Here is a 112653-nt window from a genome sequence, read left to right as displayed (position 1 = left end):
GACCCAGCACTCGCGTAGCTTTCATTCCCACACAAATAGCTATCGACAACCGAGCGCTTGAAACGCGGACTGTGCTTGGACATGCAAAACCCCCGAAGGTTGTGTCCAACTTTCGGGGGTCAGTTCACGATGGCCGGGCTTGTTCCTTGAATATCCGAATTGGCTCAGGCGATGGCGCCGTTGATCCAGTGCGACAGCGCCGTCTTCGGCGCGGCGCCCACCTTCATGTCGGCCACTTCGCCGCCTTTGAAGATCATCAGTGTCGGGATCGAGCGCACCCCAAACTGCGCGGCAAGCTCGGGATTCTCATCGATGTTGAGCTTGGCGATCTTCACCTTGGAGCCGAGCTCCTTGGCGATCTCTTCCAGCGACGGGCCGATCATCTTGCACGGGCCGCACCACTCGGCCCAGAAATCCACCACGACCGGCTCCTTGGCGTTGAGCACATCGGCCTGGAAATTACCATTGTCGACCTTGACGGTGGCCATGCTGAAATCCTTTCGAAAACTCGGGTTGCACCAAATGTGGTGGTTGTGGCGACGATGTTCAAGCAGTTCTTGTGTCACGCTGTCGTGAGTCGGGCAAGGGCAGCGTCCATCGCCCCCGCCGGCAGCTCGATCAGCCGCGGCGCCTCGGTGAAGAGCAGCGCCGCCGTCACCTCGCGCCCGGGATAGAGCGGCTGAATCAGTGCCCGGTAGAGCGCAAGCTGCAGCACATAGGCCGACGGCACTTCAGCCAGGTTTTTGGGGGCCGGCCGGTTGGTCTTGTAGTCGATTATCGAGACTGTTTGCGGCGTGACCGCCAGCCGGTCGATCTTGCCGGAGATCGAGCGCAGCCTGCCCTTCACCTCGAGGCTGCCCATGATCGCCACTTCGGCGCGCGAGGACGGCGAGAACAGCGGGCCGAAGCGGTTGTCGGACAGGATGGAGAACACCGCCTCAAGAGCCCTGTCGCGCTCGTCCGCCGGCCAATCGGCGCCGGCGCGCCCCAAATAGCGCTCGGCCGCACCGCGCCTTTCCGCCTCGGCGAGGCCGGGCAGCATCTGCAGCAATTTGTGCAGGGCAAGGCCGCGCACCACGGCGAAGCCGGGTTCGGCGGCGGCGTCGAGCACCGGCGAACGCGTATCGGGGATGGCGTCTTTCGCTTCCTCGATCAAGGCCGGGGCGCCGGAAGGTGAAAGCGGCCGCGGCAGCTCCTCATAGGGCGGCAGCGGCCGGAACAGGTTTTCCGGCAGCGGCGCGGTGTGCTCGAAGGGCCCCGCCTCCCCGACGCCCGCCAGCGCCACCGGCGGCAATTTCGTCACATGGAAGCGATGCACGGCCACATCGGCCGCCGCCGGATGCCGGCGCTCGGAACTCTCGGACGCGGCGGTCAACGCCCGGCTGACGATCGAATGCCAGGTGCCGGGGCTGGGTTGCCGCTTGCCGTGATAGCCGCAGACGATCAACCGGTCCTCGGCACGCGTCATGCCGACATAGAGCAGCCGCCGGTATTCATCATCCGCCAGATCGCGTGCCCGGACCGAGGCCGCCTTCGAGACGCCATTGGCGACATCGCTGGTCGAGCGCCACAGATAGCCCTTGCCTTTCCATTGCGCGCTCGAGCTCTCGAACGGCATCAGCCGCGGCAGATGCTGGTCGCTGAACGGCGCCGAGCCGCCGTCGACCAGGAAGACCACCGGCGCCTCGAGACCCTTGGCGGCGTGCACGGTCATGACGCGGACCTCGTCGCGCGTCTGGTCCATCTCGCGCTTGATCTCGGGGCCGGAATTTTCCAGCGTCGACAGGAAGGACTCCAGCCCCGGCAGTCCGGTGCGTTCCTCAGCCAGGCAGAAGCTCAGGAATTCATCGAGGATGTCGCCAGCTTCGGGCCCGAGCCGCGCTGTCATTTTGCGGCGCAGCCCATCGCGCGCCAGCGCCGCGGCGTAGAATTCGAACACCGGCTTGAACGCGACCTCGGTTGCCCAGCCATCGAGCCGGCTAACGACAGCGGCGAGGGAAACATCTTCGGCCGCGTGATGCCTGAGCGAGGCAATCAGCGACTGGCCCTTCGGCCTTTGGCCGGCAAGCGTCAGCAAGGTCTCCTCGGAGACCTCGAAGATCGGGCTGCGCAGCACGGCAGCCAAGGAGAGATCGTCTTCCGGCTGGATGAGGAAATGCCCGAGCGCGATCAGGTCCTGCACGGCGATGTGGCCAGGCAGGCTCAGCCTGTCGGCGCCTGCCACCGGGATCTGCCGGTTCTTCAGGCTGCGCGACAGCGCATGGACGAAGCGGTCGCGCTTGCGCACCAGCACGAGGATGTCGCCGGCGGTCAGTTTCCGGCCCTTGCCCTCGATGATCTCGCCGTGCTTGAGCCAGTTCTGGATGGTCGAGGCGACATGCTCGGCGACGCGCACTGCCGGCGCGCTGGCATGGTTGACCGGCAAGGTCCAGTCGTCCGGTTCCTCGACCATTTCGGCGCCGACCGAAGGCCACACCTCGACATAACCCGGCGCGTCGTTGCGGATCGCCTTGTGGCTCAGCGGATCGGGATCGTGGCTGATGCCGCGCCGCACGCCCGGCTCGGCGAAGACGCGGTCGACCGCGGCCAGCACGTCGTCGCTCGACCGGAACGACCAGGTGAGCTTGAGATTGGCGAAGGCGGCTTCGGCGTCGCGCACGCGCCCGGCAAACAACTGCCGGCTTTCGGCAAAGGAATCGGGCGCCGCGCCCTGGAAGGAGTAGATCGACTGCTTCTCGTCGCCGACGGCAAACACCGTGCGCGTGACCGCCTCGCGCTGGCCGAGCCCGGCAAAGAATTCTTCCGTCAGCTTCTTCACCACCTCCCATTGGTCCGGGCTGGTGTCCTGTGCCTCGTCGAGCAGGATATGGTCGATGCCCTGGTCGAGCTTGAACTGCACCCATGGTCCGGCATCCGGGCGCGACAAAAGGTTCACGGTGCGGGTGATGAGATCGTTGAAATCGAGGAAGCCCCGTCCGCGCTTCAATTGCTCGTAGCGCGCGATCAGCCAGCCGGCGACGGTGAGCGCCGCCGCTGTCCCTTCGAGCATGCGGAACAGTGCCAGCCGGTCCGACACGTCGAGGATCGCCTTGGCCGCCGCCAGATAGCGTTCCGGCAGATCCGGCAGCCGGTCGACCAGCGCCTTCTTGAAGATCTTGGCCGGCTCATAGGGATCGCCATCAGCCTTCAGGAAGGCTTTTGCCAGCAGCCGCAGGCGTCGGATCGGGTCGGCGTCGGCGAAGGCGCCTCGCGCGTAGGGGATGACATTGTTCAGCACCTGCCGCGCGTCGGCGGCTTCGGCGGCCTGCGCGAATTCGGCGAACTGGCCGGGATCGAAGCCAGGCAGCGGCCATAGCGAAGCGGCGATGCCCTCGGCCGTCTGTCCCGGCCTGAAGCCGAACTCCGCGAACAACGGCCGGAAATCCCGATCCTTGCCGAGCTTGGCGATGAAGTCGCGCAGCTCGTCGCGCTTGCCGACGATTTCGCCAAGCAGCGTATCGAGCCCGAACTCGCCGCCGCGTTCCAGCACGGTGGCGAATGCTTCCGCCAGCCCTTCGACGCCGGCGCCCGCCCCCGAGATCATGTCGCGGCGGGCATCGGCGAACAGCGACGCCTCCATTTGCGGATCGAGCATCTCGAAATGCGCCGGGATGTTGGCTTCGAGCGGGAATTGGTGCAGCACGGATTCGCAGAAGGCATGGATGGTCTGGATCTTCAGCCCGCCCGGCGTCTCCAGCGCCTCGGCAAACAGGCGCCGCGCGCGCCGCATCATGTCGCGGTCGGCTCCGCGGCCGTCCAGCGCCGCGATCCTGACCGCCAGCTCCGCATCGGGCAGCGCCGTCCATTCCGAGAGCGTCGAGAACACGCGGTTCGACATGTTGGCGGCGGCCGCGCGCGTATAGGTCAGGCACAGGATCTTCGACGGATCGGTACCGTTGAGCAGCAGCCGGATGACGCGCTGCGCCAGGACATGCGTCTTGCCGGAGCCGGCATTGGCCGACACCCAGGCGGAATAGGCCGGATCCGAGGCGCGCGCCTGGCTGGCGGCGGTGTCGGAGGGGATCGGATATTTCATCCTTCCGCCTCGTCTTCGCTGGCGCCGCCGGCCGACCATTCCAGCACGCGCGCCAGATGATCGTAGTCGCCGTCGGCCTCGCCCTCGCGGAAGGGCAGGGCGCGCGACAGATAGTCGGTGGTCGGGTCGGCATAGTGGAAAAGCAGCCGCTCCAGCCGCGCCCAGGCTTCCTCGGACAGGTCGTTGGCTGTGCGGGGCTTGCGGTTGTATTCAAGGATCGATTCCTCGAACACCTCGCCATTCGGCTTCAGCCGCACGAAGGCAAGCTGCGAAGGCTCGCGGATGCCCAGGTCCCTGAATGCGCCACGCCTCAGCAGCGCGCCTTCCAGCGCAAGCTGCGGCGACAGCAGCGTGTGCGCCTGCGCCTTCGAGGGCGAGGAGCCGGTCTTGTAGTCGAGTATGTCGGCCATGCCGCCGGCCAGCAGGTCGACGCGGTCGGCATAGCCCGACAGGGTAACGCCGGTGCGGCCGACCACCGTCTTTTCGGCGCGCTCCTCGGCATAGCGCCGCTCGACAGCATCGGCGCGGCCATGCTCCCATTCGATGATGTTTTCGGCGAGCTTTTCGAAGCGCGGCCACCACACAGCCTCGATATCCGGCGGAAGCTTTGCCTCGGCAAAGCAGAGACGGCCGGCTTCGATGAGGCCCGCCAGCGCGTTCGGCGCCCTTGGATCCTCCACCCGCCGCGAGAACAGATGCAGGATCTCGTGGAACAAAGTGCCGCGTTCGGCCGCCCCCGGATCGCGGATCAAAGGCTCCAGCGGCATCAGGCCGAGGATGCGGCGCGCATAGACCGCGTAGGGGTCGCGGCGCAAGGTCTCGATCTCGGTGACCGAGAAATGCTGTGGGCGCAGGCTGAGCGGCGGCCTGGGGTGCGGGCGGGCGGCAAAATCCTTCTTCTCGCCGGCATCGAGAGCGCGCGCCCAGCCAAGCAGCGCGTCACCGCGCCGGCGAAGCGCCGCCGCCGGCTCCCTGTCGATGAAGGTCAGCATGCGCTGCAGCCAGCGCGACGGCACCGCCGGCGCATCGCCGGAGCGCGCCGAGCGCGTCAGCACCACTTCCGCCGCGCCCATCGCCATCTGGAAATCATGCGCGGCAAGGCCGATGCGCCGCTCCGGCGGCTCCAGGTCGATGCCGGTCTTCATCAGCCGCGACATGAAGCGGTCGCTTTCGGGCTTGCGCGGCCAAACCCCTTCGTTCAGCCCGCCGATGACCAGGGTGTCGACATTCTGCAAGCGGGCTTCCAGCGCGCCCCAGATGGCGACGTTGCGGTCGGTGCCTTGCGCGGGCTTCACCGTCTCCGGCGCGATCAGCGCTTCCATCACGTCGGGCCATTCCGAAGCGGCGAAGGTGAAGGGTGAGGACGCCGCCACCAGTCCGCGCAACAGCTCGGCGAGTTTTTCTCCGGCGTCGCCGGCATAGAGGTCGGCGAGGCTGCCGTCGGCCGCGCGGCCCAGATCCTCCAGCGCGACCACGCTTGCGCTGGTCAGCGTCGCGATGTCGACGTCCTTGTGGTCGCGCATCGCGGTGAGCGGCGGCAGCGCCTTGGTAAGGCGGCCAAGCATGCCGCGCGCCTGCTCGATGCCGCGCACGGTCAGGCGCGAAAACCAGAAGGGCTGTCTTGTGTCGCCGCTCAACTCCGAGAGCCGTGTGTCAAAAAGTTCGCCGAGCGATGCGACATCCGGCCGGCCCGTGCCGCCGCGCAGCGCCACCAGCTCGATCAGCTCGGCCGCCTTGCGCACGGCCTGGCGTTCGAGGCCGAGACCGAGCAGCGGATGCTTGAGCAAGGACAACAGGCTTACCGGATCGCCGGGCCGGAAGGCGGCGCTCAGCGCGAGCCTGAGCAGGCTTGCGGCCGGCGTGTTGATGAGCGGCGCGCCGCCGGAATCGTCGGCCACGACGCCGAAACGCAGAAGCTCGGCCGAAACCCGTCGCGCCAGCGCGCGGTCGCCGGTGACAAGCGCCGCGCGCTTGCCCGGTGCCTCGACGGCAAGTTTGAGCGCAATAGCGATAGCCGCCGCCTCGTCGCGTTCGTTCGCCGCTTCCACAAGCGTCACGCCTGCCAGCGCCTGTTCGATGTCATGGGCCGAAAAGCGCGGTCGCGTCTCGGTCCAGTATTCGGTGGTCTCGGCCGGCCGCAGCGCCTCGCCGACAAGCGCCGCGCGCAGCGCGAGCGGCGGCGGCGCGGCGACCACATCCTCGACGTCGCGGCGCGGAATGCCGATGCCGCCGATCAGCTTGGCGAGGCCGTATTGCGGATGACCGAGCGTTGCCGGACGCGCGCCGGGCGCCGTGATCGCCGCGAAGGAAGCGTCGTCCAGCTCGCGGTCGAGCCCGGGCAGGACGACGGCGCCGTTGGGCAGGCCGGCGATCACGCCAAGCAGTTCGGCGGTTGCGGGAATGGAGCCGGTCGAACCGGCGGCGATCACCGGTCCGGCCGGCGGATTGCGCTTCAGCCGCGCCGCCTCCAGCCGGATCAGCGCGCTGCGATGCGCGGCCGGATTGGAGCGGTTTCGTTCCTTGAGCAATTCCGGCCAGTTGTCGGTGACGATGCCGAGGAAATCGAGCGTCACCTGCCACCAGCCTGCAAGGTTGCCGGTGACCAGCGTCGCGAGCTTCGCCCAGTCCGTGCCTTCAGTCTCGATCTCGTCCATCAGCCGGGCGAGGTCGCGCGCCAGCCAGATGGCGTCGGCGGCCGAGGTCGGCACGACGAATTCCTCGTTGAACCGCTCCCTGACATGCGCCGGCAGGCTTTCCTTCCAGGCGCGCACCAGCGGCGCCAGCAACAGCAGCCGCTCCTGCGCCGCGATCGGCGGCGCGAGGTCTATCGCCGGCGCCGCCTCGGCGTCGAAGGCCGCCTCGTCCTCGTCGAATTCGCCGAGCGGCCGCACCGTCGGCAGGATGGCCGACCGCTTGCCGAGTGCCTCCACGAAGGCGCCGCGCAAGGCGCGTGCCGCGCGCCGCGTCGGCACATAGATGGTGGCGTCAGCCAGCGCCAGCGGCTCGCCGTCGAAACGGAAGCCGGGAATCAGCCGCCCGTCGAGCAACGCCTCCGCCAGCGTCGGCAGGAACGGCGCTCCGGGTGGGATGGAAAGGACGCGGCGCGCGCCGCTCATACCGCCTTCGCTAGGGCGCCGGCAACGGCCGCCTCGGCGGCGGGAATGGCGTCTGGCGTGCCGACGGTGATCCAGCGTCCATGCATCTTCATGCCGAACAGGCGCCCGGCGGCGATAGCCTTGTCGAAATAGACATTGAGCGAATGCGAGCCCGTGGGGGCATCCTTGAAGATACGCGGATGGATGATGGCAGCGCCGGCATAGATCAGGCCAGTCGGATCACCCTTCGAGCGCCGTAGAGCTCCATCGGTGGCAACCAGGAAATCGGTGCCGACGCAGTGCCCGGTCGCTGAGTCGAGATCGGTAAGCATCAGCAGAATATCCATTCTGGCGGCGTCCCATGCAAGGGCAAGGCGCTCGAGGCTGGGCTGGCCGCTGTCGATCCAGAAGGTGTCGGCGTTGATGATGTAGAAGGGCTCGCTGCCCAGAAGCGGAAGCGCCTTGACGATGCCGCCCGCCGATTCCAGCAGGGCCTCGCGCTCGTCGGAGATGACGATCTTCGGCGCCCGGCGTCCGGCGACATGGGCGACGATCTGCTCGGGCAGGTAGTGCACATTGACGACGGCCTTGGCGATGCCGGCGGCCTCCAGGCTGTCCAGCCCCCAGTCGAGCAAGGTCTTGCCGGCGATCTTCACCAGCGGCTTCGGCATCGTGTCGGTGATCGGCCGCATGCGCTTGCCGAGCCCGGCCGCCAGCACCATCGCCGTCGTCGGCTTCATGGGAGCCGTTCCTCGAGCAGGCCGTGGGCCATGTAGAATTCCTTCAGGCTGGCCAGCGCCGGATGCGCCAGCGCCCGTCTCAGATAGTCGCGGATGCGCGGCAGGTGTTTCAGATAGTAAGGCTTGCCGTCGCGTTTTTCGAGCCGCACGAAGATGCCGAGGATTTTTGAATTGCGCTGCGCCGCCATGATCGCGTAGGCCTCGGCGAAAGCGGCTTCGTCGAAGGCGCCGGCGGCGTGCCGCGCCGCGACATAGGCCGCGACCGTCCGCCGCTCGATCTCGGGCGAGACGGTGACGCGCGCGTCCATGGCCAAGGAGGCGACGTCATAGGCCGCCGGCCCGATCAGCGCGTCCTGGACGTCGACGATGCCGAGCCGGTCGAGGCCGGACCGCTCCGCTCGCCAGATGATGTTGGGCGAATGGAAATCCCGCAGCATCAGCGTGTATTCGCTGCCAGCGAGCCGGTCGAGCAGGGCGTTCCATACGTCGTGATAGCCTGCCCGCAAGGCGTCGTTTGCCGGTTCGCCTGTAATCCAGGGCACATACCAGTCGACCAGAAGATCGGCCTCGATCAGCATGGCGTCGCGATCGAAGGGTGGCACGTCGTGAGTCACGCCGGGCGCTGCTTCCACACGCTCCGGCCAGGCCTTGCCATGCATCATGGCCAGCAGCTCGGCTGCCGCTTCGTAGCGTTCGGCGATGGGCTGGCCGTCGCCGCTCAAAAAGCCTTCGGAACCGACATGTTCGAGGAGCAGAAAACCCTGGTCGAGGTCCTGGGCATGGATCACCGGCACGCTGACGCCGGCGGCGAGCAGCGCCTTGTCGATGGCGACGAAAGCGGCGACGGATTGCGCCGTATGGGCTATCACCGCGTAAGGCTTGCCGTTGCGCACGGGCGGGCCGAGCACCAGGCGCGGCGAGTTCATCAGCACGCACGGCGCCTCGCCGGGTAGCGAGACGATTTCATAGGATCGGGCAGAAGCGTCACCGACGAAATGGCGGCGGCTGGCCCCGCCCCATCCGGCGGATGCCAGGAAATCGCGCATGGCCAGCGATCGCGCCACGCGATCATAGGCCGGTCCCTGTCCGGACAATCGCGCCACGCGGCCCTCGGCACGTTCGGCAAGCTCGACCCAGAGCGCGTTTGCCGGCAGTCGGTCTCCCGCCCGTTCCGGCCACTCGATGAGCGCGGTACCCTGCGTCAGCGCATCGTCGAGGCCGAGCTCGTCGAGCTCGTCCGGCGCCGACAGCCGGTAGAGGTCAAAATGGTGGACGGGGACTCGCGTCTCGTAGCTTTGCACCAGCGTGAAGGTCGGGCTCGGCACCTCGAGATTGGCGTCGTCGGCCAGCGCCCGGATCAGCGCCCGGGCAAGCGTTGATTTGCCGGCGCCGAGATCGCCTTTGAGAGCGATCGCGTCACCGGCGCGCAATGCCATGGCCAGATCCTCGCCAAGCCTTGCCGTTGCCGCCTCGTCGGCGAGAAAACGCTCCAGCACCATCCCTGTCATATAGGTTGCGCTACTCGGCCGCGTCGCGGATGCCCGCGGGCGTATCCGGGATTCCGGATGGCTTGTCCGGGAAGGTGCAGATCACCGTGGTGCCCCTGTCCTGTCCGGTCTCGATGCGCACGCTTCCGCCATGCAGTTCGACGAAGCTCTTGACGATCGAGAGCCCCAGCCCGGCGCCGCGCCGCCGCCCGCCATTGGCGCGCGGCTCGAAGCGGCGGAAGACCGACTCCAGCACGTCCGGCGGCATGCCGGGGCCGTCATCATGCACCGAGAACTCGACGCCGTCGGCCAGCCGCCGGCAGGTAAGCCGGATCGTGCTTGCCTCCGGCGCGTAGTTCGCCGCGTTGCTGAGCAGGTTGTAGAGGATCTGGCGGATGCGGGTCTCGTCGCCGTGGAAGCTCGCCGGCGCCTCCGTCGCGTCGATCGCGAGCTGGATCCGGTGCTCGTCCAGCCGGTCGGCGACCAGTTCCGCCGCCGCGGCGATCGTCCGGTCGATGTTCATCTCGGAAATGTCGAGCTGCATGATGCCGGCGTCTACGGTCGCCAGGTCGAGAATGTCGTTGACGATGGTGAGCAGCACCGATGACGACGAGCCGACATACTCGACGTATTCGCGCTGCTTCGGCGTCAACGGCCCGGTGGCGGGCAGCGACAGCAACTCGGTGAAGCCGATGATGTTGGTCAGCGGCGAGCGCAGCTCATAGGACACGTGCTGCACGAATTCGTTCTTCAACTGGTCGGATTTCTCCAGCGCCTCGTTCCTGTCCTTCAGCGCCCGCTCGACATTGACGGTGTCGGTGACGTCGACGAAGGTGATCATCACCTGGCCGTTAGGCAGGTGGATCACCGCGTAGCTCAGCACGTTGCCGTTGACGAGCTCGATCTGGCCGCGGCGGTCGCGGCGCTCGTCGTCGAAGCCGGTGACCGCCGCGACGAAGCCGCCCCACGGGCTGTTCGCGGCGCGCTGGTTGCACAGGTCGCGGATCGCCGAGACGTGGACATTCGGCTTGACCGCTTCCGCCGTCAGCCCCCACAGCGCGACGAAGGCCGGATTGGACAGGCGCAGCCGCCCGTCCGGGCCGAACACGACCACGCCTTCGGCGAGGTTGTCCAGCGTCTCGCCCTGTACCCGCACGGCGGTCTGGTAGCGGCTTTCGAGATCCATCTTCTCGGTCAGGTTCTCGAACACCCAGGTGACGCCGCCCTTCGGCTGCGGGTTCGCCACCACGCGGATCGTCTTGCCGTCCGGCAGGTGCCACCAGTGCTCCTGCGATTCGACGGCGCGGTAGGCGCTCAGCAGGTTTTCCTTCCAGCGCCGCCATTCCGGCTGCTCGGCGATCCTGCCCTCGCTGCGCAGCCGGTCGAGCAGCAGCGTGTTGGAAGGCGCGCTGAGCAGGAAGCCTGAGTCGAGGCCCCACAGCTTCTGGAAGGCCTGGTTGAAGAAACGCAGCTTTTCCTCGGTGTCGAAGATCGCCACAGCGGTGTTCAGCTGGTCGAGCGTGTCGGCATGGCTGCGCACGGTCCGCTCATATTCAGCGCGGATCGCCTCCACGGCGCTGGTATCGCAGGCGAGCCCCGCCGAGCCGTCGGCGCCGGCGAAGTCGGTAACGGCGAACATGCGGCGGTCGCCCTCGATCACGGTGGAAAGCGTCTGTTCGAAGACCGGGCGCGTCTTGTGCTGCTCGGCGATTTGCTCGCGCGCCTGGCCGCCGAGGAACTCCTTGGCGTCCCGCACGGCAGCGGCGGGGCTTTCGGCCTCCACCGCCTCGGCATAAGCGCGGTTGACCCATTGCAACCGCCCGTCCGCCGCGCGCAGCCATGCCGGCATCTTCAGCGCATCGAGCAGCCCGACCATGGTGTCGTACTCGGCGCTGAGCCGCTGGTTCTCGATCTTCAGCCTGGCTTGGCTGCGCAGCGTCTCCGAGAGCGAGACGAATCGCACCAGGACATGCGCCGCGCTCTTGCGGCCATGCACTTCCAGCGGCACGCCAGCCTGCGTTTCGATGACGAGATCGAAGGCCTTCGCCTGTTCGCGCAACGCAGCCACCGCGTGTTCCAGCGCCGCCGCCGAGCGCGGCATCAGCCAACGGCCGAAGGCCAGGAAAGCCGACCTGTCGTCCGGCGCGCCGCTTTCCAAAGGCAGGCTGCCGATGAGCTCGGGTTTCTTGTTGTCCGTGGTCCAGACGATCAGGCGCTGGTCGCGCAGATTGAGCAGCGCCTCGGAACGCTGCAGCGCCGCGTTGACGTCCGCGATGCGGGTCCTGAGCTGGGCATTCTGCGCGGCGGTGCGCGCGCGCTCGCGGATCAGGAAGATGGCCGAGACAAGTGCGGCACCCATCACGCCGACGAACATGGCGAGCTGCATGACCTCGACGGTGCTGACCGGCGCCGCGGCTTTTCGCGCAAGGCTTGTGTCGGCGCGCGCGGCAAAGGCGAGCAGCGGGCTGGCAAGCGCCGAGGTGGCAAGAAGCAAGGCCGGCCGCAAGCCGGCGCGAAAACCGCCACCGTTCACCGCGCGGCCGGCTTCGTTCGAATCCTTACGGCCGCCGGAAACGGCCTTTCCCGCGCTTGGCGGGTAATCCCCCGGCATGTCTTGGTCCTCTTCGCCGCTTGAATGCAAGACCGCCCTGAATGCGTCCCCGGCCCAACATGTCCCCGGACCGCGAATCACAACAATAACGCCTGCCGGAATCGGCGTGAAGAATCATTGGCGCAAAAAATAAAGCCGGGCGGAAAGTCAACCACCCGGCTTCAATATCTGGTAGATAATTTCGCTTTGGTTAATAGCGGTAGTGTTCCGGCTTATACGGGCCCTGCGGCGTCACGCCGATATAGGCGGCCTGCTCGCCGGAGAGCTCGGTCAGCTTGGCGCCGAGCTTGTCGAGATGCAGCCGCGCCACCTTCTCGTCGAGATGCTTGGGCAGCACATAGACCTGGTTCTGGTACTGGCCGTGCTTGGTGAAAAGCTCGATCTGGGCCAGCACCTGGTTGGTGAACGAGGCCGACATAACGAAGCTCGGGTGCCCGGTGGCGTTGCCGAGGTTGAGCAGGCGTCCCTCCGACAGAAGGATCATCCGCTTGCCGTCCGGGAAGGTGATCAGGTCGACCTGCGGCTTGACGTTGGTCCATTTCAAATTGCGCAGCACCGCCACCTGAATCTCGTTGTCGAAGTGGCCGATATTGCCGACGATCACCATGTCCTTCATCGCCCGCATATGGTCGAGCGTGACGACATCCTTGTTGCCGGTGGTGGTGATGACGATGTCGGCGGTCGGGGCCGCATCCTCCAGCGTGACCACCTCGAAGCCGTCCATCGCCGCCTGCAGCGCGCAGATCGGGTCGACCTCGGTGACCTTGACGCGGGCGCCGGCGCCGCGCAGCGAGGCCGACGAGCCCTTGCCGACGTCGCCATAGCCGCACACCACCGCGACCTTGCCGGCCATCATGGTGTCGGTGCCGCGGCGGATGCCGTCGACCAGCGATTCCTTGCAGCCATATTTGTTGTCGAACTTCGACTTGGTGACGGAGTCGTTGACGTTGATGGCCGGGAAGGGCAGCAGGCCCTTCTTCTGCAACTGGTAGAGACGGTTGACGCCGGTGGTGGTCTCCTCGGTGACGCCGCGGATCGCTTCGCGCTGCTTGGTGAAGAAGCCGGGCGAGGCCTTCAGGCGCTTCTTGATCTGGGCGAACAGGATCTCTTCCTCCTCGCTGCCGGGATTGGACAGCACGTCCTCGCCGGCCTCGGCGCGCGCGCCGAGCAGGATGTACATGGTGGCGTCGCCACCATCGTCGAGGATCATGTTTGAGGTGCCGCCATCGGTCCACTGGAAGATGCGGTCGGTGTAGTCCCAATAGTCCTGGAGCGACTCGCCCTTGATGGCGAACACCGGAATGCCGGCTTCGGCGATCGCCGCCGCCGCATGGTCCTGCGTCGAGAAGATGTTGCAGGAGGCCCAGCGGATATCGGCGCCCAGCGCCTTCAGCGTCTCGATCAGCACCGCCGTCTGGATGGTCATGTGCAGCGAGCCGGTGATGCGCGCGCCCTTGAGCGGCTGCTTGGCGCCGAACTCCTCGCGGCAGGCCATCAGGCCCGGCATTTCGGTTTCGGCGATCTCGATCTCCTTGCGGCCCCAGCCGGCAAGCGAGATGTCGGCGACCACATAGTCCTTGCTACCCGTCATGGCAGTGCTCCGGTGTGATTTTTTCTCAAAGGCGCGCCGGCGCCGGGAGGCGCATGGAAGGGCGCGGTTGCCGGCCTGACTAGCAGATCGGTCGTCATCCGACAATGGGACATAAAGAAATCTTTATGCGCGCATGTCTTGGACGCGCAGAATGTGAGGCCGGGGACTAGATTTCCTCGCCGAAGCGCGAGGCGACCAGCTGCTCCAGCGCGTCCATGGCCGGCACGGCTTCCGGGCCGCTGGCGATCACGCGGATCGAATAGCCCGGGCTCGCCGCCAGCATCATCAGGCCCATGATCGAGGTGCCGCCGACCTTCACGCCGTCCTTCTCGACATGGATGGTGGCATTGAAGCCGCTGGCGACCTGGACGAACTTGGCCGACGCCCGCGCATGCAGGCCGCGCTGATTGATGATCGGGAACTCCCGCACAACCTCGTCCGTCTGCGGCGCCGATGCGTTCATTTGCTGCTCAGGAGCTGGCTGGCGACGTTGATGTATTTGCGGCCCGCGGCCTGCGCCTCGTCGAGCGCGGCGGCCATATTGTCGCCCTTGCGAATCGAGGAGAGCTTGATCAGCATCGGCAGGTTCATGCCGGCGATCACCTCGGTGCGGCCGGATTCCATCACCGAGATGGCGAGGTTGGACGGCGTGCCGCCGAACATGTCGGTGAGCACAATGACGCCGGCGCCGGTATCGACGCGCGCCACCGCATCGACAATGTCGGCCCGGCGCTGCTCCATGTCGTCGTCGGCGCCGATAGCCACGGTTTCGAAATTGTCTTGCGGCCCGACGACATGTTCTACGGCATGCCGGAACTCGGTGGCGAGTTGACCGTGCGTCACGAGCACGAGTCCGATCATTCTCTGGTGGCTCCCGTCATCGCCGCTTCACAGGCGTTTATTATGTTCGCCAGCCATTCCAGGCGGCGGGAGCGCTATCTTGTCGACGCGCGGCCGGTTGACAAGCCCAAAATTGCGGCGGCTTGGGCCATTTTGACGCATCGCAACAAAAAACCCGGGCCGGATCATGAAAAAGGCTGGATCGACAGCCGCGCCATCACCGCCGGCAGGGCGGAGGCTGCGTTGCGCTCGGCAAGATCGATGCGCGGCACAGGACAGCCCGCGACCGGCTCGCTGAGATCTTCCTGGAAACGGGCCATTTCTTCCTTCGGCACAAGCCGGATATGCAGGTCGATGACGCCGCCCGGCTCGAACGGCAATGGGCATGGAATGAAGCCTGGCACCTCGGCGAGGCCAGCGATGGTGGCCGGCGCGCGGCAGACCAGCCGCCCGCCATGCGCCGCGGCAAGCAGCCTGTCGTCGCTGATCAGACACGAAAACAGTCCGCGCGCCCGGCAATGGTCGATGAGCGTCAGCGCCAGTGTCGTCTTGCCGGCGCCCGACGGCCCCGTGATGAGGACGCCGCGATCGGCGATGAGGATCGCCGTTCCATGGATGTTTTCAGGCTTCACGGCAGGGTCGGACATGCCGGTCAGATCAGCCTTCCGCCGGCAGCGTCACCACGAAGCGCGCGCCCTTGATCTCACCGGGCTTGGTGCCGGGGATGTTCTCGGCCGTCAGCGTGCCGCCATGCGCCTCGACGATCTGGCGGCTGATCGACAGCCCGAGGCCGGAGTTCTGGCCGAATGCCTCGCCGGCCGGCCGGTCGGTGTAGAAGCGCTCGAAGATGCGGTCGATGTTCTCTGCCCGGATACCCGGGCCGTTGTCGTCGACGGTGACGATGTTGAACTTGCCCGCGCGCGCCAGTGAGATCGTTATGTGGCCGTGCTCGTCGGGCACGAAGGATCGCGCGTTCTCGATCAGGTTGGTGATGACCTGGCCGATCCTCAGATCATGGCCGACAACGAAATAGCCCTTGGCGCCGGCCGGCAGCTTGGCGACCTTGAGATCGATCTCGACGGCCTTCTTGTTGCGCGTGGTCTCGCGCGAGACCGCGACCAGATCGGTGATGAACTTCTTCAGGTCAACGGTTCCGGCGTCCTCACGCGCGAGTTCCGCGTCGAGACGGGAGGCGTCGGAGATGTCGGTGATCAGCCGGTCGAGCCGCTTCACGTCGTGCTGGATGATCTCCATCAGACGCGCGCGAGACGTGTCGTTCTTCGCCAAGGGCAGCGTCTCGACGGCGCTGCGTAGCGAAGTCAGCGGGTTCTTCAGTTCGTGCGAGACGTCGGCGGCAAAGCTTTCGATCGCCTCGATTCGCGCGTAAAGCGCATTGGTCATGTCGCGCACGGCGATGGACAAATTGCCGATCTCGTCCTGCCGGTCGGAAAAGTCCGGAATTTCCTCGCGGTTCTTGACGCCGCGCCGCACCCTGACGGCCGCGGCGGAAAGCCGCCGCAGCGGATTGGCGATGGTGGACGCCAGAAGCATCGACAGGATCGCGGTGACCAGCGCCGCGACGCCGAACACGCGCAGGATCGCCTTGCGCTCCGCCGCGACGATCTTGTCGATGTCGCCGCCCTCGGTGGACAGCATCAGCACACCCAGCACGGCGCGAAAACGCTGGATCGGCACCGCGACGGAGACGATCTGCTCGCCCTGCTCGCTCACCCGCACGATGGTCGAAGGGCTGCCGGTCAGCGCCTTGACCACCTCCGGGAAGGCCGCGCCATTGCCGCCGGGCTGCTCGTGATAGACGGGCAGGTCCTTGTTGCGGAAGAAGTCGAAGATGAACTTCTCGACCCGCTCCACGACGCCGGGCTGTTCGTCGTCGACGGGCGGCAGGTCGTAACGCAGGATCTGGCCGCGCGAATAGAGATGCCGGGAATCGAGCAGCAGGTTCGCGTCGCGGTCATAGATACGGGCGCGGGTGCGCGTAGGCGAAATCAGTCGTCTCAGCACCGGCGCGACGCGCTCGGGGTTGATCGGGAAGTCCAGATTGTCGAGCTGGTCCGAGCCGGGCCCCAGGCTCTCGCCGGCCTGCAGTTCGAGCAGCTTTTCCGGGTCGATGCTGATCGAATCGGTTTCCACGGTCGCTGAAGCCGCGATCGCGCCGGCGATGATTTCGCCCTGCGTCATCAGGCTCTCGACGCGGGCGTCGATCAGACCGTCGCGGAAGGTGTTGAGGTAGAGGATGCCGGTCACCAGCACGGCAAGGCCGGCCAGGTTGAGGAACAGAATGCGCCGCGTCAGGCTGGAGAAGATGTGATGGCCGAGAAACCGGCGCATCGGCACCGTGATTTTCGACACGAAGGCGGGCACGATCCGCGACTGGCGCCTTGCCGCGCCCGCCCGTCTGCCTCGCTCTACTTCCACTGCCATCGAATAGCAGGCCCTGTTTGGTGAATGGTGAATAGTGAATGGGGAATGGAAAGATGGGCGCTTGAGGCAGTCACAGAGCGACCCTGTCGAACCATTCACTATTCACCATTGACCATTTACTGTCTCACGCTTCGCGGAACCGGTACCCGACTCCGTAAAGGGTTTCGATCATCTCGAAGTCGTCGTCGACGGCCTTGAACTTCTTGCGCAGCCGCTTGATGTGGCTGTCGATGGTGCGGTCGTCGACATAGACCTGCTCATCATAGGCCGAATCCATCAGCGCATCACGGCTTTTCACCACGCCGGGGCGCTGCGCCAGCGAATGCAGGATGAGGAATTCCGTCACCGTCAGCGTCACCGGCTCGCCCTTCCAGGTGCAGGTATGGCGTTCCTGGTCCATCACCAGCTGGCCGCGTTCGAGCGAGCGGGCCTGCTGGGCGGGCGCCTTGGCCGCCGCCTCGCGGGCGCTGGTCCGGCGCAGCACCGCGCGCACGCGCTCGACCAGCAGCCGCTGCGAGAACGGTTTGCGGATGAAGTCGTCGGCGCCCATCTTGAGGCCGAACAATTCGTCGATCTCGTCGTCCTTCGACGTCAGGAAGATGACCGGCAGGTCCGACTTCTGGCGCATGCGGCGCAACAGCTCCATGCCGTCCATGCGCGGCATCTTGATGTCGAGGATGGCGAGGTTCGGCGGCCGCGCCGCCAGGCCTTCCAGCGCCGACGCGCCGTCGGTGTAGGTTTCGACCCGGTAGCCCTCGGACTCGAGCGCGATCGACACCGAGGTCAGAATGTTGCGGTCGTCGTCGACAAGCGCGATTGTTGCCATTTCAAGCGGCTCCCTCATGAGCTGTCCCTTCTGTCGTCGAGAAGGGGCTTTTGCAGGACAAATTGGGTACAAAATGTGGCACGGGCCCTGTTCGAAGTCACGGGCGGCCTGCCGCTACACACCATCGCACCTATAACGGGATTGGACGATTGAAGTCTGCCAATCCTTTGGGCAATCTCCGTTTTTTTTGCACATCTAAACGATTTAAACAACTTTCAAATTTTTTAAATCGATTAATGATTTGATATCATTTGGCTTTTCTGGTTCTGAACCTGGCAGCCCCGGCGCGGGCTGCGGGAAATCCCCCGTCACATGCGGCCAAATCCAGAGAGGAAATTTGATGTCGGAAGCCGGCAAACGCAACCCCGACTGCGCTATTGACGCGATCGGCCTGAAGACCACGGGCATGGTGCGCTACAATTTTGGCGCGGCCGAACTCTACGAGGAAGCGATCCGGCGGGGCGAGGCGAGGCTGACCGCCCAAGGCGCGCTGGTTGCCGAGACCGGCCAGCACACCGGGCGTTCGCCGAAGGACAAATTCGTCGTCCGCGACGAGGCGACCGAACCGCATGTCTGGTGGGACAACAACAAGGCGATCTCGCCGGGTGAGTTCGAGGCGCTGCTTGCCGATTTCCGCGCTCATGCGGCGGACAAGGATCTCTATGTCCAGGACCTGGTTGGCGGCGCCGACGCCGACCTCAAGCTGCCGACCCGGGTCATCACCGAATACGCCTGGCACTCGCTTTTCATCCGCAACCTGCTGATCCGCCCGCAAGCCGCCGAACTCGATCGCTTCCTTCCCGATATGACGATCATCGACCTGCCGTCCTTCCGCGCCGATCCGGCGCGCCACGGCACCCGCACCGAAACGGTGATCGCGGTCGACCTGATCCGGAAGATCGTGCTGATCGGCGGCACATCCTATGCCGGCGAGATGAAGAAGTCGGTGTTCACCATGCTGAACTACCTGCTGCCGGAAAAGAGCGTGATGCCCATGCACTGCTCCGCCAATGAAGGCCCGGCCGGCGACGCGGCGGTGTTCTTCGGCCTGTCCGGAACCGGCAAGACGACGCTGTCCGCGGATCCGTCGCGCACGCTGATCGGCGACGACGAGCACGGCTGGGGTCCGCACGGCATCTTCAATTTCGAGGGCGGCTGCTACGCCAAGACGATCAGGCTGTCTGCCGAGGCCGAGCCGGAGATCTTCGCCACCACGCAGCGCTTCGGCACGGTGCTGGAGAATGTCGTCCTCGATGCCGGCCGCGTGCCGGATTTCAACGACGGCAGCCTCACCGAGAACACGCGCTGCGCCTATCCGCTGGACTTCATCCCCAACGCCTCGAAGACCGGCCGCGCCGGCCATCCGAAGAACATCATCATGCTGACCGCCGATGCTTTCGGCGTGATGCCGCCGATCGCGAAATTGACCCCGGCGCAGGCGATGTATCACTTCCTTTCCGGTTACACCGCCAAGGTCGCCGGCACGGAAAAGGGCGTCACCGAGCCGGAAGCGACCTTCTCGACCTGCTTCGGTGCACCCTTCATGCCGCGTCATCCCTCGGAATACGGCAATTTGCTGCGCGAGCTGATCGCCGAGCACAAGGTCGATTGCTGGCTGGTCAACACCGGCTGGACCGGCGGCGCCTACGGCACCGGCCGCCGCATGCCGATCAAGGTGACGCGCGCTCTTCTGGGCGCCGCGCTCGACGGTTCCTTGAAGTCGGCCGAGTTCCGCACCGACGCCAATTTCGGCTTCGCGGTGCCGGTGGCGGTTCCGGGCGTCGACGGCGCCATCCTCGACCCGCGCTCGACCTGGACGGACAAGGCCGGCTACGACCGCCAGGCCTCGAAGCTGGTCAACATGTTCGCGACCAATTTCGAGAAGTTCGAACGCCATGTCGACGCGACCATCCTCGGTGCCGCGCCGCGACTGCAGGAAGCGGCGGAATAGCCGCCGCCTCGGTGGCCTTGCTTTCCGGGCCCGGTTCACGCCGGGCCTTTTCTTTTTGCGACCATCGCGGCATGAGTGCATGCATGGCGAGCGACGATGACATCATCATAAGCGGCGAAGCGGTTATCCACCCGGGCGACCTGCACGAGGATTTCATCCGATCCTCCGGTCCCGGCGGCCAGAACGTCAACAAGGTGGCCACTGCGGTGCAGCTGCGCTTCGACGCGGCGAACGCTTCGGGGCTTAGCGAGCGGGTCCGCGCCCGCGCGATCAAGCTTGCCGGCCAGCGCGCCACCAAGGACGGCGTCATCGTCATTGAGGCCGGCCGGTTCCGCACGCAGGAGCAGAACCGCGCCGATGCGCGGGCGCGCCTGACCGCGCTGGTCGCCAAGGCGGCCGAGCCGCCACCGCCGCCGCGCAAGAAGACCAGGCCGTCCAAAGGCGCCGTGGAGCGCCGCCTCAAGAGCAAGGCGGGCCGGTCGACGGTGAAGAAGCTGCGCGGTCGGGTCGACAGCGACTGAGAAGCGAGCGGCCGTTTTCGGGTCGCGGAACTGTTCCTTCAGTGGCATGCTCTCGGGCCAATTGATCGGATCGATCCATGCTCGTTCTGCCGAAAGGCGTCCGCCATATGCCGGGCTACATAGACCGCCCCGCGCAGGAAACGCTGGTCGAGGAGATTAGGCGCGTCGTGCAGGCAGCACCCCTCTACGTGCCCGCCATGCCGCGCACCGGCAAGGAGATGAGCGTGCGCATGACCAATTGCGGCGCGCTCGGCTGGGTGACCGACAAGGAGCGCGGCTATCGCTATCAGCCGACGCATCCGGTGACGGGCGAGCCTTGGCCGCCGATCCCCGAAGCCTTGCTGAAACTGTGGCGCAAGGTTGCGGCCTACCCGCACTCGCCCGAAGCCTGCCTGATCAATTTCTATGCGGCCGATGCCAAAATGGGCCTGCACCAGGACCGCGACGAGCAGGATTTTGACGCGCCCGTTGTGTCGGTCTCGCTGGGCGACGACTGCCTGTTCCGGGTCGGCCAGAACACACGCGAGGGCGGCACCAAATCGTTCAGGCTGAAGAGCGGCGACGTCGTCGTGCTCGGCGGCGAGGGGCGCCTCGCCTTCCATGGCGTCGACCGCATCTATCCCGCGACATCGGCCCTGTTGAAGAATGGCGGTCGCATCAATCTGACGCTGCGGCGGGTGACGGTGCCGACGGAGCCTGTTCAGCCTGCCGGTGGCCGATCGGGCCTTACATAGTCGTTGCGCAGATAGATACGCAGGCGTCCTCGTTCGAAGAGTACGCGATAGCCGGCCAGGAAGCGATCGAAGCCGAAATGCTCGATCAACTGGTGTGTCCAGGGGCCGTCATCCTTCTTGAAGATGATGAGATCCGGACGGAGGCGCTCGAACGCCTGGCGCTTGTCTTCGGCGTAGCGCGTCATGATCGCCTGGTAACGCGCCGCGCTGGCAGTGTCGCCGCTGCGCGTGGCTTGCAGGTAGAGCGTCGTTGCATCCTGCCCAACCCAGTCATTGGCTCCGGCTGAAACATATCGCCCGCCGATCATGCGGCTCAGCGGATGTGCCGTATCCAGATCCGAACTGATGGTGGCGACGGTAGGTTCAAAAACAGCCGCGCGAATGGTGTTCACCAATGCGCTGTCCGGCTTTTGCGTGACCCAGTTCAAGACAAACGCGGTCATGATCGCAAGCGACAGCAGTGCCGGCGGCGGATACGCCAGATAGGAGAGCAGTCCCGCCGATTGGCGTTTCATCCGTGGCAGGGCGAGCAGGCAGAGATTGGCCACGACAGCCAGGGAAAGCGCGGGATAAGCGTGATAGGGCCAGCCCTTGGCTTGATAGAAGAGCGGCAGCAGGGCCGCCGCCGATGCAGCCAGCGTTACGGCGGCCAGTTCAGGGAACCGGCCGACCGGCCAGGACCACAATGCGAGGAACCCCAGGAAAAGCCACGCGCAGCCGTAATAGGCCATGACATGCGCGGAGACGCTGCTTTTCGCGTAAAGCTCCACCAGCAGCGGGTAAACGTCGCGCAGGAATTCCGGATAGACCAGGAGGACTGCGACCAGGTAGGCGACGCAAATGCCGCCGATGACCCAGTGCTCCAGCGCGAAGATCGGCTTCAGGCTGCGCCGATGCGCCGCGACGATCAGGGCCGAAGCCAGCACCATCACCGCATAGTAAGGCTTGACCAGCAGCAGGACGCTTCCGCAAAGTCCGGCAAAAGCCGCGATGGCGGCGCCCGGCTTGGCCTCGGCGTCCTTACGCGCCCGCCAGGCGTGAAGCGCCAGCAAAGGCATGAAAAGCGCGACGCCAAGGTGCTCGCGCTGGCTGAAGACATTGCCGGGGAAGATCACCAGCACTGCGTAGAAGGCCGGGCCGAGAGCGGACAGGCTGGCCCTCTCGGGAAATCCCGCCCGTCTGACGATCGCGCCGGAAAACCAGACGCCGATCAATGCAATGAGGTAAGTCCAGGCCTGGATAAGGATCTCGGGCGCCAGGCCGAGACTCTTCGCCATGGCTACCGGCGGCAGATAGAGCCATACGCTGAAGGGAGGATTGACCTCGCGCACCTGCGTATAGAGCCGCTCGCCCGAAAGCACCCGCTCGCAGATGATGATCAGCCAACTCGTGTCGGGGATCGTTCCCCAGCGCACCTGCCATAGGACAGCGATGGCCAGGAGAATGACAAAAGTGGCGACAGACCCGACATGGTGCGTTCGCGCGGAGGGGAGGGAGACCCCCGCCATGGCATCGTCCGGTGTTGCAGTCGCGACCTGTTCCGACATGCTCATGGACTGGCCGCCACGAAAACGAATTTTCGAAGCAACACGAAATTCAGCGCCGGCACCAAGACGCAGGACAGCACCACCGGTACCGAGGGCGAAAGCCCGGCAACATCGGTGAGCACCGCGGCGAGCGCCAGCGAGAGCAGGAACCCGGTGGCGGTGGCCACGGCGAAGCGCGGGATCTCGAAGCCGACCGCGCCATCCGACATGAATGTCACGAAACGATGCCCGCAATAGGAAAACACCGCGCCGGCGCCATAGCCCGCCATCGAGGCAATCGTCACCGACGTGCCGAGGCCGTGTCGGTCCGAAAGCGCCAGCGTGAGCACCGCATAGATCAATGTCGACAGGCCGCCGATCGCAGCGAACCTCAGAATGCGCGCGGACTCCGAGCGGCCCATGGCCCAGGCGATGAACCAACGAGCCTCGACGGGCATATCGTCGGCCCTGTCAAGGATCGCTTCTGGGTCGGTCGCTGGTTGCCGCACGGTCAGCCGAACCGGCGTTCGAGCGACGCGGGCTGCCTGCCCGTCGTTGTCTCGGAGCGGCTCATCGCGGCGATCGCTTCCTCGAAACCGGTCAGCCGCTCGACCACATAGAGCGGCCGACGTTTCACCTCCGCGTGGATGCCTCCGACGTAGAGGCCGATCACGCCGGTCATGAACAGGTTGATGCCCGACAGGAAGGAGATGATGACCACCGTCGACGTCCAGCCGTGGACGGTGCCGCTGACGAACAGCCAGGAGAACAAGGCGTAGCAGCCGAGCAAGGCAGCGGCGCCGGAAACGGCGATGCCGGCCCACAAGGCCAGCCGCAGCGGCTTGTCGGAGAAGCTGATGATGCCGTGCACCGCCAGCCGCACCATCTTCCAGAACGGGTATTTGGTTTCGCCGGCCGCCCGCACCGGCCGCTCGAACGCCACCTCGGCCTGCCTGAAGCCCATCCAGCCGAACATGCCGCGCACGAAACGGTCCCGCTCCGGCATGCGCTTGAAGGTTTCCAACGCCTTGCGCCCGACAAGGCGGAAGTCGCCGACGTCGCGCGGGATGGTGACGGAGGTCATCTGCTCCAGCACGCGGTAGAACAGGCTGGCAGTCATCCGTTTGAGCAGCGTCTCGCCCTCGCGCTTGATGCGGCGGGCATAGACGATCTCGTAGCCCTCCTTCCATTTGGCGATAAGATCCAGCACCACTTCAGGCGGATCCTGGAGGTCGGCGTCCATGACGATGACGGCGTCGCCCGCGGCCGCGTCCATGCCGGCGGTGATCGCGATCTGGTGGCCGAAATTGCGTGACAGCTCGATCAGTTTGAAGCGTGCTTCCTCGGCGGCCATGCCGCGCAGGAAGATGACGCTGGTGTCCCGGCTGCCGTCGTCGACGAAAATGGCTTCGGCGCTCGCGTCCAGCGTATCGAGCAGGCTTGTGACCCGGCGCACCAGCAGCGGCAGCACCGCCTCTTCGTTGAAGATCGGAATGACCAGAGAATAGACCGGGGCCTTGCGGCTCTCGGCATTGCCCGCATTGATCACCGGTGCCTCCCGAACACCCGCTGGAGTTGAGGGTGAAAGCTAATGGGATTTGCCTAAGGTGCCGTTAACTTATGGGAACCCAGCGGACGGCGACGCCGCCTTGCCCGAGGGCGAGGGGCCGGCTGACGCCGGCGGCAACGCGATCTTAAGGGCGCGGGGCTAAACAGGCTGCATGACCGAGGTCGCCATGCAGCCAAGCCGGATCAGGTCGCGAAGCCTCTTTGACGTGGCCATCGTCACCGTGATGGCGATTGTCGCTTTCTGCATGGCCGACTTCTACCTGCGCAAATTGTGGACCATTGGCCCGGATGGCCTGTCGGCGCTCTCGAAGACGCTGCCTTACTGGGATTTCAGCAATCTCTGGGCCGGTGGCCGAATGGCGCTCGACGGCCATGTCGACGCGCTGTTCGACGTCGACGCCTACCGCGCGGCGCTCCGTGGCATGTTCGGGCCAGGTTTCCCAAACCAGGAATGGAGCTATCCGCCGAGCATCCTGCTGATTGGCGCGCCGCTCGCGGCCCTGCCGATATTTCCCGCCTATCTGGTGTGGACCTTTGGCACCGTTGTGTGTCTGTGGTTGGCGGTCCGGCCCCTGAAGCTGGGAGGAGCCGCCGAACTGGCGATTGTCTTGAGCCCCGCCGTCATCTGGGACGCGGTTTTCGGCCAGAACGGCGCGCTGACGACCGCCTTGCTGATCGGCGGCCTCGCGGCGGCGCCAAGGCGCCCGGTGTTGGCGGGGATCCTGTTCGGCCTGCTGACGATCAAGCCGCATCTTGGCATCCTCGTCCCGTTCTGCCTGCTCGCCGGCGGCAATTGGCGAGCCATCGCCGCGGCCGCTGTGACAACGGCGCTTGTGGCCGTGGCCACGGGCCTTTTTTTCGGCTTCGATGTCTGGTCGCTGTTTTACACGCAAACCCGGCCGCTGATGACCGAGATCATGGAAGCACCCTTCCCCCAGCACTACCACGCCAATGCCATAACCGTTTTCTTCACGGCACGGGCGCTCGGCCTCGGTGTCCCGGCAGCTTATGGCCTGCAGGCGATTGCCACGATCGTCGCCATCGGCGCCGTCGTCTGGCTTTGGCGGCCGGGCCGGCAAGTGGAGCATGGTGAAAGGGTCGTGCTCACCGCGGTGCTTGCGATCCTCGCCACACCCTATGGCTATACCTACGACACGATCGCCGTGGCGGTGGCAGTTGCCCTGCTCTGGACGATGGTTTCGAGGCCACCCCGTCTCGTCCTCGCGATCTGCTGGCTCTACGCGTTCGTCGCGCATATCCTCAACAATGCCGGTTTCCACATCGGCGTGCTCGTGCCGTCGTTTCTTGCCGGCTGGATGTTTTTCTCGATATGGGCGCGAAGCCGTGGAACGCGGCCGCGCCGGGAACCGTCAGCGGCGTAGTCGATTGGGGCGCCTCATCGGGCGGCTTCCCGGGCCGATCATAGCTTCCTCAGCGCCACTTCCTCGATCAAATGGTTGGCGCCTTTGCGCAGGATGAGATCGGCCCGCGCCCTGGTCGGCAGGATGTTCTCACGCAGGTTCTTCAGGTTGATGTTGGCCCACAGCCCCTCGGCGATGGCGCGCGCGGCGTCCTCGGAAAGCTGCGAATAGCGGTGGAAGAAGGAGTCCGGATTGCGGAAGGCGGTCTCGCGCAGCCGCATGAAGCGCTGGATGTACCACTGGTGGATCAGCTTCTCGTCGGCATCGATATAGATGGCGAAATCGAAGAAGTCGGACAGGAACGGCACGATCTTGCCGTCCTTCGGCAGCTTGCCCGGCTGCAGCACGTTGATGCCCTCGAAGATCAGGATGTCGGGACGGTCGATGGTCACGAACTCGCCCGGAATGACGTCATAGGTCAGGTGCGAATAGACCGGCGCGCTGACGCTGCTTTGCGCCGACTTGATGCCGGACAGGAATCTCAGCAGCGCGCCGACATCGTAGCTCTCGGGAAACCCCTTGCGCTCCATGAGGTTCTCGCGGCGCAGGATCTCGTTGGGCAACAGGAAGCCGTCGGTGGTGATGAGATCGACCTTCGGGCTCGACGGCCAGCGCGCCAGAAGCTCTTTCAGCACGCGCGCCGTGGTCGATTTGCCGACCGCGACCGAGCCGGCGATGCCGATGATGAAGGGTGTCTTGACGACGTCCTGCGCGTTGAAAAAGGCCCGGCGCTGCTTGAACAATAATTGGCTTGCTTCGACATGGGCCGACAGCAGCCGCGACAGCGATAGATAGATGCGCTTGACCTCTTCGAGGTCGACCGGGTCGTTGAGCGAGCGCAGCCGATCGATCTCGTCCCCGGTCAGCGTCAGCGGCGTATCGGCGCGGAACTGCGACCATTGCTCGGCGGAGAAGAAACGATAAGGGGAGTATTTCTCGGTCGGAGCAAGCTGATCCATCGAGTTTCCTGCCCTCCTCGCCGTCAGCCCGGGTCACCAGCCCCGGGGCCGGGACGCCTTTTCGGCAACCCCCGAGCGGCCGGTACGGCCCTCGAGTTCCTTCAGCACGTCGTCCAACGGAACACCCGCGATGCCGAGCACGACAAGCCAATGATATATAAGATCGGCGCTTTCCGAAACGAGGGCCTGCTTGTCGCCGCGGACGGCGGCGATAACGGCTTCCACAGCCTCCTCGCCGAGCTTCTGCGCCGCCTTGTTCATGCCCTTGGCGAACAGTTTCGCCGTCCACGAGTCCGGGTCGCCGGAATGGGCGCGCTGGTGGATGATCGTTTCCAGATCGGCGAGCGAAAATTGAGCCATGTCGGTCATCTATCTGCTTGTTTAAGCATGATCTTTTCCGAAAACCGGTCCCCACCTTCCGGGATCATGCTTTAAGCCCGATGGGTGGCCGAGTCCAGCCGCATCGGCAGGCCGGCCTTGGCCATGTATGTCTTGGCCTCGGCGATCGAGTAGGTGCCGAAGTGGAAGATCGAGGCGGCAAGCACGGCACCAGCATGGCCGTCGCGGATGCCCTCGACCAGGTGATCGAGCGTTCCGACGCCACCGGAAGCGATGACCGGCGCGCGCACCGCGTCGGCGACGGCGCGGGTCAGCGCGATGTCGTAGCCGGCCTTCGTGCCGTCGCGGTCCATCGAGGTAAGCAGGATCTCGCCGGCACCGCGATCGACCATGCGTGCGGCGAAGTCGACCGCGTCGATGCCCGTCTTCTCGCGACCGCCATGGGTGAAGATCTCCCAGCGGTCGGCCTCGCCGGCGGCAGACACCTTCTTGGCGTCGATGGCCACGACAATGCACTGGTTGCCGAACTTGTCGGCGGCTTCCGTCACGAAATCCGGGTTCTTCACCGCCGCCGTGTTGATCGACACCTTGTCGGCGCCGGCCAGAAGCAGCTTGCGGATGTCGGCCACCTGGCGCACGCCGCCGCCGACGGTGAGCGGCATGAAGCATTGCTCGGCCGTGCGGGCGACCACGTCGAAGATCGTCTCGCGATTGTCCGACGAGGCGGTGATGTCGAGGAAGCAGAGCTCGTCGGCGCCCGCGGCATCATAAGCCTTGGCGGCTTCGACCGGATCGCCGGCGTCGATGAGGTCGACGAAATTGACGCCCTTGACCACGCGGCCGTTCTTGACGTCCAGGCAAGGTATGACGCGGGCTTTCAGCATCACTTGCCTTCCAGGGTGGACAGCAGGTCGACCACAAGCTCGCCGACCAGCGGCGGCACGTCGCCCTTGGGGTCGAAGGCCGGATCATAGGCGGAAATGGTGAGCCCGGCGATGGTGAGCGGGCCGGCGAGGCCGCACATGGCGGTGCGTACCTGCTCCGGCGCCGGGCCGCCGGGCGTGGTGTAGCGGTTGGCCTGCAGCTTCTCGGGATCGTGCACGTCGAGATCGACATGCATGTGGACCTGGCGTGCGCCGTCCGCTTTCAGTCTCTGCGCCGCGCTCTTCCAGTCCGGGCACTCGGACCGGATGATCGGCAGCTTTTCCAGCAGTTCCTTCTCGGCGGCGTCGAGGTCGCGCGCGTTGACCAGGACGGAGCGCGACGGATCGACCGGCTTGAAGCCGGGGATCTGGTTCGCCATCGACCGCCAGCAGAGGCCGAGCACGGTGGCCAGCGCCATGCCGTCGAGGAAGCCCGTTGTGGTGGTCTCCGGCGTGTTGAGGTCGCCATGCTGGTCGGCCCAGATGATGGCGTCGGCGCCGGCGCCTGCCACGGCGCCGGCGGCGGTCAGGCAGTTGCCGGCCAGCACGATCGGAAACCGCTTCTTGTCCAGCGCCATGCGGACTTCGCCTGAAACGGCGTTGCAGACGGCAAATCCGGTGCCGATCTCGCGCTCTTCCTCGTCCTCGACCACCTTGCCGATGTCGTTCACCTCGACATCATGGCCGGCAAGCCTCAGCGCATCGGCCAATCCGCCGGAAATCAGCGCGTCCGGACCTTGGCCGCAGCCGCTGTGGAAATGGCCGCTGTCATAGGATGCCAGGATGATCGAAATGTTCACTATTCTGCCTCCGCCCGTTCGCCGCGCAAGATCGCCAGCGCCTCGGCCGGGTCGACACGTCCGTCATATAGGGCGCGGCCGGAGATCGCGCCTTCGAGTTTTTTCGCGTCGGGCATGGTCATGCGCACGATGTCGGCAATCGAGGCGAGGCCGCCGGATGCGATCACGGGAATAGAAACCGCTTCCGCGAGGTCGATGGTCGAATCCCAGTTGATGCCGGTCAGCACGCCGTCGCGGTCGATATCGGTGTAGATGATGGCGGCCACGCCGGCGCCCTCGAATTTCCTGGCGAGCTCAATGACGCCGAGTTCGGAGGCTTCGGCCCAGCCCTCGACAGCGACCTTGCCGCCCTTGGCGTCGATGCCGACCGCGATCTTTCCGGGAAAAGCCTTGCAGGCTTGCCTGACCAGCTCCGGCTCGCGCACCGCGACCGTGCCGAGGATGACGCGGGCAAGGCCGCGGTCCAGCCAGTCTTCGATCTGCGGCAAGGTGCGGATGCCGCCGCCGAGCTGCACCGGGTTCTTCGTCGCCTTGAGGATAGCCCCGACCGCTGCGCTGTTGACGCTCTGGCCCCTGAAGGCGCCGTTGAGGTCGACGACATGCAGCCACTCGAAGCCTTGCTCCTCGAAGGCCTTGGCTTGCGCGGCGGGGTCGTCGTTGTAAATCGTGGCGGTGGCCATGTCGCCGTGTTTCAGGCGCACGCATTTGCCGTCCTTGAGGTCTATTGCCGGAAACAGGATCATGGGTCAGGCGCCCTCGACGATGGCGAAATGACCGGTCGAAGCGGCGAGCCGGAATTTCGAGGCGTGCTGATATTCAGGCGAATGATAGCATTCGATTGCCTTGTCGTAGGACTCGAACTCCACCAGCACGTGACGGTTGCCGGTCGGTCCTTCCGGACTCTCGTAGCGGCCCGCACGGATCGGGAATTTCGCGCCGTATTTCGCGAAAGCGATGGCATTCGCTTCGATATACTGCTTGTAGACGTCCGGATCGCGGACATCGATCATCGCCATCCAATAGCCCTTCCTGCTCATTTCAGGGCCTCCATTTCAGGAAATTGGTGATCAGCGCCAGGCCGAGCGCCTGGCTCTTCTCGGGATGGAACTGCGTGCCGGCGAGGTTGTCGCGGGCGACCGCCGCCGTCACCGGGCCGCCATAGTCGGCAACCGCCAGCACCTCATCCGGATTCTTCGCTTCCAGATGATAGGAATGGACGAAATAGGCATGCAGCCCTTTCGGGCCGGTCTCGATGCCGGAAAACAGCGGATGCGGGCGGACAAGCTCGATCGTGTTCCAGCCGATCTGCGGGATCTTCAGCGTTGAGTCGGAGGGCTTGATCTCCTTGACGTCGCCGGCGATCCAGCCAAGGCCCTTGGTGATGGTCTTTTCCAACCCGCGTTGCGACATCAACTGCATGCCGACGCAGATGCCGAGGAACGGCCGCCCCTTACGAAGCGCCGCTTCCTCGACCGCCTCCCACATGCCTGGCACCGCGTGCAGGCCGGCGGCGCAGTCGGCATAGGCGCCGACGCCCGGCAGCACGATGCGGTCGGCGGACCGCACCCGCTCGGCATCGGCCGTCAGCTCGATCGTCGCGGCAATGCCTCCCTCGCGCGCCGCGCGCTCGAAGGCCTTGGTGGCCGAGCGCAGATTGCCCGAGCCGTAATCGATGATGGCTACCCGCATGTCAGGGCCTTCCAGGCGTATGGGTCAGTCCCAGCGCCATCCCGGTTTGCGGCGGGCGCGCCAGCGACGCATCCGGCACGATGCGCGGCAGGGCTGGCTGCTCCTCGCTCTCCTCGCCGGTTTCCAGTGCATGGCGCGTCTCGGCATCGGCGAGATTGCCGGCCTCGACCACGCCCCATTCGCGCCAGCCGCGCCGCCGCAGCGAAGCGATGCGCAGGGCCTGGCCTTCGAAGCCGATATAGAGCGAGACCAACAGCGACAGCAGCGATCCGGCCCCTTCAAGCCCGAGCCTCTCGCCGGCCACCGACAGGATCGCCATGACGGCGAAAGTCAGGGCCGCCTCGATCCACAGCCGGTTCCAGGCGAGCCAGAGCGGCGAGAACAGGAAACCCAGCCAGGTGAAGCTGTCGCGCACGAAACGGACGTCCTCGGCTTTGTTGTCCGCCGGCGGCTGCATCACGACATAGATCGCCATAGCCTATCCTTTCAGCGATCCCTTGGTGGAAGGCACGGCATCCGGCTGGCGCGGATCTGGCTCGAGTGCTGCCCGCAGCACGCGCGCCACGGCCTTGAAGCAGGTCTCGGCAATATGATGGTTGTTGGCGCCGTAATGGTTGGTCACGTGCAGCGTGATCCCGGCATTCTGCGCCAGCGCCTGGAAGAACTCGCGCACCAGTTCGGTGTCGAACGTGCCGATCTTCGGCGACGAGAAGGCGACGTTCCAAACCAGGAAAGGGCGGCCGGAGACGTCGATCGCCGCCCTGGTCAGCGTCTCGTCCATGGCGAGATCGATCGAGGCATAGCGCATGATGCCGCGCCGTTCGCCCAGCGCCTTGCTCAACGCCTGGCCGATCGCAATGCCGGTGTCCTCGACCGTATGGTGGTCGTCGATATGCAGGTCGCCCTTGGCCTTGATCGTCATGTCGATCAGCGAATGCCGCGACAGCTGGTCGAGCATATGGTCGAAGAAGCCGACGCCGGTCGAAATGTCGGCTTTGCCCTTGCCGTCGACATGGACGGAGACCGAAATCTCGGTTTCCTTGGTCTTGCGGCTGACTTCGGCCGAACGCGTCATCGCTCTGTCCTTGTTGCCTGGTTTAGAGGCGCCGGGGCTTGAAAACGAGAGCCTTCTATCAGCATGATCCGGCGATTGCCAGTTTCCATTCCGGCCGCTATTCGGCCTTGTCGGACGGCGGTTTGCAATCGTTCGCCATGTGCATACATATGGCCGATCCAACTCACTCGTACCGCGCCAATCGCCTTTTCAAGGGATAGCGCGCATCGGAGCTAAAAATGTCGAATGAACTCAGCATGCACGCCACGACCATCATCAGCGTGCGCAAGGGCAACAAGGTCGTGATCGCCGGCGACGGCCAGGTCAGCCTTGGCCAGACCATCATGAAGGGCAACGCCCGCAAGGTGCGCCGCATCGGCAAGGACGGCAGCGTCATTGCCGGCTTCGCCGGCGCTACCGCCGACGCCTTCACCCTGCTCGAGCGGCTCGAAGCCAAGCTCGAGCAATATCCCGACCAGCTGACGCGCGCCTGTGTCGAGCTCGCCAAGGATTGGCGCACCGACCGCTATCTGCGCCGGCTGGAAGCCATGATGCTGGTCGCCGACAAGTCGGTCTCGCTGGCGCTGACCGGCAATGGCGACGTGCTGGAGCCCGAGCATGGCGTCATGGCCATCGGTTCCGGCGGCAATTACGCGCTGGCCGCGGCCCGCGCGCTGATCGACAGCGACAAGGACGCGGAGGAGATCGCCCGCAAGGCCATGCAGATCGCGTCCGACATCTGCGTCTACACCAACAACAATTTCGTCGTCGAAACGCTCGATGCCGCCTGAGGTCCATGATCGGGGAGAGGATCATGGCCGACCAGGAGCATAGCTACGATTTTCGGCCGGTCACCGAGAAGGATCTGCCGATGATCGGCAGGTGGCTGCGCGAGCCGCATGTCGCTGAGTGGTGGGACGATCCGGACAAGGAAATCGCCGAGATCCGCGAGCATATCGATTCGGTCTCGGTGGAGCCGCTGATCGTCGAATTGGATGGCAGGCCGATCGCCTATCTGCAGAGCTACGACCCGCATATGGAGGACGACCATCCCTATGCCGACCAGCCTTTCGGCACGCTGGGCGTCGATCTCACGATCGGCCCGCCGGAGCTGGTCGGCATCGGCCATGGCTCGGCCATCCTGCGCCAGTTCGTCGAGGAGCTGTTCGAGGAAGGCGCGCCACGCGTCATCATCGACCCGCATCCCGACAATGGCCGCGCCATCCGCGCCTATGAGAAGGCCGGCTTCAGGCCGATCGGGCGCAGGCATTCGCAATATGGGGACGTCGTGCTGATGGCCGCCGATGCGGACGAAGACGACGAAAATCTGGGGGACTGATCGAATGACTGCGCCTGAGGACAAGACGCTTTCCGCCTATGAGGACAGCTGGCGCATGGGGCTGCTGCTCGTGCTCGCCTTGATCGTCTTCCAGGCGGGCACCTTGTACGGCATGGGCCATCCGCCGATCTGCACCTGCGGCTACGTCAAGCTCTGGCACGGCGTGGTCAACAGCTCGGAGAATTCCCAGCACATCGCGGACTGGTATACCTTCTCGCACATCATCCACGGCTTCCTGTTCTATGCGCTGGCCTGGGCGCTGTTCCCGCGTTCGCCGGTGGGCTTGAGGCTCGCCTTCGCCGTCCTCATCGAAGGCGGCTGGGAGATCCTGGAAAACAGCCCCTTCATCATCGAGCGCTACCGCGCCGGCACCATCTCGCTCAACTACTACGGCGACTCGATCATCAACTCGGTGTCCGACACGTTGTTCATGGCGCTGGGATTTGTGATGGCGCGAAAGCTACCTATATGGGTGATCGTGGCCCTGGCGCTCATCTTCGAGCTCGGCACGGGTTACATCATCCGGGACAATCTAACGCTCAACGTGATCATGCTGCTGCATCCGTTCGAGTCAATCAGGCAGTGGCAAAGTGGAATTTAAGTAATATGAGCACCTTTTCTCCCCGCGAAATCGTTTCGGAACTCGACCGCTTCATCATCGGCCAGAAGGACGCCAAGCGCGCCGTGGCGATCGCGCTTCGCAACCGCTGGCGCCGCCAGCAGCTGGAAGGCCAGATGCGCGAAGAGGTAATGCCGAAGAACATCCTGATGATCGGCCCGACCGGCGTCGGCAAGACCGAGATCTCTCGCCGCCTGGCGCGGCTCGCCGGCGCGCCCTTCGTCAAGGTCGAGGCGACGAAGTTCACCGAGGTCGGCTATGTCGGCCGTGACGTCGAGCAGATCGTGCGCGATCTCGTCGAGGTCGCCATCGGCCTGACCCGCGAAAAGATGCGCGAGGACGTCGCGGCGCGTGCCCAGATCAACGCCGAGGAGCGCGTGCTGGAAGCCCTCGTCGGCAAGACGGCGAGCCCGGCCACGCGCGACTCCTTCCGCAAGAAGCTGCGCGATGGCGAACTCGACGACAAGGAGATCGAGATCGAGGTGGCCGACACCGGCACCGGCGGTATGCCCGGCTTCGAGATTCCCGGCATGCCCGGCGCCAATGTCGGCGTCCTCAACATCAACGACATGCTGTCGAAGGCGATGGGCGGCCGCAGGACCAAGACCCGCAAGACGACGGTGCGCGATTCCTACGCGCTGCTGGTCAACGACGAGTCCGACAAGCTGCTCGACCAGGACGAGGTGGTGCGCCGGGCGCTGGAATCGGCCGAAAATGACGGCATTGTCTTCCTCGACGAGATCGACAAGATCGCGGCCCGGAGCGACATTTCGGGCGGCCCGTCGCGCGAGGGCGTGCAGCGCGACCTGCTGCCGCTGGTCGAAGGCACGACGGTCGCGACCAAGTACGGGCCGATCAAAACCGACCATATATTGTTCATCGCGTCCGGCGCCTTCCACGTTTCCAAGCCGTCCGACCTTTTGCCGGAGCTGCAGGGCCGCCTGCCGATCCGCGTCGAGCTGCGCGCGCTGGAGAAGTCGGATTTCGTCCGCATCCTCACCGAGACCGAGGCTAGCCTCATCAAGCAGTATATCGCGCTGATGAAGACCGAAGGCGTCGAGCTGACCTTTACCGACGACGCGATCGATTCGCTCGCCGGCATCGCCGTCGACCTTAACGCCAGCGTCGAGAACATCGGCGCGCGGCGTCTGCAGACGGTGATGGAGCGCGTGCTGGACGAGATTTCCTACGATGCGCCGGACCGCAACGGCACAGCGGTCACCATCGACGCCGCCTATGTCGAGAAGCATGTCGGCGACCTGTCGCGCAACACCGACCTGTCGCGCTTCATCCTCTGACTTTTGAAGTCGGGCCGCCTCAGCGCCGGCCCGACTTGCCCGGCCGACCAACTTTGGGTGTGGCCAAATGGAGGCATCGGGCCACCATTCTTGGGGGCAGTTGGTAGCCTTCTCTCGACTCTGCCGGACGCTTTACCTAGGTTGCCGCGCGTTCTGGAAGCAATTTCAGCAAAACTGTCCAGCGGTTTTCCGTCTGAAATTGCGTTCAATCAAATGGTTGGGGTGGAGCGGCGATAGCCGAGCCGCCCCAAAGCGGCGGCGGATGAAGAAGTATCTGTTTCTTTTTGTGTGTCTTGCATTGGCGGCGGCGGTGACGATCGCCGATGCCGCCACCATGGTGCCTCCGGGCAACCGCAACGCCGTGCAGCCGGATATTCCGGGCGCGTCGAGCCGGCGCACCCAGGCAACCAACACCACCTTCCGGGCCAAGTACCGGAAAGTCTACGCGTTGCTGCAGAACGATGCCGAACTGCGCGGCAAGATCAGGAAGGTGGCGGCTGCCTATGGCATCGACCCGATGCATATCGTCGGCGCCATCGTCGGCGAGCATACCTACAATGTCGATGCCTATGACCGGCTGCAGACCTATTACGTCAAGGCGATGTCCTATCTGTCCAGCAAGCTGACCTTTGCCTATGAGGGCGAGGATGTCAGCGATTTCGTCCAGCGGCCGGAATTCAAGAAATGCGCCGGCATGGACGACAGCTACGATCTGTGGGAATGCCGCGAGCAGGTCTGGAACCATGCCTTCCGCGGCAAGACCGTCGGCGGCACAAGCTTCCCCAACGACCGCTTCGGCGCTACCTTTTTCCAGCCCTATTATGCCGGCCAGACTTTCGGGCTCGGTCAGTTGAACCCGCTGACCGCGCTGCAGATGAGCGATCTCGTGCACAAGGTCTCAGGCCTGCCCGAGCTCGACGTCAACGATCCCAACGCGGTCTACAAGACCATCATGGATCCGGACCTGACGCTGCCTTACGTCGCCGCGACCATCAGGAAGTCGATCGACGCCTATCGCAGCATCGCCGGCTTCGACATCTCCCACAATCCGGGGCTTGCCGCGACGCTCTACAATGTCGGCAATCCCGAGCAGCGCGCCTATGCGCTGAAGGCCGAGAACGATAAGCGTCGCGCCGCCGGCGAACCGGAAAAGCTGCCCGAGGAGAACTATTACGGCTGGCTGGTCAACGACAAGCTCGATGAGCTGAAGGCGCTGTTCTAGGCGCCGGGCTTCGAGCGCGGAGTCATAGCGTGCATGGCAGCTTGGCGCATGCATTGTCCAATGTAGCGCTGCTCGACCCCCACTCCGTCTCGGCTTCGCCGAGCCACCTCTCCCCCGATCGACGGGGTAGAGGAAAGGTGCCAGGCTTCTTGCCGTCAATGCTTGTCGTCCAGCAACGCTCCCTTCCTTTCCCTCCGGAGGGGGGAAAGGTGGCGCTGCGAAGCAGCGACGGATTGGGGGAACCACGCAGCAATCAAGCCGAGGCCCGATCAGTCACGCCAGTCACAGAAGATGCGTGCATGTCGTAGCCCGTTTACGGGGAGAAGATGCCGGCAGGCAGATGAGGGGCAGCGCCGAACTCAACAATTATCAAGGCAGTTCAAGCCGCCAGCAGCGATTTCAGCTTGACCGCCTGTGAGCCGAGCGCTTCCGGCGCCGGCTTCGCCCGTTTGGCGATCAGCATTTCCGCCAGGCGGATGTCGCGCGCCACCGCATTGCCGGGACCGATGCCGCTGGCGGCGACCAGCCTGCCGTCCTCGGCGAGGTGGAACAGGATGAAGGCGCCGTCGTCGAGGTCGCGCCGCACGATGCTCTTGCCCTCATCCGAAAGCCCAGCGATCTGCAAGGTCAGCCCATACTGATCCGACCAGAACCAAGGCACGGCGGCATGCGCCTCGTCGGCGTCCAGCATGTTCCTGGCGGCCAGCGCGCCTTGTTCCTGCGCGTTGCGCCAGGCCTCCAGCCGAACGCGCCGGCCGCCATAGATGGCGAGCGGGAACGAGCAGCAATCGCCGGCGGCGAAGACATCCGGGTCCGCGGTGCGCAGATGCTCGTCCACGGCGATGCCGTTGTCGATCGCCAGACCCGTCTCGGCGGCAAGCGCCGTCACCGGCACGGCGCCGATGCCGATCACCGCCAGGTCGGCATCGATCTTCTGCCCATCGGTCAGCGTGATGGCGACTTCGTTGCCGTCATCGGCAATTGCGGCGAGCCCCTGGCCGGTGCGGATCGAAACGCCTTCGGCCTCATGCGCCTTGTGGATGATGTCGGCGATCTCGGCCGGCACGCCGCGCATCAGGATGCGCGGCTGCGCCTCGATGACCGTGACGGCGGCACCGAGTTTCCGGGCCGAAGCGGCAAGCTCAAGCCCGATGAAGCCGCCGCCGATGATGGCGACGCGGTTTCCAGCGCTGAGATGGGCGCGGATGGCGAGCGCGTCGCTGAAGGTCCTCAAATAGACGCAGCGCGAGCCGAGGCCCGGCATCGGCAACTGGCGCGGCACGGAGCCGGTCGCCAGCAGCAGCTTGTCGTAGGGAAGGGAAGAGCCGTCCGAAAGCTGCACGGTATGGGCTACGCGATCGATCGCGACGGCCCGGACGGAATGGATGTGCCGGATCGCGCGTTCGGCGAAGAGCGCGTCTGTGGCGATCGCCTTGATGGAGGGAGCCTCGCCGGTCATCGCATCCTTCGACAGCGGCGGTCGCTCATAGGGTGGATGCGGCTCGTCGCCGACCAGCGTCACCGGCCCGTCATAGCCGAGATCGCGGATCGCAAGCGCCGCCCGCCCGCCGCACTCGCCCGCACCGATGATCACCATCCCCGCCATTGTCTCACCCGATCTGGATCAGGACTTTGCCGGCATCGATCTTGACCGGATAGGTCTTCAAATTGACGCAGACCGGGGCGCCGCGCGCGTCGCCGGTCTTGTAGTTGAAGCGGCCATTGTGCTTAGGACATTCGATGATGTCGTCCATCACCAGCCCGTCAGCCAGATGCACCTTTTCATGCGTGCACAGGCCGTCGGTGGCGAAGTACTCGTCGTCCGGGCTGCGGTAGATGGCGAAGGTGCGCCCGGCATGGTCGAACCGGATCACGTCCTCCTCGTCGATGTCTCCGGCCGCGCAGGCCTCGACCCAGTCGCTCATCTCGTCCTCCTGGAATTCATGGTCTTTGGTCGGGCAGCTCACTCGGCCGCGGCCGCCACCGGATTGTCGGTGTGCAGTTCTTCCCGGTAGGGCTTCGCCGTCCGCGGCAACGCGCGCTTGAGGAAGTAATCCTCGTTGCGCAGCTGGCGCAGGAAGGCCGGGATCATCTCGCGATAGCCGGCCAGGATCGAAGGCGTCGGCGCCGGCAGGTCGTGCTTGATCAGCTCGTGCAGCTTCGGCAGCGCGTGATAGGGCACCATCGGGAACATGTGATGCTCCACATGGTAGTTCATGTTCCAGTAGATGAACCGGCTGATCGGGTTCATCAGCACCGTGCGGCTGTTCAGGCGGTGGTCGATGACATTGTCGGCAAGCCCGCCATGCTGCAGCAGCCCGGTCATCACGTGATGCCATGCGCCGTAGAGGCGAGGCAGGCCGACGAGCATCAGCGGCAGCCATGAATGCAGGTAGAGCGCCAGCGCGATGGTCGCGATGTAGATGGCGAGCCAGATGCGGGCCACGCGGATCGCCTTCGGCTGCTCCTGTTCGGGAATGAAGGTCTTTTCCGCGGCGCTGATGACACCGGCGGCATTGCGCACCATGTCGGTCATTGCGTGCCAGGCGTCGAAAATACCGAAGAAGTTCAAGACGACGCGCACAAGGTCCGGCGGGCGCATAACGGCGATCTCCGGGTCGCGGCCGACAATGATGGTGTCGGTGTGGTGGCGCGTATGGCTCCAGCGCCAGGTCACCGGGTTGCGCATGATCATGAAGCAGGCGAGCTGGTAGACGACGTCGTTCATCCACTGCGTGCGGAAGGCCGTGCCGTGGCCGCATTCGTGCCAGCGGGAATCGGTCGAGGAGCCGTAGAGCGTGCCGTAGACGAAGAAGAACGGCACGCACCACCAGCTACCCCAGAACCAGATGCCGCCCGCGGCGCTGATGATGAATGCGGCCAGCCAGATGATGGTGTCGCGGATCGCCGGCTGGTCGGAGCGCTGCATCAGCTCCTTCATCTGCTTGCGCGGAATCTCGGTGTGGTACCACTCGGCTGCCGCGAGACCGTTCTCAACCGCGAGCCTGGCGTCCAGGCCGGTCAGGCTGTAGTCGCGCGGCGACGCCGCCGAAGACGTGATTGCCGTCATTGGGGTTCCTCCGGTAGCCCTTGGCGAACCGCTGCGATCATGCGGGGCTCGCGCGATCGCTGACTTTCGACTTCAGCATAGCCGCAAGGCCTGATAGTCTCAACATCACAAAGATAGTTTCTATCATTTCCTATCAGAATGAGCTATGGGTGAGTCGGATACCCGGAGTGGACAAGCGAGGAGCATTCATGGCAAAGCGCCCGACCATTACTGATCTCGCGCGCGTCTCCGGCGTCAGCGTCGCCACCGTCGACAGGGTGCTGAACAGCCGCCTGCCGGTGCGTGAGGAGACCGCGCGCCGCGTCTATGACGCCGCCACCGAGATCGGCTATCACGCCGCCGGGCTGATCAAGCAGCGCATGCGCCAGGAATTGCCGGAATACCGGCTCGGCTTCCTGTTGCTCAGGGGCAATGACGTCTTCTACGGCGATTTCGCGAAGGAGCTCGAGGTAGCGGTCGCACAGTCGCAGCGTTTCCGCGGCGTCGCGACAATCGAGTTCGCCGCTTCCTTGGCGCCGGACGAAATCGCCGGCCAGATGCGCAGGCTGGCGGCCAAGTCGAGAGCCATCGCCGTCGTCGGCCCGGACCATCCCAACCTCACGGCGGTCGTGGAAGCGCTGAAGGCGAGGGGCCAGCCGGTCTTCTCGCTGCTGTCCGATTTTGCCGCCGGCATCCGCGAGGGCTATGTCGGTCTCGACAACCGCAAGGTCGGGCGGAGCGCCGCCTGGATGATCGCCAAGGCCGCCAGGAAGCCGGGCAAGGTGGCGCTCTTCGTCGGCAGCCACCGCTTCCACGGCCATGAGCTGCGCGAGATCGGCTTCCGCTCTTTCTTCCGCGAGCACGCGCCCGACTTCACCGTGATGGAGACGCTGGTCAACCTCGAGGCCAATGACGTGACGCATGACGCCATGCTCGACCTCCTGGCCCGCCATCCCGATCTCGCCGGCTGCTATGTCGCCGGCGGCGGCATGGAGGGCGCGGTCTCGGCGCTGCGGACGGCGAACCCGGCCGAGATGCCGGTCGTCATCTGCAACGAGATCAACGCCGTCTCGCGCGCGGCGCTTGCCGACAACATCCTCACCATGGTGATCTCGACGCCGCTTGCCGCGCTCTGCCGGGAACTCGTCGGGCTGATGGCGCATGCCATCGAAAGCGGCGCGGCCAATGCCCCGGGACAGACCTTTCTGCCCTTCGACATCTATCTGCCGGAAAATATCTAGCGTCCCGCCATGATAGAAGCCATCAGGCTGATGGATTCTTTCATGGCAGGTTGCTCCTATTCGGGCCCAGGTTTCGGCGATTTTTGTCGTCGTCGTGCCCCTGATGAACGAAAAACCGGCTGGCCCGGTCGGAATCGCCCTTGACGTTTCCCAAACGAAATGGAATAAATATTTCACTAACTAGGCCTTTTGGTTCTTTCGTTCCGAAGCGCCTGTTCGAACGGAGGAAGAGGCGTTCCAATAGAATTGGCGACGCCTCATTGGCCGCAGGGAGAGTTCCCCGGGGCAAACCGGGGATTCCGGTTCAATGGGTGCAGCCGGACACCAAGTGGAGGAGAATAAAATGAAGAGACTTCTTTTGGGCGTCGCGCTCTCGGCGCTGATGTGTTCATCCGCCTTCGCCGCCAAGATCGGCGTTTCGATGGCCCTTTTCGACGACAACTTCCTCACTGTCTTGCGCAACGGCATGATCGCGCAGGCCAAGGGCATGAGCGGCGTCGAGCTGCAGGTCGAGGACGCGCAGAACGACGTGGCCAAGCAGCTCGACCAGATCAAGAACTTCGCCGCCTCGGGCGTCGACGCCATTATCGTCAATCCGGTCGATACCTCGGCCACGCAGGCGATGTCGGATGCGGCCGCCGCAGCCAAGATCCCGCTGGTCTATGTCAACCGCGAGCCGGTCAACGTCGACAAGCTGCCCGACAACCAGGCCTTCGTAGCCTCGAACGAAGCCGATTCCGGCACGCTCGAGACCAAGGAAGTTTGCCGCCTGTTCAAGGAAGCCGGCAAGAAGGAAGCCAATGTCTATGTGATCATGGGCGAGCTTTCCAACCAGGCCGCGGTGCAGCGCACCAAGGACATCGACGAGGTCATCGCCACGCCGGACTGCAACTTCATCAAGATCATCGACAAGCAGACCTCGAACTGGAAGCGTGACGAGGCGCAGAACCTGATGACCAACTGGCTGTCGTCCGGCAAGGCGTTCGATGGCGTCATCGCCAACAACGACGAAAGCGCCATCGGCGCCATCCAGGCGATGAAAGCCGCCAATATCGACATGAAGTCGGTCGTCGTCGGCGGCGTCGACGCCACCCAGGATGCGCTGGTTGCCATGCAGGCCGGCGATCTCGACGCAACGGTCTTCCAGGACGCCGCCGGCCAGGGCGCCGGGGCGCTTGACGCCGCGCTCAAGCTCGCCAAGGGCGAAAAGGTGGACAAGAAGGTCTACATCCCCTTCCAGCTCGTCACCCCGGCGAACATCGACAAGTTCTTGAAGAAGAACTGAGGCGTCTCGATACGGGCGGCGCGTCCAATCGGAACGGACGCGCCGCTCCGCCTTTCCTCCCGATCGCGCGGGAGGCAGGACAAGGTGCGCCCGACGGAGGAAGAAGACGTGTCACAGACATCGCATGGCATTGGCGGGCTGAGCTATGACGCCAAGAAGCGTCCATGGCCGGCCGAGTTCAACGTGTTCCTGGCGCTAGTCATCCTGGTCGCCGCTTTCGAGCTGGTCGGCCGCGTCTTCCTCGGCGACAGCTTCCTGTTCAACACCCGCGAGAATGTCTCCGGGCTCTTCAACGAGCAGCGCCTGCAGATCATCATCCTGCAGGTGTCGATCGTCGGCATCATCGCAATCGGCGTCACCCAGGTCATCATCTGCGGCGGCATCGACTTGTCCTCGGGCTCGATCGTCGGCGCCACGGCCATGATCGCCATGAGCTTCGCTCAAGTCGCGACCGTCAATGGCAACCCCAACCCCAAGGCGATGTTCATCGATTATGGCTGGACCGACCTGCCCGTCATCGTGCCGCTGCTGGTCGCTATCGGCTGCGGCTTGGTAGCCGGCCTGATCAACGGTCTGCTGATCGCCTACACCCGCATTCCGCCCTTCATCGCCACGCTCGGCATGATGGTCACTGCCCGCGGCATCGCTAAATGGTGGTCGAAGGGCCAGCCGATCTCATTTCCGACCGACAGCTTCGCGGCCATCGGCAGAGGCCTGATGCCGGTCGTCATCTTCATCTCGCTGGCACTCCTGTTCCAGCTCATCCTGACCTACACGAAATACGGCAAGCATTGCTACGCCATCGGCTCCAACGAGGACGCCGCGCGCATGTCGGGCATCAAGATCGCCAACCACAAGGTGCTGGTCTACGCCATCGCCGGTATCCTGGCCTCGATTGCCGCCGTGGTGCTGTCCTCCAAGAACCTCACCGCCCAGGCCGGCATGGGGGTCATGTACGAGCTGGACGCCATCGCCATGGCCGTCATTGGCGGCGTTTCTCTGTCGGGCGGCCGGGGCTCGATCATCGGCACCGTGATCGGCTCGCTGATCTTCGGCGTCATCATTTCCGGCTTCACCTTCCTGCGCCTCGACGCCTACTATCAGGAGATGGTGAAGGGCGTGATCATAGTCGGCGCCGTCGTTCTCGATCAATGGCGCCAGCGCCGCCGGGCGATAGGAGCTTGACCATGTCGGACATCGTTCTGAAGACCGAAAACCTCACCAAGCATTATGGCGGCGTGCACGCGCTGCAGGAGGCGAATTTCGAGCTGCGCAAGGGCGAGCATGTCGCCATCATGGGCGACAACGGCGCCGGCAAGTCGACCTTCGTGCGCCAGATCACCGGCGTCGAGCAGCGCACCGACGGCAAGATCTGGTTCGACGGCAAGGAGGTCAATTTCGCCGGCCCGATCGAGGCGCGCGAGGCGGGCATCGAGACCGTGTTCCAGAACCTGGCTTTGGCCGACGATCTCGACGTGCCGTCCAACCTGTTCCTCGGCCGTGAGAAGGTGCTGTTCAATCTCGGGCCGTTCTCGATCCTCGACCGCAAGGCGATGCGCAAGGCGACCGAGGCCGCGCTTGTCCGCACGGCGGTGAAGATCCCCAACCTCTCCAGCACCATCCGCCACATGTCGGGCGGCCAGCGCCAGTGCGTGGCGATCGCCAGGACGGCGACCTTCGCCTCCAAGCTGATCATCATGGACGAGCCGACGGCGGCGCTCGGCGTGCAGGAAACGGCGCAGGTCGAAAACATCATCCGCACGCTGAAGGAAAACGGCGAGCCGCTGATCCTGGTCAGCCACAACATGCGCCAGGTGTTCGACCTGGTCGACCGCATCGTCGTCTTCCGCCGTGGCCGCATCGTCGCCAATCTGCGCAAGCAGGACACCGACGGCAACGATATCGTCGCCTACATCACCGGCGCCAAGACCGGACAGGCGGAGCTGCAGGCCGCCTGACGGCGCGCCACGACGGGAACAAGCAATCGTCCGCGCCGAGAGGCGCGGACTGTCTATAAAACCCACCTCGAAGGACATTCCATGACACTCCGCTTCGCTCTTCTCGGCGCCGGCCGTATCGGCAAGGTGCATGCCCGCGCCGTCGGCTCCAATCCCCAGGCCAAGCTGGTCGCCGTGGCTGACGCCTTCGAGAAGGCCGCAACGGAATTGGCCTCCGCCTATGGCGCCGAAGTGCGCACGATCGATGCCATCGAGAAGGCCAAGGACATCGACGCCGTCATCATCTGCACGCCGACCGACACCCATGCCGATCTCATCGAGCGCTTCGCCAAGGCCGGCAAGGCGATCTTCTGCGAGAAGCCGATCGACCTCTCCGTCGAGCGCGTCGAAAAATGCCTGGCCGTGGTCGACAAGACCGGCGCCACGCTGATGGTCGGCTTCAACCGCCGCTTCGACCCGCATTTCGCCGCCGTGCGCAAGGCGATCGACGACGGCGCCATCGGCACGGTCGAGATGGTCACCATCACGTCCCGCGATCCCGGCGCCCCGCCGCTCGACTACATCGCCAGGTCCGGGGGTATTTTTCGCGATATGACCATCCATGATTTCGACATGGCGCGCTTTCTGCTCGGCGAGGAGCCGGTTGCCGTCAGCGCCCATGCTTCGGTGCTTGTCGACAAGAAGATCGGCGAAGCCGGCGATTTCGATTCGGTCAGCGTCATCCTCGAAACCGCGTCCGGCAAGCAGGCCGTCATCTCCAATTCCCGCCGCGCCACCTATGGCTACGACCAGCGCATCGAGGTGCATGGCTCCAAGGGCATGGTCGCGGCCGAGAACCAGCGGCCGGTCTCGATCGAGCTCGCCAACGACAAGGGCTACACCCGCCCGCCGCTGCACGACTTCTTCATGACCCGCTACATCGACGCCTACGCCAACGAGATCGCCTCCTTCATCGCCGCCGCGACCGCCGGCAAGAAGGCGGCGCCGAGCGGAAAGGACGGGCTGGTCGCGCTGAGGCTCGCCGACGCGGCGCTGAAATCGGCAAAGACCGGCAAGACCGTCCGCATCGATTGAACGTTCGACCTAGATTACAGGAGCAAAGCGATGAGCGGTTTGGCCGGTCGCAATTCAGAAACGCGCGCCATCGTCACCGGCGGCGCGCAGGGCATCGGCTTCGCGGTTGCCGAGGCCCTTGCCGACGAGGGCTGCCGCGCGCTGGCGCTGATCGGCCGGTCGCAGGAGAAGGGCGACAAGGCGGTGGCAGTGTTGAAGAAGAACGGTGTCGACGTCATCTTCATCAGCGCTGATGTCGCCAAGGTCGCCGACTGCAAGCGCGCCGTGGCAACGGCGCTGGAGCATTTCGGCACGCTGAACGCTTTGGTCAACGCCGCCGCCACCTCGGCGCGGGGATCGTTGGTCGAGACCACCGAGGAGCTGTTCGACCAGATCTTCGACACCAATGTGCGCGGCCCCTTCTTCCTGATGCAGGGGCTTGTCACGCATCTGCTGGACCGCAAGGCGCCGGGCTCGATCGTCAATGTGCTGTCGATGTCGGCGCATGCCGGCCAGTCGTTCCTCACGCCCTATTCGACCAGCAAGGGCGCGCTGATGACGCTGACCAAGAATGTCGCCAGCGCCTACCGGAGGAACCGCATCCGCTGCAACGCCGTGCTGCCGGGATGGATGGACACCGAGGGCGAGGCGATCGTGCAAAAGAAATGGCACGGAGCGTCGGATGACTGGCTGGAGAAGGCCGAAGCCGCGCAACCGATGGGCCAACTAGTCAAGCCGGCGCAGCTTGCGCGGCTGATCACCTACATGCTGAGCCCCCAGGCCGGGGTCATGACCGGCTCACTGGTCGACTACGACCAGAACATTGCCGGCGTGATCGGGGAGTAGTGACAAGCGCCCTCGCATCGACTATATCAGCCGCATGATCCACCTGACCGCCTCGTTTTGGTACTTTAGCTACGGTAGCTCGCTGGCGGCGGGAGGATTGTGCTCGATCTGAAGATTCCAGATCAAAATCCGACAAGCCGCCAGACCTGGCGGCTTTTTTGTTTCAGCCGGCAGGTCTCCTAACCAGGAGCAGAAAGCCGTGTTGACCACCACAGACGACCTTCGGGTCACCGAAATCAGAGCCCTGAGCACGCCCGACGAGGTGATGCGCGAGATACCGCGCTCGCTCACCGCGACGCGCACCGTTGCCGCTTCGCGCAATGCCATCCATTCGATCGTTACCGGGGCCGACGATCGACTGCTTGTCATCGTCGGCCCTTGTTCCATCCACGATCCGGTCGCGGCCGTTGACTATGCCAGCCGTCTGGCGGCGCTGCGCGAGGCCCTGGCCGACCGGCTCGAGATCGTCATGCGCGTCTATTTCGAGAAGCCGCGCACCACGATCGGCTGGAAGGGGCTGATCAACGATCCCGATCTCGACGGCAGCTTCAACATCGAGAAGGGCTTGCGCATGGCGCGCAATGTGCTCTCGGCTGTCAACAATCTCGGCCTGCCGGCGGCGACCGAGTTCCTCGACATGACCATCCCGCAATACATCGCCGACCTCGTCGCCTGGGGCGCCATCGGCGCGCGCACGACCGAAAGCCAGATCCATCGCGAGCTGGCCTCGGGCCTCTCCTGCCCGGTCGGCTTCAAGAACGGCACCGACGGCAATCTCCGGATCGCCGGCGAGGCGGTGAAATCGGCGGCGCAACCGCATCATTTCATGGCGGTGACCAAGGGCGGCCGCAGCGCCATCGCGGCGACCACCGGCAATGAGGACTGCCACGTCATCCTGCGCGGCGGCATTCAGCCGAACTACGATGCCGCGAGCGTCGATGCCGCCGCCGCCGAGCTCGGCCGCATCGGCGTCGCGCCACGGCTGATGATCGACGTCAGCCACGCCAACAGCGCCAAGAAGCCGGAGAACCAGCCGAAGGTCGCGCATGACGTTGCCGGCCAGGTCGCGGCGGGCGACGAGCGGATCATCGGCGTCATGATGGAGAGCAACCTCGTCGCCGGCCGCCAGGACGTCGTGCCCGGCAAGCCGCTCGTCTACGGCCAGAGCATCACCGACGGCTGCATCGACTGGGCGACCACGGAGACCGTGCTGCATGGCCTCGCCGGCGCTGTCGAATGGCGCCGGTCGGTGAAGCGCGAAATGCTCGCCAGCCGTCAGGGCGCGGCATAAGCCCAATGGAGAGGGCGGCGGTCACGCCGCCCTCAATCCTTCCCAGGCCGTAAATATTGAAACGGCAAACAGCAGCAGCCCTGCGGCACGGCCTGCAAGTATGGTCGCCTGCGGATTGTCGACCAGCAGCCCCCGGCTGCGGCCGGCGGTGACGGCAAGCCCGCCATAGATCGCCGCCTGTGTGGCGACCGTCAGCAATCCCATGATCGTTGCCTGCATCCAGATCGGACCGTAAGCCGGCTTGAGGAATTGCGGATAGACGGCAAGGATGAAGAGATAGGCCTTCGGATTGATCAGGCAGGTGACCAGACCCTGGCGAAACGCTTTCCAGGCCGAGCGGCTGCCAGCCGGGCCGTCATCGCCGACGGTGATCGAGCTGCGCATCAGCGAAATGCCGATATAGGCCATGTAGGCGGCGCCGGCGACCAGCAGCGGCGTGAACAGGATCGGCACGAAATGCATCAGCAGGCCGACGCCGATCGCACCGTTCAGCGTGTGCACCGCGCCGCCCAGCATGATGCCTGCGGTCGCCGCCAGGCCCCTGTTGCTGCCGCCGGTGAGCGCATTGGCCAGCACGAACAGCATGTCCATGCCCGGAACGGCGATGATGCCGAACAGAAGCACGAAGAACAGCCAGAGATTTTCGCCATAACTCATGTCAGTTGCCTGTCGCCTCGTTCGCTTGGGTGCAAAAGAATCTATTGATTTTCAAGCGGGTAGGCGGCCCTATAGGTCACACCAACTGACGGGGATGTGTCAGTTGCGTTTCGGTCGGGTGGAAAAATGCGCAAGGCATCGCGCCTGTTCGAGATCATCCAGATCCTGCGTCTGGCCAAAAAGCCGGTGACGGCGGCGACGATCGCCGAGCGGTTGGAAGTGACGGTGCGCTCGGTCTATCGCGATATCGCCGCGCTGCAGGCGATGCGCGTGCCGATCGAGGGCGGACGCGGCATCGGCTATATCCTGCGCCCCGGCTTCGACCTGCCGCCGCTGATGTTTTCCATCGAGGAGATGGAAGCGATCGTGCTGTCCCTGGCGCTGCTTGAACGCACCGGCGACGACGAGTTGAAGCAGGCGGCGAAACGCGTCGGCGCCAAGATCGCCGGCGCCGTGCCGCCGCCCTTGCGGCAGACCCTCGACGCCAATGCGCTTCACGCCTGGGGTTTTGCCGCCCCTTCCGCTTCCGCCGTCGACCTCGCGCTGGTTCGCCGCGCCATCCGCGACGAGGAGAAGCTCAGCCTCTCCTATCGTGACGAGGCTGGACGGGCGACCGACCGCATCATCCGCCCGGTCGCGCTGATCTATTATGCCGAGACCGCCAACATCGTCGCCTGGTGCGAACTGCGCCAGGCCATCCGCAATTTCCGCAGCGACCGCATCGAGGACTGCCGGCCGGCTGGCCTGTGGTTCAAGGGCGAGGGCGACCGGCTGCGGCAGGTGTGGGTCGACGGCTGGGAGATCAATGCCTCGACCGCCGGCTGAGGCGCTGGCCGGCTTTCAGGGCACGATGCCGCGACAGGCCCAGGCGACATTGGCGAAGGATCGCGGGCCGTCGGGCCGGCCGGCCTGATAGGCATCGCGGACGGCGGCCTCGACGCGCTCCCGCTCGGCCGCGTCCAACGTGGTCATATATTTGCCGAGCGGCCCTTCGCCGGCGCCGATCGGCGCCCAGAAGTCGCGGAAATCCGCGTAGTCCATGCGGATTATCAGCTCGGCTTCGGTGACGTCGACGAGACCCTGCTCGACAAAGGTCCGCTTCATCTCGCCGGGCTGCATCATCGGCTGGAAACAATAGCGGCTGCGCATCTGGCGTCCGCTTTCGCTGAGCGCCGCGACCGTATCGATCATCATGCGCATGCCGGTCATGCCGCCGTAATGGTCCCAGACGACGGCCGCGACCACGCCGCCCGGCCGCACCACACGACGCATCTCGGCCACCGCCTTGCCGGCCTCCGGCACGAAATGCAGCACCAGCAGCGCCAGCGCGCGGTCGAAGGCGTTGTCGGCGAATGGCAACGCAGTGGCATCGGCCTGGCTGATGGTGACGCGCGGATCGGTGTTTTTCTCCTTCGCCGCCGCGACGAAGACCGGCGAAAAGTCGATGGCCTGGATCTCGGCAAGATCGGCCGATTTCGCGAGCTCGAATGTCAGGCTCCCGGTGCCGCAGCCGACATCGAGGATTGTCTCGCCGGCGGCCAGACCGGCGAAGTCGATGAACTTGGGCGCGAGCCTGCGGCTCCAGCGCCCCATGAGTTGCTCATAACCGGATGCTGCATGGACGGTGAAGGTGGATGTCATCGGAGCCTCCCATTCATGAGCTTAAGCTAAACGACGGCGCAACTGCTGCATAGGCGCCGGGCAATCTCGTTGTCGGAGCAAGGATAGCGTGGCGTGCCCCGATTTTTATGTGGGCGATCTCACGCTCCCCCTGGTATGGATCGGGCTCAGACGTTCGGGAATAACACCTGCACGGTTTCGATCGGCAGCAGCATGACTCGCTCACCCAGCGGAGACGCGAGGAAGCCGTGCCGTTGATAGAAACCCACGGCGGCATCGTCGATAGCATGCGCCACCACGGCGCGAACTCCGGCAATGTCCGACACGGCGAGACACCTGCGCAACGCGTCGGAAAGCAGGTCGCTCCCTAGCCCAATTCCCTGGAACGTCTGATCCACCGCAAGGCGGCCGATCAGCAGCAGCGGTACTTGCTCGGGCATCCCGCGTCGGAGCTTCGCGGTTGGAAGCGCGATCCGTTCTTCCATCGCCGTCGAGATCGCATAATAACCGACGACGCGATTTCTCGTGCCCGCTTCACAAACGACATAGGTTCGGGCGGACAGTCCTTCGCCAATCAAGGCACGGTTTCGCAGCCAGTCATCAAGAGATGAATGCTTGCCATTGTAAAATTCAGAGACGTCGTGGCTAACGGTCAGCCGTTCGGGAGCGCGGACTCGCGATCCTCGCGGTGGGCCAGCCGACATCAGCGTTCCCAGGCCGGCTTGCGCGTCATACGCGAGCGAAGCTCCTCCGACGGTTTGTTCGGAGCATCAAGCAGGTCAAGAAATTTCTCGTGCGCGTCCGTATCGAGAAAAAAGGCACGTTGGTCGAGAATGGTCTCCTCGGCCTGCTTGCGGGCACTGTCCAGCATGAACTCCGATAGCTTCTGTCCGCGCAAGCTCGCTGCGCGATTGAGAATAGCCTTCGTTCCCGCCGAAGCACGGATTTGAATTATGTCATCCTTGCGCGCTGTGTCGTGATTGCTGCCAGCATGACCGGACTGCGCCATCGAATCCTCCTGTGTTCAGGATAAGATATCTAGTGGTTGTCAATACAATGTCAACACATACAAGATTTCGACGTGGCGAACTGGGGCATCCTACCCCTTCACGTCCGCCACGCTCTCCCGCTCCACCAGCGGGCATTCCAGCTTGGTGATGGGATAGCGGCCGCGGCCGGGCGTCGGCGGGGTCTCAAGCTGCTCGATCGCCCATTGGCCCATCGCCAGATGCGGCAGGATGGATGTGGTCAGCGGCGGGAAGAGATGGCGGGCGATCTCCTCGTCGTCATAGCCGACCACGGAAATGTCCTGAGGGATATGCAGGCCGGCTTCCTTGAGCGCTTCGTAGCAGCCAATCGCCGTGCGGTCGTTCTGGCAGAAAATGGCAGTCGGACGCTCCTTGAGCCCGAGCAGCTTCACCGTCGCGGCGTAGCCGGCGCTGGCCGACCAGTCGCCCTCGACCACCAACTCCGGATCGAAGGGAATGTCGGCGGTGGCCAGAGCGCGGCGGTAGCCCTTGAGCCGGTCCTGCGCGGCCTGCATCCACGGCTCGCCGGTGATGGTGGCGATACGGCGATGGCCATGCGCGATCAGGTGCCTGGTGGCGCTCTGGCCACCGGCGATCTCGGAGGGAACCACGGCTGGGAAGGCATAGTCGGCGGTGTAGCAGTTGAGCAGGATGACCGGGATGTCGAGGCTGTAGAGGAAATCTGGCGCCGCGATCTCGCGGGTGAAGATGGTCATATAGATCAGCGCCGAGATGCCGCGCCGCGTCAGCGCTGAAATCGCGCGCGGCTCCATCACCGCGTCGCCCATGGTCTGCGCCACCAGAAGCACGTTGCCGGCGTTCCACGAGGCTTGCCGCGCGCCCTCGATGGCGACCACCGCCTCGGGGCTGGTGGCGAGCTGGTCGACCGCGAAGCCGATGACGCCGTCCAGGCCTTCGAACGGCGTCACCGGCGGCCTGAGCGCCGAAAAGACCGGCGGCGAATAGCCTAGCGCCCGCGCCGCCTCGATCACCCGGTCGCGCGTCTGCTGCGACAGCCTGATCCCCGGCGAATTGTTGAGCACGAACGACACCGTCGCCTGCGAGCAGCCGGCGGCGCGCGCAATATCGGTCATGGTCACGCGTCCCTTCGGCTTGGCCGCCGGCTTGCGGCGCCTGGAGGCTCCGGGGGGATCGCGCAGGTCCGTCGGTTCGCTCATGGTCGTTTCCCAAACCCAGCCGGCTCTAGATCAAAGGCGGCGGCAACGGCAAGATGGTCGAGGCCGTTGCGTTTATCGAGGTGCGCCAGACTAATATATATTAGCAGGCAAGGCATGCAAATTGCCGGCTAGGCCGCTTCGCGACGAAACCAATCAGACAAGGTCAGCAATGCTGACAATTCCTGTATTTTCCGCGCGGCTGCAAGCGTTGCCGCGCCTACTCTCCTCACTCCCGGCGTGTCCTTCGACCAGCGTCTCCTCCGCGTCGAAAGCGCGCCTCGCGGCTTCATAACTAATAGTCTTTACTAATAGCTGTAAGCGTTCTACTGTCAACTCGTCGTGACCGGCCGGGCCTCCGTTCGGCGCGGCAGGTGCGGAGGGACGCTCGCTAAAAACCCTGCGTTATCGCCGGTCTGGGCCTGCATCCGTTCTCACGAAAATGTCAGACAAATCGGACTATTTACGAACGCCACATGAGTGTCTAGTGTCTCGACCGCGACCGGATCGGCACCGTTCTTAAGTCGGCGGACCTTTGCGCCGTGCCCTTGAGGAGGAGGGTTGTCCGGATCGCGGCCGAGACATCGGCGACGAGTTCTACAGTCAGGTTCTACAAGGGAGGTTGAACTATGAAATCAATGATCCGTAACGCATCTGTCGCCGCGGCGGCTCTGCTCATCGGGCTTGCGGCCACGGCGGTTACCCGCGCGGACGACAAGCCGACGCTGGCCTTCGTCGTCAACGGCGCGTCAGACTTCTGGAAGGCGGCGGAAGCCGGCGTCAAGAAGGCGCAGGGCGAATTGCCCGACTACAATCTCGAACTGAAGTATCCGGAACAGTCCTCTGTCGCGATCCAGCAGCGCCTGATGGACGATCTGGTGACGGCAGGCGTCAAGGGCATCATGGTCTCGGCCGTTGATCCCAAGACCTCGACCGACGGGCTGAACAAGATCGCGTCGCAAACAGCGCTGTTCACCACCGACTCCGATGCCCCGCAGACCAAGCGCGTCGCCTATATCGGCTCGTCCAACGTCGATGCCGGCAAGCAGGCGGCCGAGATCGCCAAGAAGGCGATGCCGGACGGCGGCAAGTGCCTGGGCTTTGTCGGCCTGCTCGGCGCCGACAACGCCAAGGAGCGCATCCAGGGCATGAAGGACGGGCTTGCCGGCAGCAAGATCGAGCTGGTCGACGTGCGCGGCGACGATATCGACCAGGCGCGCGCCAAGAAGAATGTCGAGGACGCGCTGGTCGCCAGCCCCGACATCACCTGCATGGTCGGCTTCTACTCCTACAACACGCCGCGCATCTATGAAGCGCTGCGCGACGCCGGCAAGCTCGGCCAGATCACCGTCGTCGGCTTCGACGACGATCCGATCACGCTGGGCGGCGTCAAGGAAGGCACGGTCGCCGCGACCGTGGTGCAGCAGCCGTTCGAATGGGCCTATCAGGGCATGAAGCTGATGGCTTCCTACCTCAAGGGCGACAAGTCGGGCATTCCAGCCAACGGCTTGATCATCATCCCGACCAAGATCATCGGCAAGGATGACGTCGACGCCTACGCCGCCAACCTCAAGGCGATGCAGGGCAAGTAAGCCCGGCACAGTTGCGCCGGCTCAAGGGGTTCCTTGAGCCGGCGTTCGTATTGACGGACCCGCCAAGGCCGGTCAGTCTGTGGCCCACCGGCTGCTATCGGGCGCGATGACCTCTACCGACACCACTCACCCAGACACCGCTCCGTTCCTGAGCCTCGAGGCCGTGCGCAAGACCTATCCGGGCGTCGTCGCGCTGGACAGGTTCTCGATGGAGGTCCGGCCGGGCGAGGTGATCGGCCTTGTCGGCGAAAACGGTGCCGGCAAATCGACGCTGATGAAGATCCTTGGCGGCGTGACGCGGCCGGACAGCGGCACCATCACCGTCGACGGCACAGCGCATGACGGGCTGACCGTCGAGCAGAGCATCGGCTCCGGCATCGCCTTCGTGCACCAGGAATTGAACCTCTTCGAGAACCTCGACGTCGCCGCCAACATCTTCTTCGGCCGTGAGCCGCTGCGCGCCGGGCCGCTGAAGCTGGTCGACCGCGCCAGGCTGCGCGACATGGTGGCGCCGCTGCTGAAACGCGTCGGCGCCAATTTCTCGGCCGACGCACCGGTCGCGTCGCTGTCGCTCGCCCAGCAGCAGATGGTCGAGATCGCCAAGGCTCTGTCGATCAGGGCCCGCCTTGTGATCCTCGACGAGCCGACCTCCAGCCTGCCGATGGCGGAAACCGAAAAACTGCTCGACGTCATCAAGGGACTGAAGGCGCAAGGCATCAGCGTCATCTTTATTTCGCACCGGCTGCATGAGATCGAGCGCGTCGCCGACCGTGTCGTGGTGCTGCGCGACGGCACGCTGGCCGGCACCCTGGCGAAGGACCGGATCAACCACGACGAGATGGTCAGGCTGATGATCGGCCGCATGCTGAAGGAGCGCGAGAAGGCGGGTGAGGCTACCCACGCACCGGGCGGCGTGGCTCTGTCGGCCAACGCCGTACGCACCAGCACCTATCCGGACCGGCCGGTCAGCATCGAGCTGAGGCGCGCGGAGATCCTCGGTCTCGCGGGCCTTGTCGGCTCCGGCCGCACCGAGCTCGCCCGCGTGCTGTTCGGCATCGACGAGCGTTTGGGCGGCACCGTCACGCTCGACGGCAAGCCGCTCAATGTCGGCTCGGCCGCCGACGCGGTGGCGAACGGCATCTTCCTCGTGCCGGAAGACCGTAAGCTCACCGGCATATTGCTCGATCTCTCGATCGCGCAGAACATCTCGCTGCCCAACCTGCCGGCCCATGCCCGGCGCTCGCTGGTCTCGAACGGCACCGAGCTCGCGACGGCGGAAAAGCAGAAGAAGAATCTCGGCATCAAGGCGCCTTCGGTGTTCACCCGCACCGGCACGCTCTCCGGCGGCAACCAGCAGAAGGTGGTCCTGGCAAAATGGCTGGCGATGAACCCCAAGGTCATGATCCTGGACGAGCCGACGCGCGGCATCGACATCGGCGCCAAGGCCGAAATCTACGGACTGATGCGGGCGCTGGCCGATGCCGGCGTCGCCGTGCTGATGATCTCCAGCGACATGGAAGAGGTGATCGGCGTCTCGGACCGCATCGCGGTCATGCATGAGGGGCAGATCTCCGGCATCCTCGACAAGGACGATTTCAGCCAGGAGAACGTGCTCTTGCTGGCGGTCGGCAAGAAGCCGAAACTGCTGCAAGCGGCGGGAGGAGTTGAATGAGCAAGAAAGATCTCGGCCTGCTGATCCTGATCCTGGTGGTCGGCGCGGTGGTCACGGCCATCAACCCGCGCTTCCTGTCGGCGATCAACCTTGCCAACACCTCCAACCTCGTCGCGCTGTTCGGCATCCTGTCGATCGGCCAGGCCTTCGTCATCATCACCGGCGGCATCGAATTGTCGGTCGGCTCGCTGATCGCCCTGCTCGGCACCTTGTTCATCGACTTCATCGCGGTGCGCGAATTGGACTGGCCGCTGGCCTTCGTGGTGATCATCGTGCTCGGCGCCGTTATCGGCTTCGTGCATGGCTGGCTGATCACAAGGCTGAAATTGCAGCCTTTCGTGGTGACGCTGTGCGGCCTCTTGATCTATCGCGGCGTGGCGCGCTTCTACACCGCCGACGGCACGGCCGGCTTCGCCTTCGGTCAGAATTTCCCGACGCTCGAATTCCTGACCGCGGGCCGCTCCTACGGCCTGCCGAACTCCTTCATCGCGCTGATCGTCATCGCCATCGTCATGTGGGTGGTGCTGCACCGCTCGGTCTTCGGCCGCTATCTCTACGCTATCGGCAAGAACGAGGAAGCGGCGAAATATTCCGGCATCCGCACCGGCCGGGTGATCATCGCGGCCTATGTCATCTGCGGCGTGCTGACGGCGCTGTCGGCGATCTATTTTGCCATGTACACGCGCTCGATCTCGCCGGCGAGTCACGGCCAGTTCTACGAGCTCTATGCCATCGCGGCCGCCGTGCTCGGCGGCTTCTCGCTGCGCGGCGGCGAAGGCTCGCTGGTCGGTGTGATTCTCGGCACCGTGCTGCTGCAGGAGCTGCAGAACCTCGTCAATCTGCTCGGCATCCCATCCTCGCTCAACTTCGCGGTGATGGGCGGCGTGATCCTGATCGGCGTGCTGGTGGACCAGCAATGGGGTGTCTTCCGCGCCCGGCGCCGCATGATCGAAGCGACGCGCCAGAACGTTGCGGGCGCGCCGGCGGAGTAGTCTCGCTCTTCCGCCAACGGCCTGATTGGATCGATGCTCGCGGCTGAGCCGCCGGGGCAGGCCCGGATTCGCGGGCGGAATGCAACAACACGTGAACCGGAAAACAGCCCTTGTCGCAGAATTGGGGCTGGGCTAAGCAATTGGTATCTGAGGGTTCCAAGAACAAAAAATGGGAGAAAGTATCGTGACATCATCACGTTGGATCGCGCTGGCCGCGCTGGCATTGACCTGTTCGACGCCTGCACTGGCCAAGGACTGGAAGACCGTTTCGGTCGCCATGGAAGGCTCCTATGCCCCTTGGAACCAGACCGACGCCAGCGGCAAGATCGTCGGCTTTGAGGTGGACATCCTCAACGACGTCTGCGCCCGCGCCAAGCTCGAATGCAACATCGTAGCGCAGGATTGGGACGGCGTCATTCCAGGCCTCACCGCCGGCAAGTTCGACATCGTCATGGACGGCATGTCGATCACCGAGGAGCGCATGAAGACGATCGACTTCTCGATCCCCTACGCCTCGTCGCCGGTCGCCTTCCTGGCAGACAAGAACGGCCCGCTGGCCAACATGTCCAACAGCGGCAAGATGATCGACCTGTCGAAGGACGACGCCGAATCCAAGGCGGCGCTCGACACGCTGCGCAAGGAGCTCACCGGCAAGAATGTCGGGCTGCAGGTGTCGACCACCGAGGCGACCTTCGCCGACAAGTATCTCAAGGACGTCGCCAACGTTCATGAATACAAGACCACCGACGAGCACGACCTCGACCTGATGGCGGGCCGCATCGACGTCGCCTTCGCCGACACCACCTATTTCCTCGGCACGCTGGCCAAGCCCGACGCCAAGGACCTGGAATTCGTCGGGCCGCAATTCAAGGGTGGTCCGATCCTCGGGCCGGGCATCGGCGCCGCCTTCCGCAAGACCGACAAGGACCTGCAGGACATCTACAACAAGGCGCTCAAGGCCGCGCTCGATGACGGCTCGGTGTCGAAATACTCCATGCAATGGTTCAAGATCGACATTACCAAGTAATGTCGCAACGGGAGCAGCCAAGGCTGCTCCCGTTTTGCATTGAGACAAGCAACCGTCGCCGGGAGGGAAGGCGTACGTGGAGTTTCTCAACGATTTCAAGGACCAGGTGTCGACGGCCTATGAGCTGCTGGCCGCCGGCTGGGGCGTGCAACTGCTCTGGGGCATCGCCTGGACGCTCGCCGTCACTGTCGTCTCGATGCTGATCGGGGCCATGCTGGGCTCGCTGGTGGCGGCCGCCAAGCTTTCGCATCGCGGCGGATTGAGGTTCATCGGCGAGAGCTACACCACGGTTTTCCGCGGCGAACCGGAACTCCTGATCATCTACCTGTTCTACTATGGCGGCACGCAGGTGCTGACCGGCGTGGCGCGGTCCACCGGGTCGATCGGCTCGACCGACATCTTGAACATGCCGAGCTTCCTCGGCGGCGTGCTCGCGGTCGGCATCATTTCCGGCGCCTACCAGGCCGAGGTTTTTCGCGGCTCGTTCCTGGCGATCCACCGCGGCGAGCTGGAGGCGGCCCGCGCCTACGGCATGTCGGCCTGGCTGCGGTTTCGCCTCGTGATCGTGCCGCAGGTGCTGCGCCTCGCGGTGCCGGGGCTGGGCAACGTCTGGCAATTGACCATCAAGGATTCGGCGCTGATCTCGGTCACCGGCGTGGCCGAGTTGATGCTCACCGCGAACAAGGCCGCGCGTTCGACGCATCATTCGCTGCTTTTCTACACGGTCGCCGGCATCCTTTACCTGGTGATGACCTCGGTCTCGACGCCGATCTTCGAAAAGGCCGAGCGTTACACCTCACGCAGTTTCACGCGGCCGAAGTAAGAGGTGGCGGTGGCTTTTGATTTCTATCTTTCCACCATGTGGAGCGTGCTCAAGGCGCTGCCGCTGACGCTCGAGATCTGGTTCTTCGGCATCGCCTTCGGGCTCGTCATCGCCACCGGCCTGACCTGGCTGCGGGCTTCGGGCTCCAAACTGGGCGAATATTTCACTCGCGCCTATGTCTTCATCTTCCGCGGCTCGCCGCTCCTGGTGCAGCTCTATCTGATCTATTTCGGCCTCTCCCAATTCGATTTCGTCCGCCACAGCCCGATCCTGTGGCCGATCCTGCGCGATCCGATGTATTGCACGATCGTCGCCATGGCCTTGAACACGGCCGCCTATGAGAGCGAGATTTTCCGCGGTGCGTTGCGGGCAGTGCCGGTCGGCCAGATCGAGGCGGCCAAGGCGTTCGGCATGTCGGCCTTCACCCGCTTCCGCCTCGTCACGCTGCCGATCGCGCTGCGGCTCGCTCTGCCCGCCTATTCGACCGAAATCATCCTGATGACCAAGGCAACCGCGCTCGCTTCGGTGGTGACCATCATGGAGATGATGGGAACGGCGCAGAAGATCCAGCACGACACGTTCCGGCCGATCGAGGTGCTGACCTGCGCCGGCGTGATCTACCTGCTGCTCAACCTGTCGATCGCCCGGCTGTTCGCCTGGGTCGAATACCGGCTTTCGCCGCATCTGCGGCCGCCGCCCGAGCAGAGCCAGCAAATCAGACCCGTACCGGAGGTGTTGTGATGTCGGCAAATGTCGCCGCTGCCGCAAAGGCAGCACCGTCCCCGGACGACAAGTCGGCCATCAGCGTCAGGGACATGCGCAAGTGCTTCGGCGACCATGAGGTGCTCAAGGGCATTTCGCTCGAAGCCCACAAGGGCGATGTCATCTCGATCCTCGGCTCGTCAGGTTCCGGCAAGAGCACGATGTTGCGCTGCATCAACCTCCTGGAGACCCCTGACTCCGGCGAGGTGCGGGTCGACGGAGAGCTCATCCGGATGAAGCAGGGGCGTGATGGCCGTCAGATGCCGGCCGACATCCGCCAGGTGGAACGCATCCGCGCCAACCTCGCCATGGTTTTCCAGAGCTTCAATCTCTGGTCGCACATGACGGTGCTCGAAAACCTCGTCGCCGCGCCGACGCATGTTTTGAAGCGGCCGCGCGCGGAATGCCTGGAGCAGGCCGAAGCCTTGCTGAAGCGCGTCGGCATATGGGAGCGGCGCAACTACTATCCACCGCATATGTCGGGCGGCCAGCAGCAGCGCGCCGCGATCGCCCGCGCCCTGGCGATGAACCCCAAGGTGATGCTGTTCGACGAGCCGACATCGGCGCTCGATCCGGAACTGGTCGGCGAGGTGCTGCGCGTCATGCGCTCGCTTGCCGAGGAAGGGCGCACCATGCTGGTCGTCACGCATGAGATGAGTTTCGCCCGCGACGTGTCGAGCAAGGTGATGTTCCTGCACAAGGGCGAGGTGGATTCGGTCGGCGAACCGAAGGAGATGTTCGCCAGGCCGCCGACGCCGCAATTCAAGCAGTTCATCGCCAACTTCAACAAGTGAAGACGGACGTTGCTCGGCGCCAAGATGTGCTGAGATTCAGGTCAGGCCGAGCCGAAAGGGGTGGCTTCCGAGAACCGGAGCGGAGCGTACTTAAGTACGTGAGCACCGGAAGCGCAGGGAGTCGCCACTTGCAGGCCGGCCTCACCTGAATATCAGCACATCTTAGATCATGTCCGACAGGTCCGAGAACGCCATCGCCTTGCGCAGCACCTCGGCGAAGCGTTCGCCGGCGACCTGCTTGTCGCCGCTGTTGTCGATCGAGGTGACGTCCGGTCCCGTCAGCTTGACGCTGGTGCTGCGCGCCAGGCGGGCAAGCACCTCGCCGCGCGATTCGCGGCCGCGGGCCGCCAGCCGTTCGGCGAGAATCTCCGGCGCCGCGGTGATCTCGACCACGGCCAGATTGGCGTAGCGTTCGCGCAGCGCCGGGATGACCGCGCGGGAGACATTCGCCACAGCAACATGGCCGTTCGCCACGGCCCAGTCGACATCGGCCGGCAGGCCGTAGCGCAGGCCGTGCGCGTCCCAGCATAGCGAGAAGGCGCCGTCGGCCTCCGCCTCGGCAAAGGCCGCGTCCGCCAGCGTGTCGTGGTCCTCGCTTGCCGTGTCGCTCGGCCTGGTGATGACGCGGCGCACGAATTCCAGCCGCGTCTCGCCGGCGAAGCGTGCCTTCGCGTAGCCGATCACAGTGTCCTTGCCGGCGCCGCTCGGGCCTACCACCGCGACAAAGACGCCGTTGCGGATCGGCAGGCTCTCGGCCAGCTCGCGCTCGATGAGGGCCGAGACCATCACGCGACCCGGCGGCCCTGGCGCCACACGGTGCGCACGACCGGCACATGGTCGTCGACGCGCACGCGCACCAAGTCGGCGCGGCGGCCGGGCTCGATGATGCCGCGGTCGGTGAGGCCGACCGCTTCGGCCGGGTTCTTGGAGACCATCGCCACGGCCTGGGGCAGCGTGATGCCTTCGACGACATCGCCGAGGAAGAAGGCCGACTGGATCAGGCTGAAGGGGATGTAGTCCGACGACAGGATGTCGAGCAGCCCGTCGGCGGCTAGCGTGCGCGCCGAGACATTGCCGGAATGCGAAGCGCCGCGCATGACGTTCGGCGCGCCCATCAGCACGCCGAGGCCTGCCGCCTTGGAGGCCTTGGCGGCCCCTTCCGTCGTCGGGAACTCGGCGACGCGCACGCCTTGCTCGATCGCTTCGTCGACATGGCCGGCGGTCGCGTCGTCATGGCTGGCCAGCACGATGCCGCGTCCCCGGCAGGCGGCCGAGATGAAAACCCGATTTGGGCCGGAATTGCGGGCCGATTCCGCCATCCGCTTCTCGCAGAATTTCTGGAAGTCGCGGTCCGTCAGCTTCAGCTTGCGCTGGTAGTAATAGGCATAGGTCTCGAGATTGACGAACTGCCGCTGTCCAGGCGCATGGTCCATCAGCGAGGCGAGCTTCACCCGATCGTCGGTTTCGAAATTGGCGAAAGCCTCGAGGCAGTCCGGCGCCGAGACCTCGCAGCGCAAATGGATGAAATGGTCGGCCCTGAGCCGATCCTGGCGCACGCTGTCCTCGATTGCGTCGGCCAATTTGCGCACGTCGTCGGATTTCAGGTCAGCGTCCTCGTCCATCCCGACGCGCAAGGCGTCGAGCACGGTGGTAATGCCGGCGGTTGCCACCTGCGCGTCATGGGCAAGCACCGCGGCGATCGGGTTCCAGCGCACTTTCGGGCGCGGCGCGTAGTGGCCTTCGAGATGATCGGTGTGCAACTCGACGAGGCCCGGAATGATATAGTCGCCGCCCATATCCTCGCCGGCGCGGGCAGCGCCTGGTTCGACGGCGGCGATCAGGCCGTCGCGCAACAGAAGCGAGCCCTCGACGATCTCGTCGGGCAGCACGATGCGGGCATTGGTGAGAACGGTTTCGGCGGTCATCTCGGGCGGTCCTGTCTCAAGCGGTCATTTCAGAGCAATTCCAGGAAAAGTGTTTTGCGGTTTTCCGTCCGGAATTGCGTAAAACAAAAAGATAGGGCGGGTCAGCGTTTCCGCTGACCCGCCCTATGCGGTCCTGCGGGCCTGGCCACGGCCAAGCGCGTGGTGGGAAAGCACCATGAACGGCGCGCCGGGCTCGCTTTCGACGAACAGGGTCAGCGCATCCACCGGTACCGGCTGGCGCAGCACGTCGGCGAACAGGCCGTCGATTGCTGCGCGAAGGCGTGGGCTTTCTTCGGGCCCGACGCGCCCCGACAGCGTCATGTGGAAGCGGAACGTGTCGAAAACGTAAGGATAGCCCCATTGGCAGAGGTTGCGGAACTCATCCGGTTTCAGCGCATCGGGGCTGCGGCGCTCGATCTCGGCCTCGGTCAGCGGCGCGCGGAAATTGTCGAAGGCGCGCACCACCTCGCCGGCGAAGCTGTTGAGCGGCGCGAACTGCGTTTCCGGCACCAGCGCGAAGAAGCCGTCGATCTGCCCGACGACCAGGCGCGGGATGACGACGGGCGGCGTTGCTTCGGCAAAAGCATCGATCGCGGCGCGCAGCGAGGCTTCCGTCTCGTTCGGCGCCAGCCGGAACGGCGCCTTCAGCGTCGCATGGAACCCGTAACGCCTGGCGGAGGCGGTGTGGAAGGCGACCTCGGCGGCGGACAGATCGCCCACCGCCTCGACCGGCCGCGTCGCCGCGCCGAACGGGTCACGGCCCAGCCAGTTGGCGGCAATGCGCGCCAGCTTCTCGTCCTGCCCCGGTGTGTAGTAGATGGCGTAGCGCATCGGTGTTCCTCGTCAAGCGCGCCGCGCCGAAGGATCATGCGACGCGCTTCAAGTCATTGTCCTGGCAAGTCGTAGGCCCAAAAACGCCGGAGCGCTTGCGGCGACATGCACCGGAACCGCTGCCATAGGTGATTTCCATGACGGATTGACGAAGCTTTCATGGGTTTTCGAAGGCAAGTCCAGCCGCAGGCTCGTTAGCCGACGATTTTCTCCCGGCTGGACCAATCCGCCGGTCAGGCCTTCATCAGCCATTCGTGCTCGGCCGCGTTGTGGAATTTCCACGTCCGCTTCGGTCCGGCCATGACGTTGAGATAATAGAGGTCGTAGCCGTGGCAGGCCGCGCAGGGATGATAGCCTTTCGGCACCAGCACGACGTCGCCGTCCTCGATCGCCATCGCTTCGTCCAGCTCGCGCACGCCGTTGCGGTCGGCATCAGTGTAGACGCGCTGGAAGGCAAAGCCCTGCGGCGGGTTGAGCCGGTGGTAATAGGTTTCCTCGAGATAGGATTCGGCCGGCAAATTGTCCTGGTCGTGCTTGTGCGGCGGGTAGCTGGAGGTGTGGCCGCCGGGCGTGATGACCTCGACCACCAGCAGTGAATCCGCCGGCTTGCCTTCGGGCAGGATGTTGGTGACGTAGCGCGTGTTGGTGCCCTTGCCGCGCACCTCCTGGCCAAGATCATCAGGCCCGATGACGCGCACCGGCAGGCCGCCGCTCAAACCCGGCGCCGAGCAGACGGCGAGTTCGAGTTCGGTGTCGGCGGTCACCGACCATTCGGTGCCTTGCGGCACATAGACCGACCAGGGCTTGCCCTCGAAGGGCGACATGCGCTCGCCGAGCAGGCCGAGTTCCTTGCCGCCGGCGGTCGCCTTGCCCTTGCCGGTGACAAAGACCAGGCAGACCTCGCGGTCGCCGGTTTTGCCGGACGCGATCTCGCCCGCTTTCAGCCGATGCAGGTCGAAGCCGACATAGGTCCAGCCGGCGCTTTGCGGCGTGACATGTGCGACATGGCCGTGGCCCTTGTCGGCCTTGACGATGAGTTTCGACATTCTTGTCTCTCCTATCCCTATTCGCTCTGGCGGGGTTGGCGACCCAGAGATTTCATCAGCTGAGGAGTCCGGCGCAAACCTTCGCGATTGGCCGTGGCCTCCAAAAACTTCGTCATCCTAGGGCGAAGCAGGAGCGAAGCTCCGTCGCGACCCTAGGATCCATGCCGTTCCCTCAATCGAAGGGCGCAGCGGAGCAGAATTCTGCACCGGCACACTACCTTCAAAGTCATGGCATGGATCCTAGGGTCTGCGCTGCGTCGCTGCGCTCCTTGCTCCGCCCTAGGATGACGAAGCGAGAGGCGTTCGGGCCAATCGCCATCACAAGCGATCCGCCGGACGCACAAGTATCCGACCCACAAAACGTCCGCGCCATCGACCACTCATTCCTTCGGCTCGGCTGGGGGCTTCGCTTCCTCGGCCGGCTTGTAGAGATAGAAAAACTGCCACACCGCATAACCGGCGAAGCCGAGAGCGATGACGCCCCAGAAGGGCGTGCCGGAGGCGAACTCGATCACCGACCAGATGAGGCAGACCGAGACGACGGCGATGCGTCGCCACAGCGGCCGGAAGAAGGGGTGCTCATAGTCTTTCATCGCGCCAATCCAGGATTTGCCCAAAGCACAACGGATAAACCGCGCGCCCCAGTGAATCCACCGTTCAGGCCGGAAACCCTTGCGTCTCCACCGTATAGCCGGCGGCCGTCATCACCCGCATCAGCTCCTTGTGACCGACCTGCGCCATCTTGAGCGGCGGGTTCTTCTTCGGATCCTGCTCGGCCTCGACCACGAACCAGCCCTCATAGCCATAATCGGCGAAGCGCTGGACGATGGCGCCGAAATCGAGCGAGCCGTCGCCCGGCACGGTGAAAGCGCCGAGCGCCACGGCGTCGAGGAAGGACTGTTTGGTGCGGTCGAGCCCGTCGATCACGCCCATGCGCACATCCTTCACATGGACATGGTTGATGCGCTTGTGATGGTTGTCGATGGCGCGCAGCACGTCGCCGCCGGCAAAGGCGAGATGGCCGGCATCGAGCAGCAGCGGAATGCCTTCGCCGGAATGGCGCATGAAGGAATCGAGCTCCGGCTCGGTCTCAACGACCGCCGCCATATGGTGGTGATAGGACAGCGGCATGCCCTGCTCGGCGCACCATTCGCCAAATTCGGTGACGCGCCGGCCATAGGCCTTCATCTCGTCGCCGGTGAGTTTCGGCTTGGTGGCCAAAGGCTTGGAGCGGTCACCCTGGATGGAACGGCCGACCTCGCCATAGACGATGCAGGGCGCGTCGACCGCCTTGAACAGGTCGATCATCGGCTGGATGCGGTCCTTGTTCTTCGCCAACTCCTCGTTGACCAGCGTGCCGGAGAACCAGCCGCCGCAAAGCGTGACATCCGCCTCCTTCAGGATCGGCAGCATCACCTTGGGGTCGTCGGGGAAGCGGCGGCCCTTTTCCATGCCGGTGAAGCCGGCCGAGCGCGACTGGCGCAGACACTCCTCCAGCGACACGTCATCGCTCAATTCCACGAGATCGTCGTTCCACCATGCGATGGGGGACATGCCCAGTTTGGCTTTCAAGTCGTCACTCCAATGTCGCTTCGTTTCTACCCTCCCCCTTTGTGGGGAGGGTCGCTGCAAGGCAGCGGGGAGGGGGCAGCGCCGACCCCCACCCGGACCTTCGGTCCGACCTCCCCACAAGGGGGAGGTAGGGGGCGGCGCCGGCTTCAATTACCGATGCTTTGCATCTGCTTCTTGTCCTCATACGCCTTGCGCGCGGCATTGACCTGCGGCCGCGACGAGACTTCCGGCACGGCGACGTCCCACCAGTGGCCGCCGGCCTCGGTCGAAACCAGCGGATCGGTGTCGATGACCAGCACCGTCGTCTTGTCGTTCTTCTTCGCCTTGGCCAGCGCCGTTTCCAATTCGGCGATCGAAGCGACCTTCTCGGCATTGGCACCCATGCTTGCCGCATGGGCGGCGAAGTCGACGTCGGGCAGCACTTCGTGGCGCGCGTCCTTGAGCAGGTTGTTGAAGTTGGCGCCGCCGGTCGCCATCTGCAGCCGGTTGATGCAGCCATAGCCGCGATTGTCGAGCAGCACGATGGTGAGCTTCAAGCCAAGCATAACCGAGGTGGCGATCTCGGAATTGAGCATCAGATAGGAGCCGTCGCCGACCATGACGACGACCTCCTGGTCGGGCTTCGCCATCTTCACGCCGAGACCGCCGGCGATCTCGTAGCCCATGGTCGAGAAGCCGTATTCGGCGTGGTAGGAACCAGGCGCGCCGGCCTGCCAGAGCTTGTGCAATTCGCCCGGCAGCCCGCCCGCCGCATGCAGCAAGGTGACGCCCGAGCCCATGGCGCGCTGCACGGCGCCGATCACCTGCGCATCCGACGGGTAGGCTGCGTTGGTCGAGGCCGTCACCTTGGCGGCGCCGGCCTGCCACTCCGTCTTGCCCTTCAGCGCATTGTCGGTCCAGGCGCTCGGCGCCTTCCAGCCCTTCAGCGCTGCGCTGAGTTCTGCCAGGCCCTCGGCCGCGTCTGCCACCAGCGGCAGCGCCCAATGCTTGCCGGCATCGAAGACCTGCGTGTTCAGCCCGATGATGGTGCGGCCGGCATTCTTGAACAGTGCCCAGGAGCCGGTGGTGAAATCCTGCAGCCTGGTGCCGACGGCGAGCACGACATCGGCCTCCTCGGCCAGACGGTTGGCGGCGGAGGTGCCGGTCACGCCGACCGCGGCCATGTTGAGCGGATGATCGTCAGGCAGCGAGGATTTGCCGCCCTGCGTCTCGCAGACCGGAATGCCGGCGCTCTGCACCAGCTTCGCCAGTTCGCCGGAGGCCTGCGAATAGAGCACGCCGCCGCCGGCGATCACCAGCGGCTTCTTCGCACCCTTCAGCGCCGCGACGGCGGCCGCCAACTCGTTGCGGTCCGGGCGCAGCCGGCGCGGCGTCCAGACGCGCTCGGCAAACAGGCTTTCCGGATAATCATAGGCTTCGGCCTGCACGTCCTGGCAGAGCGACAGCGTCACTGGGCCGCATTCGGCCGGATCGGTCAGCACCTGCATGGCGCGGTTGAGCGCCGGGATGATCTGCTCCGGCCGCGTCATGCGGTCGAAATAGCGCGAGACGGGTCGAAAGCAGTCGTTGACGCTCGCCGTGCCGTCGGAGAAATCCTCCGCCTGCTGCAGCACCGGGTCCGGCAGGCGGTTTGCGAAGACATCGCCGGGCAAGAACAGGACGGGCAACCGGTTCACATGCGCGAGCGCCGCCGCCGTCACCATGTTCAGCGCGCCAGGCCCGATCGAGCTGGTCGCGGCCATGAAACGCCGACGGAAATTGGCCTTGCCGTAAGCGATCGCCGCATGCGCCATCGCCTGCTCATTATGGGCGCGGAAGGTCGGCAGCTCGTCGCGGACCTGGTAGAGCGCCTCGCCGATGCCGGCGACATTGCCATGGCCGAAGATCGCCCAGACGCCGCCGAAGATCGGTACCTTTTTGCCGTCTACCTCCGTCATCTGGCGGGACAGAAAGCGGGTCACAGCCTGCGCCATCGTCAGGCGAACAGTCTTCGTCATTTGTTGTTTCCTCCGGCTTTCGCTTACGCCGTTTTCTTATGCTGCCCGTTTCTTATGCCGCTTTGCGGCCGCGCGCGGCAAGCCACGCTTCGGTCAACTGTTCGAAGCGTGACGCCATGTCGGCGACAGCCTCGTCGTCCGACATCCGGCCTCCCAGCCATTGTTCGGCGGCGTTGATGAAGATGGTGCGGCCGACGGCGAAGCCCTTGACAATCGGCGCATTGGCGGTGGCGGCAAAGGCCGCGACCAGCTCGTCCTGCGGCGCCTCCAGCCCCAGCAGCACGACGCCGCGGCACCACGGATCGTTCCTGACGATCACCTGTTCGATCTTCGCCCAGGCGCCTGCCGAAGCCTGAGGCTCCAGCTTCCACCAGTCCGGCTTGATGCCCAGCGCATAGAGCTCCTCCAGCGCGCGCGGAATGGTGGTGTCGTCGAGCTTGCCATGCTTGCCGGCGATGATCTCGACCAGCAGTTCTCGGCCGACTTTCCGCGCCGCCTCGAACAGCGCGCGCAGCTTCTGCTGCTGCTCGGCCTTCAGCGCTTCCGGATCGTCCGGATGATAGAAGCACAGGCATTTGATGCAATGGTCGACCGGCCATTCGGTGAGCTGCGAGCCGATATCCTGCGAGAATTCGAAGCGCAGCGGCCGCGATCCGGGCAGCTCCACCGGACGTCCGAGCCAGGCGAACGGATGGCGGGCGAATTCGAACATCGCGTCACGGCCGTATTTCTCATCGATCAGCATGCCGTAGCCGTCGCGGCCGGCCGCGACCTTGGCCGCCGCCTTGACCGTCAGCACCTTGAAGTCGGGAATGCGCGAAACGTCGGCGCCGACCCTCGCCGCGACGTCCTCCAGCTGCACGCGATGGTCGCAGGCCAACGCCATCAGCGAAGGAATGTCGCGCCGGCGCGTCGTCGCCCAATGGATGTGGTTGATCGCCTCGTCCTTGCGCAGCGCCAGATGCTTGCTGCCGTGCTTCAGGAAGAACTGCAGCTCCTCGAAGGTCGGATATTCCGGCGCGCAGAGCAGGCGCGACACGGCAAAGGCGCCGCAGGCATTGGCCCAGGTCGCGGCCGTGGCAAAACTTTCGCCGCCGAGCCAGCCGCGCAGGAAGCCGGACATGAAGGCGTCGCCGGCGCCAAGCACATTGTAGATCTCGATCGCAAAACCCTTGCCGACAATGCCGTCCTCGAGGTCGTCGCTGATCGGCCCGTCATAAACGATGCAGCCCTTGGCGCCGCGCTTCAGCACGATGGTGGCCGACGACAGCGCGCGGATCGTCTTCAGCGCGCTCAGGCAATCGTCGGCTCCGGAAGCGATCATGATCTCTTCCTCGGTGCCGACGATCAGATCGCAGTCCGGCAGCACAGTCTTCAGCTGCGACGAGACGCGGTCGGACTTCACGTAGCGCTCGAAACCCTCGGCATGGCCGGCAAGGCCCCACAGGTTCGGGCGATAGTCGATGTCGAAGACAACCTTGCCACCCCGGGCCTTCATCAGGCGGATCGCCTTGCGCTGCGCGGCATCTGAGTTAGGCCTCGAGAAATGCGTGCCGGTGACGACGACGGAACGCGCCGAGGCGACGAAAGCCTCGTCGATATCCTCTTCGGCCAGCGCCATGTCGGCGCAGTCGGAGCGGTAGAAGATCATCGGCGAGACGCCTTCGCTCTCGACCGAAAGCAGCACCAGCGCCGTCAGCCGATCCTTGTCGGTCTTCAAGCCGTCGACCGAGACGCCCTCGCGCCGCAGCTGCTCGCGGATGAAGCGGCCCATCTGCTCGTCGCCGACACGGGTGAGCAGCGCCGAGCGCAGGCCGAGCCTCGCAGTGCCGACGGAAATGTTGGCCGGGCAGCCGCCGACAGACTTGGCGAAAGAGGTGATGTCCTCCAGCCGCGAGCCGATCTGCTGGCCATAAAGATCGACCGAGGCGCGACCGATGGTGATGACGTCGAGCGGCGGATATTTCCCTTCCACGGCTTCGCCCATTCGATCCTCCCATCGGCCTTGTTGTGCAGAGCAGCGTCGTTTTGGACAGCACGCGCCAGCGGCAGCGTCTATCGCCAATATGAAATATTAATTCCAATCTATAGTCAATATGGAATGAGTGTTCCCAAGGCGAAAAGCGCTCGGCTACGAGGCTCAGCCCTTGCGCCGGCGCCCGGTTTCGCGGCGCTTCTCGCCGACGGCGACGGTCAGCGCCATGGCCAGTGCCATGGTTGCCGAGATCGAGCGGAAGCCGCCGAAATCGGCCTCGGCGACCTCGAACCAGATCTTGGCGAATTGCGCCAGCGGCGAGAAGGATGAGTCGGTGATGGCAACGATCGGCACGCCCTGTTCCGCGATCGCCCGCGTCTCCTCGATGGTCGCGGGCGCGTAAGGCGAGAAGCTGATGGCGATGACGGCGTCGCGCGGCGTGGCGAAGCCGATCATCTCGGCGTTCAGCCCGGCGGCCGATTCCACCAGCTGGTTCCGGATCTTCAGCTTGCCCAGCGCATAGGCGATGTAGGACGCGACCGGATAGGAGCGGCGCTTGGCCAGCACATAGATGGTCTCGGCTTTCGCCAGAAGCGCGATCGCCTCCTCGAAATGCGCATCGTTGAGCGAACGCGAAATGTCGCTGAGCGAGGTGCTGGCGGCGGCGACGAAGCCGTCGAAGATCGCCCGGTGGCCAGCGCCTTCCTCGGCCTTGGCGCGCAGCGCCGCCAGCCGCTCGTCATAGGAGGAGTTGCGTTCGCGCAGCCGCTCGCGGAAAACCTGCTGCAAGCTGGTGAAGCCGTCGAAGCCGAGCTGCTGGGCAAAACGGATCAGTGTCGAGGGCTGAACGCCGGCCGAGGCGGCGATGCTCGCCGCCGTGCCGAAGGCGATGTCGTCGGGATTGTCGAGCGCATAGGCGGCGATCTGCGCGATGCGCTTGGGCAGGCTCGCGCGCCTGTCCAGGATCGTCGCGCGCAGCGTTTCGAAATCGCGAGGCACCCGTTCGTCCATCGTCGCTCCGTCCGCGCCCATATGGTCTGTCCCTCTCCTGCCTCATCATAGCGAGTTCGCGCAAGAACACCATAAAAAATGATTTGTATGTTCCATTCGCAGCCAAAATGGACTAATTCATCCATGTCAATTCTTACTGCGTCTCGGAGACAATCGACATGGTCGGAGTGGGCCTCATCGGCACGGGCTTCATGGGCAAGTGCCACGCCATCGCCTGGAACGCGGTGGGCACCGTCTTTCCCGATGTCGAGAAGCCGAGACTGGTGCATCTGGGCGAGGTGAATGACGAGCTTGCCAGGCGCAAGGCCGGCGAGTTCGGCTTCGCCAAAGGCTCCGGCGACTGGCGCGCCGTGGTCAACGACCCGGAGGTCGATGTCGTCTCGCTGACCACGCCCAACCAGTTCCATCCGGAAATGGCGATCGCCATCCTCGAAGCCGGCAAGCATCTGTGGTGCGAGAAGCCGATGGCGCCGAGCTTTGCCGAGGCGGAAGCGATGGCGAAGGCCGCCAAGGCATCGGGCAAGGTCGCCGTGCTTGGCTACAACTACATCCAGAACCCCGCCATCCGCCACATCGGCGCGCTGCTTGAAGAGAAGATCATCGGCGACGTCAACCTCGTTCGCATAGAGATGGACGAGGACTTCATGGCCGACCCGGAAGCTTTGTTCTTCTGGAAGCACGAGGCTTCGTCCGGTTATGGCGCGCTCGACGATTTCGCCGTGCATCCGCTGTCGCTGATCAAGGCGCTGTTCGGCCGTGTGTCGCGCGTCATGTGTGACATGGTCAAACCGTATGCCGACCGCAAGACCGCGTCCGGCGCCCGCCGCGCCGTCGAGACCTACGACATCGCCAGCGTCTTGATGCATCTCGAGAACGGCGTTGCCGGCACGCTGCTGGTCAACCGCTCGGCCTGGGGCCGCAAGGGCCGCATCGCCATCCAGATCTTCGGCTCGAAGGGTTCGATCCTCTACGACCAGGAGCGGATGAACGAGTTCCAGCTCTACCTCACCGCCGACAGGCCAACCGAGCAGGGCTACCGCACCATCCTGGTCGCCCCGCACCACAAGCCTTACGATTCCTTCCTGCCGGCGCCCGGCCATGGCCTCGGCTTCAACGACCTCAAGATGATCGAATGCCGCGAGCTTCTGACGCGCATCGCCGGCAAGCCGGCCCGCATCATCGACTTCGACGAGGGGCTGGAGATCGAGCGCACCGTGCATGCCATGGCACGCTCCTTTGAGGAGAAGCGCTGGGTCGATGTGAGATGATCGAGCCGAAAACCGGCGCGACGGCCGGCACCGGTGGCGGCACCGGTCTGGGCGACGACGCCTCGGATCGGCCGCCTCAAGCCAGGTTGATGGCGACATTGCGCAGCAACGCTACGGACTTGCGCATGCCTTCCATCGGCGACAGCATCATGTCCTCGTGCTCGATCGAGAGCACGTCGTCGTAGCCTGCCTGCTTCAGCGCGGTGCAGAACTGCCGCCACCATGTCTCGCCATGGCCGTAGCCCAGCGTGATGTAATTCCAGGCCCTTTCGGCATAGTGGTTTGGCGGACGCGCATCGAGCACGCCGTCGATGGCGGCCGGTATCGGCTCGACGCGTGTGTCCTTGGCGTGGACATAGTAGATCGCCGAGCCAAGCTTGCGCACGGCGGCGATCGGATCGGCGCCCATCCACATCGGATGGCTCGGATCGTAGTTCGCGCCGACCGTCTCGCCGACGGCATCGCGCAGCCGGAACAGCGTCTGGACGTTGTAGACGGCCTGGTGGCCATGCAGTTCCAGGCACAGTTTGCCGATGCCGAGATTGTTCGAGAATTTCACCAGATCGCGCCAGTAGGGGATGATGCAATCGTCCCATTGGTAGCGCTGGATGTCGGCGCATTCGGGCGGCCAGTCGGTGATGATCCAGTTGGGGTTGGCGTCGCCCGGCCCTCCGGGCAGGCCGGACATCATGACCACGCGGTCGATGCCCATCAGGCTCGCCAGCCGGATCGTGTCCTCGGTCACCTGGCGGTGCTGCTTGCCCTGCGGTCCCGGATGCAGCGGGTTGCCCGAGCAGTTGAGCGCCGCGATCGTCAGCCCGTGGTCGCGGACCTTGGCGACGAATTCGGCGCGGGTCGCAGCACTGTGCAGCATCGCCGCCAGGTCGATATGCGGCGCCGACGACCAGTTGCCGCAGGCGAACTCCAGCTTCTCCAGCCCAAGCTCGGCCGAGGCGCGCAGCATCTCGTCGAAGGACAGGTTGCCCAGGCTGTCGGTGATCATGCCAATCTTCATGTCGGTGACTCCTGCTTGCCTTCAGACCATCCGCTCAGAGCTTTACCGGCTCGAACCTGCCGGACCGCGCCGACGCAAGCGCCGCCTCGCAAAGGATCATGGCCTTGCGGCCGTCGCTGGCGGTGACCGCCGGGCTCCTGCCGGTTTCGACGCAGCTGATGAAGTGATCGATCTCGGCGGCGTAGGATTCCGCATAGCGTTCGACGAAGAAGTAGTAGGGCTTGTCGCGCGATATGCCATTGCTCCTATACATCTCCACCGAGGTCGGCAGCCGGTTGCCGGCCTGCAGCATGCCGTCGGCACCGTGCACCTCGATGCGCTGGTCGTAGCCATAGGCGGCCCTGACGCTGTTGTTGATGTGGCATTGCCGGCCCGACGCCGTTCGCAGGATGAACATCGCGGTGTCGTAGTCGCCGAGCTTGCGGTATTGCGGCGCCACCAGCGAGGAACCGGTCGCGAACAGCTCGACCGGCTCCTCGCCCAGCATGTTCCGCGCCATGTCGAAGTCGTGGATGGTCATTTCGCGAAAGACGCCTCCGCCTCCGGCCAGCGCTTCCTCGGTTTCCGGTTCTGGATCGCGGCTGGTGATGATGACCTGCTCGACGGCGCCGATCTCGCCGCCGTCGAGGCGCTCCTTCAGCGCCCGGAAGCTCGGATCGAAGCGGCGGTTGAAACCGATCTGGAAAGGCACGCCGGCCTTCGCGACCGCCGCCAGGCATTCGTCCGTGCGCTTGAGATCGAGATCGATCGGCTTCTCGCAGAAGATCGCCTTGCCCTTTGCCGCCGCTTCCATGGCGAGCTCGGCGTGGGTGCGCGTCGCCGACGCGATGAACACCATCTTCACGGCCGGATCGTTCATCACGGTCTCGGTATCGGCGATCTCGGCGCCGGTCGCGGCCGCGACCTTGGCGGCGGCCTCCCGATTGGGATCGACGATATAGCGCAGCCGCACTTTCGGGTGGCGCGCCAGATTGCCGGCATGCACCCTTCCGATCAGTCCCACCCCGAACAGACAAACATCGATCATGCGTTCAACTTTCCTGTGCAGCCGTCCGCGACGGCCAGTTCAACATGCACGGCCGGCGGTCACTTCACGGCGCCCATGGTCAGGCCGCGAACCAGGTGCCGCTGCACCAGCAACGCGAAAAAGACGATCGGCAGTGCGCCGATGACGCCGGCGGCGGCCATCGAGGCCCAGTCGGTATCGATGCGCCCGATGAGTGTGGCGGTGCCGCGCGGCATGGTCATTGCGCGCGGCGTCGCGGTCAGCGCCAGCGCGAAAAGGAATTCGTTGAAGGTGACCAGCACGGCGAAGATGGCGGTGGCCGCCAACCCCGGCGCTGCCAGCGGCAGCGTGATGCGGCGGAAGGCGCCGAAGCGTGAATCGCCGTCCACCATGGCCGCCTCCTCGAGGTCGACGGGAATCTCGCGGAAGAAGCTCTCCATCATCCAGACGCAAAAGGTGACGTTGAAGGCGGTGTAGGTGGCGATCAGGCCAAGCCAGCTGTCGAGCAGCCCGAGGCTCAGCATCAAGAGATAGACGGGTATCAGGATCACCACCGGTGGGATGATGCGCAGTGTCAGCAGGAAGAGACCGATCTTGCTCTCCGCGGCGAATGGCAGGCGGAACCTTGCGATCGCGTAGGCCCCCATCGCGCCGAAGACCAGCGCTATCGCGACCGAGAAGAAGGTGACCACCACCGAGTTCGTCAAATAGGAGCCGAACTGCTTTTCGGTGAACAGCCTGACGTAATTGTCGAGCGTCGGCACATGCGGATAGAGCGTGCCTTCCTGGGTGATCTCGCGGTTCGACTTGAGCGAGGTGGAGACCAGCCAGTAGATCGGCAGCAGCACGATTGCCAGCACGAAGATGGTGGTGAGGATGCGCGCCAGACGGGTGCTCATGACGCGTCGACCCTGCGCAGGAGCCTGATGGCGCTGAAGGCGAGCGCGAGCACGACGAGGCCGATCGTCACAAACAGCGCCGCCGCGTATCCGGTCTGCTGGAACTTGAACGCGGTGTCATAGCCATAGATCGAGATCAGCCTCGTCGCTTCGCCCGGCCCGCCTCGGGTCAGCACGAAAACCTGGTCGAAGGTGCCGAAGGCGTCGATGGTCCTCAGAACGATCGCCACCGCCAGCACCGGCCGCATCATCGGGAAGGTGAGATCGGCGAAGACGCGCCAGGACCCTGCGCCGTCGACGCGCGCCGCCTCGAACGGTTCGTGCGGCAGCGACTGCAGCCCGGCGAGCAGGATCAGGAACATCAGCGGCGTCCACTCCCAGACGTCGAGCACGACAAGGCCGATAAAGGCATTGAGCGGGTTTCCGAGGATCTGGACCCCGCCGCCGCCCATGGCCTCCGAGAGCGCCGTCAGCATGCCGGCGTCGCTGGCGTAGATCAGCCTGAACAGGATGGCGACGACGACCGGCGTGATCACCATGGGAATGATCAGCACCGTCCTGAGCAACCGTATGCCACGGAATTCGTGCAGGCAGAACAAGGCCAGCGCGAAGCCCAGCACCGCCTCAATCGACACCGAAAGCGCCACGAACTTGACCGTGACCCACAGCGAATTCAGGAACTGCGCGTCGCTCCAAAGCTGCACATAGTTCTGGAAGCCGACATTGGAGATGGGCGACCCGTAGCGGTAAGCCCGGGTGCTGGCGCGCAGCCCGTCCCAAAGCGGATAGACCAGCACGCCGAGCACGACCATCAGGCCCGGCGCCAGCATGAGGTAGGGGAGGGCGAGGTCGAGCCCCGCCCCCTGCAGGCGATATTTGCGCGCCTGCGTGCCGGTTTGCATCAGTAGTATCCGACCGTGGTCAGGTAGTCCTTGACCTGCTTGGCCGCCGTGTCCAAAGCGGCGCCGCCGCCGGAGCCGGCCTGCAAGGCCTTGTTGAGCTCGATGCCGAGCAGTTCCTCGACCTTCGCCCAGTCGGGCGTGCGCGGCCTGGGCAGCGCGCCGGCGTCGAGCTGTTGGAGCGCAACCGGAATAAGCCGGTTGCCGGGCTTTGCGACACCGAAGGCGCTGCGCTTGACCGGGATAGAGCCCGCTTCCGAGAGCTTCGCCTGCGTCTCGGCGCTGACATACCATTTCAGGAACTCGATGGAGTTCGCCTTGTTGGGCGCCGATTTTGGCACGCCGGCGATAAAGATGCCCATCTGGGCGATCGCCTTTTCCTGTTTCGGCACGACGCCGAAATCGAGCTTGCCGGCAACCTTGGTCTGAGCGGGATCGTCGGCCTTCAGCGCATTGCCCGAGTACTGGATGATGGCGCCGGCCTCGCCACCGAGGATCGCAGCGCCCTCCTGGTCGGAGTCGAACTCCACCACGCCGCTCGGCGCGTTCTGCTTCATCGTGCCGACGAAGAAATCGGCCGAGGCCTTGCCTTCGGCCGAATTGAAGATCGGGTTCCACTTGTCGTCGAAGAAGGAGCCGCCGAACGACAGGAAGACCGGATACCAGCTGGTGACGATCGGGTTGCCGGAAACGCCGCGGAAGACGACCGGGTATTTGATCTTGCCGGCGGCGACGCCTTCCTTGCCCTTGGCGATCACCTCGTCCCAGGTCTTCGGCGCGCCGCCGGTGAAGACGTCGTTGCGATAGGTCAGCGTCTGCAGGTCGCCGACGAAGGGCACGCAGATCAGCGTCGGCTTGGCGTTCTCGAAGCCCTTGACGCGAGGCCCCTGCTGCGGCGGCCAGTAGCCCATGTCGATCATCGGGCCGATCCAGTCCTTGTCCGACCCGTCGATGCCGCCGGCGCCAAGATCCTCGAGCACGTTGGCCGCGCCGAACTGCGGCACCCACGGGTCGTCGAGCAGATAGAGGTCATACTGGCCGGCGCCGCTCTGGGCGTCGGCGAACCACTTCTCGAGCGTCACGCCATATTCATCCTCGAGGAATTGGATGTCGAAGCCCTGTTCCTTGGCCAGCGGGATGATCTTTTCCTTGAACGGCGTCAGGCCGCCATCGGCGAAGGCGCCGATAATCACTTTCTTGCCGGCCGCCTTTGCCGGCATCGGCAGGCCGAGCGTGGTCAGCGCGGTGGTCGCCAGGGCCAGGCCAAGCCCGCCCTTGATGACGGAGCGGCGAGTAAGTCTGCTGGAATGCATCATGTGACTCTCCCATTGTTGTTGACCCTGTGGACGGCGGTGAGGCCGGCCGAGTTGAAGAAACAGGCGTTCGCCGGGTCGAAGGCGACGCCGATGCTTTCACCCACCACACCCCTGAATTCGCGGCCGGCCCGGACCGAGACGTTGCCGCCTTCGAGGCGGACATTGACCAGCGTTTCGTTGCCCATCGGCTCGACGACGTAGATTTCGCCGGGGAGCGCGTCGGGCGCGTCGACCGCGGCAGCGCTGCAATCCTCCGGCCGGAGACCGATTTCGGCGATTGAGGCGGCGCGGCAGGCGGCGAGCCGCGCGGCGTCCAGCGGGACGACCTTGCCGGCCACGATGACCCCTCGCTCGGAAAGCGCTGCCGGCAGGATGTTCATAGGCGGGTTGCCGACGAAGGTGGCGACGAAGCGGTTTGCCGGGCGGTCGTATATCTCGATGGGCGGCGCCATCTGCTGCAGCTCGCCGCCATGCATGACGGCAACGAAGTCGGCCATCGTCAGGGCCTCGACCTGATCATGGGTGACGTAGATGGTGGTGGCGCTGAGGCGCTGGCAGAGCCGCTTGATCTCGCCGCGCATGGTGAGCCGCAGCCTCGCGTCGAGATTGGAGAGCGGCTCGTCCATCAGGAAGGCGGCCGGGTCGCGCACGATGGCGCGTGCCAGCGCGACACGCTGGCGCTGTCCGCCCGAAAGCTGGCGTGGCCTACGGTCGAGCAGGTGGCCGATTTCGAGAATGGCGGCGACCTCGCCGATCTTGGCCTTTCGCCCGGCGTCCGGCGTGCCGCGGATCCACAACGGATAGCCGATGTTTTCGGCGACCGTCATCTGCGGATAGAGCGCGTAGCTCTGGAAGACCATGGCGATGTCGCGATCGCGCGGCTGCAGCCGCGTGACGTCGCGCTCGCCGATGAAGACCTTGCCCGCGCTCGGCATGTCGAGCCCGGCCAGGATGCGCAGCGCCGTGGTCTTGCCGCAGCCCGACGGGCCGAGCAAAGCGAGGAATTTGTGATCCGGCACGGCAAGGTCGAGCGATCGCAGCACGTTGAGCGCGCCGAAGCTCTTGACCACCTTCTGGTACAGAACCGAACTCATCTCCCTCCCCGGCGCCCCATGCTTTCTTCAGGCCCTCCGTTCGTGGACATAGAAGCCCGCGCCCTCGGCCAGCTTCATGAGATTGCGATACCCCATCGTGGCATAGGTCAAGGGGTGCGCCTTGGCCGGGTCCTGCTCGGCCTCCACCACCAGCCAGCCGGAATAGCCGTGGTCGGCGAGGATCTTGAGCAGCGTCGGATAGTCGATCGCGCCGTCGCCCGGGACGGTGAAGATGCCTTCCATCACCGCGCCCATGAAGCTCATGTCGGCCTCGCGCGCCTTCTTCAGCATGGCCGGGCGCACATCCTTGCAATGCACATGCACGACGCGCTCCACATGCCGGCGCAGCAATTGCTCCGGGTCGCCGCCCGAAAAGGCGCAGTGCCCGGTGTCGTAAAGCAGGCCGACCGCCTCGCCGGTTGTGTGCATCAGCCTGTCGATCTCCTGGTCGGTCTCGACGATCGTGCCCATGTGATGGTGGAAGGCCATGCCGACACCGAAATCGACAAAACGCTCGGCAAGCCTGGTGATCTTTTCGCCATAGGCCTTCCATTCGCCATCCATCAGCTTCGGCCGCTGCGAGATCGGATCGTGGATGGCGCCATGCCGTCCGCGCGAGGTGTCGGCATAGACGACGCGCCGGGCGCCGAGGTCGCGCAGCAGCGTCAGATGCGGCCGGATCGCCTCGAACTCCTCGTCCACCTCCTTCTCGCAGATGCGCCCGTCATACCAGCCGGAGACCAGCGCCAGCCCGTAATGGTCGAGGATGGGCCGAAGCGTGCGGCTGTCGCGCGGAAACTTGCCGCCAAGCTCGGTGCCGGCATAGCCGGCCTCGGCGGTTTCGCTGAGGCAGGTCTCGAGCGGCGTATCGCCGCCCAGTTCCGGCACGTCGTCATTGGTCCAGGTGATCGGGTTGATGCCAAGTCGAACTGTCGTCATTGCTCGCTTTCCGCCCGCGGCCGGGATGGCTGCGGGGTATGAGTTTCGGGAGGAGATGGCTGCTGGCGCTGGCGGCAGGGCGCGAAACCCTGCCGTTTCGTTCGTCAGGACGCCCTCCCAGTGTCCCGCCTCACATGTCCCCGTCTTGCATGTTCTTGTCGACATCTTACCCCAACGTCAGTGACCGAAGTCTACGCCGCTCTGTCTCCATCGCGAGGGCCAGTTTTCCGGAAAATGAAGGAACCAGTTTGCGCCGGGAGGTGGGTGTGGCAGGATGGGGGATGGCAAATCCAAGAGCATCCACGCAGCACCATGGAACTAAGCGTCCACCGTCTGCGCGAGGCACCCCCCTCTGTCCTGCCGGACATCTCCCCCGCAAGGGGGGAGATTGGCTATGGCAACGCCAGCTCTCCCTTTGCGACGTTGGCGATTGGCGACAGCGACCGCGACATCTGATCTCCCCCCTTGCGGGGGAGATGGCCGGCAGGCCAGAGGGGTGTGTGCCGGAACTCGGCCTTCGCAAGTTTGGGTTCCTCGCCCCCACAAAGTGGGGGAGAGGTGGCTCGGCGAAGCCGAGACGGAGAGGGGGAGCGCCCTATGCGGTTGCCCTCCGCCGCCGGGTAAAGGGCGCACACCCGCACCTGCCGTCCGACGCCAGGGCGCGGTGAAGATGCGTCCCCACCCCAAGCCCCAAGCCTTCCCGCTCGACACGCTCGCCGTGAACCGCGCCAGCCCCGAGCATCTCTCGCGCCAGCTCTATCACGGCCTCGTCGCCATCATCCGCAGCCGCGCGCTGCCGCCCGGCTTGGAGCTTCCCTCCACCCGCGCCCTGGCCGCCGAGCTCGGCCTTGGCCGCAACACCATCGTCGCCGCTTACGACCAACTCGTCACCGAAGGCTATCTCGCCAACCGCCAGGGCGCCCGCCCGGTGATCGTCGACCTGCCCGAAGGCCCGCGCGAAACACCCGCCGAAGCCCCGCCCGTGCCGCTGCGCCAGCCCTCGCGGCGCGGCCAGCAGCTGCTTAGCCAGCCCTACCACCACGGCAGGCCGGGGCATGTCGCCTTCCACCCCGGCATGCCGGATGCGCAGAGCTTTCCCTTCGGCGTCTGGGGCCGGCTGGTGGCGCGCCGCGCCAGCCATGGCGGCGAGACCCTGTTCGGCACCTATGACGTCACCGGCCACCCGGCGCTGAAGGAGGCGATCGCCGGCTATCTTTATTCCGCGCGCGGCGTCCGCTGCCGGCCGGGGCAGATCGTCGTCACCACCGGCGCGCAGGCCGCCTTCGACCTGCTGGCGCGCCTGCTGCTCGACCCCGAAGACACGGTGTGGATGGAGGAGCCCGGCTATTACGGCGCCAAGGCCGCCTTCACCGTGGCCGGCGCCAGAATCCTGCCGATCCCGGTCGACCAGGAGCGCGGCTGGCGTCTCGACGCTCCCGCTTTCTCGCCCCGCCTCATCTATGTGACGCCGGCCTGCCAGCATCCGCTCGGCATCACCATGCGCATGGAGGAGCGGCTGCGCCTGCTCGACATCGCCGAGACCGCCAATTCATGGGTGATCGAGGACGATTTCGACGGCGAATACCGTTTCCAGGGCCGCCCTGTGCCGGCGATCCAGAGCATGGACCGCTCCGGCCGCGTCATCTATGTCGGCACCTTCGCCAAGCTTCTGTTCCCGGCGCTGCGCATCGGCTTTATGGTGCTGCCGCGGGAGCTCGCCGGCCGCATCGTCAACGCGCTCTCCACCACCGGCCAGTTCGCGCCGCTGCTCCTGCAAGCCGCCTTGGCCGATTTCATCACCGAAGGCCACATGAGCCGGCACCTGAAGCGCATGCGCCGCATCTACGCCCAACGCCGCCAGCTTTTCCGCGACATCGTGTCCGAGCGCTTGCGCGACGAGATCACCCTCTCCCCCGCCGAAGCCGGCATCCAGGTGGTGGGCTATCTCAAGGAAGGCATCGACGACATCAAGGTCAGCCAGGCGGCGGCGAAGCGGGCGATCAACGTCTCGCCGCTGTCGAAATATTTCCAGAACACGGCGCCGACCCAAGGGCTGGTGCTGGGCTACGCGGCGTGTGACGCGGCGCAGACGCGGGACGGGGTGGAGAGGTTGGCGGCGGCGATAGGGGAGGTGCTGGGGTGAGGGGGGGCAGGCGCCATGTAGCGAGGATGCACCCCCAAAACGCGAGCAATTCGCAAATTACTATTTGCCGTTCGGGATGCTCATCGCACGGCCCGAAGCGGCCCTGAACAACCTGTGTCGTGGCGGTCCGGGAGACGATCCAAAGACGAGGCAAGCATGCGTCTGCGCACCGGCCACCGCATCCCGGTAGAAACGCCGATACGCCGTCGCCACTTGGTCATTAGTGGATCTTGCGAAGGTCGTCCTTGGTGTCCGCCTTCAAGTAGCGGCGGAAATGAGCGAGGGTGACGCCTTTCATCATCGCCGCCAGGATCAGCGGGTTGTCGCTCCAGCCGCCCTCTGATTTCAGGAGGAGCGAAAAAGGATCGCGCAAAGTTGCTTTCCATGGGAGCTTCGTCAGGTTGAAATAGTAGTTGCTTGATACCACCGTCGGTTATAGACCTACTGGTGGGGGTGCCAATGCTATTTGAGACTTATTTTTACTGGTGCGGCGTAGCCGCAAATGTCGTCATTGCGTTCTTTATCTTGTTATTTTTCTATTTGCTAATGAAAGAGCGGGCCCGGCAAGGACCTGACGACAAAACGCCATTGTTCTAACACACTAGGACCATGCACGACGCGCCCGTAGCTGACGCCGCGTTGTACTGGATGATGACATGGCAATTCCCGCCAGTGGAAGCACCCATAAAGTTGGCATTTGGTGTTACCTCTATCTCTTGAAGTCTGAAGCAGACAGGCATATTCCTGCTGGGGGGCTGAGCATAATGCCTATATTTGGATTCTCTAATATTGATGTTACGCTGGTCAGCGGTCGAAGGCCTGACTTATTGCGCGCCACAATGCAGTCGTTTCAGGAGCGGGTATTCAGAAATTTCCGCATAAACAACTTCAGGGTGAATATCGACCCGTTCGGTGGACAGGACCCCGAATTGGTAGAGTGCCGCAGCATAGTTCGGGACCATTTCCCGCAGGCGATAATTTCGGAACCTTCACAGCCCAGCTACGGGCAAGCGGTCAAATCGCTCTGGAGCAGCGTGACTTCGGATTTCGTGCTTCACCTAGAAGATGATTGGATTGCTCTTGAACCCATCACCCCCGAGAGAGTTGGTGGGCTCTTCCATGCCGGGACCGCATGCGTGAAACTGAATAACGCAGAGCTGCGGTGGGACGGTCGAGAGCTGCGCACTCGGATTGAAAAGGTTAAATTTGCCGGCATTACCGTCTACTATAGACGGGTCCCGAGCTTCGGCGTTAGTCCGGCATTCCTGACGGGCGAATTCGTTCGAGGGTATAGTAGCTTGATCGACCCTGACCTAGATCCAGAAAAGCAACAGCGAATTCATATCAACCCTTCTCTGGCTAAATATACGTCTAATTTCGATTGCCGTGTGCTGGCTGGTCTTGGTCAGCCCGAGATTATCAAAGATATAGGCCGAGAATGGCGCGAAGCCCGCGGCCTTGAAAAGGTAGTCAGTCGGGGCAAGAGCACCTGGATATCGTCAGGATCGCCATCTTCAATTCCTTGATGTCGGGAGCGGCGGCATTCGGACCGGAGGCTCAAATGCCAATTGCCAAGGAAGAACCTTCGGCTGCAGTTCACTCACATCCTGAGGAAATCAAGTCGGTTTTCGATCTGCGCTTGGGCAAGCATATTAGCTTGCAAGGCAGTGCCAGGATAACGCCCGCAGGCGTGATCAGCGCCGGAATCGCGGTGGCCGCTATGATGCTTGCGCTGGGGTATCTTGCTTCGTCGGGCAAGCGTCGCAGGCAATAAGGTGGGATGCCCGGCTTTGTTGGCGCACCCGACAAGATTCGAACTTGTGACCTCTGCCTTCGGAGGGCAGCGCTCTATCCAGCTGAGCTACGGGTGCTTCCCGGGGAACCGGAAAACGAACCGGCCGGTGAGCCGGCCAGCCACGGCTTCTTAGCGGAAGCCGTCGCGGGCTTCAACGGGCAATTGGCGATTGTGCGGCGGCCTGATGGGTCGATTGTCTGGCCGATGGGCTATTCGAGATGGCGCTTCCCTCTCCGTCTCGGCTTCGCCGAGCCACCTCTCCCCACTTCGTGGGGCGAGGAACAGAGCTTCACCCCTCCACCGCCACCTTCGCCGTCTTGCGCCGCACCGCCCGTGTCGCGCGCTTCACCTTCTTCGCCGCGGTCAGCTCGTGCATCGCATCCAACTGCATCTGCTGCATTTCGGCCAGCCGCTGCCATTGGCGCGAGATGAGGTAGTCGAGCTTTTCGTGCAGGTGGCGCACTTCCAGCTCGGCCTTCAGGTTCACCCGGTAGTCGTTGAAGGAGCGCAGCCGGTCTTTGGCTTCCTGGCGCTTCTGGCTCATCATGATCACCGGAGCCTGGATGGCGGCGATGCAGGATAAGAGCAGGTTGAGCAGGATGAACGGGTAGGGGTCGAAGGCGTTGGTCGTGCCGGCGACCAGGTTGATGCCGATCCACAGCAAAAGCACTGCCGCAAACGAGATCAGGAACCACCAGCTGCCGCCGAACTCGGCCATGGTGTCGGAGACGCGGTCGGGGAAGGAGCGGTGCTCCTCATATTCCTCTTCCGAGTTCTCCGAGATCGTGTCCTGCTTGGCGATCGATTCCACCACCTGGCGGTCGAGCTCGGAGAATTCGCCGTGCTCCTGCTGCAGCAACTCCTCCATGTAGCGCATGCGGTAGCGGCCGAGCTCCTCGCGGCTGATGCGGGCGCCGCGCGGCAGGTCGGGATGGTCGGAGCGGATGCGGTCGGCGAGGCTCGGCCTCAGATCGTCGATGCGCACCAGGTCGCGCTTGCGGAATTTGCGCCCCGATATCGCCGAAGGTTTTTTCTTGGGCTTGATCCGGGCCGCGCCGGGCACATGCGGTTCGGAGTGCGGCTCGGAATCCGGCACCTCCGGTGCTTCGAGGATCTCGTCGGCGGCTGCCTGCGCATCCTCCGGCACGGTCTCCGCCTCGAGATATTCGCCGGCGACGTCGTTCTCGTTGTCGGCCTGGATTTGCGCGGATGCCTTCGGGTCGCCTGCCATGGTCGGTGCTCCTGTTCGAGGCTTTGTGGGTACGATACGCCAAGCCGGCGCGGCATATCCATGGTGAGTGTGAAGAGTGTGTGACGGAACAAGTTGTTGTGAAGAGGGAGGGCGTTGCTTTCTTCGCCGACTTTCGAGCCGCGATCGCATAGGTCGGCGCAGCCCCCTCTCCGTCTCGGGCTTCGCCCGAGCCACCTCTCCCCCATTTCATTGGGGCGAGGAAACGCCAATCGCCAAGGCCGCGACCTCGCAAGCTTGGGTTCCTCGCCCCGTAGCGGGGAGAGGTGGCTCGGCGAAGCCGAGACGGAGAGGGGAGCGTCGTCGGCGATTTCGCGCACACCCCTGGCGCAATCGTCTCCACCGCCTGGCCTTGATCCACATCAAACCGGCCCCTGTGGCGGGCCTGATAGGCTGACTATATCGACATCAGGCCTGACTGTTCAGGCTCCGCCACCAGGGCGCGCGCGGCGCCCCGAGAAATGAGGGATCGCCACCATGTACAAGAAAATCCTCATCGCCACCGACGGTTCGGAACTCGCCCAGAAGGGCGTCGCCCACGGGCTGGAGCTGGCCAAGGGCCTGGGCGCCACCGTCGCCTTTGTCACGGTCTCCGAGCCGTTCCCGACGCTTGCCTGGGGCGGCGCCATGGCGGGCTATGTCGCGGCCGACGAGCTGGTCAATTACGAGGAAAGCGCGCGCAAATACGCCAGCGAGCTGCTCGGCAAATGCAAGGCCGAGGCGGATGCGAAGGGTGTCGGTGCGAAGACCCTGCATATCGAGAACCGCACGCCCGCGGAGGCGATCCTGGAGACGGCGGCCAGCGAAGGCAGCGACATCATCGTCATGGCCTCGCACGGTCGCCGCGGCATCGGGCGCCTGGTGCTGGGCAGCCAGACGGCGGAGGTGGTGTCGCTGACGACGATCCCGGTGCTGGTGGTGAGATAGGGTCCGCCCGGCGGAGGCGGCATGAGAATGAGATAGGCAGCGATCCTTCGCGCCCCCCTCTGTCCTGCCGGACATCTCCCCCACAAGGGGGGAGATCAGCCGGCGCCGCCGATTTCGCCAACCACCAACGATGCAGGAGTGAGCCTGCGCCGAAACCGCCAATCTCCCCCCAAGTGGGGGAGATGTCCGGCAGGACAGAGGGGGGCGCTGTCCCGCCAGCGTGCCAGACTTTCGTTCGCCCCGCCGCCCTACTGCGTCGGCAGCAATGGCGCGCCGGGTGATGCCAGGTCCGGCGACGGAAAGTCGGACGCCGGCTGGCCCGGCACCGCCGACGCAGGCGTCGGCTGATCCGGCGGCGGCAACCCTGGCAACGCCGAGTCCGCCGGTGGAAGCAGCGGCGGCGAAGCCGGCTGCTGCCCGGAATACATCAGCTTCGGCTGGCCGGCATCCGCGACCGTCGGCCCCAGACTCCGCTGGATCAGCGCCTCGACATGATCGTTGCGCTGGCGCGCGGTATCGGCGCCCATTACCACCACGATCAGATGCCGCCCGTCGGCATTGTAGGAGGTGACGATGTTGTAGCCGGAAGCTCTTATGTAGCCGGTCTTGATGCCGTCGACGCCGCGCACGCGGCCCAGCATGTCGTTGTGGCCGCGCACCAGCCTGCCGCGGAACATGAAGTCGCTTTCGGAGAAATAGTGGAAATGCTGCGGGAAGCGCTTTTCCAGCGCCATGCCCAGCACCGCCATGTCGCGCGCCGTGGTCACCTGGCCGTCGTCGGGCAGGCCGCAAGCGTTGCGGAAATTGGTGCCGCTCATGCCGAGCGAGCGCGCCTTGGCGGTCATCATGGCGGCGAACTGGTCTTCCGAGCCGCCGCCGAGATATTCGCCCACCGCCACCGCCACGTCGTTTGCCGACTTAACCACCATGGCGCGGATGGCGGAATCGACATCGATCGTCTCGCCCCGCCGGAAGCGCAGTTTCGTCGGCGGCTGCGAGGCGGCGTGGTCGGAAACCGGGATCCGCGTTTCCTTGGTCACCCGGCCGCTCTCCAGCGCCTCGAACAGCATGTAGAGCGTCATCATCTTGGTCAGCGAGGCGGGATAGCGCTGCGACCTAGAATTGACCTCGAACAAGGTCTTGCCGCTCGAGGCATCGACCACGATCGCCGCATATTTCTGCGGCTGCGCCGGCACGGCAAGCACGCTCTCAGGCGGTGCCGCCGTCGTGCAGCCGGCGACCAGCGCGAGCAATGCCAACAGGGCGATGAGTTTTTGCAGGAGAGGGAAGGTCGGGGGCAAGACTGTTCTAAAGCTGTTGCTGAGATGCGGCGAAGCTAACGTAACGCATGTGCGACGTCCAACTGGTTAACGGGGGGAAGAAGGCATTTGCCCAGGTTTTGGGGGTTCGCGCCAGCGGCGAAGCTGCCAATCTCCGCCCTTGCGGGGGTTGAGGAGCGGTCCGCGTAGCGGGCGGAAAGCCAATTGCTTGGCTTTCCGGGCGACGAAAGCCCGGCAGGGCAGAGGGGTGCTGTCCTGGGGTCTCAAGGCTGGGGTTCCTCGCCCCCGCCAGAGGCGGGGGAGAGGTGGCCGCGAAGCGGACGGGGCGGGGGCTTCGTAGGGCGCTCCCCTCTCCGTCTCGGCTTCGCCGAGCCACCTCTCCCCACTGCGTGGGGCGAGGAACCTTGATCTTGCAGCGCCGCGTTCCTTCACAGCCCCCTCCGTCCTGCCGGACATCTCCCCCGCGAGGAGGGAGATCAGACGTCGCGCAGGCTTTCGCTAATCGCCAGCATCGCTTTGCCATCCCCACCTCCTTTCCGCTAATATGCCGCGGCTTGGTTTTGGGGGGATCGGCATGTCGGAAATCGCCACGGGTACGACCTCGTTGCTCAGGGCATCTCTCAGCCGCACCGGCAAATGGGCGGCGAGCTTTGCCTTCATCAGCGGCGCGGTCGGCGATGTGCTCAACCCGCTCGGACCCTTTGCCGCCTACATTGCCCTGGTTGCTGCCGTCGCGGCCGTCATCATCGCCGTCGCCATGGTGCTGCGGCTGGTGCTGGCCGCCAAGGCGATGCCGGCGCTGATCTTCGCCACCAGCGCGGCGGCCATCGCCGGCGGCGTGTATGGCATCCAGCAGGAAACGAATTCGCAGAACGGCGTCATCGCCAACCTCGTGCCGGCGGTCGCCGAGCTGCAGCAGTCGCTGGGCATCGTCTCGCAAAAGGTGGCGAAGATCGAGCAGACCGTCACCGAGACGCAAAAGACCGTCGAGGAGGTCAAGAAGTCGACCGACACGGTCGCCAAGACCGCGCAGGAGATCGCTTCCGCCCAAGAGCAGCAGACCGCGCAGGGCGCCGAAACCCAGAAGGCCGTCGAGGCGGTCAAGCAGACGACCGACACCTTGGCCGCCGGCCAGCAACAGCAGCAGGCGCAGGCCGAGAAGCTGCAGGCGACCACCGAGCAGATCGCCGCTTCGATCGACACGATCGCCAAGGGCTTCGCCCAGCTTTCGGCACAGGGCGGCGCGATCGCCGATCCGAAGCGCCCGGACGAATTCTACCACAATGCCCGCGTCTATGAGCTCGCCGGCGACATGCTCAACGCCCGGCGTTCCTACCTCGCCTTTGCCGGCTTCGATGTCGACGCCATCGACCCCTACACGCGCTTTGCCACGCTGCTCAGGGTCCAGGACGGCAAGGCCGGCGCCCGCGAAGTGTTCGGCACGCTGGCGGAAAAGGCCAAGGCGCCGTCGATCAAGCTCGTGCATCTCCTGCAGTTCGACGACGCGCAGCGGCTCGACAGGCTCAACGCCTTCATCGCGGCCAACCCGGATTACGCGCCGGCTTACTTTCTCCTGGCGCAGGAATTTTCCGAGGATCGCCTCGGCAGCCAGACGCTCGCCGACAAGCGCAGCGAGGCGCAGGCGCTGAGCAAATTCGTCTCCTACGAGAAGGATGGCGGCCTGCTCAAATATTTCGTCGACCAGACGCAACTGGCCGATTGGCTCGACCGCAGCCGCAGCCGGCTGACGGCGTTGGGCGACGTGCTCGACCCGTCGCGTTTCGTGCCGACGCTGACGCCGATGCGCTCCAACGCCGGCTGGTCGATGACGATCTCGCTGCCCGAGCCGGCGACGGCGATCTCCTGGCGGCTTGGCGATTCCGGTCCGTTCACCGACACCGGGGTTATGGCGATGAACGACCAGCGCACCGGCAAGCCGATGCCCAATCCGAGCTTCGAGCTGCCGGACAGCACCGCCGCCACCACCATCGCCATCAAATATCTCGACGTCAGGGGCCGCGAAACCGGCCCGTTCGATATCCGTTTCGACCCTAACGGCGCCCTCCAGCAGGAGAACAAGCAGATCCTCGATCAGTTCTGGACGTCGTGGATCGCTTTCGATTCCGGCGGCAGTCGAGGCCTGGTCTATTTCACCCAGATGCTCTCCTACCGCTGCGCCATCAAGGAGGTGCATTACAGCCTCAACGGCACCGCGCTCGACAAGGAGATCAAGATGCCGCCCTGCGACGCCAAGGACCCCTACGCCGTTCCCTCCGACTACCAGCCCTATTTCAAGGTCAAGGATGACGTGAAATCGATGGCGGTGCAGGTTACTTATACCGACGGCACGAAGTCGCCGGTGCGGGAGTATAAGAGGCAGTAGCGAAGGCCTGCTCGCTGCGAAATCCGTCTGTGGGTTGAGAGCGGATATTTTCTTCCAGCGTCTGCGCCGCCCCTCACCTGCCTGCCGGCATCCTCTCCCCGTATAGTGACGGGGAGAGGGGCGCAGTCATCGCGGGTTTCGCCAATCGCCAACGTTGCCGGGAAGGCGCCGAGTTTGCGGCCAGCCCCTTCTCCCCGTCACTATACGGGGAGAAGTGCCCGGCAGGGCGATGAGGGGCGACGCTGACGGTCAAGAATTGGTTTTCTCGTCCAGACGACGGCACGGCTGATGCAAATTGCCAATCACCGCGCTTGCGCCGAGAGCCCTGAGCAGGCTCTGCTGCCGGCCACCAAAAGATTCGCGGGATAGCACAATGGACGCCGTCACCATCAACGCAAAGGGCATCTCCGTCTCGCTCGATCTCGCCGTCGGCCACATCGCCGCCATGGAGGTCGAGGCCGACGGCCGCGTCCTGAAGCCGCTGCATCGCGCGCCCTGGGCCGGCTCGCCGCGCGAGACATTGCCCGCGAACCTGCCGGAAGGCACAGTGCGGCTCTCTGGCGATTTCCTCTGCGCGCCTTTTTCCACGAGCGATGTCGAACCCGCACCCCTGCATGGCTGGCCGGCCAACAGCGAATGGGACGCCGTCGAGAACGCCGCGATTGCCGGCGGCCGGCGCGCCGTCTTCCGGCTGCGCAGCAAGGTGATGGGCGCCTCTGTCGACAAGGTCTTCACGCTGCGCGACGGCCACCCTTTCCTGTACCAGGAGCACATCTTCTCCGGCGGCTCCGGAGCCATCTCCGTCGCCCATCATCCGATGACGGTCATGCAAGGCGGCGGCCGGCTTGCCTTCTCGCCCAAGCGCGTCGCGGTCACGCCTGCCGCGCCGCTGGAGCCAGATCCGGCGCGCGGCCGCTTCATGCTGGCTTACCCCGCCCGAACCGCCGACCTCACGCAGTTTCCGCTCGCCGCCGGCGGCACCACCGACCTCACCGACTATCGCATCGAAGACAAGCGCGAGGATTTCATCACCCTGGTCGAGGCGGATCACGGCGGCCCGGGCTGGACGGCGATCGCGCGGCGCGCCGAGCAGGACCTGGTTCTGGTGCTGAAGAACCCGGCCGAACTGCCGGTGACGATGCTCTGGTTCTCGAATGGCGGCCGCTACTACGCGCCCTGGAGCGGCCGCCACCTCGGCGTGCTCGGCATCGAGGACGGCCGCAGCGCCATCGGCCATGCCGCCTCGCTTGGCGACAACTGGCTGAAGCATGAAGGCGTGGCGACCGCGTTTGCGCTGGCCGAGGGGCGGTCGGTCTCGTTCCGCCATGTCATCGGCGCGGTTCCGTTCGCGGATATCGATGCGCCAGACAGCATGGAACAAGCGGCCGATCGATTGCGCATTCTTGCCCCGAACGGCGCGGTAAAGGAGGTGCCGTTCGACGGCGAATTCCTGCGCATCGGCCGCTCGGCTCCGGCCTGAGAGATCGGCCAGAGCCCTCGAATTCGTCATTCCTTGCTCCGCCCGTGGATGACGAAGGGACGGGCGTCTCGGCCGATCTCGAGGGTGGGACGCCGCCAAACAATCGGTTGAAACCTCAGCATCTAGGAACGAGGTTTGAAATTTCCATCCACACCCGCCAAAATACCGCCACAACCTTACCGAAGAGGCGCCGATGTCCGAGATCGCCCATATCACAGCCGCCATCTTCAAGCGCGCCGGCAAGGCCAAGCGCTTCGTCGTCGCCATCGCCGGTCCGCCGGGTTCCGGCAAGTCTACGCTGTCGGCGAGCCTGCATGAACTTCTGCCGGAAGGTAGCTCGGAGGTCGTGCCGATGGACGGCTTCCATTATGACGACATCATCCTCAACCGCCGCGGCCTGCGCCCCCGCAAGGGCGCGCCGGAAACCTTCGATTTCGCCGGCTTCGAGACGCTGCTGAAGCGCATCCGCTCCGGCGAGCCCGACATTGCCATCCCGGTCTTCGACCGCAGCATCGAACTGTCGCGCGCGGCGGCCGAGATCGTCTCCGCCGACACCAAATTCATCCTGGTCGAGGGCAATTACCTGCTGCTCGACGAGGAGCCGTGGTCGCGGCTGGCGCCTTTGTTCGATTTCACCATCTTCGTCGACGTGCCGCGCAATGAGCTGGAGCGCCGGCTGATGGAGCGTTGGCGCGAGCATGGCAAGTCGGATGAGGACGCCCGCGCCTGGATCGCCTCCAATGACATGCCCAACATCGAACGGGTGCTGGCGCGGCGCCGGCCGGCCGACATGGTCATTGGTTAAACTCTGGTCATTGGTTAACCCGCTCAATTTTCAATATTTTCGGACGGGAACTTTAAGGTTTTCACGCCGTTATCACCCTGTCCCGAATTCTCCGGCCGGAGCAATTCCAGGGAAGCGCGCAAATCGCTTGCCGTCCGGAATTGCGACAAGAAGCGAGCAGGAACTGTCAGATGGCAACCAACAGCAGAAAGCCCGTGGCCAAAAAAACCAGGGCCACCCAATCCAGGACGACGCAGGCCAAGGCCGGCGCCGGCCCCGCGACCGCCGAGCGGTCGAAAGACGCCAAGCCGGCCTTTGGCAAGGCGGCACCGAAAAAAGTGACGACTGGCGCGGCTCACAAGGCAGCGGTCCACAAGGTCGCGGCCAAGGGCGCGAAGCATCCCAAGCCCGCGGCCAAGACGTCTGGTCCGATTCGCGCCGTGGCGAGCGTCGCGACAGGGGCGGTCGTTGCCACCGCGCGGCTTGCGGCCTCGATGCTCGGCCGCGGCGGCGCAAAGGCCAAGGCGAAATAGGCCTTTAAGGTCCACGCGATCCCGCACGGCAGGCTGCGGCGAAGTCGCTGGACCCGACCATCACGCCCTTTCCTGAATAGCTTTCAGCCCCTTGCCGGAATGGTGAGGCCGCGCTTCACCGCCGGCCGCGCCAGGCCGCGCTCCAGCCATTCGGCGACGGTCGGGAAGTCGTCAAAGCCGACCAGGTCGCGCGCTTCGTAGAAGCCGATCAGGTTGCGCACCCAGCCCAGCATCGACACGTCCGCAATGGTGTATTCGTCATCCATGATCCACTTGCGGCCCTTCAGCCGCGTTTCGAGCACGCCGATCAGCCGCCGCGATTCGTCGCGATAGCGCTCGAGCGGCCGCTTGTCGGCAATCTCGCGCCCGGCGAATTTGTGGAAGAAGCCGACCTGCCCGAAGATCGGGCCGATCGCCGCCATCTGGAAGAACACCCACTGGATCGTCTCGTAGCGGCGCGCCGGATCGTCGGGAATGAGCTTGCCGGTCTTGTCGGCCAGATAGAGCAGGATGGCGCCGGACTCGAACAGGCCGATCGGCTTGCCGCCCGGGCCGTCCGGGTCGATGATCGCCGGGATCTTGCCGTTCGGGTTGAGCGACAGGAACTCCGGCGTCCAGCTCTCATTCTTGCCGATATCGACATAATGCGGCTCATAGGGCAGGCCGATTTCCTCGAGCGCGATCGAGACCTTCACGCCATTGGGCGTCGTGGCGGAATAGAGCTGCAGGCGCTCGGGCTGCTTGGCCGGCCAGCGCTTGGCGATCGGAAAGGCGGACAGGTCGGTCATCGGAAACTCCGGATATGGATTGGCGCCGGGCGGCGCTTATGGCGGGGTGAGCAAGAATTAGGTCTGCGGCCGGCCGGGATCAATACACCGGCAGCCGGCTGCCACGCGCCAACCGGCAGGCTGCACTCAGACGGCCTTGAAGGCCAGCACCGCGTTGGTTCCGCCGAAGGCGAAGCTGTTGCTGAGCGCGGCGCGCACCTTTCGCTCGCGCGCCGTGTTGGGCGTCACGTCGAGGTCGCATTCCGGGTCCGGCTCGCGATAATTGGCGGTCGGCGGCACGATGCCGTCGCGGATCGCCATCACGCAGGCGATCATCTCCAGCCCGCCGGAAGCGCCGAGGCAATGCGCATGCATCGACTTGGTAGAGGAGACTGAGAGAGAAGGGGCGTGGTTGCCGAAGACGCGCTTGATCGCGGCGGTCTCGATCTGATCGTTGGCCTTGGTACCGGTGCCATGCGCGTTGAGGTAGTCGACGTCTTCCGGGTTCAGCCCGGCATCCGCCAGGCAGAAACGCATCGCCGCTTCCGGTCCCTCGACGGTCGGCGCGACGATGTCGGAGGCATCGGCGGAAAGCCCGACGCCGGCGATCTCCGCCAGAATCGTGGCGCCGCGCGCCGTCGCGTGATCGTAGCTTTCGAGCACCGCCATGCCGGCGCCTTCGCCAAGCACAAGGCCGGCACGGTCAGCGGAGAACGGCCGGCAGGTGTCGGGTGAAAGCACCCTCAGCGCCTCCCAGCCCTTCAGCACGCCCCACACCAGCGGCGCTTCGGTGCCGCCGGCGACCATCACGTCGGCGCGGCCGAGCCTGATCTGGTCGACGGCCGAGGAGATCGCATGATTGGCGGACGAGCAGGCCGACGTGGCGCCGAAAACAGGGCCGCGCAGGCCGAGCGCCATGCTGACCTGGCCGGCGGCCGCGCCCGGCATCACTTTCGGCACGGTGAAGATGGCGGCGCGGTTGCGTCCCTCGAGCAGGATCGCGCGGTAATTTTCCTCGATGGTCTCGAAGCCCGCGACGCCGATGCCGACGATCGCGCCCATCCGGTAGGTGTTGTCGGCATGGGCGGTCAGGCCCGACTGCCGCATGGCTTCGCGCGCCGCGATCACAGCCAGCAGGCTGAAGCGGTCCATCGACACGACCTGCTTGCGGTCGATGCCATGGTCCGGCAATTGCTTGATTTCGCAGCCGGTCTTGACCTTGAGGTCATGCAGCGACGGATTGTCGATCGGGCCGATGGCCGAGCGGCCGGCGCGCATGGCGTCCCACATCGCCGCCGCATCGTTGCCGAGCCCGCAAATCCCGCCGATGCCGGTGATGACGACCCGTTTTTGCATGCAGTCAGGCTTTTTTCGCGATCAGTTCGCGAACCGCCTCGACCATGTCGCCGACGTTCTTGAGGTTGCTCCAGGCATCGACCGTGTTCATCTCGATCTCGATGCCGTACTTTTCCTCGAGATCGAAGATGATCTCGGTCAATTCCAGCGAATGGATGCCGAGCGTTCCGAGATCGGTGCTGGCGGTGATCTCCTCACCGCCGGTGTCGGCATGCGCTTTGATCTTTTCGATGATCTCGGTCGTCAGTTGGTCAGCCATTCGGTTCCTTCCCTGTCGTTTCCCGACGCCAACTGATCAGCGCCCCTTTTGATCCCCGGATCCAACAACGCCGTTGCCCTTACCTCGCCAGACACCGCGCGACCGCTCCAGGGTGGCTTCCCTCTATAGAAACCAAAACGTTGTCAAGCAACAAGCGATATATCGACAAAGCCGCCGGAGTGCTTAACCTGGAATCGTGGACACGATCGAGAACACCTTGGCATCCAACCCCGCCTCGCCTTTGGCCGCTCCTGCTTTGCCTGCCGTGCAACGTGTTGCAGGGCGAGCCAGGCTTTTCTGCGGCAAGGGCGAGGGCCGGACGCGCCTGCAGCGGCTCTATCAGGATGGATCGGCCAAGATCCGCCTGCCGGCGGTGCAAGGCGATCCGCTCGAGGCAGTGCTGATCAACACAGCCGGCGGGATGACCGGCGGCGACCGCCTTGGCTGGACGATCGAGGTCGGCGCCGGCGCTTCCGCCTCCATCACCACCCAGGCCTGCGAGAAGGTCTATCGCGCCGCCGCCGACAGGGCCGAGACAAGCGTCGGCCTGCGGGTCGGTCCGGGCGGCCGCATCGCCTGGCTGCCGCAGGAAACCATCGTTTTCAACCGCGCCGCCTTCGCCCGCACGCTGGATGTCGATCTCGCGGAGGATGCCGAAGCGCTGGTGCTCGAAGCCACGCTGTTCGGCCGGCTGGCGATGGGTGAGCGGACGGTTCAAGGCAACTTCCACGACCGTTGGCGGGTCCGCCAGGGCGGCGTGCTGATCCATGCGGAGGATTTCCGGCTCGGCCCGGATATCGCGGCAACGCTCCAGCGGCCGGCGGTGACCGGTGGCGCGCTTGCCGTCGCGACGCTGCTGCTCGTTTCGCCGCAAGCGGAAGACCTGCTGGACAAAGTCCGCGCCGTCATCGGCGATCCCGGCATCGGCGGCCCCGTTATCAGTGACTGCGGCGGCGCGAGTTTCTGGAGCGTCGGCCGATCTGGCAAGCTTCTTGCGAGGCTCTGCGCCGGCGACGGCTACCAGCTCCGCAAGCGGCTGGTTCCGCTCGTCGAACTGCTCAACGGTCGAGCTGGCCTGCCTAAATTGTGGTCACTCTGATCTGAAATACCGGGACATTGCATGAATCTTACGCCGCGTGAAAAAGACAAGCTGCTCATCGCCATGGCGGCGATGGTGGCGCGCAAGCGCCTGGAGCGCGGCGTCAAGCTCAACCATCCCGAAGCCATCGCCCTGATCACCGACTTCGTCGTCGAAGGCGCGCGTGACGGCCGCCCGGTCGCGGAGCTGATGGAGGCCGGCGCCCATGTCGTCACCCGCGCCCAGGTCATGGACGGCATCGCCGAGATGATCCACGACGTCCAGGTCGAAGCGACGTTTCCCGACGGCACCAAGCTGGTGACCGTGCACGAACCGATCAGGTGAGAAGGGCCGATGCTGGAACTGCGACCCAATTGCGAATGCTGCGACAAGGATCTGCCGCCGGAGGCGGCCGATGCGCTGATCTGCACCTTCGAGTGCACGTTCTGCGCCGACTGCGTGGATAGTGTGCTGGGCGGCGTCTGCCCGAATTGCGGCGGCAATTTCGCGCCGCGGCCGATCCGGCCGGCGGCCAAGCTTATGAAATATCCGCCGTCGACCAGGCGCGTGCTCAAGGCCGAAGGCTGCGGCCCGCGCAAGGCCGCTTAACCAGGTCAATGGGAAGGGCACAAAAGATGATCTCCGCCTCGACGAAACGCAGCACGCTCGCCGTCATCCTCCTGCTGGCTGCGGCGATGCCCGCTTATGCCCATGTCGGCATCGGCACGGCCTCTTCCTTCGCCGCCGGTTTGGCGCATCCGCTGTCCGGCCTCGACCACATGACGGTCCTGATCGCCGTGGGCCTCTGGGCCGCGATGAAGGGCGGCAAGGCGGTCTGGGCCTGGCCGCTCGCCTTCGTCGGCGTGATGCTCGCCGGCGGCGCGCTCGGCATGCTGCATGTGCCGGTGCCTTTCGTCGAGCCGGGCATCCTCGCGTCCGTCGTGGCGCTCGGCCTGCTGGTGGCGCTGGCGATCGACCTGCCGGTCTCGGCCGGGGTGGCCATCATCGGCCTGTTCGCGCTGTTCCACGGCCATGCTCATGGCACCGAGGTGCCGGAAAATGTCGGGGGCCTGGACTATATGGCCGGTTTCTCAATGGCCACGGCACTGCTCCACGGTATCGGCATTGCAACGGGCCTCCGGCTTAGGTCGAGCTTCCGTGGCCTGGCGCGCGCAGCCGGTGCCGCCTGCGCGGCGATTGGCATTGGGCTGGCCTTCGGCATGATGTGAGGGCGCGATGATCCCCGGTGAAATTTTTGCGGCCAAAGGCGACATCGAGCTCAACAAGGGCCGGCCGACTGTCACGCTCAAGGTCGCCAACAGCGGTGACCGTCCGATCCAGGTCGGCAGCCATTACCATTTCTTCGAGACCAATGAGGGCCTCAAATTCGACCGCGAGCGCGCGCGCGGCATGCGCCTCGACATTGCCGCTGGCACCGCCATGCGCTTCGAGCCGGGCCAGGAGCGCGACGTCACCCTCGTGCCGCTGGGCGGCAAGCGCGAGGTCTATGGCTTCCAGCAGAAGGTGATGGGCAAGCTGTGACGGCCGTCGGCGCGCTCACATCACCTCGGCGGCTTGGCGGCCGCGTAGATGACGACCTTCCTCGGATTGTCGAACTCCACGGCGAGCACGTCCTCGGCCTGCACGCGCCGCGAATCGATCGCGTTGAAGAGCAAGGCGTTCGCCTCGATCTCCTGGCGCAGTTCGGCGACGTCCTCCTGATGCTGCTTCATCTTGTTCTCGATGGCCGGCGGCGGCCCGCCTTCGCTGCGCGTCGCATCGGTCAGGAACACGATATCGACCCTGTCGAGCTTGGTGGTCTTGCGCGCCGTGCCGATATTGTCGCGGGTGCGGTCGATGGCCGTGATGACCTTTCCGGCCTCCGTCCTGGAGAGCGCCTCTTCCTGGCGGACATCGGAATCGACAATTGCCGCGGCAGGCTTGTCGCTGACCAGCGGCTGCGCCGCGGACGCCGCCTGGGGCGCAGCCATGACAAACGTGGCGGCAATTACGGAACTCCATCTTGCAAAACGCCGACCATTCGCCATCGTTCGCTCCTGACTGACCTCGTGACGGGGCGAAAACAGCGAAACGGTCCGGCTTGGCCGCAGGTTCCCCTCAAAAGCCGGATAGCGGCCCGCAAGGCGGCCCGCATTCCCTTCAAAATATGGTTGGCGGACCGCAAGGCGGCCCGCCCTGGCGCGCAATCAGCTGGCCTTCTTGGTGATCAGCGTCAGCGCGCCATTGGGCTGCATGCTGGCGGCGATCACCTGCGCCGAGCTCATGCCCTTGGCTTCGAGCGCGGATTTCACCTTGGGCGTGGCGTCGATCGACTTGCGCAAGGTCTGCAGGCCGGCATCGCCGCGCTGCGCCACGATCTGGTTCACCTGCGTCTGCGCGTCCTTGGGCAGTTCAGTGATGTCGACGACGTTGACGCTCTGGATAGACGGCACCGCGGACTGGGCTTTCGGCGCGGCAGGGGCGGCCGGCGACGGGCTGGGCTGCGGCGTCGGTTGCTGCTGGGCGCCGGCAGCGCCCGCCATCATCAAGGTGGCGGCTGCGGCGACAAGTATCGCGTTGCGCATGGGTATTCCTTCCATCGGATTGGGAGTGATTCCGCCCGCCTCAACGGCCCGATGGGAACGCTGAAATGGGCGCTCAAAGTGTCGCCGGGCGGGTCATTGCGTGACCATTGGGTGGCGACAATGTGTGCCCCGCGCGCAAACAATTGGAATTTCGGGAGCAATTGCTGATGGCCAGGATAAGCCGCGCCGCCTATGCGCAGATGTATGGACCGACGGTCGGCGACAAGGTGCGGCTTGCCGACACCGAGCTTTTCGTCGAGGTCGAGAAGGACCTCACTGTTTACGGCGAGGAAGTAAAATTCGGTGGCGGCAAGGTCATCCGCGACGGCATGGGCCAGAGCCAGGTCACGCGTTTGGGCGGCGCGGTCGATACCGTCATCACCAACGCGCTGGTCGTCGATGCGCTCGCCGGCATCGTCAAGGCCGATATCGGCCTGAAGGACGGCCGCATCGCCGCGGTCGGCAAGGCCGGCAATCCGGACACGCAGGATGGCGTCACCATCATCATCGGCCCGGGCACCGAGATCATCGCCGGCGAAGGCAAGATCCTGACGGCCGGCGGTTTCGATGCGCATATCCATTTCATCTGCCCGCAGCAGATCGAGGAAGCGCTGATGAGCGGCATCACCACGATGCTGGGCGGCGGCACGGGCCCGGCGCATGGCACTTTGGCCACCACCTGCACGCCCGGACCCTGGCACATGGCGCGCATGATCCAGTCCTTCGACGCCTTCCCGATGAATATCGGCCTGTCGGGCAAGGGCAACGCGTCAAGGCCGGCGGCGCTGGAAGAGATGGTGCTGGCCGGCGCCTGCTCGCTGAAGCTGCATGAGGACTGGGGCACCACGCCGGCGGCAATCGATTGCTGCCTGTCGGTCGCCGACGACTATGACGTGCAGGTGATGATCCACACCGACACGCTGAACGAGTCAGGCTTCGTCGAGAACACCGTGGCGGCGATCAAGGGCCGCACCATCCATGCCTTCCACACCGAGGGCGCCGGCGGCGGCCATGCGCCCGACATCATCAAGGTCTGCGGCCTGCCCAACGTCATCCCGTCCTCGACCAATCCGACCCGGCCTTACACCGTCAACACGCTGGCCGAGCATCTCGACATGCTGATGGTCTGCCACCATTTGTCGCCGTCGATCCCCGAGGACATCGCCTTCGCAGAGAGCCGCATCCGCAAGGAGACCATCGCGGCCGAGGACATTCTGCACGACATCGGCGCCTTCTCGATCATCTCCTCCGACAGCCAGGCCATGGGCCGCGTCGGCGAGGTGGCGATCCGCTGCTGGCAGACCGCCGACAAGATGAAGCGCCAGCGCGGCGCGCTGCCCGACGAAACCGGCGACAACGACAATTTCCGCGTCCGCCGCTACATCGCCAAATACACCATCAACCCGGCCATCGCGCACGGCCTGTCGAAGGAGATCGGCTCGATCACGGTCGGCAAGCGCGCCGATCTCGTGCTGTGGAACCCGGCCTTCTTCGGGGTGAAACCCGAAATGGTGCTGGTCGGCGGCTCGATCGCGGCAGCGCCCATGGGCGACCCGAACGCCTCGATCCCGACGCCGCAGCCGATGCACTACCGGCCGATGTTCGGCGCCTATGGCAAGGCGCTGACCAACTCCTCGGTGACCTTCGTCTCCAAGGCGGCGCTAGATGCTGGCCTTCAGGGCAGGCTCGGTGTCGACAAGGCGATGGTCGCGGTCGAGAACACGCGCAGCGGCATCGGCAAGCATTCCATGGTGCTCAACGACGCCACGCCGCATGTCGAGGTCGATCCCGAAACCTACGAAGTGCGCGCCGACGGCGAGCTCTTGACCTGCGAGCCCGCGACCGTGCTGCCGATGGCGCAACGGTATTTCCTGTTTTGACAGGCGGCTGGTCCGATTAGCGGGCAAATATCGTTGCGGCTCGGGCGCGCAGATCGCAATATGCTGCGAAGCAGCAGCATTGTGATCTGGCATGCCCACCGAAATCGCCTCCCAGCACGACATCTTCCCGCACATCCGCATCGTCATGGGCATGGTGATCGGCCTCGGCGTCACGCGACTGCTTTCGGGAACCGCCCGCATCGTCCAGCATCCCGGCCAATACCGGCTCTATGCGGTGCATCTCGCCTGGGTTGCCTCGGTGCTGTTGATGCTGGTGCATTTCTGGTGGTGGGAGTTCGGCCTCTACGCCATCGAGAACTGGACCTTCGGCAAGTACCTTTTCATCATCTTCTACGCCATCACGCTGTTCCTGCTCTGCGCGCTGCTGTTTCCGGATTCGATGCTCGACTACACCAGCTACGAGGACTATTTTTACTCGCGCCGCGCCTGGTTCTTCGGGGTGCTCGGTGCGACCTATCTGCTCGACGTCATCGACACGCTGCTCAAGGGGCCGGAGCACTTCGCCCGCTTCGGCAACGAATATCTGTTCCGCACGCCGGTCTTCGTGGCGCTCTGCATCGTCGCGATCCTGGTGCGCGACAAACGCTTCCACATCGCCTTCGTAGCGGCTGCGCTGATTTACCAGATATCGTTCATCCTGCGGCTGTTCGACACCATCGTCTGAGCGTTCGCGATGCGGTAGGTTCTCGGAAAAAGGCAAGAGTTCAACCATGTACAAGGCTGTCGGATCGCGCGGCTCCCGCGTCAGCCGGGTGCTCTGGATGCTCGAGGAGCTCGGGCAGCCCTACGAGTTCGTCGAGGTGAAGCTGCGCTCGCCGGAAGCCTACGCGCTCAACCCTTCAGGCAAGGTGCCGATCCTGATCGACGACGACCTTAAAATCACGGATTCCGCTGCGATCTGCGTCTATCTGGCCGACAAGCATGCCGATAAGGGCATGGGCGCCAATCCGGGTGTTGCCGGGCGCGCCGAGATGGATTCCTGGATGCATTTCGCCCAGAGCGAGCTTGAGGCCCCGCTGTGGAACAAGCTGCGCCACCGCTTCCTGCTGCCAAAGGATGTTCGGGTCGATGTCGGCCCGGCCGCGGCGTATGATTTCGCATCCGAAATAAAAGCGCTGGATCGCCGGCTTGGCGACAAGCCTTACGCGCTGGGCGACCGCTTCTCGGCCGTCGACGTCCTGCTCGGCGATATGGGCGGCTGGGCCCGCGCCGGAAGATTCCCGATCGACTCTGAACGGGTCGGCGCCTATTTCGACCGCGTGCTGTCGCGACCCGCTCGTGCCCGCGCCCAAGCCAATGGCGGAGCCATGAAATGAAGCTCAACATCACCACCGATTTCACCAAGTTTCCACGTGCCGTCTCGGTGCTTGCCGCCGGCGATCCGGCTTCGGCCACGCCCTACGACAAGGCTGTGCTGCCGCATGACGAGCGGCATCTGCGCCGCCGCGCCATCGAGACCGCCGGCGGCGACAAGGTGCTGGTCGACCTGCCCGAGCCGGTGGCGCTCGCCGATGGCGACCGGCTGGTGCTGGAAGACGGCCGCCAGCTCGAAATCGTCGCCGCACCAGAAGAGGTCTACGACATCCGTGCCCGCGACGCCGTTCATCTGACCGAGCTTGCCTGGCACATCGGCAACCGCCACCTCGCGGCGGCGATCGAGGCCGACCGCATCCTCATCCTGCGCGACCATGTCATCAAGGCGATGCTGGAGGGTCTCGGCGCCACTGTGAACGAGGTTTCGCAGCCGTTCAGTCCGGTGCGCGGCGCCTATTCCGGCCACGATCACGGCCATTCGCACGACCACCATGACCATCATGGCCATGACCACGACCACCATGACCATGATCATCACGATCACGACCGTCATCACCACGGCCACCATCACCATCATGACTGAGCAGCTTTCCACCGTCGCACTTTTGCGGCTGATGGCCTGGCTGTCGCCGGCCTTTCCCGTCGGCGGCTTCTCCTACAGCCACGGGCTCGAGCGTGCCGTGCACGATGGCCTGATCGCCGATCGCGAAGATCTCGCCGGCTGGCTTGAGACGCTGGTCGAGATCGGCTCGGGCTGGAACGACGCGGTGCTCTTCGCCGAAAGCTGGCGTCGCGCGCGTGACGGCGGCGACCTGGCGGAAGTCGCCACGCTGGCCGAGGCGCTTGCGGGATCGCGGGAGCGTCATCTCGAAACCATGCTGCAGGGCGCTGCTTTTCTCCAGGCGGCGTCCGCCTGGTCGTCTCCGGTGCTGCAGCGCCTGCCGGCCGACTGCCCCTATTGCGTTGCGGTCGGCGCCGTTGCCGGCAGCGGCGGCGTCGACCTTGCGCAGGCGCTGTCCGCTTTCCTGCAGGCTTTTTTCTCCAACCTCGTGCAGGCGGCGATCAGGCTTGGCGTCGTCGGCCAGATCGACGCGGTCGCATTGTTAGCCGGCTTCGAAACCTTGGCCATGAACACGGCTGCCCGCGCAGCAGCGTCTACGCTCGATGATCTCGGCGGCGCGGCCTTCATGTCCGACATAGCGGCGATGCAGCACGAAACGCAATATTCCAGGCTGTTCCGCTCATGACCGCGCTTGCCGTCATCCTCTCCTTCGTGCTGCTTTTGATTACCACGCTGCATGTCTATTGGGGCATAGGCGGCATCTGGCCCGGAACGGACCAGGCGTCATGCGCCCGCGCCGTCGTCGGCTTCCGCGGCATCGATGAGATGCCGTCGTCCTTCGCGAGTTTTGCCGTCGCCGCTTGCCTGGTCCTGGCGACGCTCTGGCCGCTGGCGCTGGCTGGCGTCTTTGCGACGCCCTTTCCACGGGAGGGCCTGGCCGCCACCGCATTGATGATCGGTCTCGTCTTCCTTGGTCGCGGCATTGCCGGCTTCACGCCCTGGTGGCGCAGGCTTATGCCGGAGCAACCATTCGCGCGGCTCGACCAAAGCTTCTATTCGCCGCTCTGCCTGTTGATCGGGCTGGGCTTCGCAATCCTCGCCATCACGGAGTTCCCGGCATGACGTCGAAAAACGGTCCTCTTCGCATCGGTATTGGCGGCCCTGTCGGCTCCGGCAAGACGACGCTCACCGAAAAGCTCTGCAAGGCACTGCGCGACGATTTTTCAATCGCCGTCGTCACCAACGACATCTACACCAAGGAAGACGCCATGATGCTGGCCCGCCTGCAGGCGCTGCCGGAGGAGCGCATCGTTGGCGTCGAGACCGGCGGCTGTCCGCACACCGCCATTCGCGAGGACGCCTCGATCAATTTGCGGGCGATCGCCGAGTTGAACAAGAAATTCCCCGACCTCGACATCATCTTCATCGAATCCGGTGGCGACAATCTCGCCGCCACCTTCTCGCCCGACCTTGCCGACCTGACGCTTTATGTCATCTCGGTCTGCCAGGGCGAGGAGATTCCGAGGAAGGGCGGCCCGGCCATCACGCGCTCTGATTTCCTCGTCATCAACAAGAGCGATCTGGCGCCCTATGTGAATGTCAACCTCGACGTGATGGAGAGCGATGCCGGCCGCATGCGCGGCAAAAGGCCGTTCGGCTTCACCGACCTGTCGCGCGGCAAGGGTTTGCAGGACGTGATCGATTTCATCGTCGAGCAGGGCGGGCTGCAGTCGGCGCGCCCGGCGGCTTGATCTGCTGCGCCACCGATTATCGGTTGCTGGCAGCGGCCACGCGCGGCATTCTCATCCAAACAGGAGGATTTTCCATGAGCCTTGCCCGCCTGCATAAGGAACCGCTGAGCAACTTGCCCTATTACGAGCAGCGGGTCGACCTCGCCGCCGCCTTCCGCTGGACCGCGCGGCTCAACATGCATGAGGCGGTGGCCAATCACTTCTCGCTGTCGGTCAACGAGGACGGCACGAAATTCCTGATGAACCCGAACCAGGTGCATTTCTCGCGCATCAAGGCGAGCGACCTGCTCTTGATCGACGCCAACGATCCTGAAACGCTCTCCGGGCCCAACGCACCCGATCCGACCGCCTGGGGCCTGCATGGCGCCATCCACCGCAACGTCCCGCATGCGCGCTGCGCCATGCATGTCCATTCGATCCACGCCACCGTGCTCGCTTCGCTGGCCGACTCGACGCTGCCGCCGATCGACCAGAACTCGGCCATGTTCTTCAACCGCCACGTCGTCGACGCCCATTATGGCGGGCTGGCCTTCGAGGAGGAGGGCGAGCGCTGCTCCAAGCTTCTGACCGACCCCAAGGTCAAGGTGATGGTCATGGGCAATCACGGCGTGATGGTCATCGGCGACACAGTCGCCGACACCTTCAACCGCATGTTCTACTTCGAGCGCGCCGCCGAGACCTACATCAAGGCGCTGTGGACCGGTCGTCCATTGCGCACGCTCTCCGACGAGATTGCCGAGAAGACCGCTCGCGAGATGGACGATTACCCCGGCCAGGCCGAGCGCCATCTGGCCGAGCTGAAAGCGATCCTCGACGAGGAAGAGCCGGTTTATAGGAATTGAAGCCGGCTCGGTGTGACTGATCGGCCGAAGGCTTGATTGCTACGTGGTTCCCCCAATCCGTCGCTGCTTCGCAGCGCCACCTTTCCCCCCCGGAGGGAAAGGAAGGGAGCCTTGCTGGACGGACATTGACGGCAAAAAACTTGGCGCCTTTCCTCTACCCCGTCGATCGGGGGAGAGGTGGCTCGGCGTAGCCGAGACGGAGTGGGGGTCGACCAGCGCTACACTAAACAATGCATGCGCCAAGCTGCCCGCAGGTCCAATGAGGGGCGGTGCCGACCTTGGCGGCTCGCTAGAGTCCGAGCTCTTTCCGCAGCTCCCCGGCACTGTTGATCACAATCGCTCCGGCCGGGCCCTCCATCGGCGCTTCCGGCCAGAAGATCGTCTTCATGCCGGCCGCCAGTCCGGCCATGGCGCCCGTGAGGCTGTCGTCGACGGCGAAAGCATTCGCCGGGTCGACGCCGGCAAGATATGCGGCGCGCAGGAAGGGTTCGGGCAGCGGCTTGCCGTCGATCACGTCGTTGCGGCTGACCGTCATCATGCCCGGATAGGTGAGACCGACGGCGCGCAGATTGGCATCGACGATCAGCCGGTCGGAATTGGACACCACCGCCTGCTCGACTCCGAGCGCGCGCAATTCGTTGAACACTTCGATCGCGCCGGGGCGCGGCTTCAGCGTTTCCGCCAGCGGCAGGTAATGATCGTATTTGCGCACGATCCAGTCGTCGAAGGGCAGGTCGAGGCCGAATTCGTCCCGCAGCATCTCGTAGACCGGCCATGCGGCGATGCCCAGCACCCGCTCGTGCAGGTCGTGCGGCGGGGCGATGCCGACGCTGCGCAGCGCCGCCACAAGTGCTGCCTCATGCAACGGCTCGCTGTCGACCAGCGTCCCGTCCATATCCCAGAAAACGGCTTTCGGCGTCATGCGCGGCTCCCTTCGCCGATCCCCTTAATCGGTTTCCCAGTGGAGATAAACCACCCCGCCGGCAAATGGTCGCAAGCGCGACGAATTGATCCTTTGTTAGCCCGCTGGACGCCCAAGCAATTGCTCTTTCGATAGACAATTGCGCGCCGGCATATTCGCTGTAAGCTATGGCGCCCGTTTCGACATTGCGGGCTGGGAGGCAGGACGTGAATTCGCGACAGGAAACCGGCAGCACCAGGTTGGACGACGCCGCGCGCGCCGGCTGGCTTTATTATGTTGCCGGCAACACGCAAGACCAGATCGCCGCCAAGTTGGGCATTTCCAGGCAGACGGCGCAGCGGCTGGTATCGCTGGCGATGTCCGAGGGCCTGATCAAGGTGCGGGTCGATCACCCGATCGCCAACTGCCTCGACCTTGCCGCCCGGTTGAAGTCACGCTTCGCGCTCGACCTTGTCGAGGTGGTGCCGAGCGATCCGACATCGAACTCGACGACCATAGGCATCGCCGAGGCGGCGGCGGCCGAGATCGAGCGCCGGCTGCGCTCGGAAGCCCCCATCGTCATGGCGATCGGCACCGGACGCACGCTGAAGGCGGCGATCGAGCAACTGCCGCCGATGGACTGCCCGCAGCACAAGGTCGTGTCCCTGACAGGCAACATCTCGCCGGACGGCTCGGCCGCCTTCTACAACGTCATCTTCACCATGGCCGACCGCGTCAAGGCGCGGTCCTTCCCAATGCCGCTGCCGGTCATCGCCTCCTCGCCGGAGGAACGCGAAATGCTGCTCAACCAGCCGATGATCCAGCCGACGCTGGCGCTGGCCGCGGAAGCCGACGTCACCTTCGTCGGCATCGGCGATCTCGGGCCAAAGGCCCCGCTCTACGAAGACGGCTTCATTTCCGAAAGCGAGTTGAAGGCGCTTCAGAAGGCCGGCGGCATCGCCGAGATCGTCGGCTGGGTGTTCGACCGCGAAGGCCGCATGATCGAGGGCATCACCAACGACCGTGTGTCTTCCGCCGCGCTGCCGTCGCGGGAAAAGTCGCTGGTCATCGCCTTGGCCATGGGCGACCGCAAGCTGCCGGGCATCCTCGCCGCCGTCAACCGCCGGCTGGTCAATGGCCTCATCACCGACGAGCGGACGGCCGAAGCCCTGCTTGCCGGCTGATCGCCGATAAAAAAGAGCCGGCTATTGCGAGGGCCCGCGCGGATCGTTGCCGTCGAGAAAACCCATGTCGCGCTGCAGATGCCCGGATAGTTCCCGGACATCGATATAGCCGCGCCTGCGGCCCGAAAACCTTGCAAATCCCCGCACCAGCGTGAAAAACCAGCCGTGTGTCGGGTTGGAAACGAGTTTTTCCTGAACCGTGGTCATGATCGTCAGCCTTCGCTAGTGCTTGAACTGGATTGATCGTTGATCCCAAATATCGGTCTGGCTGGTTCGTGCTTCCAATTAAACCTCGATCATGACCCATAAGGAGGCCTTATGCCCGATTTGAACTCTCCACAGCTTGCGCCGCTGCCGCCGCTGCCGGCGATCCGGGTGTTCGAAGCGGTGGCAAGACACCTGTCCTTCACCAAGGCGGCGCAGGAATTGGGCATGACCCAGGCGGCCGCGAGCTACCAGATCAAGCTGCTGGAGGAACGCATCGGCGCGCCGCTGTTCCTGCGCCGTCCGAAGCAGATCGAGCTGACCGAACCCGGCCAGCGCCTGGCGCCCGCGGTCAGCGAAGCCTTCGCCATCCTGGGTCAGGCCTATGCCGCTGCGCGCGGCGGCGCCGACGGCCTGCTTTGCGTCACCACCGTGCTGACCTTCGCCTCGAACTGGCTGGCCCAGCATCTGGGCGCGTTCCAGATTGCCCATCCTGCCCTTGCCGTGCGGCTCGACACGTCGAGCCGCCTGACCGATTTCGCGCGCGAGGATGTCGATCTCGCCATCCGTTCAGGCGGCGGCAAATGGCCGGGCCTTGAGGCGCATAAGCTGCTCGACGCCGATTTCACGCCGATGCTGAGCCCCAAGCTCGCGGCGAGCATAGGCGGCGTCAAGGAACCGGCCGACCTTTTGCGCCTGCCGATCCTCGATCCCGGCGACATCTGGTGGTCGCAATGGTTCGAGGCCGCCGGCGTGACCGGGCACGACCTCGCCAAGCGGCCGGGCTCCAGCATGGGCGCGCAGGCATATGAAGCGAACGCGGCAATGGCCGGCCATGGCGTGGCGATCCTGACCAGGGCCCTGTTCAAGAACGAGATCGCCGACGGCCGCCTGGTCCAGCCCTTCGACCTGGTCGGCGACGACGGCCACGCCTACTGGCTGGTCTATCCGACGGCCCGCCGCAACGTGCCGAAGATCCGGGCCTTCCGCGACTGGATCCTGGCCGAGATCGCCTGCCCGTAAGCCGGCTGCCTTCAGCTCCCGTCTCCAATGTGCCGGCCACGTCGCCGGACAGGGTCACGTGGCGTCATTTCTGCTGCGCTGCAGCATCGATTCCGCCTTGACATAAATCATGGCAAGTGAGTAATTGCTCAAAGCCAAGGCAAATGCTCATCTTGGTTTAAGGGAGGAATTTGATGAAACTTCGCACGCTCACCCTGGGCCTGTTGTCGGCCAGCGCCCTTGCTTTCGCCGCGCATGCCGAATCCATCACCATCGCCACCGTCAACAATGGCGACATGGTCCGCATGCAGAAGCTGACGGACGACTTCACCAAGGCCAACCCCGACATCCAGCTCAACTGGGTCACCCTTGAAGAGAACGTGCTGCGCGAGCGCGTCACCACCGACATCGCCACCAAGGGCGGCCAGTACGACGTCATGACCATCGGCACCTACGAGGTTCCGATCTGGGCCAAGCAGAGCTGGCTGCTGCCGCTCGACAAGCTCGGCGACGACTATGACGTCAAGGATATCATTCCGGCCATCGCCGGCGGCCTTTCGGTCGACGGCAAGCTCTATGCCGCGCCCTTCTACGGCGAAAGCTCCTTCGTCATGTACCGCAAGGACCTGATGGAGAAGGCGGGCCTCAAGATGCCCGACGCGCCGACCTGGGACTTCATCAAGCAGGCCGCCGACAAGATGACCGACCGCGCCAATGGTGTGAACGGCATCTGCCTGCGCGGCAAGGCCGGCTGGGGCGAGAACATGGCCTTCCTCACCGCCATGTCGAACTCCTTCGGCGCCCGCTGGTTCGACGAGAACTGGAAGCCGCAGTTCGACCAGCCGGAATGGAAGAACACGCTGCAGTTCTATGTCGACCTGATGAAGGCCGACGGTCCGGAAGGTGCTTCGTCAAACGGCTTCAACGAGAACCTGGCGCTGTTCCAGCAGGGCAAGTGCGGCATGTGGATCGACGCCACGGTCGCCGCGTCCTTCGTCTCCGATCCGAAGGCCTCGCAAGTCGCCGACAAGGTCGGCTATGCGCTGGCGCCCGACAATGGCCTCGGCAAGCGCGGCAACTGGCTATGGGCGTGGTCGCTGGCGGTCCCCGCCGGCACCCAGAAGGCCGACGCCGCCGAGAAGTTCGTCTCCTGGGCAACCAGCAAGCACTATGCCGAGCTGGTCGCCTCGAAGGAAGGCTGGGCCAACGTCCCTCCGGGCACGCGTTCTTCGCTCTATGCCAATCCGGAATACCAGAAGGCGGCGCCCTTCGCCAAGATGACGCTGGATTCCATCAATGCCGCCGATCCGACGCATCCGACCGTCAAGCCGGTGCCCTATGTCGGCGTGCAGTTCGTCGCCATTCCTGAATTCCAGGGTCTTGGCACCACCGTCGGCCAGCTCTTCTCGGCCGCCCTTGCCGGCCAGTCGAGCGTCGACGATGCCCTCAAGCAGGCCCAGGACGCAGCCACCGCGGCGATGACCGAAGGCGGCTACATCAAGTAAGGCTCCTCCCGGTGCCGAACGCCGGTCGCCCATCATGGCCGGCAAGGGGCCGCCCGAAACCCAGTTCGGGCGGCCACCCTTCAAAACCGGGAAGATTCTGGGCACAACTCTGAAAATCCGGCTGACCTTGGGAGGGTGACCGTCATGGCTACTCAGCAAACCCGTTCGCTTGCCCGTTTCATGATGGCGCCATCGGTGGTCCTGCTGTTCATCTGGATGATCGTGCCGCTCGTCTTCACGATCTACTTTTCGCTCCTGCAGTACAATCCGCTGAACCCGATCCGCGACGGCTTCGTCTGGTTCGCCAACTACAAGCTCTTCTACTCCAATCCGGCGTTCTTCGCCGCCATCCTCAACACGCTCACCATCGTCGTCAGCGTGCTGGTCATCACCGTAGTTGGCGGCATCCTTCTGGCGATGCTGCTCGATCAGCCGATCTGGGGCCAGGGCATCGTGCGCATCCTGGTCATCTCGCCGTTCTTCGTCATGCCGCCGGTCGCGGCACTGGTGTGGAAGAACATGATCATGCACCCGCAATATGGCGTCTTTGCCGATATAGCGCGCTTCTTCGGCGCCGAACCGATCGACTGGTTCGGGCAGCATCCGCTGACCGCAATCATCCTGATCGTCGCCTGGCAATGGCTGCCTTTCGCCACGCTGATCCTGCTGACCTCTCTGCAGTCGCTCGACGGCGAGCAGAAGGAAGCGGCCGAAATGGATGGCGCCGGCTTCCTCAGCCGCTTCATCTACCTGACGCTGCCGCATATGTCGCGCGCCATTACCGTCGTCATCCTGATCCAGACGATCTTCCTGCTCTCGGTCTATGCCGAGATCCTGGTCACCACCAATGGCGGCCCCGGCTACGCCTCCACCAACCTGCCCTTCCTGGTCTACCAGAAGGCGCTGTTGGAGTTCAAAATCGGCCAGGCATCCGCCGGTGGCGTGATCGCCGTCATTCTCGCCAACATCGTTGCCTTCTTCGCCATGCGCGCCGTCGGCAAGAACCTGGACAAGTGAGGGAGGACCCGACATGGCCCGCGCAGTCACCACCCAGCACAAGACCATCGCCACGGCCGCGGCCTGGGTCGTCGCCCTGCTGATCTTCTTTCCGATCCTCTACACGATCATCACATCGTTCAAGTCGGAGCAGGAGGCGATCCAGGGCTTCAACCTGATCCCGTCCGGGACCTTCGAGAGTTATTCGGAGGTCCAGCAGCAGAGCGGCTACTTCAAGTTCTTCTTCAATTCGGTGCTGCTCTCGGTCGGCTCGACCGTCCTCGCGCTCATCGTCGCCATCCCGGCGGCCTGGTCGATGGCGTTCTCGCCGACCAAGCGCACCAAGGACATCCTGATGTGGATGCTGTCCACCAAGATGATGCCGGCCGTCGCGGTGCTGTTCCCGATCTACCTGATCTTCCGCGATAGCGGCCTGCTCGACAGCCGCATCGGCCTCACCGTCATGCTGATGCTGATCAACCTGCCGATCGTGGTCTGGATGCTCTACACCTATTTCCGCGAGATCCCGGGCGAGATCCTGGAAGCGGCGCGCATGGACGGCGCCTCGCTGTGGAACGAGATCATCTATGTGCTGACGCCAATGGCCGTTCCCGGCATTGCCTCGACCATGCTCTTGAACATCATCCTCGCCTGGAACGAGGCGTTCTGGACCATTCGGCTCACCACCACCAACGCCGCGCCGCTGACGGCCTTCATCAGCTCCTTCTCCAGTCCGCAAGGCCTGTTCTGGGCAAAGCTCTCGGCGGCCTCGACATTGGCGATCGCGCCGATCCTGATCATGGGCTGGTTCAGCCAGAAGCAGCTGGTGCGCGGCCTGACCTTTGGCGCCGTGAAGTAGGAACGCCCACGCGGCGGACGACGAAGACCATCCCCGGGAGGAAACCATGGGAAACATCACGCTCAAGAACGTCTCCAAGTCCTTCGGGTCGACGACGATCATTCCGAACATCGACCTCAACATCGAGGACGGCGAGTTCGTGGTGTTCGTCGGCCCCTCGGGCTGCGGCAAGTCCACGCTGCTCAGGCTGATCGCCGGGCTGGAGGACACCAGCGGCGGCACCATCTCGATCGATGGCCGCGACGTCACCCGCGAGGCGCCGGCCAAGCGCAAGCTCGCCATGGTGTTCCAGTCCTACGCGCTCTATCCGCATATGACGGTCGCCAAGAACATCGCCTTCCCGCTGAAGATGGCCGGCGAGGACCAGGCGACCATCGACAAGAAGGTGAAGGACGCGGCCCGCGTTTTGAACCTCACCAACTATCTCGAGCGGCGTCCAGGCCAGCTCTCCGGCGGCCAGCGCCAGCGCGTCGCCATCGGCCGCGCCATCGTGCGCCAGCCCTCGGCCTTCCTGTTCGACGAGCCGTTGTCCAACCTCGATGCAGCGCTTCGCGGCACGATGCGGCTGGAGATCAGCGAGCTGCACCATCAGTTGAAGACGACGATGATCTACGTCACCCACGACCAGGTCGAGGCCATGACCATGGCCGACAAGATCGTCGTGCTCAACGCCGGCAACATCGAGCAGGTCGGCTCGCCGATGGAGCTCTACAAGACGCCGAAGAACCTCTTCGTCGCAGGCTTCATCGGCTCGCCCAAGATGAACATGATCGAAGGCGCGCCGGCGGAGAAGTACGGCGCCAAGACCATCGGCATCCGGCCCGAACATCTCAATATCTCGACCTCGTCCGGCGACTGGAAGGCGACGGTCGGCGTTGCCGAGCATCTCGGCTCGGACACCTTCCTGCACGTCCAGGCGGACGGGATCGGCACCGTCAATGTCCGCGCCGACGGCGAGGTCGCGGTCAGGCATGGCGACACCGTCTACCTGACCCCCGACAAGACCAAGCTTCACCGCTTCGGCGCCGACGGCAAGGCGCTGGCCGCGTGAGGACGGGACAGTGAGGTTGAGAGGCAAATCGGCGCTGATCACCGGATCGGCGCGCGGCATCGGCAGGGCTTTCGCCGAGGCCTATGCGCGCGAAGGCGCGACGGTGGCGATTGCCGATATCGACCTCGACGCGGCGCAAGCGACGGCGAAAGCGATCGGATCCGCGGCTTACGCAATCCGGCTCGACGTCACCGACCAATCCTCGATCGAGGCGGCGGTGAAGGCGGTCGAGGCGAAGGCCGGCGGTCTAGACGTGCTGATCAACAACGCCGCGATCTTCGACCTGGCGCCGATCGTCGAGATAACCAGGGCGAGCTACGAAAAACTGTTCGCGGTCAATGTCGCCGGCACGCTGTTCATGCTGCAGGCGGCCGCCCGCTCGATGATCGCGCGCGGCAAGGGCGGCAGGATCATCAACATGGCGAGCCAGGCCGGCCGCCGCGGTGAGCCGCTGGTCGCGGTCTATTGCGCCACCAAGGCCGCCGTCATCTCGCTGACTCAATCGGCCGGGCTCGACCTCATCAAGCACCGTATCAACGTCAACGGCATCGCGCCGGGCGTCGTCGACAGCGACATGTGGGACCAGGTCGACGCGCTCTTCGCCAAATATGAGAACCGGCCGAAAGGCGAGAAGAAGCGGCTGGTCGGCGAAGGCGTTCCCTATGGCCGCATGGGCAAGCCGGAGGACCTCGCCGGGATGGCGGTTTTCCTCGCCAGCGACGAGGCCGAATACATCGTCGCCCAGACCTACAATGTCGATGGCGGGCAGTGGATGAGTTGAACGGTTGAGGGGGACGGCGCTTCTCTCTTTCCTCCGGAGAAGACGCCATGGGGCAGGTGAGGGGCGGCGGACTGGAACACCAGGCGCCGCCCCTCACTCCCACTCCACAGGAGGCGGAACAGTCGGGCTGCGGATCGGCCAAAGGGTAAAATGAGATGACCGTGAAACTCTCTTCCTCCAATCTCGCCAGGCTGCCGGCCAAGGTCGCCGGTCCGAAATATGATCGCTCTGCGTTGAAGGCCGGTATTGTCCATTTTGGCGTCGGCAATTTCCACCGCTCGCATCAGGCGGTCTATCTCGACGATCTGTTTGCTACCGGCGAAGGCCATGACTGGGCGCTGATCGGCGCCGGCGTGTTCGAAGGTGAGAAGATCGGCCGTTCCAAGCTGCAGGAACAGGACTGGCTGACCACCGTTGTCGAGCAGGACCGGGGTCACATGAGCGCCCGCGTCACCGGCGCCATGATCGATTTCCTGACGCCCGGCGATGCCGCCGCGACCATCGACCAGCTTGCCGATCCAGCGATCAAGATCGTGTCGCTGACCATCACCGAAGGCGGCTATTTCATCGACCCGGCCTCCGGCAAGTTCAACCCCGCTCATCCCGACATCGTCGCCGACGCGCAGCCGGGCGCCACGCCGAAAACCGTGTTCGGCATCATCCTTGCCGGCCTGCTGCGCCGTCGCGCCGACGGCATCGTGCCGTTCACCGTCATGTCCTGCGACAACATCCCCCATAACGGCCATGTCACCTCAGACGGCGTCATCGGCCTTGCCCGGCTGATCGACGAGGACCTCGCCAGATGGGTCGAGGACAAGGTTGCCTTCCCGAATGGCATGGTCGACCGCATCACGCCGGCCACAACCGACCGCGAGCGCAAGATACTCGCCGACGATTTCGGGCTGGAGGACAATTGGCCGGTGTTCTGCGAGCCATTCAAGCAATGGGTGCTGGAGGACCATTTCACCTCCGGCCGTCCGGCGCTGGAGAAAGTCGGCGTGCAGTTCGTCAAGGATGTCTCGCCCTACGAGCTGATGAAGATCCGCATCCTCAATGGCGGCCACGCCACAATAGCCTATCCGGCCGGCCTGATGGACATCCATTTCGTCCATGAAGGCATGCAGGAGCCGCTGGTGCGCGCATTCCTGTCCAAGCTCGAGCATGACGAGATCATTCCGACCGTGCCGCCTGTGCCCAACACCGATCTGGAGGACTATTACCAGCTCATCGAGCGCCGTTTCTCCAATCCCAAGATCGGCGACACCATTCGCCGGCTGTGCCTCGACGGTTCCAACCGCCAGCCGAAATTCATCATCCCGACCATTGCCGATCGGCTGAGGGCGGGCGAGGGCGTCGCCGGTCTCGCGCTGGAATCCGCGCTCTGGTGCCGCTACTGCTTCGGCACCACCGACAGCGGCGCCGTCACCGAGCCGAACGACCCCAACTGGGACCGCATGCAGGCCACCGCGAAGGCCGCGAAGGGCGATCCGAAGGCCTGGCTGGCGATGGATGACATCTATGGCGATGTCGGCCGCTCGCCCGTCTTCGCCGAGGCCTTCGCCCATGCCTTGAAGGCGCTATGGGCGAACGGCGCGCGCGAGACCCTGACGCGCTATCTCGCCGGCAAGCTTTGACGCTCACTGGAAGCAGATCGCGATGCGGCCGGAACTGGTCATCTTCGACTGTGACGGTGTGCTGGTCGACAGCGAGGCGCTTTCGGTCTCGGCGCTGCTCGGCATGATCGATCTCGCCGGCGGCACGGTCAGTGAGGACGCCGCCTACGAGCATTTTCTCGGCAAGAGCATGAAGAGCGTGCGCGAGATCCTCGGCCGCGATTTCGGGCTGGAGATCA

Annotated in this window: 112 protein-coding genes, 1 tRNA gene and 1 pseudogene (1 of these 114 only partly in view); 55 read left to right on the top strand and 59 right to left on the bottom strand. The window is 64.7% G+C overall.

The genetic code is table 11. From position 1 onward, the window contains the following. Positions 1-164: 164 nt before the first annotated feature. The 12 genes from trxA to EN862_RS28555 all read right to left on the bottom strand — a co-directional run bounded on the left by trxA (position 165) and on the right by EN862_RS28555 (position 17707). Positions 165-488, bottom strand: coding sequence for a thioredoxin (trxA, locus tag EN862_RS28615; RefSeq protein WP_112129004.1), 324 nt, complete (start codon positions 486-488; stop codon positions 165-167). Positions 489-562: 74 nt separating this feature from the next. Further along, a complete protein-coding gene (addA, locus tag EN862_RS28610) occupies positions 563-4075 on the bottom strand; it encodes a double-strand break repair helicase AddA (RefSeq protein WP_127866816.1) in 3513 nt (1170 codons plus the stop codon). After that, entirely contained in the window at positions 4072-7191 is a 3120-nt protein-coding gene (addB, locus tag EN862_RS28605; protein ID WP_127866815.1) for a double-strand break repair protein AddB, read from the bottom strand. The genes addA and addB overlap by 4 nt, the downstream gene beginning before the upstream one ends. After that, positions 7188-7910 carry a nucleotidyltransferase family protein gene (locus tag EN862_RS28600; protein WP_127866814.1) on the bottom strand — a complete coding sequence of 241 codons (723 nt, stop codon included), beginning with the start codon at positions 7908-7910 and terminating at the stop codon, positions 7188-7190. The genes addB and EN862_RS28600 overlap by 4 nt, the downstream gene beginning before the upstream one ends. After that, positions 7907-9418, bottom strand: coding sequence for a tRNA (adenosine(37)-N6)-threonylcarbamoyltransferase complex ATPase subunit type 1 TsaE (gene tsaE, locus EN862_RS28595; RefSeq protein ID WP_127866813.1), 1512 nt, complete (start codon positions 9416-9418; stop codon positions 7907-7909). Before tsaE ends, EN862_RS28600 begins: the two co-directional genes overlap by 4 nt. A gap of 10 nt (positions 9419-9428) precedes the next feature. After that, a complete protein-coding gene (locus tag EN862_RS28590) occupies positions 9429-12008 on the bottom strand; it encodes a PAS domain-containing sensor histidine kinase (protein ID WP_127866812.1) in 2580 nt (859 codons plus the stop codon). Positions 12009-12198: 190 nt separating this feature from the next. Next, positions 12199-13599 (bottom strand): adenosylhomocysteinase, encoded by a 1401-nt coding sequence (gene ahcY / locus EN862_RS28585; RefSeq protein ID WP_127866811.1) that lies wholly within the window; start codon positions 13597-13599, stop codon positions 12199-12201. 166 nt (positions 13600-13765) lie between these two features. After that, a complete protein-coding gene (locus EN862_RS28580) occupies positions 13766-14062 on the bottom strand; it encodes an HPr family phosphocarrier protein (protein WP_095819113.1) in 297 nt (98 codons plus the stop codon). Continuing rightward, entirely contained in the window at positions 14059-14460 is a 402-nt protein-coding gene (locus EN862_RS28575; RefSeq protein WP_027166957.1) for a PTS sugar transporter subunit IIA, read from the bottom strand. Before EN862_RS28575 ends, EN862_RS28580 begins: the two co-directional genes overlap by 4 nt. A gap of 164 nt (positions 14461-14624) precedes the next feature. Then, the gene (locus EN862_RS28565; protein ID WP_127866809.1) at positions 14625-15086 is read right to left on the bottom strand and encodes an HPr kinase/phosphorylase; all 462 of its coding nucleotides are present in this window, start codon (positions 15084-15086) and stop codon (positions 14625-14627) included. Between the two features lie 10 nt (positions 15087-15096). Further along, entirely contained in the window at positions 15097-16881 is a 1785-nt protein-coding gene (locus EN862_RS28560; RefSeq protein ID WP_127866808.1) for a sensor histidine kinase, read from the bottom strand. Positions 16882-17005: 124 nt separating this feature from the next. Next, entirely contained in the window at positions 17006-17707 is a 702-nt protein-coding gene (locus EN862_RS28555) for a response regulator transcription factor (protein WP_095819116.1), read from the bottom strand. A gap of 340 nt (positions 17708-18047) precedes the next feature. Here EN862_RS28555 and EN862_RS28550 point away from each other — a divergent pair, with 340 nt between their 5' ends. The 3 genes from EN862_RS28550 to EN862_RS28540 all read left to right on the top strand — a co-directional run bounded on the left by EN862_RS28550 (position 18048) and on the right by EN862_RS28540 (position 20913). Further along, positions 18048-19658: a phosphoenolpyruvate carboxykinase gene (locus tag EN862_RS28550; RefSeq protein WP_127866807.1), complete on the top strand. Its 1611-nt coding sequence runs from the start codon at positions 18048-18050 to the stop codon at positions 19656-19658. A gap of 83 nt (positions 19659-19741) precedes the next feature. Next, positions 19742-20179, top strand: a complete 438-nt coding sequence (arfB, locus tag EN862_RS28545; protein ID WP_127866806.1) for an alternative ribosome rescue aminoacyl-tRNA hydrolase ArfB — start codon at positions 19742-19744, stop codon at positions 20177-20179. 77 nt (positions 20180-20256) lie between these two features. Beyond that, on the top strand, positions 20257-20913 hold the full coding sequence (locus EN862_RS28540; protein WP_127866805.1) for an alpha-ketoglutarate-dependent dioxygenase AlkB: 657 nt from the start codon (positions 20257-20259) through the stop codon (positions 20911-20913). Here EN862_RS28540 and EN862_RS28535 read toward each other — a convergent pair. From EN862_RS28535 to EN862_RS28525, 3 genes are read right to left on the bottom strand one after another with little or no spacing between them, the layout of a single operon-like run. Beyond that, positions 20880-22466: a hypothetical protein gene (locus tag EN862_RS28535; protein WP_127866804.1), complete on the bottom strand. Its 1587-nt coding sequence runs from the start codon at positions 22464-22466 to the stop codon at positions 20880-20882. The two genes, EN862_RS28540 and EN862_RS28535, sit on opposite strands and share 34 nt — an antisense overlap. After that, the gene (locus tag EN862_RS28530) at positions 22463-22897 is read right to left on the bottom strand and encodes a GtrA family protein (RefSeq protein WP_127866803.1); all 435 of its coding nucleotides are present in this window, start codon (positions 22895-22897) and stop codon (positions 22463-22465) included. Before EN862_RS28530 ends, EN862_RS28535 begins: the two co-directional genes overlap by 4 nt. A gap of 53 nt (positions 22898-22950) precedes the next feature. Beyond that, positions 22951-23988, bottom strand: coding sequence for a glycosyltransferase family 2 protein (locus EN862_RS28525; protein ID WP_127866802.1), 1038 nt, complete (start codon positions 23986-23988; stop codon positions 22951-22953). 226 nt (positions 23989-24214) lie between these two features. Here EN862_RS28525 and EN862_RS28520 point away from each other — a divergent pair, with 226 nt between their 5' ends. After that, a complete protein-coding gene (locus EN862_RS28520; RefSeq protein WP_245519709.1) occupies positions 24215-25390 on the top strand; it encodes a glycosyltransferase family 87 protein in 1176 nt (391 codons plus the stop codon). Positions 25391-25428: 38 nt separating this feature from the next. Here the strand turns inward: EN862_RS28520 and coaA are convergent, their stop codons facing one another. The 9 genes from coaA to hisB form a co-directional block, all read right to left on the bottom strand. Continuing rightward, positions 25429-26388, bottom strand: a complete 960-nt coding sequence (gene coaA, locus EN862_RS28515; RefSeq protein ID WP_127866801.1) for a type I pantothenate kinase — start codon at positions 26386-26388, stop codon at positions 25429-25431. A gap of 33 nt (positions 26389-26421) precedes the next feature. Continuing rightward, positions 26422-26748 (bottom strand): phosphoribosyl-ATP diphosphatase, encoded by a 327-nt coding sequence (locus tag EN862_RS28510; protein ID WP_127866800.1) that lies wholly within the window; start codon positions 26746-26748, stop codon positions 26422-26424. Positions 26749-26819: 71 nt separating this feature from the next. Further along, positions 26820-27614 (bottom strand): imidazole glycerol phosphate synthase subunit HisF, encoded by a 795-nt coding sequence (gene hisF, locus EN862_RS28505; protein ID WP_189401427.1) that lies wholly within the window; start codon positions 27612-27614, stop codon positions 26820-26822. Continuing rightward, a complete protein-coding gene (locus EN862_RS28500; protein WP_127866798.1) occupies positions 27611-28450 on the bottom strand; it encodes an arginase family protein in 840 nt (279 codons plus the stop codon). The genes hisF and EN862_RS28500 overlap by 4 nt, the downstream gene beginning before the upstream one ends. Further along, the gene (hisA, locus tag EN862_RS28495) at positions 28450-29193 is read right to left on the bottom strand and encodes a 1-(5-phosphoribosyl)-5-[(5-phosphoribosylamino)methylideneamino]imidazole-4-carboxamide isomerase (protein ID WP_127866797.1); all 744 of its coding nucleotides are present in this window, start codon (positions 29191-29193) and stop codon (positions 28450-28452) included. The genes EN862_RS28500 and hisA overlap by 1 nt, the downstream gene beginning before the upstream one ends. 3 nt (positions 29194-29196) lie before the next feature. Continuing rightward, positions 29197-29487 carry a DUF1330 domain-containing protein gene (locus EN862_RS28490; RefSeq protein ID WP_127866796.1) on the bottom strand — a complete coding sequence of 97 codons (291 nt, stop codon included), beginning with the start codon at positions 29485-29487 and terminating at the stop codon, positions 29197-29199. Between the two features lies 1 nt (position 29488). After that, positions 29489-30139, bottom strand: a complete 651-nt coding sequence (gene hisH / locus EN862_RS28485) for an imidazole glycerol phosphate synthase subunit HisH (protein WP_127866795.1) — start codon at positions 30137-30139, stop codon at positions 29489-29491. 1 nt (position 30140) lies between these two features. Further along, positions 30141-30614 carry a DUF2628 domain-containing protein gene (locus tag EN862_RS28480; RefSeq protein ID WP_127866794.1) on the bottom strand — a complete coding sequence of 158 codons (474 nt, stop codon included), beginning with the start codon at positions 30612-30614 and terminating at the stop codon, positions 30141-30143. Positions 30615-30617: 3 nt separating this feature from the next. Further along, on the bottom strand, positions 30618-31214 hold the full coding sequence (hisB, locus tag EN862_RS28475; RefSeq protein ID WP_127303522.1) for an imidazoleglycerol-phosphate dehydratase HisB: 597 nt from the start codon (positions 31212-31214) through the stop codon (positions 30618-30620). A gap of 218 nt (positions 31215-31432) precedes the next feature. Here hisB and hslV point away from each other — a divergent pair, with 218 nt between their 5' ends. The 5 genes from hslV (at position 31433) to EN862_RS28450 (ending at position 35671) form a co-directional block, all read left to right on the top strand. Then, positions 31433-31984: an ATP-dependent protease subunit HslV gene (gene hslV / locus EN862_RS28470; RefSeq protein WP_127866793.1), complete on the top strand. Its 552-nt coding sequence runs from the start codon at positions 31433-31435 to the stop codon at positions 31982-31984. A 23-nt stretch (positions 31985-32007) separates the two neighbouring features. After that, positions 32008-32532 (top strand): GNAT family N-acetyltransferase, encoded by a 525-nt coding sequence (locus EN862_RS28465; protein ID WP_127866792.1) that lies wholly within the window; start codon positions 32008-32010, stop codon positions 32530-32532. 4 nt (positions 32533-32536) lie between these two features. Continuing rightward, on the top strand, positions 32537-33133 hold the full coding sequence (locus EN862_RS28460; protein ID WP_042637556.1) for a DUF2585 domain-containing protein: 597 nt from the start codon (positions 32537-32539) through the stop codon (positions 33131-33133). 5 nt (positions 33134-33138) lie between these two features. Next, the gene (hslU, locus tag EN862_RS28455; protein WP_127866791.1) at positions 33139-34449 is read left to right on the top strand and encodes an ATP-dependent protease ATPase subunit HslU; all 1311 of its coding nucleotides are present in this window, start codon (positions 33139-33141) and stop codon (positions 34447-34449) included. 262 nt (positions 34450-34711) lie between these two features. After that, a complete protein-coding gene (locus tag EN862_RS28450; protein WP_127866790.1) occupies positions 34712-35671 on the top strand; it encodes a DUF1402 family protein in 960 nt (319 codons plus the stop codon). A 379-nt stretch (positions 35672-36050) separates the two neighbouring features. Here the strand turns inward: EN862_RS28450 and EN862_RS28445 are convergent, their stop codons facing one another. From EN862_RS28445 to EN862_RS28435, 3 genes are read right to left on the bottom strand one after another with little or no spacing between them, the layout of a single operon-like run. After that, positions 36051-37277 carry an FAD-dependent oxidoreductase gene (locus EN862_RS28445; RefSeq protein WP_127866789.1) on the bottom strand — a complete coding sequence of 409 codons (1227 nt, stop codon included), beginning with the start codon at positions 37275-37277 and terminating at the stop codon, positions 36051-36053. 4 nt (positions 37278-37281) lie between these two features. Next, positions 37282-37596, bottom strand: coding sequence for a MocE family 2Fe-2S type ferredoxin (locus tag EN862_RS28440; RefSeq protein WP_127866788.1), 315 nt, complete (start codon positions 37594-37596; stop codon positions 37282-37284). A 38-nt stretch (positions 37597-37634) separates the two neighbouring features. Further along, positions 37635-38741, bottom strand: a complete 1107-nt coding sequence (locus tag EN862_RS28435) for a fatty acid desaturase family protein (RefSeq protein WP_127866787.1) — start codon at positions 38739-38741, stop codon at positions 37635-37637. A gap of 188 nt (positions 38742-38929) precedes the next feature. On the opposite strand from EN862_RS28435, the gene EN862_RS28430 reads away from it, so the two are divergent. From EN862_RS28430 to EN862_RS28400, 7 genes are all read left to right on the top strand, one after another. Then, entirely contained in the window at positions 38930-39961 is a 1032-nt protein-coding gene (locus tag EN862_RS28430; RefSeq protein WP_127866786.1) for a LacI family DNA-binding transcriptional regulator, read from the top strand. A 343-nt stretch (positions 39962-40304) separates the two neighbouring features. Next, positions 40305-41246, top strand: a complete 942-nt coding sequence (locus tag EN862_RS28425) for a sugar ABC transporter substrate-binding protein (protein ID WP_127866785.1) — start codon at positions 40305-40307, stop codon at positions 41244-41246. A gap of 108 nt (positions 41247-41354) precedes the next feature. Beyond that, positions 41355-42431 carry an ABC transporter permease gene (locus EN862_RS28420; protein ID WP_127866784.1) on the top strand — a complete coding sequence of 359 codons (1077 nt, stop codon included), beginning with the start codon at positions 41355-41357 and terminating at the stop codon, positions 42429-42431. A gap of 2 nt (positions 42432-42433) precedes the next feature. Beyond that, positions 42434-43204, top strand: a complete 771-nt coding sequence (locus EN862_RS28415; protein WP_095768022.1) for an ATP-binding cassette domain-containing protein — start codon at positions 42434-42436, stop codon at positions 43202-43204. Positions 43205-43285: 81 nt separating this feature from the next. Beyond that, positions 43286-44278 (top strand): inositol 2-dehydrogenase, encoded by a 993-nt coding sequence (iolG, locus tag EN862_RS28410; RefSeq protein ID WP_127866783.1) that lies wholly within the window; start codon positions 43286-43288, stop codon positions 44276-44278. A gap of 30 nt (positions 44279-44308) precedes the next feature. Then, positions 44309-45103, top strand: a complete 795-nt coding sequence (locus EN862_RS28405) for an SDR family oxidoreductase (RefSeq protein ID WP_127866782.1) — start codon at positions 44309-44311, stop codon at positions 45101-45103. A 199-nt stretch (positions 45104-45302) separates the two neighbouring features. Beyond that, positions 45303-46394 carry a 3-deoxy-7-phosphoheptulonate synthase gene (locus EN862_RS28400; protein ID WP_127866781.1) on the top strand — a complete coding sequence of 364 codons (1092 nt, stop codon included), beginning with the start codon at positions 45303-45305 and terminating at the stop codon, positions 46392-46394. Positions 46395-46415: 21 nt separating this feature from the next. Here the strand turns inward: EN862_RS28400 and EN862_RS28395 are convergent, their stop codons facing one another. Continuing rightward, entirely contained in the window at positions 46416-47051 is a 636-nt protein-coding gene (locus tag EN862_RS28395; RefSeq protein ID WP_127866780.1) for a LysE family translocator, read from the bottom strand. Between the two features lie 126 nt (positions 47052-47177). Here EN862_RS28395 and EN862_RS28390 point away from each other — a divergent pair, with 126 nt between their 5' ends. After that, complete coding sequence (locus EN862_RS28390) at positions 47178-47876, top strand: YafY family protein (RefSeq protein WP_127866779.1); 699 nt, start codon at positions 47178-47180, stop codon at positions 47874-47876. A gap of 15 nt (positions 47877-47891) precedes the next feature. On the opposite strand, the gene EN862_RS28385 is transcribed toward EN862_RS28390, so the two are convergent. The 4 genes from EN862_RS28385 to EN862_RS28370 all read right to left on the bottom strand — a co-directional run bounded on the left by EN862_RS28385 (position 47892) and on the right by EN862_RS28370 (position 50877). Then, complete coding sequence (locus EN862_RS28385; protein ID WP_127866778.1) at positions 47892-48692, bottom strand: class I SAM-dependent methyltransferase; 801 nt, start codon at positions 48690-48692, stop codon at positions 47892-47894. 146 nt (positions 48693-48838) lie between these two features. Next, positions 48839-49375 carry a GNAT family N-acetyltransferase gene (locus tag EN862_RS28380; protein ID WP_127866777.1) on the bottom strand — a complete coding sequence of 179 codons (537 nt, stop codon included), beginning with the start codon at positions 49373-49375 and terminating at the stop codon, positions 48839-48841. After that, complete coding sequence (locus EN862_RS28375) at positions 49375-49680, bottom strand: DUF1778 domain-containing protein (RefSeq protein ID WP_127866776.1); 306 nt, start codon at positions 49678-49680, stop codon at positions 49375-49377. Before EN862_RS28375 ends, EN862_RS28380 begins: the two co-directional genes overlap by 1 nt. A gap of 90 nt (positions 49681-49770) precedes the next feature. Further along, on the bottom strand, positions 49771-50877 hold the full coding sequence (locus EN862_RS28370) for a LacI family DNA-binding transcriptional regulator (protein WP_193771585.1): 1107 nt from the start codon (positions 50875-50877) through the stop codon (positions 49771-49773). A 626-nt stretch (positions 50878-51503) separates the two neighbouring features. On the opposite strand from EN862_RS28370, the gene EN862_RS28365 reads away from it, so the two are divergent. The 7 genes from EN862_RS28365 to EN862_RS28335 all read left to right on the top strand — a co-directional run bounded on the left by EN862_RS28365 (position 51504) and on the right by EN862_RS28335 (position 58536). Next, the gene (locus EN862_RS28365) at positions 51504-52466 is read left to right on the top strand and encodes a sugar-binding protein (RefSeq protein ID WP_127866775.1); all 963 of its coding nucleotides are present in this window, start codon (positions 51504-51506) and stop codon (positions 52464-52466) included. A gap of 106 nt (positions 52467-52572) precedes the next feature. After that, positions 52573-54138: a sugar ABC transporter ATP-binding protein gene (locus EN862_RS28360; RefSeq protein WP_127866774.1), complete on the top strand. Its 1566-nt coding sequence runs from the start codon at positions 52573-52575 to the stop codon at positions 54136-54138. Further along, on the top strand, positions 54135-55130 hold the full coding sequence (locus EN862_RS28355) for an ABC transporter permease (protein ID WP_127866773.1): 996 nt from the start codon (positions 54135-54137) through the stop codon (positions 55128-55130). The genes EN862_RS28360 and EN862_RS28355 overlap by 4 nt, the downstream gene beginning before the upstream one ends. A gap of 184 nt (positions 55131-55314) precedes the next feature. Continuing rightward, positions 55315-56157 carry a transporter substrate-binding domain-containing protein gene (locus tag EN862_RS28350; protein WP_210235683.1) on the top strand — a complete coding sequence of 281 codons (843 nt, stop codon included), beginning with the start codon at positions 55315-55317 and terminating at the stop codon, positions 56155-56157. A gap of 76 nt (positions 56158-56233) precedes the next feature. After that, a complete protein-coding gene (locus EN862_RS28345; RefSeq protein WP_245519708.1) occupies positions 56234-56980 on the top strand; it encodes an ABC transporter permease subunit in 747 nt (248 codons plus the stop codon). Between the two features lie 9 nt (positions 56981-56989). Beyond that, positions 56990-57721 carry an ABC transporter permease gene (locus EN862_RS28340; protein WP_245519707.1) on the top strand — a complete coding sequence of 244 codons (732 nt, stop codon included), beginning with the start codon at positions 56990-56992 and terminating at the stop codon, positions 57719-57721. Further along, entirely contained in the window at positions 57721-58536 is an 816-nt protein-coding gene (locus EN862_RS28335; protein ID WP_127866771.1) for an ATP-binding cassette domain-containing protein, read from the top strand. Before EN862_RS28340 ends, EN862_RS28335 begins: the two co-directional genes overlap by 1 nt. A 162-nt stretch (positions 58537-58698) precedes the next feature. Here EN862_RS28335 and phnN read toward each other — a convergent pair whose 3' ends face one another. The 9 genes from phnN to EN862_RS28290 form a co-directional block, all read right to left on the bottom strand. Continuing rightward, positions 58699-59325, bottom strand: coding sequence for a phosphonate metabolism protein/1,5-bisphosphokinase (PRPP-forming) PhnN (gene phnN, locus EN862_RS28330; RefSeq protein WP_181592082.1), 627 nt, complete (start codon positions 59323-59325; stop codon positions 58699-58701). Then, the gene (locus tag EN862_RS28325; protein ID WP_127866770.1) at positions 59322-60461 is read right to left on the bottom strand and encodes an alpha-D-ribose 1-methylphosphonate 5-triphosphate diphosphatase; all 1140 of its coding nucleotides are present in this window, start codon (positions 60459-60461) and stop codon (positions 59322-59324) included. The genes phnN and EN862_RS28325 overlap by 4 nt, the downstream gene beginning before the upstream one ends. Before the next feature lie 123 nt (positions 60462-60584). Then, the gene (locus EN862_RS28320) at positions 60585-61292 is read right to left on the bottom strand and encodes a DUF1045 domain-containing protein (RefSeq protein ID WP_127866769.1); all 708 of its coding nucleotides are present in this window, start codon (positions 61290-61292) and stop codon (positions 60585-60587) included. 233 nt (positions 61293-61525) lie between these two features. After that, positions 61526-62338 carry a 5-deoxy-glucuronate isomerase gene (gene iolB / locus EN862_RS28315; RefSeq protein ID WP_127866768.1) on the bottom strand — a complete coding sequence of 271 codons (813 nt, stop codon included), beginning with the start codon at positions 62336-62338 and terminating at the stop codon, positions 61526-61528. 380 nt (positions 62339-62718) lie between these two features. Then, entirely contained in the window at positions 62719-62931 is a 213-nt protein-coding gene (locus EN862_RS28310) for a DUF3329 domain-containing protein (protein WP_127866767.1), read from the bottom strand. A gap of 64 nt (positions 62932-62995) precedes the next feature. Next, a complete protein-coding gene (gene iolE, locus EN862_RS28305) occupies positions 62996-63910 on the bottom strand; it encodes a myo-inosose-2 dehydratase (protein WP_127866766.1) in 915 nt (304 codons plus the stop codon). Between the two features lie 146 nt (positions 63911-64056). Beyond that, a complete protein-coding gene (gene iolD, locus EN862_RS28300; RefSeq protein WP_127866765.1) occupies positions 64057-65907 on the bottom strand; it encodes a 3D-(3,5/4)-trihydroxycyclohexane-1,2-dione acylhydrolase (decyclizing) in 1851 nt (616 codons plus the stop codon). Between the two features lie 52 nt (positions 65908-65959). Then, positions 65960-67894 (bottom strand): 5-dehydro-2-deoxygluconokinase, encoded by a 1935-nt coding sequence (gene iolC / locus EN862_RS28295; protein WP_127866764.1) that lies wholly within the window; start codon positions 67892-67894, stop codon positions 65960-65962. A 153-nt stretch (positions 67895-68047) separates the two neighbouring features. Further along, positions 68048-68893 (bottom strand): MurR/RpiR family transcriptional regulator, encoded by an 846-nt coding sequence (locus tag EN862_RS28290; RefSeq protein WP_193771592.1) that lies wholly within the window; start codon positions 68891-68893, stop codon positions 68048-68050. Between the two features lie 158 nt (positions 68894-69051). Here EN862_RS28290 and EN862_RS28285 point away from each other — a divergent pair, with 158 nt between their 5' ends. Then, on the top strand, positions 69052-70161 hold the full coding sequence (locus tag EN862_RS28285; RefSeq protein WP_127866762.1) for a Gfo/Idh/MocA family oxidoreductase: 1110 nt from the start codon (positions 69052-69054) through the stop codon (positions 70159-70161). Positions 70162-70237: 76 nt separating this feature from the next. On the opposite strand, the gene EN862_RS28280 is transcribed toward EN862_RS28285, so the two are convergent. The 7 genes from EN862_RS28280 to iolE (EN862_RS28250) are packed head-to-tail and all read right to left on the bottom strand — an operon-like array spanning position 70238 to position 77329. After that, positions 70238-71176: a sugar phosphate isomerase/epimerase gene (locus EN862_RS28280; RefSeq protein WP_127866761.1), complete on the bottom strand. Its 939-nt coding sequence runs from the start codon at positions 71174-71176 to the stop codon at positions 70238-70240. Between the two features lie 34 nt (positions 71177-71210). Further along, positions 71211-72203, bottom strand: a complete 993-nt coding sequence (gene iolG, locus EN862_RS28275) for an inositol 2-dehydrogenase (protein ID WP_127866760.1) — start codon at positions 72201-72203, stop codon at positions 71211-71213. 59 nt (positions 72204-72262) lie between these two features. Then, positions 72263-73081, bottom strand: coding sequence for a carbohydrate ABC transporter permease (locus EN862_RS28270; RefSeq protein WP_127866759.1), 819 nt, complete (start codon positions 73079-73081; stop codon positions 72263-72265). Continuing rightward, positions 73078-73983, bottom strand: coding sequence for a sugar ABC transporter permease (locus EN862_RS28265; protein ID WP_193771584.1), 906 nt, complete (start codon positions 73981-73983; stop codon positions 73078-73080). Before EN862_RS28265 ends, EN862_RS28270 begins: the two co-directional genes overlap by 4 nt. Continuing rightward, positions 73983-75296 (bottom strand): extracellular solute-binding protein, encoded by a 1314-nt coding sequence (locus EN862_RS28260; RefSeq protein ID WP_127866757.1) that lies wholly within the window; start codon positions 75294-75296, stop codon positions 73983-73985. The genes EN862_RS28265 and EN862_RS28260 overlap by 1 nt, the downstream gene beginning before the upstream one ends. After that, on the bottom strand, positions 75293-76390 hold the full coding sequence (locus EN862_RS28255; protein ID WP_127866756.1) for an ABC transporter ATP-binding protein: 1098 nt from the start codon (positions 76388-76390) through the stop codon (positions 75293-75295). The genes EN862_RS28260 and EN862_RS28255 overlap by 4 nt, the downstream gene beginning before the upstream one ends. Positions 76391-76417: 27 nt before the next feature. After that, the gene (gene iolE, locus EN862_RS28250) at positions 76418-77329 is read right to left on the bottom strand and encodes a myo-inosose-2 dehydratase (protein WP_127866755.1); all 912 of its coding nucleotides are present in this window, start codon (positions 77327-77329) and stop codon (positions 76418-76420) included. Positions 77330-77999: 670 nt separating this feature from the next. On the opposite strand from iolE (EN862_RS28250), the gene EN862_RS28240 reads away from it, so the two are divergent. Beyond that, positions 78000-79472 (top strand): PLP-dependent aminotransferase family protein, encoded by a 1473-nt coding sequence (locus EN862_RS28240; protein ID WP_127866754.1) that lies wholly within the window; start codon positions 78000-78002, stop codon positions 79470-79472. 220 nt (positions 79473-79692) lie between these two features. Here the strand turns inward: EN862_RS28240 and EN862_RS36330 are convergent, their stop codons facing one another. Continuing rightward, positions 79693-79845 carry a hypothetical protein gene (locus tag EN862_RS36330; RefSeq protein WP_193771583.1) on the bottom strand — a complete coding sequence of 51 codons (153 nt, stop codon included), beginning with the start codon at positions 79843-79845 and terminating at the stop codon, positions 79693-79695. 283 nt (positions 79846-80128) lie between these two features. Here EN862_RS36330 and EN862_RS28235 point away from each other — a divergent pair, with 283 nt between their 5' ends. After that, positions 80129-80998, top strand: a complete 870-nt coding sequence (locus tag EN862_RS28235; RefSeq protein WP_127866753.1) for a hypothetical protein — start codon at positions 80129-80131, stop codon at positions 80996-80998. A gap of 35 nt (positions 80999-81033) precedes the next feature. Next, positions 81034-81246 carry a hypothetical protein gene (locus tag EN862_RS28230; protein ID WP_127866752.1) on the top strand — a complete coding sequence of 71 codons (213 nt, stop codon included), beginning with the start codon at positions 81034-81036 and terminating at the stop codon, positions 81244-81246. 20 nt (positions 81247-81266) lie between these two features. Here EN862_RS28230 and EN862_RS28225 read toward each other — a convergent pair. Together EN862_RS28225 and EN862_RS28220 are read right to left on the bottom strand one after the other, a co-directional pair. Then, positions 81267-81343, bottom strand: a tRNA-Arg gene (locus EN862_RS28225). 213 nt (positions 81344-81556) lie between these two features. After that, positions 81557-82498: a DUF1003 domain-containing protein gene (locus EN862_RS28220; RefSeq protein WP_127866751.1), complete on the bottom strand. Its 942-nt coding sequence runs from the start codon at positions 82496-82498 to the stop codon at positions 81557-81559. Positions 82499-82993: 495 nt separating this feature from the next. Between EN862_RS28220 and EN862_RS28215 the strand changes: the two genes are divergently transcribed. Beyond that, a complete protein-coding gene (locus tag EN862_RS28215) occupies positions 82994-83443 on the top strand; it encodes a universal stress protein (protein WP_127866750.1) in 450 nt (149 codons plus the stop codon). Positions 83444-83853: 410 nt separating this feature from the next. On the opposite strand, the pseudogene EN862_RS28210 reads toward EN862_RS28215, so the two are convergent. Then, a pseudogene (locus tag EN862_RS28210) lies at positions 83854-84744 on the bottom strand (D-alanyl-D-alanine carboxypeptidase family protein); the annotation flags it as partial. 553 nt (positions 84745-85297) lie between these two features. Here EN862_RS28210 and EN862_RS28205 point away from each other — a divergent pair. From EN862_RS28205 to EN862_RS28185, 4 genes are all read left to right on the top strand, one after another. Beyond that, positions 85298-87106 carry a methyl-accepting chemotaxis protein gene (locus EN862_RS28205; protein ID WP_127866748.1) on the top strand — a complete coding sequence of 603 codons (1809 nt, stop codon included), beginning with the start codon at positions 85298-85300 and terminating at the stop codon, positions 87104-87106. A 373-nt stretch (positions 87107-87479) separates the two neighbouring features. After that, on the top strand, positions 87480-88586 hold the full coding sequence (locus tag EN862_RS28195; protein WP_127866747.1) for a hypothetical protein: 1107 nt from the start codon (positions 87480-87482) through the stop codon (positions 88584-88586). Positions 88587-88779: 193 nt separating this feature from the next. Continuing rightward, positions 88780-89391: a nucleoside triphosphate hydrolase gene (locus EN862_RS28190; protein ID WP_127866746.1), complete on the top strand. Its 612-nt coding sequence runs from the start codon at positions 88780-88782 to the stop codon at positions 89389-89391. 194 nt (positions 89392-89585) lie between these two features. After that, positions 89586-89903 (top strand): hypothetical protein, encoded by a 318-nt coding sequence (locus EN862_RS28185; protein ID WP_348632092.1) that lies wholly within the window; start codon positions 89586-89588, stop codon positions 89901-89903. Between the two features lie 83 nt (positions 89904-89986). Here the strand turns inward: EN862_RS28185 and EN862_RS28180 are convergent, their stop codons facing one another. The 3 genes from EN862_RS28180 to EN862_RS28170 all read right to left on the bottom strand — a co-directional run bounded on the left by EN862_RS28180 (position 89987) and on the right by EN862_RS28170 (position 92285). Next, positions 89987-90691: a glutathione S-transferase N-terminal domain-containing protein gene (locus EN862_RS28180; RefSeq protein ID WP_127866744.1), complete on the bottom strand. Its 705-nt coding sequence runs from the start codon at positions 90689-90691 to the stop codon at positions 89987-89989. Positions 90692-90817: 126 nt separating this feature from the next. Then, on the bottom strand, positions 90818-92026 hold the full coding sequence (locus EN862_RS28175; protein WP_127866743.1) for a beta-ketoacyl-[acyl-carrier-protein] synthase family protein: 1209 nt from the start codon (positions 92024-92026) through the stop codon (positions 90818-90820). Between the two features lie 4 nt (positions 92027-92030). Continuing rightward, positions 92031-92285, bottom strand: a complete 255-nt coding sequence (locus tag EN862_RS28170) for an acyl carrier protein (RefSeq protein ID WP_041003067.1) — start codon at positions 92283-92285, stop codon at positions 92031-92033. 256 nt (positions 92286-92541) lie between these two features. Between EN862_RS28170 and EN862_RS28165 the strand changes: the two genes are divergently transcribed. From EN862_RS28165 to EN862_RS28145, 5 genes are read left to right on the top strand one after another with little or no spacing between them, the layout of a single operon-like run. Then, positions 92542-93384: an urease accessory protein UreD gene (locus EN862_RS28165; protein ID WP_245519716.1), complete on the top strand. Its 843-nt coding sequence runs from the start codon at positions 92542-92544 to the stop codon at positions 93382-93384. 21 nt (positions 93385-93405) lie between these two features. After that, on the top strand, positions 93406-93708 hold the full coding sequence (locus EN862_RS28160; RefSeq protein WP_041003069.1) for an urease subunit gamma: 303 nt from the start codon (positions 93406-93408) through the stop codon (positions 93706-93708). A 9-nt stretch (positions 93709-93717) separates the two neighbouring features. Next, positions 93718-93972, top strand: coding sequence for a DUF1272 domain-containing protein (locus EN862_RS28155; RefSeq protein WP_127866742.1), 255 nt, complete (start codon positions 93718-93720; stop codon positions 93970-93972). Positions 93973-93998: 26 nt separating this feature from the next. Next, positions 93999-94592 carry a HupE/UreJ family protein gene (locus tag EN862_RS28150; RefSeq protein WP_127866741.1) on the top strand — a complete coding sequence of 198 codons (594 nt, stop codon included), beginning with the start codon at positions 93999-94001 and terminating at the stop codon, positions 94590-94592. A 7-nt stretch (positions 94593-94599) separates the two neighbouring features. Beyond that, positions 94600-94905, top strand: a complete 306-nt coding sequence (locus EN862_RS28145; RefSeq protein WP_127866740.1) for an urease subunit beta — start codon at positions 94600-94602, stop codon at positions 94903-94905. 20 nt (positions 94906-94925) lie between these two features. On the opposite strand, the gene EN862_RS28140 is transcribed toward EN862_RS28145, so the two are convergent. Further along, complete coding sequence (locus EN862_RS28140; RefSeq protein WP_245519706.1) at positions 94926-95354, bottom strand: hypothetical protein; 429 nt, start codon at positions 95352-95354, stop codon at positions 94926-94928. 216 nt (positions 95355-95570) lie between these two features. Then, positions 95571-95948 carry a hypothetical protein gene (locus EN862_RS28135; protein ID WP_127866738.1) on the bottom strand — a complete coding sequence of 126 codons (378 nt, stop codon included), beginning with the start codon at positions 95946-95948 and terminating at the stop codon, positions 95571-95573. A 164-nt stretch (positions 95949-96112) separates the two neighbouring features. Between EN862_RS28135 and ureC the strand changes: the two genes are divergently transcribed. The 8 genes from ureC to EN862_RS28095 all read left to right on the top strand — a co-directional run bounded on the left by ureC (position 96113) and on the right by EN862_RS28095 (position 102318). Beyond that, on the top strand, positions 96113-97828 hold the full coding sequence (ureC, locus tag EN862_RS28130) for an urease subunit alpha (protein WP_193771591.1): 1716 nt from the start codon (positions 96113-96115) through the stop codon (positions 97826-97828). Between the two features lie 91 nt (positions 97829-97919). After that, complete coding sequence (locus EN862_RS28125) at positions 97920-98513, top strand: hypothetical protein (protein WP_127866736.1); 594 nt, start codon at positions 97920-97922, stop codon at positions 98511-98513. A gap of 46 nt (positions 98514-98559) precedes the next feature. Next, on the top strand, positions 98560-99165 hold the full coding sequence (locus EN862_RS28120; protein ID WP_127866735.1) for a glutathione S-transferase family protein: 606 nt from the start codon (positions 98560-98562) through the stop codon (positions 99163-99165). Beyond that, on the top strand, positions 99162-99746 hold the full coding sequence (locus EN862_RS28115) for an urease accessory protein UreE (protein WP_127866734.1): 585 nt from the start codon (positions 99162-99164) through the stop codon (positions 99744-99746). Before EN862_RS28120 ends, EN862_RS28115 begins: the two co-directional genes overlap by 4 nt. Next, positions 99739-100410 (top strand): urease accessory protein UreF, encoded by a 672-nt coding sequence (locus EN862_RS28110; RefSeq protein WP_127866839.1) that lies wholly within the window; start codon positions 99739-99741, stop codon positions 100408-100410. Before EN862_RS28115 ends, EN862_RS28110 begins: the two co-directional genes overlap by 8 nt. Then, positions 100407-100847 (top strand): DUF3995 domain-containing protein, encoded by a 441-nt coding sequence (locus EN862_RS28105; protein WP_127866733.1) that lies wholly within the window; start codon positions 100407-100409, stop codon positions 100845-100847. Before EN862_RS28110 ends, EN862_RS28105 begins: the two co-directional genes overlap by 4 nt. Then, positions 100844-101476 carry an urease accessory protein UreG gene (gene ureG / locus EN862_RS28100; RefSeq protein WP_127866732.1) on the top strand — a complete coding sequence of 211 codons (633 nt, stop codon included), beginning with the start codon at positions 100844-100846 and terminating at the stop codon, positions 101474-101476. Before EN862_RS28105 ends, ureG begins: the two co-directional genes overlap by 4 nt. 74 nt (positions 101477-101550) lie before the next feature. Next, the gene (locus EN862_RS28095; RefSeq protein WP_127866731.1) at positions 101551-102318 is read left to right on the top strand and encodes a class II aldolase and adducin N-terminal domain-containing protein; all 768 of its coding nucleotides are present in this window, start codon (positions 101551-101553) and stop codon (positions 102316-102318) included. 289 nt (positions 102319-102607) lie between these two features. Here EN862_RS28095 and EN862_RS28090 read toward each other — a convergent pair whose 3' ends face one another. Beyond that, positions 102608-103240: an HAD family phosphatase gene (locus EN862_RS28090; RefSeq protein ID WP_127866730.1), complete on the bottom strand. Its 633-nt coding sequence runs from the start codon at positions 103238-103240 to the stop codon at positions 102608-102610. Between the two features lie 206 nt (positions 103241-103446). Between EN862_RS28090 and EN862_RS28085 the strand changes: the two genes are divergently transcribed. Further along, positions 103447-104403 (top strand): sugar-binding transcriptional regulator, encoded by a 957-nt coding sequence (locus EN862_RS28085; protein WP_127866729.1) that lies wholly within the window; start codon positions 103447-103449, stop codon positions 104401-104403. Between the two features lie 21 nt (positions 104404-104424). Here the strand turns inward: EN862_RS28085 and EN862_RS28080 are convergent, their stop codons facing one another. Further along, entirely contained in the window at positions 104425-104610 is a 186-nt protein-coding gene (locus EN862_RS28080) for a hypothetical protein (RefSeq protein ID WP_127866728.1), read from the bottom strand. A 111-nt stretch (positions 104611-104721) separates the two neighbouring features. Between EN862_RS28080 and EN862_RS28075 the strand changes: the two genes are divergently transcribed. The 8 genes from EN862_RS28075 to EN862_RS28040 all read left to right on the top strand — a co-directional run. Continuing rightward, positions 104722-105630 carry a LysR substrate-binding domain-containing protein gene (locus tag EN862_RS28075; protein ID WP_127866727.1) on the top strand — a complete coding sequence of 303 codons (909 nt, stop codon included), beginning with the start codon at positions 104722-104724 and terminating at the stop codon, positions 105628-105630. 173 nt (positions 105631-105803) lie between these two features. Next, the gene (locus EN862_RS28070) at positions 105804-107114 is read left to right on the top strand and encodes a sugar ABC transporter substrate-binding protein (RefSeq protein WP_127866726.1); all 1311 of its coding nucleotides are present in this window, start codon (positions 105804-105806) and stop codon (positions 107112-107114) included. Positions 107115-107258: 144 nt separating this feature from the next. After that, positions 107259-108131, top strand: coding sequence for a sugar ABC transporter permease (locus EN862_RS28065; RefSeq protein WP_127866725.1), 873 nt, complete (start codon positions 107259-107261; stop codon positions 108129-108131). Positions 108132-108144: 13 nt separating this feature from the next. After that, positions 108145-108969 carry a carbohydrate ABC transporter permease gene (locus tag EN862_RS28060; RefSeq protein WP_127866724.1) on the top strand — a complete coding sequence of 275 codons (825 nt, stop codon included), beginning with the start codon at positions 108145-108147 and terminating at the stop codon, positions 108967-108969. A gap of 46 nt (positions 108970-109015) precedes the next feature. Continuing rightward, on the top strand, positions 109016-110020 hold the full coding sequence (locus EN862_RS28055; protein ID WP_127866723.1) for an ABC transporter ATP-binding protein: 1005 nt from the start codon (positions 109016-109018) through the stop codon (positions 110018-110020). 10 nt (positions 110021-110030) lie between these two features. Further along, entirely contained in the window at positions 110031-110801 is a 771-nt protein-coding gene (locus EN862_RS28050; protein WP_127866722.1) for an L-iditol 2-dehydrogenase, read from the top strand. A 155-nt stretch (positions 110802-110956) separates the two neighbouring features. After that, positions 110957-112435 (top strand): mannitol dehydrogenase family protein, encoded by a 1479-nt coding sequence (locus EN862_RS28045; protein WP_127866721.1) that lies wholly within the window; start codon positions 110957-110959, stop codon positions 112433-112435. A gap of 22 nt (positions 112436-112457) precedes the next feature. After that, positions 112458-112653: the 5' end (the start) of an HAD family hydrolase gene (locus tag EN862_RS28040; RefSeq protein WP_127866720.1), read on the top strand. It continues 488 nt past the right edge of the window; 196 of the gene's 684 nt are visible here — the first part of the coding sequence; it begins with the start codon at positions 112458-112460; its stop codon lies beyond the right edge, outside the window.

Origin of the sequence: Mesorhizobium sp. M2E.F.Ca.ET.219.01.1.1 (assembly GCF_004016445.2) — a bacterium.
Lineage (GTDB): Bacteria > Pseudomonadota > Alphaproteobacteria > Rhizobiales > Rhizobiaceae > Mesorhizobium.
This window is presented reverse-complemented; position numbering and strand designations above follow the sequence as displayed.

What these genes read in the sequence shown, in the direction of transcription:
- trxA (WP_112129004.1), bottom strand. Translation starts at nt 488, where the DNA reads ATGGCCACCGTCAAGGTCGACAATGGTAATTTCCAGGCCGATGTGCTC.
- addA (WP_127866816.1), bottom strand. Translation starts at nt 4,075, where the DNA reads ATGAAATATCCGATCCCCTCCGACACCGCCGCCAGCCAGGCGCGCGCC.
- addB (WP_127866815.1), bottom strand. Translation starts at nt 7,191, where the DNA reads ATGAGCGGCGCGCGCCGCGTCCTTTCCATCCCACCCGGAGCGCCGTTC.
- EN862_RS28600 (WP_127866814.1), bottom strand. Translation starts at nt 7,910, where the DNA reads ATGAAGCCGACGACGGCGATGGTGCTGGCGGCCGGGCTCGGCAAGCGC.
- tsaE (WP_127866813.1), bottom strand. Translation starts at nt 9,418, where the DNA reads ATGACAGGGATGGTGCTGGAGCGTTTTCTCGCCGACGAGGCGGCAACG.
- EN862_RS28590 (WP_127866812.1), bottom strand. Translation starts at nt 12,008, where the DNA reads ATGCCGGGGGATTACCCGCCAAGCGCGGGAAAGGCCGTTTCCGGCGGC.
- ahcY (WP_127866811.1), bottom strand. Translation starts at nt 13,599, where the DNA reads ATGACGGGTAGCAAGGACTATGTGGTCGCCGACATCTCGCTTGCCGGC.
- EN862_RS28580 (WP_095819113.1), bottom strand. Translation starts at nt 14,062, where the DNA reads ATGAACGCATCGGCGCCGCAGACGGACGAGGTTGTGCGGGAGTTCCCG.
- EN862_RS28575 (WP_027166957.1), bottom strand. Translation starts at nt 14,460, where the DNA reads ATGATCGGACTCGTGCTCGTGACGCACGGTCAACTCGCCACCGAGTTC.
- EN862_RS28565 (WP_127866809.1), bottom strand. Translation starts at nt 15,086, where the DNA reads ATGTCCGACCCTGCCGTGAAGCCTGAAAACATCCATGGAACGGCGATC.
- EN862_RS28560 (WP_127866808.1), bottom strand. Translation starts at nt 16,881, where the DNA reads ATGGCAGTGGAAGTAGAGCGAGGCAGACGGGCGGGCGCGGCAAGGCGC.
- EN862_RS28555 (WP_095819116.1), bottom strand. Translation starts at nt 17,707, where the DNA reads ATGGCAACAATCGCGCTTGTCGACGACGACCGCAACATTCTGACCTCG.
- EN862_RS28550 (WP_127866807.1), top strand. Translation starts at nt 18,048, where the DNA reads ATGTCGGAAGCCGGCAAACGCAACCCCGACTGCGCTATTGACGCGATC.
- arfB (WP_127866806.1), top strand. Translation starts at nt 19,742, where the DNA reads ATGGCGAGCGACGATGACATCATCATAAGCGGCGAAGCGGTTATCCAC.
- EN862_RS28540 (WP_127866805.1), top strand. Translation starts at nt 20,257, where the DNA reads ATGCTCGTTCTGCCGAAAGGCGTCCGCCATATGCCGGGCTACATAGAC.
- EN862_RS28535 (WP_127866804.1), bottom strand. Translation starts at nt 22,466, where the DNA reads ATGAGCATGTCGGAACAGGTCGCGACTGCAACACCGGACGATGCCATG.
- EN862_RS28530 (WP_127866803.1), bottom strand. Translation starts at nt 22,897, where the DNA reads ATGCCCGTCGAGGCTCGTTGGTTCATCGCCTGGGCCATGGGCCGCTCG.
- coaA (WP_127866801.1), bottom strand. Translation starts at nt 26,388, where the DNA reads ATGGATCAGCTTGCTCCGACCGAGAAATACTCCCCTTATCGTTTCTTC.
- EN862_RS28510 (WP_127866800.1), bottom strand. Translation starts at nt 26,748, where the DNA reads ATGGCTCAATTTTCGCTCGCCGATCTGGAAACGATCATCCACCAGCGC.
- hisA (WP_127866797.1), bottom strand. Translation starts at nt 29,193, where the DNA reads ATGATCCTGTTTCCGGCAATAGACCTCAAGGACGGCAAATGCGTGCGC.
- EN862_RS28490 (WP_127866796.1), bottom strand. Translation starts at nt 29,487, where the DNA reads ATGAGCAGGAAGGGCTATTGGATGGCGATGATCGATGTCCGCGATCCG.
- hisH (WP_127866795.1), bottom strand. Translation starts at nt 30,139, where the DNA reads ATGCGGGTAGCCATCATCGATTACGGCTCGGGCAATCTGCGCTCGGCC.
- EN862_RS28480 (WP_127866794.1), bottom strand. Translation starts at nt 30,614, where the DNA reads ATGGCGATCTATGTCGTGATGCAGCCGCCGGCGGACAACAAAGCCGAG.
- hisB (WP_127303522.1), bottom strand. Translation starts at nt 31,214, where the DNA reads ATGACGCGTTCGGCCGAAGTCAGCCGCAAGACCAAGGAAACCGAGATT.
- hslV (WP_127866793.1), top strand. Translation starts at nt 31,433, where the DNA reads ATGTCGAATGAACTCAGCATGCACGCCACGACCATCATCAGCGTGCGC.
- EN862_RS28465 (WP_127866792.1), top strand. Translation starts at nt 32,008, where the DNA reads ATGGCCGACCAGGAGCATAGCTACGATTTTCGGCCGGTCACCGAGAAG.
- EN862_RS28460 (WP_042637556.1), top strand. Translation starts at nt 32,537, where the DNA reads ATGACTGCGCCTGAGGACAAGACGCTTTCCGCCTATGAGGACAGCTGG.
- hslU (WP_127866791.1), top strand. Translation starts at nt 33,139, where the DNA reads ATGAGCACCTTTTCTCCCCGCGAAATCGTTTCGGAACTCGACCGCTTC.
- EN862_RS28450 (WP_127866790.1), top strand. Translation starts at nt 34,712, where the DNA reads ATGAAGAAGTATCTGTTTCTTTTTGTGTGTCTTGCATTGGCGGCGGCG.
- EN862_RS28445 (WP_127866789.1), bottom strand. Translation starts at nt 37,277, where the DNA reads ATGGCGGGGATGGTGATCATCGGTGCGGGCGAGTGCGGCGGGCGGGCG.
- EN862_RS28440 (WP_127866788.1), bottom strand. Translation starts at nt 37,596, where the DNA reads ATGAGCGACTGGGTCGAGGCCTGCGCGGCCGGAGACATCGACGAGGAG.
- EN862_RS28435 (WP_127866787.1), bottom strand. Translation starts at nt 38,741, where the DNA reads ATGACGGCAATCACGTCTTCGGCGGCGTCGCCGCGCGACTACAGCCTG.
- EN862_RS28430 (WP_127866786.1), top strand. Translation starts at nt 38,930, where the DNA reads ATGGCAAAGCGCCCGACCATTACTGATCTCGCGCGCGTCTCCGGCGTC.
- EN862_RS28425 (WP_127866785.1), top strand. Translation starts at nt 40,305, where the DNA reads ATGAAGAGACTTCTTTTGGGCGTCGCGCTCTCGGCGCTGATGTGTTCA.
- EN862_RS28415 (WP_095768022.1), top strand. Translation starts at nt 42,434, where the DNA reads ATGTCGGACATCGTTCTGAAGACCGAAAACCTCACCAAGCATTATGGC.
- iolG (WP_127866783.1), top strand. Translation starts at nt 43,286, where the DNA reads ATGACACTCCGCTTCGCTCTTCTCGGCGCCGGCCGTATCGGCAAGGTG.
- EN862_RS28405 (WP_127866782.1), top strand. Translation starts at nt 44,309, where the DNA reads ATGAGCGGTTTGGCCGGTCGCAATTCAGAAACGCGCGCCATCGTCACC.
- EN862_RS28395 (WP_127866780.1), bottom strand. Translation starts at nt 47,051, where the DNA reads ATGAGTTATGGCGAAAATCTCTGGCTGTTCTTCGTGCTTCTGTTCGGC.
- EN862_RS28390 (WP_127866779.1), top strand. Translation starts at nt 47,178, where the DNA reads ATGCGCAAGGCATCGCGCCTGTTCGAGATCATCCAGATCCTGCGTCTG.
- EN862_RS28385 (WP_127866778.1), bottom strand. Translation starts at nt 48,692, where the DNA reads ATGACATCCACCTTCACCGTCCATGCAGCATCCGGTTATGAGCAACTC.
- EN862_RS28380 (WP_127866777.1), bottom strand. Translation starts at nt 49,375, where the DNA reads ATGTCGGCTGGCCCACCGCGAGGATCGCGAGTCCGCGCTCCCGAACGG.
- EN862_RS28375 (WP_127866776.1), bottom strand. Translation starts at nt 49,680, where the DNA reads ATGGCGCAGTCCGGTCATGCTGGCAGCAATCACGACACAGCGCGCAAG.
- EN862_RS28370 (WP_193771585.1), bottom strand. Translation starts at nt 50,877, where the DNA reads ATGAGCGAACCGACGGACCTGCGCGATCCCCCCGGAGCCTCCAGGCGC.
- EN862_RS28365 (WP_127866775.1), top strand. Translation starts at nt 51,504, where the DNA reads ATGAAATCAATGATCCGTAACGCATCTGTCGCCGCGGCGGCTCTGCTC.
- EN862_RS28360 (WP_127866774.1), top strand. Translation starts at nt 52,573, where the DNA reads ATGACCTCTACCGACACCACTCACCCAGACACCGCTCCGTTCCTGAGC.
- EN862_RS28355 (WP_127866773.1), top strand. Translation starts at nt 54,135, where the DNA reads ATGAGCAAGAAAGATCTCGGCCTGCTGATCCTGATCCTGGTGGTCGGC.
- EN862_RS28335 (WP_127866771.1), top strand. Translation starts at nt 57,721, where the DNA reads ATGTCGGCAAATGTCGCCGCTGCCGCAAAGGCAGCACCGTCCCCGGAC.
- EN862_RS28325 (WP_127866770.1), bottom strand. Translation starts at nt 60,461, where the DNA reads ATGACCGCCGAAACCGTTCTCACCAATGCCCGCATCGTGCTGCCCGAC.
- EN862_RS28320 (WP_127866769.1), bottom strand. Translation starts at nt 61,292, where the DNA reads ATGCGCTACGCCATCTACTACACACCGGGGCAGGACGAGAAGCTGGCG.
- iolB (WP_127866768.1), bottom strand. Translation starts at nt 62,338, where the DNA reads ATGTCGAAACTCATCGTCAAGGCCGACAAGGGCCACGGCCATGTCGCA.
- EN862_RS28310 (WP_127866767.1), bottom strand. Translation starts at nt 62,931, where the DNA reads ATGAAAGACTATGAGCACCCCTTCTTCCGGCCGCTGTGGCGACGCATC.
- iolD (WP_127866765.1), bottom strand. Translation starts at nt 65,907, where the DNA reads ATGACGAAGACTGTTCGCCTGACGATGGCGCAGGCTGTGACCCGCTTT.
- iolC (WP_127866764.1), bottom strand. Translation starts at nt 67,894, where the DNA reads ATGGGCGAAGCCGTGGAAGGGAAATATCCGCCGCTCGACGTCATCACC.
- EN862_RS28290 (WP_193771592.1), bottom strand. Translation starts at nt 68,893, where the DNA reads ATGGACGAACGGGTGCCTCGCGATTTCGAAACGCTGCGCGCGACGATC.
- EN862_RS28285 (WP_127866762.1), top strand. Translation starts at nt 69,052, where the DNA reads ATGGTCGGAGTGGGCCTCATCGGCACGGGCTTCATGGGCAAGTGCCAC.
- EN862_RS28280 (WP_127866761.1), bottom strand. Translation starts at nt 71,176, where the DNA reads ATGAAGATTGGCATGATCACCGACAGCCTGGGCAACCTGTCCTTCGAC.
- iolG (WP_127866760.1), bottom strand. Translation starts at nt 72,203, where the DNA reads ATGATCGATGTTTGTCTGTTCGGGGTGGGACTGATCGGAAGGGTGCAT.
- EN862_RS28270 (WP_127866759.1), bottom strand. Translation starts at nt 73,081, where the DNA reads ATGAGCACCCGTCTGGCGCGCATCCTCACCACCATCTTCGTGCTGGCA.
- EN862_RS28265 (WP_193771584.1), bottom strand. Translation starts at nt 73,983, where the DNA reads ATGCAAACCGGCACGCAGGCGCGCAAATATCGCCTGCAGGGGGCGGGG.
- EN862_RS28260 (WP_127866757.1), bottom strand. Translation starts at nt 75,296, where the DNA reads ATGATGCATTCCAGCAGACTTACTCGCCGCTCCGTCATCAAGGGCGGG.
- EN862_RS28255 (WP_127866756.1), bottom strand. Translation starts at nt 76,390, where the DNA reads ATGAGTTCGGTTCTGTACCAGAAGGTGGTCAAGAGCTTCGGCGCGCTC.
- iolE (WP_127866755.1), bottom strand. Translation starts at nt 77,329, where the DNA reads ATGACGACAGTTCGACTTGGCATCAACCCGATCACCTGGACCAATGAC.
- EN862_RS28240 (WP_127866754.1), top strand. Translation starts at nt 78,000, where the DNA reads ATGCGTCCCCACCCCAAGCCCCAAGCCTTCCCGCTCGACACGCTCGCC.
- EN862_RS28235 (WP_127866753.1), top strand. Translation starts at nt 80,129, where the DNA reads ATGGCAATTCCCGCCAGTGGAAGCACCCATAAAGTTGGCATTTGGTGT.
- EN862_RS28230 (WP_127866752.1), top strand. Translation starts at nt 81,034, where the DNA reads ATGCCAATTGCCAAGGAAGAACCTTCGGCTGCAGTTCACTCACATCCT.
- EN862_RS28220 (WP_127866751.1), bottom strand. Translation starts at nt 82,498, where the DNA reads ATGGCAGGCGACCCGAAGGCATCCGCGCAAATCCAGGCCGACAACGAG.
- EN862_RS28215 (WP_127866750.1), top strand. Translation starts at nt 82,994, where the DNA reads ATGTACAAGAAAATCCTCATCGCCACCGACGGTTCGGAACTCGCCCAG.
- EN862_RS28205 (WP_127866748.1), top strand. Translation starts at nt 85,298, where the DNA reads ATGTCGGAAATCGCCACGGGTACGACCTCGTTGCTCAGGGCATCTCTC.
- EN862_RS28195 (WP_127866747.1), top strand. Translation starts at nt 87,480, where the DNA reads ATGGACGCCGTCACCATCAACGCAAAGGGCATCTCCGTCTCGCTCGAT.
- EN862_RS28190 (WP_127866746.1), top strand. Translation starts at nt 88,780, where the DNA reads ATGTCCGAGATCGCCCATATCACAGCCGCCATCTTCAAGCGCGCCGGC.
- EN862_RS28180 (WP_127866744.1), bottom strand. Translation starts at nt 90,691, where the DNA reads ATGACCGACCTGTCCGCCTTTCCGATCGCCAAGCGCTGGCCGGCCAAG.
- EN862_RS28175 (WP_127866743.1), bottom strand. Translation starts at nt 92,026, where the DNA reads ATGCAAAAACGGGTCGTCATCACCGGCATCGGCGGGATTTGCGGGCTC.
- EN862_RS28170 (WP_041003067.1), bottom strand. Translation starts at nt 92,285, where the DNA reads ATGGCTGACCAACTGACGACCGAGATCATCGAAAAGATCAAAGCGCAT.
- EN862_RS28160 (WP_041003069.1), top strand. Translation starts at nt 93,406, where the DNA reads ATGAATCTTACGCCGCGTGAAAAAGACAAGCTGCTCATCGCCATGGCG.
- EN862_RS28155 (WP_127866742.1), top strand. Translation starts at nt 93,718, where the DNA reads ATGCTGGAACTGCGACCCAATTGCGAATGCTGCGACAAGGATCTGCCG.
- EN862_RS28150 (WP_127866741.1), top strand. Translation starts at nt 93,999, where the DNA reads ATGATCTCCGCCTCGACGAAACGCAGCACGCTCGCCGTCATCCTCCTG.
- EN862_RS28145 (WP_127866740.1), top strand. Translation starts at nt 94,600, where the DNA reads ATGATCCCCGGTGAAATTTTTGCGGCCAAAGGCGACATCGAGCTCAAC.
- EN862_RS28140 (WP_245519706.1), bottom strand. Translation starts at nt 95,354, where the DNA reads ATGGCTGCGCCCCAGGCGGCGTCCGCGGCGCAGCCGCTGGTCAGCGAC.
- EN862_RS28135 (WP_127866738.1), bottom strand. Translation starts at nt 95,948, where the DNA reads ATGCGCAACGCGATACTTGTCGCCGCAGCCGCCACCTTGATGATGGCG.
- EN862_RS28125 (WP_127866736.1), top strand. Translation starts at nt 97,920, where the DNA reads ATGCCCACCGAAATCGCCTCCCAGCACGACATCTTCCCGCACATCCGC.
- EN862_RS28120 (WP_127866735.1), top strand. Translation starts at nt 98,560, where the DNA reads ATGTACAAGGCTGTCGGATCGCGCGGCTCCCGCGTCAGCCGGGTGCTC.
- EN862_RS28115 (WP_127866734.1), top strand. Translation starts at nt 99,162, where the DNA reads ATGAAGCTCAACATCACCACCGATTTCACCAAGTTTCCACGTGCCGTC.
- EN862_RS28110 (WP_127866839.1), top strand. Translation starts at nt 99,739, where the DNA reads ATGACTGAGCAGCTTTCCACCGTCGCACTTTTGCGGCTGATGGCCTGG.
- EN862_RS28105 (WP_127866733.1), top strand. Translation starts at nt 100,407, where the DNA reads ATGACCGCGCTTGCCGTCATCCTCTCCTTCGTGCTGCTTTTGATTACC.
- ureG (WP_127866732.1), top strand. Translation starts at nt 100,844, where the DNA reads ATGACGTCGAAAAACGGTCCTCTTCGCATCGGTATTGGCGGCCCTGTC.
- EN862_RS28095 (WP_127866731.1), top strand. Translation starts at nt 101,551, where the DNA reads ATGAGCCTTGCCCGCCTGCATAAGGAACCGCTGAGCAACTTGCCCTAT.
- EN862_RS28090 (WP_127866730.1), bottom strand. Translation starts at nt 103,240, where the DNA reads ATGACGCCGAAAGCCGTTTTCTGGGATATGGACGGGACGCTGGTCGAC.
- EN862_RS28080 (WP_127866728.1), bottom strand. Translation starts at nt 104,610, where the DNA reads ATGACCACGGTTCAGGAAAAACTCGTTTCCAACCCGACACACGGCTGG.
- EN862_RS28075 (WP_127866727.1), top strand. Translation starts at nt 104,722, where the DNA reads ATGCCCGATTTGAACTCTCCACAGCTTGCGCCGCTGCCGCCGCTGCCG.
- EN862_RS28070 (WP_127866726.1), top strand. Translation starts at nt 105,804, where the DNA reads ATGAAACTTCGCACGCTCACCCTGGGCCTGTTGTCGGCCAGCGCCCTT.
- EN862_RS28065 (WP_127866725.1), top strand. Translation starts at nt 107,259, where the DNA reads ATGGCTACTCAGCAAACCCGTTCGCTTGCCCGTTTCATGATGGCGCCA.
- EN862_RS28060 (WP_127866724.1), top strand. Translation starts at nt 108,145, where the DNA reads ATGGCCCGCGCAGTCACCACCCAGCACAAGACCATCGCCACGGCCGCG.
- EN862_RS28055 (WP_127866723.1), top strand. Translation starts at nt 109,016, where the DNA reads ATGGGAAACATCACGCTCAAGAACGTCTCCAAGTCCTTCGGGTCGACG.
- EN862_RS28045 (WP_127866721.1), top strand. Translation starts at nt 110,957, where the DNA reads ATGACCGTGAAACTCTCTTCCTCCAATCTCGCCAGGCTGCCGGCCAAG.